Source organism: Pseudomonas sp. P9_35, assembly GCF_034008205.1.
Classification (GTDB): domain Bacteria; phylum Pseudomonadota; class Gammaproteobacteria; order Pseudomonadales; family Pseudomonadaceae; genus Aquipseudomonas; species Aquipseudomonas kilonensis.
Genome location: NZ_CP125373.1, coordinates 6,180,687 through 6,292,198 on the forward strand (window position 1 = coordinate 6,180,687; position 111,512 = coordinate 6,292,198).

The 111,512-nt window shown below is 62.4% G+C and carries 114 protein-coding genes (2 of these 114 cut by a window edge); 57 read left to right on the forward strand and 57 right to left on the reverse strand.

What is annotated here, in order from left to right; translation table 11 throughout:
• The 16 genes from madL to QMK47_RS27605 all read right to left on the reverse strand — a co-directional run.
• A protein-coding gene (madL, locus tag QMK47_RS27530) for a malonate transporter subunit MadL (protein ID WP_072405887.1) crosses the window boundary here: on the reverse strand, positions 1-292 show its 5' portion. It extends 125 nt beyond the left edge of the window; 292 of the gene's 417 nt are visible here — the first part of the coding sequence; it begins with the start codon at positions 290-292; its stop codon lies beyond the left edge, outside the window.
• 67 nt (positions 293-359) lie between these two features.
• Entirely contained in the window at positions 360-1,280 is a 921-nt protein-coding gene (gene mdcH, locus QMK47_RS27535; protein WP_320389574.1) for a malonate decarboxylase subunit epsilon, read from the reverse strand.
• Positions 1,277-1,897 carry a malonate decarboxylase holo-ACP synthase gene (locus tag QMK47_RS27540; RefSeq protein ID WP_320389575.1) on the reverse strand — a complete coding sequence of 207 codons (621 nt, stop codon included), beginning with the start codon at positions 1,895-1,897 and terminating at the stop codon, positions 1,277-1,279. Before QMK47_RS27540 ends, mdcH begins: the two co-directional genes overlap by 4 nt.
• On the reverse strand, positions 1,894-2,697 hold the full coding sequence (mdcE, locus tag QMK47_RS27545; RefSeq protein WP_253470152.1) for a biotin-independent malonate decarboxylase subunit gamma: 804 nt from the start codon (positions 2,695-2,697) through the stop codon (positions 1,894-1,896). Before mdcE ends, QMK47_RS27540 begins: the two co-directional genes overlap by 4 nt.
• A complete protein-coding gene (locus tag QMK47_RS27550; protein ID WP_253470153.1) occupies positions 2,694-3,545 on the reverse strand; it encodes a biotin-independent malonate decarboxylase subunit beta in 852 nt (283 codons plus the stop codon). Before QMK47_RS27550 ends, mdcE begins: the two co-directional genes overlap by 4 nt.
• The gene (locus tag QMK47_RS27555; RefSeq protein ID WP_253470154.1) at positions 3,538-3,837 is read right to left on the reverse strand and encodes a malonate decarboxylase subunit delta; all 300 of its coding nucleotides are present in this window, start codon (positions 3,835-3,837) and stop codon (positions 3,538-3,540) included. Before QMK47_RS27555 ends, QMK47_RS27550 begins: the two co-directional genes overlap by 8 nt.
• Positions 3,837-4,712, reverse strand: a complete 876-nt coding sequence (locus QMK47_RS27560; RefSeq protein ID WP_258689607.1) for a triphosphoribosyl-dephospho-CoA synthase — start codon at positions 4,710-4,712, stop codon at positions 3,837-3,839. The genes QMK47_RS27555 and QMK47_RS27560 overlap by 1 nt, the downstream gene beginning before the upstream one ends.
• The gene (mdcA, locus tag QMK47_RS27565; RefSeq protein WP_258689609.1) at positions 4,713-6,383 is read right to left on the reverse strand and encodes a malonate decarboxylase subunit alpha; all 1,671 of its coding nucleotides are present in this window, start codon (positions 6,381-6,383) and stop codon (positions 4,713-4,715) included.
• Positions 6,384-6,606: 223 nt separating this feature from the next.
• On the reverse strand, positions 6,607-7,032 hold the full coding sequence (locus QMK47_RS27570; RefSeq protein ID WP_253470157.1) for a hypothetical protein: 426 nt from the start codon (positions 7,030-7,032) through the stop codon (positions 6,607-6,609).
• Complete coding sequence (locus QMK47_RS27575; protein ID WP_258689610.1) at positions 6,995-7,624, reverse strand: nucleotidyltransferase domain-containing protein; 630 nt, start codon at positions 7,622-7,624, stop codon at positions 6,995-6,997. Before QMK47_RS27575 ends, QMK47_RS27570 begins: the two co-directional genes overlap by 38 nt.
• Positions 7,625-8,395: 771 nt before the next feature.
• Complete coding sequence (locus QMK47_RS27580) at positions 8,396-8,878, reverse strand: chemotaxis protein CheW (protein ID WP_253470161.1); 483 nt, start codon at positions 8,876-8,878, stop codon at positions 8,396-8,398.
• Complete coding sequence (locus QMK47_RS27585) at positions 8,871-14,798, reverse strand: Hpt domain-containing protein (RefSeq protein WP_320389576.1); 5,928 nt, start codon at positions 14,796-14,798, stop codon at positions 8,871-8,873. Before QMK47_RS27585 ends, QMK47_RS27580 begins: the two co-directional genes overlap by 8 nt.
• Before the next feature lie 190 nt (positions 14,799-14,988).
• Positions 14,989-17,049, reverse strand: coding sequence for a methyl-accepting chemotaxis protein (locus QMK47_RS27590; RefSeq protein WP_258689614.1), 2,061 nt, complete (start codon positions 17,047-17,049; stop codon positions 14,989-14,991).
• Between the two features lie 188 nt (positions 17,050-17,237).
• A complete protein-coding gene (locus tag QMK47_RS27595; protein ID WP_003206464.1) occupies positions 17,238-17,777 on the reverse strand; it encodes a chemotaxis protein CheW in 540 nt (179 codons plus the stop codon).
• A 10-nt stretch (positions 17,778-17,787) separates the two neighbouring features.
• Positions 17,788-18,153 (reverse strand): twitching motility response regulator PilH, encoded by a 366-nt coding sequence (gene pilH, locus QMK47_RS27600; RefSeq protein ID WP_018609535.1) that lies wholly within the window; start codon positions 18,151-18,153, stop codon positions 17,788-17,790.
• 48 nt (positions 18,154-18,201) lie between these two features.
• On the reverse strand, positions 18,202-18,630 hold the full coding sequence (locus QMK47_RS27605) for a response regulator (protein ID WP_003206467.1): 429 nt from the start codon (positions 18,628-18,630) through the stop codon (positions 18,202-18,204).
• Between the two features lie 224 nt (positions 18,631-18,854).
• On the opposite strand from QMK47_RS27605, the gene gshB reads away from it, so the two are divergent.
• The 7 genes from gshB to QMK47_RS27640 all read left to right on the forward strand — a co-directional run bounded on the left by gshB (position 18,855) and on the right by QMK47_RS27640 (position 24,852).
• Positions 18,855-19,808, forward strand: coding sequence for a glutathione synthase (gshB, locus tag QMK47_RS27610; protein ID WP_003206468.1), 954 nt, complete (start codon positions 18,855-18,857; stop codon positions 19,806-19,808).
• 76 nt (positions 19,809-19,884) lie between these two features.
• On the forward strand, positions 19,885-20,781 hold the full coding sequence (locus tag QMK47_RS27615) for an energy transducer TonB (RefSeq protein ID WP_253470167.1): 897 nt from the start codon (positions 19,885-19,887) through the stop codon (positions 20,779-20,781).
• Positions 20,782-20,957: 176 nt separating this feature from the next.
• Entirely contained in the window at positions 20,958-21,527 is a 570-nt protein-coding gene (locus QMK47_RS27620; protein ID WP_003206472.1) for a YqgE/AlgH family protein, read from the forward strand.
• Positions 21,527-21,964: a Holliday junction resolvase RuvX gene (gene ruvX / locus QMK47_RS27625; protein ID WP_003177497.1), complete on the forward strand. Its 438-nt coding sequence runs from the start codon at positions 21,527-21,529 to the stop codon at positions 21,962-21,964. The genes QMK47_RS27620 and ruvX overlap by 1 nt, the downstream gene beginning before the upstream one ends.
• Positions 21,965-22,048: 84 nt before the next feature.
• Positions 22,049-22,555, forward strand: coding sequence for a bifunctional pyr operon transcriptional regulator/uracil phosphoribosyltransferase PyrR (gene pyrR / locus QMK47_RS27630; protein ID WP_014340669.1), 507 nt, complete (start codon positions 22,049-22,051; stop codon positions 22,553-22,555).
• Between the two features lie 24 nt (positions 22,556-22,579).
• Entirely contained in the window at positions 22,580-23,584 is a 1,005-nt protein-coding gene (locus QMK47_RS27635) for an aspartate carbamoyltransferase catalytic subunit (RefSeq protein ID WP_003177495.1), read from the forward strand.
• On the forward strand, positions 23,581-24,852 hold the full coding sequence (locus QMK47_RS27640) for a dihydroorotase (RefSeq protein WP_013694464.1): 1,272 nt from the start codon (positions 23,581-23,583) through the stop codon (positions 24,850-24,852). The genes QMK47_RS27635 and QMK47_RS27640 overlap by 4 nt, the downstream gene beginning before the upstream one ends.
• Before the next feature lie 106 nt (positions 24,853-24,958).
• On the opposite strand, the gene QMK47_RS27645 is transcribed toward QMK47_RS27640, so the two are convergent.
• The gene (locus QMK47_RS27645) at positions 24,959-25,387 is read right to left on the reverse strand and encodes an NINE protein (RefSeq protein ID WP_214509980.1); all 429 of its coding nucleotides are present in this window, start codon (positions 25,385-25,387) and stop codon (positions 24,959-24,961) included.
• Positions 25,388-25,636: 249 nt separating this feature from the next.
• On the opposite strand from QMK47_RS27645, the gene QMK47_RS27650 reads away from it, so the two are divergent.
• Positions 25,637-26,248 (forward strand): C40 family peptidase, encoded by a 612-nt coding sequence (locus QMK47_RS27650; RefSeq protein ID WP_253470169.1) that lies wholly within the window; start codon positions 25,637-25,639, stop codon positions 26,246-26,248.
• A gap of 223 nt (positions 26,249-26,471) precedes the next feature.
• Here the strand turns inward: QMK47_RS27650 and QMK47_RS27655 are convergent, their stop codons facing one another.
• Entirely contained in the window at positions 26,472-27,506 is a 1,035-nt protein-coding gene (locus QMK47_RS27655; protein ID WP_253470176.1) for a type IV pilus twitching motility protein PilT, read from the reverse strand.
• 53 nt (positions 27,507-27,559) lie between these two features.
• Here QMK47_RS27655 and QMK47_RS27660 point away from each other — a divergent pair, with 53 nt between their 5' ends.
• The 10 genes from QMK47_RS27660 (at position 27,560) to QMK47_RS27705 (ending at position 34,683) form a co-directional block, all read left to right on the forward strand.
• The gene (locus tag QMK47_RS27660) at positions 27,560-28,246 is read left to right on the forward strand and encodes a YggS family pyridoxal phosphate-dependent enzyme (RefSeq protein ID WP_258689617.1); all 687 of its coding nucleotides are present in this window, start codon (positions 27,560-27,562) and stop codon (positions 28,244-28,246) included.
• 35 nt (positions 28,247-28,281) lie between these two features.
• Positions 28,282-29,100, forward strand: a complete 819-nt coding sequence (proC, locus tag QMK47_RS27665; protein WP_320389577.1) for a pyrroline-5-carboxylate reductase — start codon at positions 28,282-28,284, stop codon at positions 29,098-29,100.
• 10 nt (positions 29,101-29,110) lie between these two features.
• Entirely contained in the window at positions 29,111-29,701 is a 591-nt protein-coding gene (locus tag QMK47_RS27670; protein WP_210641784.1) for a YggT family protein, read from the forward strand.
• Positions 29,702-29,706: 5 nt separating this feature from the next.
• On the forward strand, positions 29,707-30,000 hold the full coding sequence (locus QMK47_RS27675; protein ID WP_092150072.1) for a DUF167 domain-containing protein: 294 nt from the start codon (positions 29,707-29,709) through the stop codon (positions 29,998-30,000).
• Between the two features lie 324 nt (positions 30,001-30,324).
• Positions 30,325-31,464: a homoserine O-succinyltransferase MetX gene (gene metX / locus QMK47_RS27680; RefSeq protein WP_258689620.1), complete on the forward strand. Its 1,140-nt coding sequence runs from the start codon at positions 30,325-30,327 to the stop codon at positions 31,462-31,464.
• Between the two features lie 7 nt (positions 31,465-31,471).
• Positions 31,472-32,092: a methionine biosynthesis protein MetW gene (metW, locus tag QMK47_RS27685; protein ID WP_003206492.1), complete on the forward strand. Its 621-nt coding sequence runs from the start codon at positions 31,472-31,474 to the stop codon at positions 32,090-32,092.
• A gap of 25 nt (positions 32,093-32,117) precedes the next feature.
• Complete coding sequence (locus QMK47_RS27690; protein ID WP_214509986.1) at positions 32,118-32,552, forward strand: DUF4426 domain-containing protein; 435 nt, start codon at positions 32,118-32,120, stop codon at positions 32,550-32,552.
• Positions 32,549-33,145: an RdgB/HAM1 family non-canonical purine NTP pyrophosphatase gene (gene rdgB, locus QMK47_RS27695; protein ID WP_013694468.1), complete on the forward strand. Its 597-nt coding sequence runs from the start codon at positions 32,549-32,551 to the stop codon at positions 33,143-33,145. The genes QMK47_RS27690 and rdgB overlap by 4 nt, the downstream gene beginning before the upstream one ends.
• Complete coding sequence (hemW, locus tag QMK47_RS27700; protein WP_258689621.1) at positions 33,142-34,341, forward strand: radical SAM family heme chaperone HemW; 1,200 nt, start codon at positions 33,142-33,144, stop codon at positions 34,339-34,341. The genes rdgB and hemW overlap by 4 nt, the downstream gene beginning before the upstream one ends.
• 18 nt (positions 34,342-34,359) lie before the next feature.
• Positions 34,360-34,683, forward strand: coding sequence for a DUF3392 domain-containing protein (locus tag QMK47_RS27705; protein WP_214509987.1), 324 nt, complete (start codon positions 34,360-34,362; stop codon positions 34,681-34,683).
• 171 nt (positions 34,684-34,854) lie between these two features.
• Here the strand turns inward: QMK47_RS27705 and trmB are convergent, their stop codons facing one another.
• The 4 genes from trmB to QMK47_RS27725 all read right to left on the reverse strand — a co-directional run bounded on the left by trmB (position 34,855) and on the right by QMK47_RS27725 (position 37,101).
• Positions 34,855-35,580 (reverse strand): tRNA (guanosine(46)-N7)-methyltransferase TrmB, encoded by a 726-nt coding sequence (gene trmB, locus QMK47_RS27710; RefSeq protein WP_320389578.1) that lies wholly within the window; start codon positions 35,578-35,580, stop codon positions 34,855-34,857.
• Between the two features lie 9 nt (positions 35,581-35,589).
• Complete coding sequence (locus QMK47_RS27715; protein WP_003177480.1) at positions 35,590-36,384, reverse strand: thiazole synthase; 795 nt, start codon at positions 36,382-36,384, stop codon at positions 35,590-35,592.
• A 54-nt stretch (positions 36,385-36,438) separates the two neighbouring features.
• Entirely contained in the window at positions 36,439-36,639 is a 201-nt protein-coding gene (gene thiS / locus QMK47_RS27720) for a sulfur carrier protein ThiS (protein WP_018609493.1), read from the reverse strand.
• A gap of 90 nt (positions 36,640-36,729) precedes the next feature.
• On the reverse strand, positions 36,730-37,101 hold the full coding sequence (locus QMK47_RS27725) for a DUF423 domain-containing protein (RefSeq protein ID WP_320389579.1): 372 nt from the start codon (positions 37,099-37,101) through the stop codon (positions 36,730-36,732).
• Positions 37,102-37,174: 73 nt separating this feature from the next.
• On the opposite strand from QMK47_RS27725, the gene mtgA reads away from it, so the two are divergent.
• Complete coding sequence (mtgA, locus tag QMK47_RS27730) at positions 37,175-37,897, forward strand: monofunctional biosynthetic peptidoglycan transglycosylase (RefSeq protein WP_018609489.1); 723 nt, start codon at positions 37,175-37,177, stop codon at positions 37,895-37,897.
• A 199-nt stretch (positions 37,898-38,096) separates the two neighbouring features.
• Here mtgA and rpoH read toward each other — a convergent pair whose 3' ends face one another.
• From rpoH to ftsY, 4 genes are all read right to left on the reverse strand, one after another.
• Entirely contained in the window at positions 38,097-38,951 is an 855-nt protein-coding gene (rpoH, locus tag QMK47_RS27735) for an RNA polymerase sigma factor RpoH (protein WP_253470185.1), read from the reverse strand.
• 114 nt (positions 38,952-39,065) lie between these two features.
• Positions 39,066-40,088 (reverse strand): permease-like cell division protein FtsX, encoded by a 1,023-nt coding sequence (gene ftsX / locus QMK47_RS27740; protein WP_320389580.1) that lies wholly within the window; start codon positions 40,086-40,088, stop codon positions 39,066-39,068.
• Entirely contained in the window at positions 40,085-40,756 is a 672-nt protein-coding gene (gene ftsE, locus QMK47_RS27745) for a cell division ATP-binding protein FtsE (RefSeq protein WP_003177474.1), read from the reverse strand. The genes ftsX and ftsE overlap by 4 nt, the downstream gene beginning before the upstream one ends.
• Positions 40,753-42,186 carry a signal recognition particle-docking protein FtsY gene (gene ftsY, locus QMK47_RS27750; protein WP_320389581.1) on the reverse strand — a complete coding sequence of 478 codons (1,434 nt, stop codon included), beginning with the start codon at positions 42,184-42,186 and terminating at the stop codon, positions 40,753-40,755. The genes ftsE and ftsY overlap by 4 nt, the downstream gene beginning before the upstream one ends.
• Before the next feature lie 344 nt (positions 42,187-42,530).
• On the opposite strand from ftsY, the gene QMK47_RS27755 reads away from it, so the two are divergent.
• From QMK47_RS27755 to QMK47_RS27770, 4 genes are read left to right on the forward strand one after another with little or no spacing between them, the layout of a single operon-like run.
• Positions 42,531-43,886, forward strand: coding sequence for a pitrilysin family protein (locus tag QMK47_RS27755; RefSeq protein ID WP_320389582.1), 1,356 nt, complete (start codon positions 42,531-42,533; stop codon positions 43,884-43,886).
• Positions 43,879-45,369, forward strand: coding sequence for a pitrilysin family protein (locus tag QMK47_RS27760; RefSeq protein ID WP_320389583.1), 1,491 nt, complete (start codon positions 43,879-43,881; stop codon positions 45,367-45,369). Before QMK47_RS27755 ends, QMK47_RS27760 begins: the two co-directional genes overlap by 8 nt.
• A complete protein-coding gene (gene rsmD, locus QMK47_RS27765) occupies positions 45,369-45,980 on the forward strand; it encodes a 16S rRNA (guanine(966)-N(2))-methyltransferase RsmD (protein ID WP_092150048.1) in 612 nt (203 codons plus the stop codon). Before QMK47_RS27760 ends, rsmD begins: the two co-directional genes overlap by 1 nt.
• A 31-nt stretch (positions 45,981-46,011) precedes the next feature.
• Positions 46,012-47,010, forward strand: coding sequence for a hydrolase (locus QMK47_RS27770; RefSeq protein ID WP_253470192.1), 999 nt, complete (start codon positions 46,012-46,014; stop codon positions 47,008-47,010).
• 132 nt (positions 47,011-47,142) lie between these two features.
• On the opposite strand, the gene QMK47_RS27775 is transcribed toward QMK47_RS27770, so the two are convergent.
• Together QMK47_RS27775 and QMK47_RS27780 are read right to left on the reverse strand one after the other, a co-directional pair.
• Positions 47,143-47,997 (reverse strand): sulfurtransferase, encoded by an 855-nt coding sequence (locus tag QMK47_RS27775; RefSeq protein ID WP_320389584.1) that lies wholly within the window; start codon positions 47,995-47,997, stop codon positions 47,143-47,145.
• Positions 47,998-48,030: 33 nt separating this feature from the next.
• Positions 48,031-48,702, reverse strand: coding sequence for a TetR/AcrR family transcriptional regulator (locus QMK47_RS27780; RefSeq protein ID WP_214509994.1), 672 nt, complete (start codon positions 48,700-48,702; stop codon positions 48,031-48,033).
• 148 nt (positions 48,703-48,850) lie between these two features.
• On the opposite strand from QMK47_RS27780, the gene QMK47_RS27785 reads away from it, so the two are divergent.
• The 5 genes from QMK47_RS27785 (at position 48,851) to QMK47_RS27805 (ending at position 53,787) form a co-directional block, all read left to right on the forward strand.
• Positions 48,851-50,278 carry a coniferyl aldehyde dehydrogenase gene (locus QMK47_RS27785; protein ID WP_258689629.1) on the forward strand — a complete coding sequence of 476 codons (1,428 nt, stop codon included), beginning with the start codon at positions 48,851-48,853 and terminating at the stop codon, positions 50,276-50,278.
• Positions 50,279-50,305: 27 nt separating this feature from the next.
• Positions 50,306-50,851, forward strand: coding sequence for a twin-arginine translocation pathway signal protein (locus tag QMK47_RS27790; protein ID WP_320389585.1), 546 nt, complete (start codon positions 50,306-50,308; stop codon positions 50,849-50,851).
• Between the two features lie 145 nt (positions 50,852-50,996).
• A complete protein-coding gene (locus QMK47_RS27795; protein ID WP_320389586.1) occupies positions 50,997-52,592 on the forward strand; it encodes a GMC family oxidoreductase in 1,596 nt (531 codons plus the stop codon).
• Between the two features lie 330 nt (positions 52,593-52,922).
• On the forward strand, positions 52,923-53,402 hold the full coding sequence (coaD, locus tag QMK47_RS27800) for a pantetheine-phosphate adenylyltransferase (protein WP_003177462.1): 480 nt from the start codon (positions 52,923-52,925) through the stop codon (positions 53,400-53,402).
• Positions 53,403-53,535: 133 nt separating this feature from the next.
• Complete coding sequence (locus QMK47_RS27805; RefSeq protein ID WP_003206534.1) at positions 53,536-53,787, forward strand: YfhL family 4Fe-4S dicluster ferredoxin; 252 nt, start codon at positions 53,536-53,538, stop codon at positions 53,785-53,787.
• A gap of 149 nt (positions 53,788-53,936) precedes the next feature.
• Here the strand turns inward: QMK47_RS27805 and QMK47_RS27810 are convergent, their stop codons facing one another.
• Genes QMK47_RS27810 through QMK47_RS27820 form a run of 3 tightly spaced genes read right to left on the reverse strand, consistent with a single transcriptional unit; the run spans position 53,937 to position 55,960 of the window.
• Positions 53,937-54,257: a hypothetical protein gene (locus tag QMK47_RS27810; protein ID WP_018609455.1), complete on the reverse strand. Its 321-nt coding sequence runs from the start codon at positions 54,255-54,257 to the stop codon at positions 53,937-53,939.
• A 44-nt stretch (positions 54,258-54,301) separates the two neighbouring features.
• Positions 54,302-55,114, reverse strand: a complete 813-nt coding sequence (gene mutM / locus QMK47_RS27815; protein WP_003206537.1) for a bifunctional DNA-formamidopyrimidine glycosylase/DNA-(apurinic or apyrimidinic site) lyase — start codon at positions 55,112-55,114, stop codon at positions 54,302-54,304.
• Positions 55,115-55,144: 30 nt separating this feature from the next.
• Positions 55,145-55,960 (reverse strand): HDOD domain-containing protein, encoded by an 816-nt coding sequence (locus tag QMK47_RS27820; RefSeq protein WP_253478330.1) that lies wholly within the window; start codon positions 55,958-55,960, stop codon positions 55,145-55,147.
• 233 nt (positions 55,961-56,193) lie between these two features.
• On the opposite strand from QMK47_RS27820, the gene QMK47_RS27825 reads away from it, so the two are divergent.
• The 3 genes from QMK47_RS27825 to ilvD all read left to right on the forward strand — a co-directional run bounded on the left by QMK47_RS27825 (position 56,194) and on the right by ilvD (position 60,484).
• Positions 56,194-56,727: a type 1 glutamine amidotransferase domain-containing protein gene (locus QMK47_RS27825; RefSeq protein WP_024619619.1), complete on the forward strand. Its 534-nt coding sequence runs from the start codon at positions 56,194-56,196 to the stop codon at positions 56,725-56,727.
• A 242-nt stretch (positions 56,728-56,969) separates the two neighbouring features.
• A complete protein-coding gene (locus QMK47_RS27830; RefSeq protein ID WP_003206543.1) occupies positions 56,970-58,166 on the forward strand; it encodes a class I SAM-dependent rRNA methyltransferase in 1,197 nt (398 codons plus the stop codon).
• 476 nt (positions 58,167-58,642) lie between these two features.
• Positions 58,643-60,484 carry a dihydroxy-acid dehydratase gene (gene ilvD, locus QMK47_RS27835; RefSeq protein WP_018609449.1) on the forward strand — a complete coding sequence of 614 codons (1,842 nt, stop codon included), beginning with the start codon at positions 58,643-58,645 and terminating at the stop codon, positions 60,482-60,484.
• Between the two features lie 241 nt (positions 60,485-60,725).
• On the opposite strand, the gene QMK47_RS27840 is transcribed toward ilvD, so the two are convergent.
• The gene (locus tag QMK47_RS27840; protein ID WP_320389587.1) at positions 60,726-61,781 is read right to left on the reverse strand and encodes a haloacid dehalogenase-like hydrolase; all 1,056 of its coding nucleotides are present in this window, start codon (positions 61,779-61,781) and stop codon (positions 60,726-60,728) included.
• A gap of 243 nt (positions 61,782-62,024) precedes the next feature.
• Between QMK47_RS27840 and QMK47_RS27845 the strand changes: the two genes are divergently transcribed.
• Positions 62,025-63,467, forward strand: a complete 1,443-nt coding sequence (locus QMK47_RS27845) for an L-cystine transporter (protein WP_320389588.1) — start codon at positions 62,025-62,027, stop codon at positions 63,465-63,467.
• Positions 63,468-63,524: 57 nt separating this feature from the next.
• Here the strand turns inward: QMK47_RS27845 and QMK47_RS27850 are convergent, their stop codons facing one another.
• Positions 63,525-64,037, reverse strand: a complete 513-nt coding sequence (locus tag QMK47_RS27850) for a dihydrofolate reductase (protein WP_320389589.1) — start codon at positions 64,035-64,037, stop codon at positions 63,525-63,527.
• A gap of 86 nt (positions 64,038-64,123) precedes the next feature.
• Here QMK47_RS27850 and QMK47_RS27855 point away from each other — a divergent pair, with 86 nt between their 5' ends.
• Together QMK47_RS27855 and QMK47_RS27860 are read left to right on the forward strand one after the other, a co-directional pair.
• Positions 64,124-65,491: a DUF2868 domain-containing protein gene (locus tag QMK47_RS27855; RefSeq protein ID WP_253470201.1), complete on the forward strand. Its 1,368-nt coding sequence runs from the start codon at positions 64,124-64,126 to the stop codon at positions 65,489-65,491.
• Positions 65,484-66,857 carry a GTPase/DUF3482 domain-containing protein gene (locus QMK47_RS27860; RefSeq protein WP_258689641.1) on the forward strand — a complete coding sequence of 458 codons (1,374 nt, stop codon included), beginning with the start codon at positions 65,484-65,486 and terminating at the stop codon, positions 66,855-66,857. Before QMK47_RS27855 ends, QMK47_RS27860 begins: the two co-directional genes overlap by 8 nt.
• Before the next feature lie 204 nt (positions 66,858-67,061).
• On the opposite strand, the gene QMK47_RS27865 is transcribed toward QMK47_RS27860, so the two are convergent.
• Together QMK47_RS27865 and QMK47_RS27870 are read right to left on the reverse strand one after the other, a co-directional pair.
• Complete coding sequence (locus QMK47_RS27865; RefSeq protein WP_253470205.1) at positions 67,062-67,553, reverse strand: DUF523 domain-containing protein; 492 nt, start codon at positions 67,551-67,553, stop codon at positions 67,062-67,064.
• A 2-nt stretch (positions 67,554-67,555) separates the two neighbouring features.
• Complete coding sequence (locus tag QMK47_RS27870; protein WP_320389590.1) at positions 67,556-68,188, reverse strand: 2OG-Fe(II) oxygenase; 633 nt, start codon at positions 68,186-68,188, stop codon at positions 67,556-67,558.
• 153 nt (positions 68,189-68,341) lie between these two features.
• On the opposite strand from QMK47_RS27870, the gene QMK47_RS27875 reads away from it, so the two are divergent.
• Entirely contained in the window at positions 68,342-69,085 is a 744-nt protein-coding gene (locus QMK47_RS27875; RefSeq protein ID WP_253470209.1) for a hypothetical protein, read from the forward strand.
• A 96-nt stretch (positions 69,086-69,181) separates the two neighbouring features.
• On the opposite strand, the gene QMK47_RS27880 is transcribed toward QMK47_RS27875, so the two are convergent.
• A complete protein-coding gene (locus tag QMK47_RS27880; protein WP_253470211.1) occupies positions 69,182-70,129 on the reverse strand; it encodes an alpha/beta hydrolase in 948 nt (315 codons plus the stop codon).
• Positions 70,130-70,236: 107 nt separating this feature from the next.
• Between QMK47_RS27880 and QMK47_RS27885 the strand changes: the two genes are divergently transcribed.
• From QMK47_RS27885 to sctL, 8 genes are all read left to right on the forward strand, one after another.
• Positions 70,237-70,812, forward strand: coding sequence for a DUF6436 domain-containing protein (locus tag QMK47_RS27885; protein ID WP_214510007.1), 576 nt, complete (start codon positions 70,237-70,239; stop codon positions 70,810-70,812).
• A gap of 405 nt (positions 70,813-71,217) precedes the next feature.
• The gene (locus tag QMK47_RS27890; protein WP_214510008.1) at positions 71,218-72,141 is read left to right on the forward strand and encodes a sigma 54-interacting transcriptional regulator; all 924 of its coding nucleotides are present in this window, start codon (positions 71,218-71,220) and stop codon (positions 72,139-72,141) included.
• Positions 72,142-72,234: 93 nt separating this feature from the next.
• On the forward strand, positions 72,235-72,444 hold the full coding sequence (locus QMK47_RS27895) for a hypothetical protein (protein ID WP_003206573.1): 210 nt from the start codon (positions 72,235-72,237) through the stop codon (positions 72,442-72,444).
• Positions 72,445-72,504: 60 nt separating this feature from the next.
• The gene (locus QMK47_RS27900) at positions 72,505-73,443 is read left to right on the forward strand and encodes a type III secretion protein (RefSeq protein WP_320389591.1); all 939 of its coding nucleotides are present in this window, start codon (positions 72,505-72,507) and stop codon (positions 73,441-73,443) included.
• 52 nt (positions 73,444-73,495) lie between these two features.
• Positions 73,496-73,870, forward strand: a complete 375-nt coding sequence (gene sctI, locus QMK47_RS27905; RefSeq protein ID WP_258689645.1) for a type III secretion system inner rod subunit SctI — start codon at positions 73,496-73,498, stop codon at positions 73,868-73,870.
• Between the two features lie 14 nt (positions 73,871-73,884).
• Complete coding sequence (gene sctJ / locus QMK47_RS27910) at positions 73,885-74,772, forward strand: type III secretion system inner membrane ring lipoprotein SctJ (protein WP_320389592.1); 888 nt, start codon at positions 73,885-73,887, stop codon at positions 74,770-74,772.
• A complete protein-coding gene (locus QMK47_RS27915; protein WP_320389593.1) occupies positions 74,769-75,359 on the forward strand; it encodes a hypothetical protein in 591 nt (196 codons plus the stop codon). Before sctJ ends, QMK47_RS27915 begins: the two co-directional genes overlap by 4 nt.
• The gene (sctL, locus tag QMK47_RS27920; protein WP_258689647.1) at positions 75,337-75,930 is read left to right on the forward strand and encodes a type III secretion system stator protein SctL; all 594 of its coding nucleotides are present in this window, start codon (positions 75,337-75,339) and stop codon (positions 75,928-75,930) included. Before QMK47_RS27915 ends, sctL begins: the two co-directional genes overlap by 23 nt.
• Positions 75,931-76,361: 431 nt before the next feature.
• Here sctL and QMK47_RS27925 read toward each other — a convergent pair whose 3' ends face one another.
• A complete protein-coding gene (locus QMK47_RS27925; protein WP_320390565.1) occupies positions 76,362-76,547 on the reverse strand; it encodes a nucleoid-structuring protein H-NS in 186 nt (61 codons plus the stop codon).
• A gap of 240 nt (positions 76,548-76,787) precedes the next feature.
• Between QMK47_RS27925 and QMK47_RS27930 the strand changes: the two genes are divergently transcribed.
• From QMK47_RS27930 to QMK47_RS27955, 6 genes are all read left to right on the forward strand, one after another.
• The gene (locus QMK47_RS27930) at positions 76,788-77,012 is read left to right on the forward strand and encodes a type III secretion protein (protein ID WP_003206585.1); all 225 of its coding nucleotides are present in this window, start codon (positions 76,788-76,790) and stop codon (positions 77,010-77,012) included.
• Complete coding sequence (locus QMK47_RS27935) at positions 76,999-77,436, forward strand: type III secretion system chaperone (RefSeq protein WP_320389594.1); 438 nt, start codon at positions 76,999-77,001, stop codon at positions 77,434-77,436. Before QMK47_RS27930 ends, QMK47_RS27935 begins: the two co-directional genes overlap by 14 nt.
• Positions 77,429-79,579: a type III secretion system outer membrane ring subunit SctC gene (sctC, locus tag QMK47_RS27940; protein WP_258689649.1), complete on the forward strand. Its 2,151-nt coding sequence runs from the start codon at positions 77,429-77,431 to the stop codon at positions 79,577-79,579. The genes QMK47_RS27935 and sctC overlap by 8 nt, the downstream gene beginning before the upstream one ends.
• Positions 79,576-79,785 (forward strand): HrpT family type III secretion system protein, encoded by a 210-nt coding sequence (gene hrpT, locus QMK47_RS27945; RefSeq protein WP_024619913.1) that lies wholly within the window; start codon positions 79,576-79,578, stop codon positions 79,783-79,785. The genes sctC and hrpT overlap by 4 nt, the downstream gene beginning before the upstream one ends.
• Before the next feature lie 5 nt (positions 79,786-79,790).
• Positions 79,791-80,168 (forward strand): hypothetical protein, encoded by a 378-nt coding sequence (locus tag QMK47_RS27950; RefSeq protein WP_014340718.1) that lies wholly within the window; start codon positions 79,791-79,793, stop codon positions 80,166-80,168.
• 218 nt (positions 80,169-80,386) lie between these two features.
• Complete coding sequence (locus QMK47_RS27955; RefSeq protein WP_258689651.1) at positions 80,387-80,836, forward strand: type III secretion system chaperone; 450 nt, start codon at positions 80,387-80,389, stop codon at positions 80,834-80,836.
• A gap of 177 nt (positions 80,837-81,013) precedes the next feature.
• On the opposite strand, the gene QMK47_RS27960 is transcribed toward QMK47_RS27955, so the two are convergent.
• The 12 genes from QMK47_RS27960 to QMK47_RS28015 all read right to left on the reverse strand — a co-directional run bounded on the left by QMK47_RS27960 (position 81,014) and on the right by QMK47_RS28015 (position 92,170).
• The gene (locus QMK47_RS27960; protein WP_214510016.1) at positions 81,014-81,532 is read right to left on the reverse strand and encodes a type III effector; all 519 of its coding nucleotides are present in this window, start codon (positions 81,530-81,532) and stop codon (positions 81,014-81,016) included.
• Between the two features lie 116 nt (positions 81,533-81,648).
• Positions 81,649-82,749 carry a type III secretion system export apparatus subunit SctU gene (gene sctU / locus QMK47_RS27965; RefSeq protein ID WP_253470232.1) on the reverse strand — a complete coding sequence of 367 codons (1,101 nt, stop codon included), beginning with the start codon at positions 82,747-82,749 and terminating at the stop codon, positions 81,649-81,651.
• A gap of 15 nt (positions 82,750-82,764) precedes the next feature.
• Positions 82,765-83,562 carry a type III secretion system export apparatus subunit SctT gene (gene sctT / locus QMK47_RS27970; protein WP_253470234.1) on the reverse strand — a complete coding sequence of 266 codons (798 nt, stop codon included), beginning with the start codon at positions 83,560-83,562 and terminating at the stop codon, positions 82,765-82,767.
• The gene (sctS, locus tag QMK47_RS27975; protein ID WP_003206603.1) at positions 83,562-83,816 is read right to left on the reverse strand and encodes a type III secretion system export apparatus subunit SctS; all 255 of its coding nucleotides are present in this window, start codon (positions 83,814-83,816) and stop codon (positions 83,562-83,564) included. The genes sctT and sctS overlap by 1 nt, the downstream gene beginning before the upstream one ends.
• Before the next feature lie 9 nt (positions 83,817-83,825).
• The gene (sctR, locus tag QMK47_RS27980) at positions 83,826-84,479 is read right to left on the reverse strand and encodes a type III secretion system export apparatus subunit SctR (RefSeq protein ID WP_214510019.1); all 654 of its coding nucleotides are present in this window, start codon (positions 84,477-84,479) and stop codon (positions 83,826-83,828) included.
• The gene (gene sctQ / locus QMK47_RS27985; RefSeq protein WP_253470236.1) at positions 84,476-85,585 is read right to left on the reverse strand and encodes a type III secretion system cytoplasmic ring protein SctQ; all 1,110 of its coding nucleotides are present in this window, start codon (positions 85,583-85,585) and stop codon (positions 84,476-84,478) included. The genes sctR and sctQ overlap by 4 nt, the downstream gene beginning before the upstream one ends.
• The gene (locus tag QMK47_RS27990; RefSeq protein ID WP_320389595.1) at positions 85,582-86,151 is read right to left on the reverse strand and encodes a type III secretion protein; all 570 of its coding nucleotides are present in this window, start codon (positions 86,149-86,151) and stop codon (positions 85,582-85,584) included. Before QMK47_RS27990 ends, sctQ begins: the two co-directional genes overlap by 4 nt.
• Positions 86,144-86,563, reverse strand: coding sequence for a hypothetical protein (locus QMK47_RS27995; RefSeq protein WP_253470240.1), 420 nt, complete (start codon positions 86,561-86,563; stop codon positions 86,144-86,146). The genes QMK47_RS27990 and QMK47_RS27995 overlap by 8 nt, the downstream gene beginning before the upstream one ends.
• Entirely contained in the window at positions 86,550-87,908 is a 1,359-nt protein-coding gene (locus QMK47_RS28000) for a FliI/YscN family ATPase (RefSeq protein ID WP_253478333.1), read from the reverse strand. The genes QMK47_RS27995 and QMK47_RS28000 overlap by 14 nt, the downstream gene beginning before the upstream one ends.
• A complete protein-coding gene (locus tag QMK47_RS28005; protein ID WP_320389596.1) occupies positions 87,908-88,801 on the reverse strand; it encodes an FHA domain-containing protein in 894 nt (297 codons plus the stop codon). The genes QMK47_RS28000 and QMK47_RS28005 overlap by 1 nt, the downstream gene beginning before the upstream one ends.
• Before the next feature lie 157 nt (positions 88,802-88,958).
• Positions 88,959-91,046: a type III secretion system export apparatus subunit SctV gene (sctV, locus tag QMK47_RS28010; protein WP_320389597.1), complete on the reverse strand. Its 2,088-nt coding sequence runs from the start codon at positions 91,044-91,046 to the stop codon at positions 88,959-88,961.
• Entirely contained in the window at positions 91,043-92,170 is a 1,128-nt protein-coding gene (locus QMK47_RS28015; RefSeq protein WP_024618609.1) for a TyeA family type III secretion system gatekeeper subunit, read from the reverse strand. The genes sctV and QMK47_RS28015 overlap by 4 nt, the downstream gene beginning before the upstream one ends.
• Before the next feature lie 310 nt (positions 92,171-92,480).
• Here QMK47_RS28015 and QMK47_RS28020 point away from each other — a divergent pair, with 310 nt between their 5' ends.
• Positions 92,481-93,032, forward strand: coding sequence for an RNA polymerase sigma factor (locus QMK47_RS28020; RefSeq protein WP_320389598.1), 552 nt, complete (start codon positions 92,481-92,483; stop codon positions 93,030-93,032).
• Positions 93,029-93,625 (forward strand): GNAT family N-acetyltransferase, encoded by a 597-nt coding sequence (locus QMK47_RS28025; protein WP_253470246.1) that lies wholly within the window; start codon positions 93,029-93,031, stop codon positions 93,623-93,625. Before QMK47_RS28020 ends, QMK47_RS28025 begins: the two co-directional genes overlap by 4 nt.
• A 245-nt stretch (positions 93,626-93,870) precedes the next feature.
• Here the strand turns inward: QMK47_RS28025 and QMK47_RS28030 are convergent, their stop codons facing one another.
• Complete coding sequence (locus QMK47_RS28030) at positions 93,871-95,085, reverse strand: cytochrome P450 (protein ID WP_320389599.1); 1,215 nt, start codon at positions 95,083-95,085, stop codon at positions 93,871-93,873.
• Between the two features lie 274 nt (positions 95,086-95,359).
• Here QMK47_RS28030 and QMK47_RS28035 point away from each other — a divergent pair, with 274 nt between their 5' ends.
• Positions 95,360-96,517 carry a serine hydrolase domain-containing protein gene (locus tag QMK47_RS28035; RefSeq protein WP_258689668.1) on the forward strand — a complete coding sequence of 386 codons (1,158 nt, stop codon included), beginning with the start codon at positions 95,360-95,362 and terminating at the stop codon, positions 96,515-96,517.
• A 175-nt stretch (positions 96,518-96,692) separates the two neighbouring features.
• Here QMK47_RS28035 and QMK47_RS28040 read toward each other — a convergent pair whose 3' ends face one another.
• Positions 96,693-97,817, reverse strand: coding sequence for a transglycosylase SLT domain-containing protein (locus tag QMK47_RS28040; protein ID WP_253470252.1), 1,125 nt, complete (start codon positions 97,815-97,817; stop codon positions 96,693-96,695).
• Positions 97,818-98,003: 186 nt separating this feature from the next.
• On the opposite strand from QMK47_RS28040, the gene QMK47_RS28045 reads away from it, so the two are divergent.
• Complete coding sequence (locus QMK47_RS28045) at positions 98,004-98,492, forward strand: CesT family type III secretion system chaperone (protein ID WP_253470254.1); 489 nt, start codon at positions 98,004-98,006, stop codon at positions 98,490-98,492.
• An 11-nt stretch (positions 98,493-98,503) separates the two neighbouring features.
• Positions 98,504-100,627 carry a type III effector gene (locus QMK47_RS28050; protein WP_320389600.1) on the forward strand — a complete coding sequence of 708 codons (2,124 nt, stop codon included), beginning with the start codon at positions 98,504-98,506 and terminating at the stop codon, positions 100,625-100,627.
• Between the two features lie 238 nt (positions 100,628-100,865).
• On the opposite strand, the gene QMK47_RS28055 is transcribed toward QMK47_RS28050, so the two are convergent.
• From QMK47_RS28055 to QMK47_RS28065, 3 genes are all read right to left on the reverse strand, one after another.
• On the reverse strand, positions 100,866-101,837 hold the full coding sequence (locus QMK47_RS28055) for an AEC family transporter (protein WP_258689675.1): 972 nt from the start codon (positions 101,835-101,837) through the stop codon (positions 100,866-100,868).
• 74 nt (positions 101,838-101,911) lie between these two features.
• Positions 101,912-102,901: a KpsF/GutQ family sugar-phosphate isomerase gene (locus QMK47_RS28060; RefSeq protein ID WP_253470260.1), complete on the reverse strand. Its 990-nt coding sequence runs from the start codon at positions 102,899-102,901 to the stop codon at positions 101,912-101,914.
• On the reverse strand, positions 102,894-103,610 hold the full coding sequence (locus QMK47_RS28065; RefSeq protein ID WP_253470262.1) for a hypothetical protein: 717 nt from the start codon (positions 103,608-103,610) through the stop codon (positions 102,894-102,896). Before QMK47_RS28065 ends, QMK47_RS28060 begins: the two co-directional genes overlap by 8 nt.
• A gap of 254 nt (positions 103,611-103,864) precedes the next feature.
• On the opposite strand from QMK47_RS28065, the gene QMK47_RS28070 reads away from it, so the two are divergent.
• From QMK47_RS28070 to QMK47_RS28080, 3 genes are all read left to right on the forward strand, one after another.
• A complete protein-coding gene (locus QMK47_RS28070) occupies positions 103,865-106,270 on the forward strand; it encodes a penicillin acylase family protein (RefSeq protein ID WP_320389601.1) in 2,406 nt (801 codons plus the stop codon).
• Between the two features lie 101 nt (positions 106,271-106,371).
• Entirely contained in the window at positions 106,372-106,713 is a 342-nt protein-coding gene (locus tag QMK47_RS28075; protein ID WP_003206631.1) for a carboxymuconolactone decarboxylase family protein, read from the forward strand.
• Positions 106,714-107,265: 552 nt separating this feature from the next.
• Positions 107,266-108,413 (forward strand): IS3 family transposase gene (locus tag QMK47_RS28080; protein ID WP_258689295.1). Its coding sequence is split into 2 segments (ribosomal slippage): positions 107,266-107,521 and positions 107,521-108,413, totalling 1,149 coding nucleotides; the frame shifts between segments, so codons are not numbered across the junction.
• A gap of 694 nt (positions 108,414-109,107) precedes the next feature.
• Here the strand turns inward: QMK47_RS28080 and QMK47_RS28085 are convergent.
• The 3 genes in view from QMK47_RS28085 to QMK47_RS28095 are tightly spaced (each overlapping or abutting the next) and all read right to left on the reverse strand, a layout consistent with a single transcriptional unit that may run on beyond the window.
• Positions 109,108-109,995 carry an ABC transporter permease subunit gene (locus tag QMK47_RS28085; RefSeq protein WP_214510032.1) on the reverse strand — a complete coding sequence of 296 codons (888 nt, stop codon included), beginning with the start codon at positions 109,993-109,995 and terminating at the stop codon, positions 109,108-109,110.
• Positions 109,992-110,912, reverse strand: a complete 921-nt coding sequence (locus QMK47_RS28090; protein ID WP_057449505.1) for an ABC transporter permease subunit — start codon at positions 110,910-110,912, stop codon at positions 109,992-109,994. Before QMK47_RS28090 ends, QMK47_RS28085 begins: the two co-directional genes overlap by 4 nt.
• Positions 110,909-111,512, reverse strand: the 3' portion of a protein-coding gene (locus QMK47_RS28095; protein ID WP_320389602.1) for an ABC transporter ATP-binding protein. Its footprint extends 539 nt past the window's final position; the window shows 604 of its 1,143 coding nt (coding positions 540-1,143); the start codon falls outside the window, past its right edge — the gene reads right to left on this strand; the stop codon is at positions 110,909-110,911. The genes QMK47_RS28090 and QMK47_RS28095 overlap by 4 nt, the downstream gene beginning before the upstream one ends.

The window sequence follows — 111,512 nt, forward strand, 5'->3', positions numbered from 1 at the left end:
CCGCCAACACCGCCACCGGGCCGCCGTGCAGGGCCGTAACCACATTCTGTTGCGCCGCCATCGCCACCACCACCGGAATGTACATGGCGCCCCAGAAGGCCACGCCCATCTCGCAATCCTTGGTCATGCCGCCGCGTTTCTGCGTCCACAACCGCGCGCAGATCAGCAGGATCATCGCAATGCCGACCCCGCCCACATTGGATTTGACGCCCAGCAACACGCCGAGCATGTCGCCCAGGATCACCCCTGTCAGCGTACAGATCGCCAACAGCGCCACACCATAAATAATCATTGTTGTAGTCCTCAAAGTGCATCGTCGAAGTTGTTGTTTTTGTGCTTCGCCAGCTTGAGTCGGTGGTTTAGGGTTGGCGGTTTCCCTCCTCACGCAACAGCGCCTGCAAGGTGTCGAGCCGGGCGCCGTCGAAAGCCATGACAGTACCCTGCTCGAATACCCGACGCGCCAGGGCGGTCAGCACCGCGCCGGGCGGCAGTTCGATCTGTAGTCGCACGCCGCGCTCGTAGGCGCTTTGCACCGTGCCGCGCCAATCCACCACGCGGCACATGTTGAGCGCCAGGTCGTCGCGCAAGGCCTCGGTGTTGATCAGCGGTCGCGCGCGGCTACCGCTGAGATAACCCAAGGCCGGTGCTTTCAACGACACGTCGGCAAATGCCTGGGCCAATGCCCGGGCCGGTGCTTCCAGCAACGGGCAATGGGACGGCACGCTCACCGCCAGCCGACAGGCCTTTGCGGCGCCCAGGCTTCGCGCCTGCCTGGCAACGTTGCTCATGGCCTCGTCACTGCCGGCGATGACCACCTGGTTATCCACGTTGATGTTGGCCAGGTAGACCGGAGTGCGGTCGCTGTGCACCTGCGCCAGCAATGCCTCCACTGCCGCGAGGTCCAGGCCGATGATCGCGGTCATGCCGTAGCCTTGCGGATACGCCCGCTGCATCAATTCGCCCCGCAGGCTGACCAGCCGCAAAGCATCCTCGAACCCCAGCGCCCCGGCCACCACCGCCGCTGGATAAGCACCGATGGACAGCCCCGCCACGTAGTCCGGGGCAGGTGCCTGCTCCAGCAGTTGACGGGACGCCGCCACGCCGGCGATCAACAAACACAGCTGCACGGCGCGGGTCGATTGCAAGGCCTCGGCGCTGTCCAGTTGCAACACGTCCTCACCGAGCACATCACCCGCCTCGTCGAGTACGTGCGGCGCCAGGCCGTGGAGCATGCCCGCGCGCTGCGCACCCTGGCCGGGAAAGACGAAGAGGCTGCTCACGCGACTTGCTCCAATGAAGGCTGCCAAGGATCGCTCACCAGCCGTGCCTGCACGTCATCCTTGAGCAAGACCCGCCGCGACGAACCCGCCCACTCGCGCAAGGCGACGGCACCGCAGGGCGTTTGCAATTGCATATCCACGGCGCAAACCGAGGCATCCAGTTGCGCCAGCAAATCCCTGGCGTGGAGACGATCGAGAAAATGCGGCAGCCGCAGAATCAAATCCAGGTCGCTGCGTTCATGCAACGCCTCGATACCCGTGGCGAGCTCGAAGCCGGCGCTGCCGCTGACGCCCCAGGCCCAGCCACTGGCATCGAGCAGCGGACGCAGGCGGGACAGCGCTCGCAGGGCTGGCAAGTCGCGAGTCGACGCAACGTGACCAAGGTCTTCCGGCCTCACACGACGGGCAATCGCCGCGACCGCCATCGACGTTGCATAACGCTGCTCGCGCAAGCGCCCGCGCACGCCGACCGCGATTTGGCCCGGCACTGTCAGCGAGCGCCGAACCACCACCGGTTGACCGGCGGCAATCGATTCGACCACCCATGCCGGCGCTCCCGCAGGCACCTGCTCCGGGGTCATCCCCCAGAGCAGGTCATGGGCCAGATACGTATTCACCACTGCGCTCTCAGCAGCTGGCGCACGGTGCTGGAAGCCGCGCGATGGGTCGCACCGAGGCGACTGCTCAAGTCGCGAGGCGCAGCGGCTACATCGTTGATCGCCTGCTGCACGCAATCCGTCACCCGGGCAAGATCTGCCGCCGTCGGTTGCTCGATCTGCTCCACCGACAAGGTTTCCCACAGCAGACCCAGGCTGGCAAAGCTGTCGATGTCATAGGCCATCGGCGGCACGCTGGCAGCCAACGCCTCAAGCTCCTCGACGCTGCGCAGGGTGACCCGCGCCGCCGAGGCCTTGCCCATGGCGTGGACCATCACGCCCGGGTCGCGCAGGGCGATCAGGCGGTTGGCCTGATAACCGTGGGCCAGGAACGCCCCGGACATGGCCTTGCCCACCAGCAAGCCGATCACCGGATGCCCGGCCAGTCGCGCACGGGCATAGCTGTCCGCCGCACCGGCCAAGGCCTGATGAATGCCCAGGGCTTCTTCGCGCCGGCCGTAGGCCTGGCTCGGTACATCGACAATGGCGATCAGCGGACGCTTGTTGACTGCATCGCGGTCGGCGTCGATGGCGTCATCCACCGCCTTGGCCAAACCCCAGCCCTCCAGCAAACCGACTTCGCCCTGGCGAGCACGGGGAAAGCGACTGTCGGGATCCGCCACCACCGCCAGCAGGCGCACGGTTTGCTCGCCCAGCCGGACGTCAGCGGCTTTCAACGAAGCCGGCAGGCCTTCCAGCGGTCTGGCGTCGCCACCCAAGGCTTCGAACCAGCGCAAACCTCTCAATGAATACGAACTCATGGGCGTTCTCCCTGATACAGCTGACGAACCGTGGCCGGCTCGATTTGCACTTCAGTGTCCAAACGGGCCAGGCGTTGCAGGAACAGCTCGGCCTGGCCGCTGCGGTGTTGCGCGGGAACGCCCAGGTGCAACAACTGGCCAACCTGTTGGCGGATCTGCGCCACATCATCGGCGACGTAACGGTCCACCAGCCCACTGGCGAAACGTTGTTCGCCGCCGGTCAGGCTCCAAATGAACGGCCGGTCGCGGGAGTCGTATTCGTCGATCCCGGCCTCCTGTTCGATCACTTGTGGGCCGTTCAGGCCCAGACGCGCTTCCTGGGTCACCAGCAGATAACTGCACAGCCCGGCGGCGATGGACATGCCACCAAAACAGCCGACGCTGCCGGCCACCACGCCGACCACCGGTTGGTATTGGCGCAGGTCGACAATCGCCGAATGAATCTCGGCGATCGCCGCGAGCCCGAGGTTGGCCTCCTGCAAACGCACGCCGCCGGTTTCCAGCAGCAGCACGGCGCGGGTCGGAATGCCCTTGCGGTTGTCCTCGGCGGCCAGTTCCAGCGCACCGGCAATCTTCGCCCCGCCGACTTCGCCGAGGCTGCCGCCCTGGAACGCGCCTTCGATGGCGGCGATCACCACGGGCAGGCCATCGAGCGTACCCTTGGCGATCACCACGCCGTCATCGCTTTGCGGCACCACGCCCTGGCGCAACAGCCACGGCGACATGATCCGCTGGAACGGGTCGAGCAGTTCGCGGAAAGTGCCGTCATCGAGCAAGGCCCTGGCCCGCTGCCGGGCGCCGAGTTCGACGAAGCTGTGCTTGTTGAGCAACGCTGCACTGTCAGTCATGCCTGATCTCCTCGAAGCCTTGCTCCAGGCGCAAACGCACCACGCCGGGGGTGGCGCCGAAATCGTGGATGTCGATAGACAAGGCCGGCGGTGTCTGGCCGTCGAACATGCGGGCGAACAGGTGCTGCCAGCGTTGTTCACTGCCGTTGACCGAGGTCTGCACCTGAATGGTCAACTTGCCCGCCAGGCCGGGTTCGATCAGCACTTCAAGGTCGCCCGAGCCGACACAGCCCACCAGCGCCCGGCCGCGTGGCGGCTGCCCGGCGGGGAATTCAAAGGATAAGGTTTCCATCAGCACACTCCAGGGAAGAGGCCATCGCCGCGTTCGATACGATCGAGGAACAGGCAGGCGGCGAGCAGGTCGGCAGCGCCGCCGGGCGAGGCGTTCAAGGCAATCAGTTGTTGGTCCAGCGCGTGCAAGTGGCGACGACCACCCAGGCTCGCACTGCCACCGGCATCGAGCACCGCCTTGGCGCCCTGTTGCATGGCCTGCAAACCCGGCTCGCCGGCGCGGTAGAGCACGCAGGTGTCGGCCAGGGTGGTCATGATCGCCAGCAAGGCATCAAGCCGGGCGTTCTGCTCCCCCGCGCCCGCCGCGCGACTGCGCTTGAGCTGCGGCAGACCCAGGCCAGTCACCGCTGGGAACGCCAGTTGCGCTTCTTCCCGGGCGCCGCGCACGCCGTAGCGTTCGGCTACCTGGGCGCCGTGGCTCAAAGGTTGGGGCGCATAGCGGTCGTTGAGCAAGGCCAGGCGGGCAGCACGTAAAGTCACGGCACCAGCGACGCTGGATTCAGGTTCCAGCGCTGCCGCAGCGACCAACAGGCCCAAGGCCCAGATCGCCCCGCGATGGGTATTCACCCCACCAGTGGTGGCGAGCATCGAGGCTTCCCCCTCACGGCCGATGCGCCCGAGGGCTTCGCGTAGCGGCAAGCCGATCTCGCCACAGTCGAGGGCGGCTTCGGCCATTTCCTTGAACGCCGGCCACAGCGACAGTGCCGAAGCATGCATCAGGCCCAGGTGCAGATCGGTGTGGGCGCCATTGCCACGACGGTCCACCAAGGCCGGTTTAGGCGACAGGTCGGCTTCGTCGATCAGCGCGTCCACCGCCATATCCGCCAGGCGCTCGGCCAAGGACAGTTTTTTCGGTTGCAGGTTAAAGGCGTGCATTTACCAGCTCCTGAACTTGGCGGGCGGGTTGTAGAGGCCACCGGACCACTCCACCAGATCGGCCACGCTCTTGGCCGCGAGCAACTCGCGGGTGGCGTCGGTGCGACGGATGCCGAGGTCTTCGGGCAAGGCGATCAGCCCTTCGCGGCGCATGCGCGCGGTGTCTTTCGGGTCATGGCGCAGGCCAATGGCAGTGACGCCGGCCACGGCCGCGATCATCGCCTGACGCTCTTCCAAGGTGCGGGCCTTGTACAGGTAGGCGATGCCCTCTTCGGTCAGCAGGTGGGTGACGTCGTCGCCGTAGATCATGATCGGCGCCAGGGGCATGCCGGCTTTCTTCGCCACGTCCACCGCGTCGAGGGTGTCGACGAAGGTCGGTTTACCGCCCTCCTGGAACGTCTCGACCATCTGCACCACCAGCTTCTTGCCGCGTTCGAGCAACGGCGCCTCGCCATCGCCATGGCGCATGTCGAGCCAGGCTGGCGTGCCGTGACGGCGACCGCGCGGGTCGTGACCCATGTTCGGCGCCCCACCGAAGCCGGCCAAGCGGCCACGGGTCACGGTGGAGGAATGGCCATCGCCGTCCACTTGCAGGGTGGCGCCAATGAACAGGTCCACTGCGTACTGCCCGGCCAGCTGGCAGACCATGCGGTTGGAGCGCAGCGAGCCGTCGTGGCCGGTGAAGAACACGTCCGGCCGGGCGGCGATGTAGTTTTCCATGCCCAGCTCGGTGCCAAAGCAATGCACGCTCTCGACCCAGCCGCTTTCGATGGCCGGGATCAAGGTGGGGTGCGGATTGAGCGTCCAGTTGCGGCAGATCTTGCCCTTCAGGCCGAGGGATTCGCCGTAGGTCGGCAGGATCAATTCAATCGCAGCGGTGTTGAAGCCGATGCCGTGATTGAGGGATTGGACGTTGTGTTTTTCGTAGATCCCGCGGATCGCCATCATCGCCATCAGCACATGCACAGGCTTGATGTGGCGCGGGTCGCGAGTGAACAGCGGCTCGATGTAGAACGGCTTGTCGGCCACCACCACGAAATCGACCCAGGACGCCGGGATGTCGACGCGCGGCAGGTCGCTGACGTCGTCTACCAGCTGATTGACCTGGACGATAACGATGCCATCACTGAAGGCCGCCGGCTCGATCAGCGCCGGTGTATCTTCGGTGCTGGGGCCGGTGTAGATATTGCCGGCGCGGTCGGCCATGAAACCGGCCGAGAGCACCACATTGGGGATCAGGTCCACCACCAGCCGGGCATAGAGTTCGATGTAGGTGTGGATCGCGCCGATTTCCAGCAGGCCGTCTTCGAGCAACTGACTGATGCGCAGGCTCTGGGTACCGGCGAAGGAGAAATCGAGCTTGCGGGCGATGCCGCGTTCAAACAGGTCCAGGTGCTCGGACCGCCCGACGCTGGGCATGATCATGTGCAAATCGTGCAACTTCGAAGGGTCGACTTTCGCCAGGGAGCGGGAAAGGAAGTCCGCCTGCTTCTGGTTATTGCCCTCTAGCACCACACGGTCACCGGGCAGGATCAACGCCTCCAGCGCAGCAACGATCTTGTCGGTGGGCAGCACCACACCGTCGGCAAGCCCCTTCACCAGCCCGAGACGCCGCTGCTTTTCGCTGCGCCGCCGCGTCCAGCGCGAGTCGGGGGATATTGTTGTTGTCATGACCACTCCACGGGTTCGCTGTCGTGGGGGTCACATTAGGAGTGTTATGGCGGGGGCATCAATCAAGCTCGACGGCGGATCGTTACGGTTGGAGTAATGGTTGAACGCCGCAGCGGACAATGCTTTTGTGGCGAGGGAGCTTGCTCCCGCTCGGCTGCGCAGCAGTCGTCGCTTTTGGGGCCGCTTCGCGGCCCAGCGGGAGCAAGCTCCCTCGCCACGGATATCAAGTCTTGGCCATCAATTGCCGGACCCGTTCGAGCAGTTGCGCAGCGCTCTCAATCAGTTGGGTAAGAAGTGCATCATCTTCATCCATGTACCCCTCGTACTCGGCAAGGTTGCGCCGCTCATGACACAACGCGAATAACCGGACCTGCACATTGCTGATTTCCGTCGTGTGAATCAGGCACTGGAAGACCAGATAGCGCTTGTCCGACCGATAACCACTCAAGCGTAGCGCCGTGAGCGCCAAGGCATGGGCAGCGTTGTATGCCAGGTCGAACCGGCTGGCGAAAGAAAGGGAAGTTGTTTGTGCATCCTTTAAGCGATCCGTTGCCGAACGCATCAGGCCCTCGCATTCCTGACGATCCGATGGTTCAGCTTTCAGGCCGCCGCTACGTAACAGATTCTCCAGGTTTTCTTGCTTGCCCATCCTTGGTTTCCAAAGGGTCTGCACCCAGCAAATTGATCTTGTCCTGTTGCGCTACACGCACCACGAAACTGTTGCCAGCGGCAAGTTTCGTGGCCCAGTCCTGGGGGGTGTAGAGCGTTGGGTTTAGCGGGCGGCCCAGTTGCTCTTCCAGAGGTAGAAGCCGCTCCATCACTTCACTGTAGTGCAGGCCTTCGCCGATCAGCATGAGATCTATGTCACTGGATGCGTTTGCCTGGCCCTTGGCGATAGAGCCATAGACGAACGCCCAGCGCAGTTGTTCTGAAAAAGGCTCCAATGCCTGGCGCAACGGTTCGGCGATGCCGATGGTTTTGCGCACGATGCCTAGCAGCTCAGCGTAAATCGGGCAGTGTGGGTTGGCTTGATAATGGGTCTGATTGCCCAGACGAGTCATGGTGAGCACGCCTGAGCGTTGCAGGCGTTCCAACTCTCGCATGAGGCTGCCTTTACCTATTTGGGCCCAGCGGGCAATTTCATTGGCATAGAAGCTTTGGTCCGGCTTACCAAACAACAAGCCCAAGACCCGTTGCTGAGTGGCCGTGAACAGCGCGTCGCTGAGAGAAAGGTGGTTCATATAAGCAACACAAAGTCCCAAAAAGGGAACGATAGGTCCCTTATTGGGACTTAGCAAGTCTTGTCGCTTAATCCGGTCCCATAAAGGGACTTAACAGACCCTTTATGGGACCTATCTATCGAGCGCGACAGAGAAGGTATTACTTGTGATAGCAGCGGCATACTCAATATTGATGTCGCCTGACCAACCGCTATCGCGAACAGGCTCGCTCCCACAGGTCCTGCGCATACAAGTCTGGTTGGGGTACAGCCGCAAGAGCCAGGTCGACTGTCAGGCCGCCTCGCGAGCAAGCTTTGCTCCCACAGGTCCTGCTCAAACAGACCTGATGGATGTACGACCGGGAGAACCAGGTCGGCTACTAGGCCGCCTCGCGGTGGACGTTGATCTCGGCGCCCCGTTAACCACGATGGCCGAACGCAGGCATTGCGCAGTGGGCACCTCGGCATGGATGCCGAGGTAGCCGCGCTGGGCCATGGATGGCCCTTCGCGGCGGGCCCACGGAGCAATGCCGGAGTGAGGGCATGCCGAGCCTAAGCGAGGCACCGAGTGGTGGGGCAAGAGCGTTTTGCTTACTTTTGCGCTCTTCAAAAGTGAGCCGCTGTAAGAGCGGAACCCTAAGCAGCCGTTACCGCAGCAATGGATATGTACCCGATCAACAAAATCCTGGCCAGCTGTCAGGCAGCCATCGCGAGCAAGCTCGCTCCCACAGTTTGATCAAGTACAACCGGGAGAAACAGGTCGGCTCGCTCCCACATCGGAATTTCGTATATCTCAGGTGTTGTAGGGTTGAATCAGGCCCGCAGCCATCACCAACTCCTCCAGCGCCAACAGGTCCGGCACTTTCGCCACGTGGTCCCCGACCTGCACTGCAGCCTGTTCCAACCCGCACAGCGGCACGTCGACGTAGCTCAATTGGCTGTCGAGCTTGTAGGAGCGCGGGATGCCTTGCACCAGCAGGGCAATGAAACGCAGCTCCGACCGTCCGCCCAGGGCGTTGAGCACGACGATGCGCGCTCGCTCGCCAATCACGGTCTTCTGGCCGCAGGCCGACTCGAAGCTCAACAACGGGATTTGCCGTTCGCGCCAGCTCACCCAGCCCAGGAACCACGGCGGGGTGTCCATATCGAATACGCTGCTCTGGTAGTCGATCAGTTCGGCCACGGCCACGTTGGGCAACACCAGGTGCCGGTCAGCCAATGGCAACAACAGGCCGGTGAGCGGGCTGGTGCGCGAGTGAAGATGCAGGTCATGCATGGGTTTTGCTCCAGTACGCGATGCTATCGAGCAGCACCGATTCCTGGTACGGCTTGCCCAGGTAGTCGTTGACGCCGATGGCCATGGCGCGGTCGCGGTGTTTCTGGCCGGTGCGGGAGGTGATCATGATGATTGGCAAGTGCGCCAGGCGCGGGTCGTTGCGCACTTGGCTGGCCACTTCGAAGCCGTCCATGCGCGGCATCTCGATGTCCAGCAGCATCAGGTCCGGGGCGTGCTCGGCCAGCAGCGCCATGGCATCCACGCCATCCTTGGCAGTCAGGACGTGCATGCCGTGGCGCTCCAGCAGGCGACTGGTGACCTTGCGCACGGTCACCGAGTCGTCCACCACCAGCACCAGCAACGGCCGTTGCGGTTCGCCCTCGCCTTCTACCGGCACCTGGCGACGCGGGACCTGGTGGGGCAAGGCGCGGATCGGCGCGAGCAGGTCGAGAATCAACACCACCCGGCCGTCCCCCAGGATCGTCGCCCCGGACAGGCCCTGTACCGCCGAGAACTGCGGACCGAGGCTCTTGACCACGATCTCCCGGGTCCCGACGGTAGCGTCCACCTGCACCGCGACATGCCGCTCGTTGCACTGCACCAGCAGCACCGGCAAGGGTTGGCTCTGGCCCAGCAGTTTCGGCCGGGCGCCGGTTTTCAATAGCTCACCGAGGTAGCACAACTCGTAACGCTGCCCGGCGTAGGTATAGGTTGGCGGATCGAGCTGGTAATGGCCGTCCAGTTCGGCGGGCAACACCCGGACAATGCTCTCGATAGTGTTCAGCGGGATCGCATACTGGTCTTCGTGACAGTGCACCATCAACGCCCGGTTCACCGCCACGGTAAACGGCAGGCGAATGCGGAAATGCACGCCCTGCCCCGGCGTGGAATCGATGACCATGCTGCCGCCCAATTGCCGCACCTCTTCGTGGACCACGTCCATGCCGACGCCGCGCCCGGAGATCTGGGTGATTTTCTCGGCCGTGGAAAAGCCTGGTTGCAAGATGAACTGCAGCACGTCGCGGTCGCTGATGTCGCTGTCCGGTGCCAGCAAGCCACGCTTGATCGCCTTGTTCCGCACCGCCTCCAGCGGCACGCCGGCGCCGTCGTCGCGGATGTCGAAAATGATGTCGCCGCCTTCCCGGGACAGGTCGAGGCTGATACGTCCTCGTGCCGGCTTGCCGGCGGCAATGCGCACGTCGGCCGGCTCCAGGCCGTGGTCGACGGCGTTGCGCAGCATATGTTCAAGCGGTGCAGCCATGCGCTCCAGCACGTTACGGTCCATCTCGCCGTCGGCATTGCCGACCAGGAATTCCACGTCCTTGCCCAGCTCCTGCGCCACTTGCCGGACGATGCGCTTGAGCCGGGGCAGCATGCGCTCGAACGGCACCATGCGCGTACGCATCAGGCCTTCCTGGAGCTCGGTGTTGATACGCCCCTGCTGCTGCAGCAGGACCTCGGCATCGTGATTGCTGCGATCAAGGGTTTCCTTGAGCTCGAGCAAGTCCGAGGCGGACTCGAACAGTGCCCGGGACAGCTGCTGCAACTGGGAATGGCGGTCCATCTCCAGCGGGTCGAACTCTTCATAGCCCAGGCGCTCGGCCTCGACCTGTTGCCGGCTGAGAATCCGCCCCTGGGTTTCGGTATCCAGGCGCCGCAACTGATCGCGCATGCGCTCGATGGTGGTTTCCATTTCGCCCAGGGCCACACGTGCGTCGTTGACCTGCTGTTCGATACGCCCACGGAAGATCGACGTTTCGCCCGCCAGGTTCACCAGGTCGTCGAGCAGTTCGGCGGAGACCTTGACCATGTCCGCACCGTCGCCCGGTGCACTGGGATCGAGTCTTGCGGGCGCCGTTGGCGGTGCCACGACGGGCACCGGTTCCGGCGCCGATTCAGCCTGCGGCGCAGCGTTCTCCTGGGGATGATTCACCGCCTGGATCTGTGCGATCAGTCGGTCGGCCAGCGGGCACGGGTGACCGGCGCGCACGGCGTCGAGCATCTGCGCCAGTCGGTCATGGCTGCTTTGCAACAAGGCGAACAGCGCCGGGGTCGGCTGAAGCAGACCGGCCGACAGGCCTTCATAGAGGTTTTCCAACTCGTGGGCCAGGTCGCCGATGGGCACGATTTCCACCATGCGCGCACCGCCCTTGAGGGTGTGCAAATCCCGTAGCAAGGTTTCCACGGCCTGGCGATTCGACGGTTCTTCCTGCCAGCGCAGCAGCGCCGCGCCCGAGCTGTCGAGGATGTCGAAGCCTTCCTCAAGGAAGATTTCCAGCAACTCGGGATCATGGCCGGCGCCGTCGGCCTGGGCCGCTGCGCTCGTCTCGATGGCGTTCGGCTTGTCCTGGCGGAACCGTCGAATGGCGTCGATCAGCGCAACGGGATCGCCCAACGGCTGGCCCTGCTGCAACTGCCCGAGCAACAGGTCGAGGCGTTCATGGCTGCTGGCGAGCAGTTGCGCCAGTTCCTCGCTGTAGCTGTAGCGCCGGTCCACCAGTCCTTCGTAAAGGTTTTCCAACTCCTGGGCCAGATCGCTCACCGGCCGGATGTCGGCCATTCGCGCACCGCCCTTGAGGGTGTGCAAGTCACGTTGCAGCGAAGACAGCGGTGCGCCGTTATCCGGATCGGCCAACCAGCGTTGCAAGGCCTGGGCGGCGCTTTCGAGGATGTCTTGGGCTTCTTCGAGGAAAATCGCCGCGAGGTCATCATCCATCGAGGTATCGACGGGCGCGTCACGCTCCATTTGCGCCGTCGCGTGGCCCAGTTCGCGGATGCTCAGGGTGCGGCTGCCGTCGCTGCGGATCAGACCGGTGGCCGACGGATCGAGGCTCTCCTGGAGCAGGCGGCGCAAGGCTTGTACCCGCTCGGGCTGCGGATGCACATGCTGCCCGGCCGCCAGCTCATCGAGCATGTCGATCAGCGCTTCATGGGCGCGCTGGGCCTCCTGGAAAAATTCATCGCTGACCGCCAGGCTGCTTTCTTCTACCGCACCGTAGAGGTCGAGCAAGGCTTCGCAGAGTTCATCCACCGGGTGCAAGTCGGCCAGGTGCGCGCCTTCGCCGAGGGTGGTCAGCTCATCGAGCAGCGCACTCAGTTCCTGGCCTTCGCCGGGGTGCTGCTGCCAGCGCTGCAAGAGGCTTTCGGCGTCCAGCAGGATGTCCATGCCCTGGGCGAGGAAGTTATTGATCAGTTGTGGGTCGCGCTTGGTCCGCAGCGCTTTGTCCGGCGCACTGTTGGCGGCATGCAGGCGCTCGGCCAGCAGGGCCTGGGCGCGCAGGATCAGATCCTCGGCCCCGGGGATCGCCGCCAGCGGCTCGCTGTGCAACTGGCGCAAGCCTCGGCGCAGCAGCCCTTCGGCTTCCAGCAGCAATTCGACCTCATCCAGGTCGAGGGCAATCAGGTGTGCCCGGTATTCCCGGGCCAGCTCATCCATCGCCCCGGCCAGCTCGGCGATCGGCAGCACGCCGGCCATCGAAGCGCTGCCCTTGAGCGTATGCAAGGCCCGCTGCAATTCATCACTGGCCTGCAAGGGCAGGTGGTCGGCCGACTGATCGAGAAAGCGATTGAGGCTGGCGAGGTGGCCCTGGGCTTCGTTATCGAAGATCTTCAACAGCAGCGGATCGAGAGCGGCCACGTCCTGCTCGTCTTCATCCTCCTCATCGCCGCCCTTGGCCAGGACATGGGCACGGGCGGCCAAGCGGTCGACGTCGTCGCGCTGGCGCTGGTGATTGGCCGCGAATTCGGCCACCAGGGCCGGCAACAACTGCACCGTGTCTTCGATCAACTGGCGGACCGAGGCCTGCGGCTCGACACTGCGCTCCAGGACCCGGTTGAGCAGGTTTTCCACGGCCCAGGCCAGTTCACCCAGCACCAGCGCCCGGACCATCCGGCCACTGCCCTTGAGGGTGTGGAAGGCCCGGCGCAGTTCGCTCAGGGCGCCGTGGTCGGCGGGATGAGCACTCCAGCGCGGCAGGTATTCACGCAGGACGTCCAGCACCTCGCCGGTTTCCTCGAGGAAGACTTCGCGCAACTCGTCGTCCACCGGACTTTCATCCAACGGTGGCGGCAACAGGCTGCCCGGGGTGCTCCTGGCCGGCGGATTGACCGCCGAGATCGGGCTGGCCAGCACCTCGGCCAAGGATTGCACCGTCTGCGGGTCGTCCAGTTCCTGCAAGTCCTGCATGACCTGGGCTTCGTTGGGGCTCAAGACATCGTCGAGCACCGGCACCCGTGCTTCGTCAGGGAAATAACCGAGCGCAGCCAGGCTCCGCTCGACCACATCGAGCAAGGGCTCGCCAGGGGTTTGCGGGTCCTCGCTCAAGCGCTCCAGGTAATATTCGAGGCCGGTGATCACGTCGGCCAGGTGGTCGAGTTCTTCCCAACCCGGCTGGGCCTGGTCCAGCAACAGGTGGTCGCGGATGAAACCGTTGCAGGCCTCCACCAGGCTGGCGGCACGGCTCAGGGGAATCATCGCCAGCGCGCCGCGCACCTGGGTCAGCAGCGCCGGCAAGGGCTGCAGTTGCTCGCTGTTCCAGTCCGCGTCGATGTAGTCGACGATCATGTCCTTGGCCTGTTGCAGGCAGGTGTGGGCTTCCTTGATGACGATCTGGTGGATCTGGGTCAGGTCGGTGGTGGGCAGGTGGGTGTCTTCGCGGCTCTCGGGCTCGACGGTGCCGACCATGCCGGCCAGGGTCGCCTCGACGTAGAGCAAGGCCCCGGCGACGTCCATGAGGGTCGCGTCATCCGGCTCGCGCTGGCCCTGGGCGAGGCTCAGGACCACCGCCAGTTGATCGATGATGACCTTGCGCGGCTGGCCGAAACCGAGCACCGCCAGGGTGTCGGCGATCTGCCGCAGCGGCGCCAACAGGCTGTCCAGTTCCGAGGCGTGCTGGCGATCGCTGCGCACGAACAGGTCCAGGCGCTCCTTGACCCGTACCAACTCCTCGCACAGCGCGGCAAGCACTGAGCGCATGGCATCGCGGTCGGGCCCGGCCAGGCGCGCGCGTTCTTCGTCGACCATGGCGCTGTCGGGCAGCGCGTCGTCCAGTGAGTAGCGTTCTTTCATGATCTGCATCTGCCCGCTGGGATGTTCGGCCTTGGCAATATAGAACAACAAACTCTTGAGCAGGTGGGGCGGTGCCGGCTGATTGATGCCTGGCATGCCTTGGTCCAGCAGGCGCTTGAGTTCCTTGTCGGCTTCCTTGAACAGGCTGCGCAGCGCCGGGCTGTTGGTAATGCGCCCGTCACGCATGCCTTCGACCAGCGCCGAGGCCACCTGCCATAACGCATTGAGCGGCGCCCCAGTACACAAGGTTTCCAGGCGATGGAAGACCTTGGCCAGGTAACCGAGGTGGGTCGCGTCATCCTGTTCGCGCAGCAGGCCCACCAGGGCCATTTGCAGGGTCTGGCGCAATTTGCGCAAGGTGTTTGGCAGGTCAGCGGGCTCGAGGCGCTGCAAGGCCTCGTCGCTGAGCGGCGCAATATCGGGCAACTCGGGGCTGAACAGGCTGGTTTCCGACAACAGGCTCTCGCCCCGGGCACTGCGCAGGTCATTGATCAACGGCAGCACCACCAGCGGCAGGTCGCGACGGGCACCTTGTACGCGGTCCAGGTAGATCGGCAACTGCCCCAGGGCCTGGCTCAACAGGCTGATGGCTTCGTCGCGATGAGTGACGCGGTTGTCCTGCAGGGCGGCGCACAGCTGCTCCATCTCCTCGGCCAGCAGCGCCGCACCGTAGAACTCGACCATCTGCAGGCCGCCGTGGACCTGGTGGATGCAGGCCAGGCATTGCCCGAGGGCGTCCGACGCCTGCGGATCGTCTACCAGGCGGTTGAGGGCCAGATGAGCCTGCTTCAGCGTTTCGGCAATCTCGCCCTTGACCCATTCCAGGGCCACATAGTCGTGCCGATCACCCATAACCACTCCAAATCAACAGTCGTATGCCGAGGGCAAAAATAAAACCCTGTGGCGAGGGAGCTTGCTCCCGCTTGAGCGCGCAGCGCTCACAAAGTCTGTGGGGGCCGCTGCGCAGCCCAGCGGGAGCAAGCTCCCTCGCCACAAAAGCTTCCTCGCCACATGACCCTTCTCAATATGCAGATCCGGCCAGTCACGACTTGTCCTCATCCACCACAGGTGCCGCCGGCAACGTGAACCCCGACACCGAACGACGCAGCTGGCTGGCCATTTTCGCCAGGTTGCCGATGCTCTCGGCAGTGGCGGTGGAACCGGACGAGGTCTGCGAAGTGATCTGCTGGATCACGTTCATGGTCAAGGAAATCTGCCCCGCCGAGGTGGTCTGTTGCTGCGCCGCGTTGGAAATGCTCTGGATCAGCGCCGCCAGGGTCTTGGACACGCCTTCGATTTCTTCCAGGGCGACACCGGCGTCCTGGGCCAGTCGCGCACCGCGCACCACTTCGGTAGTGGTCTGCTCCATGGAAATCACCGCCTCGTTGGTGTCGGCCTGGATCGCCCGCACCAGGGTCTCGATTTGCCGGGTCGCCGCCGAAGAGCGCTCGGCCAGGCGCTGCACTTCATCGGCCACCACCGCGAACCCGCGCCCGGCATCACCGGCCATGGACGCCTGGATGGCGGCGTTGAGGGCCAGGATGTTGGTCTGGTCGGCGATATCGTCGATCAGGCTGACAATGTCGCCGATTTCCTGGGATGACTCACCCAGGCGCTTGATGCGCTTGGCGGTGTCCTGGATCTGCTCGCGAATGTTGTCCATGCCATGAATGGTGTTGTGCACCACCTCGTTGCCCTTGTTGGCAATCTCCACCGACCGCTCGGCCACCGCCGACGACTCCGCGGCATTGGCCGACACCTGGTCGATGGACTGGGCCATTTCATTAATTGAAGTCGAAGCTTCGGAAATTTGCTGGGCCTGGTGTTCGGAGGCCTGGGCCAGGTGCATCGCCGTGGCCTGGGTTTCCTGCACCGCAGCGGCGACCTGGCCGGCGGTGAGGTTGATGGTCGCCACCAGATCGCGCAGCTGGTCCACCGAGTAGTTGATGGAGTCGGCGATGGTGCCGGTGAAGTCCTCGGTGACCGAGGCCGTGACGGTCAGGTCGCCATCGGCCAGGTCTTCGATCTCATCCAGCAACCGCATGATCGCGTTCTGGTTGCGCTCGTTCTTTTGTGCGGTTTCGTGCAACTGGCGGTTGGTTTCGCGGACCATCACCAGGCCAATCAGGATGATCGACATCAGCGCCAGCAAACCCAGCACATAGCCGCCGATGGTATTGATGGAACGCCCGCCGGCGAGGTTTTCGAAGGCCGTGGCCAGGTGCGAAGCCTCGTCGAGCAGGGTCTGCGACAGGTTGAAGATGTTGCCGGCCGATTCGCGGACCTTGAACAGCTCCGGGGAGGTCTCGAGGATTTCGTCCACCGAGCCGGAGACGAACTCGAAGAGCTCGCTGATTTCGCTCAGGCGTGCCCGGGCATCGCGGTCCTGGACCTGGGATATCTTCAGGGCCGGGTCACCTTGCAACATGCCATTGAGCACCTGGCCAAAACGCGCGGCGTCGCGACCGAAGGTGTCGGCGGCCTGGCTGGCGTTTTCGTCCCCCGCCAGCACGGTATTCACCGCGCCGAGGATTCGTTCGGCCAGCAGCGACTGACGCTGGGCCATGGCCACCTGGGCGGCCGGCGCACCGCGTTGCAGCAGGATCTCGACGACTTTTTCGTACTCGACCTGCAACTGCGGCACGGTTTCGGCCAGGGTCGCCGCCACCTGGTGCAACGACAGCACGGTCTGTTCGCTGGAGAGGATGGCATCGGTGTTCTTGAGCAGGCGCTCCCAATCCAGCTGCACCGCGCGCATCTGCGGACGCAGGGTGGCCGGCGCAGGGGGCAGGCCGGTCACCGGGTCGCCCTGTTTCAGGGAGCCCCAGCGCTGGGCGAAGTCATTGCGCGCATCGCTCAGCAGCTTGAACGCCGCGGGCTTGCCGGCGGCGGCCTCGGTGGCGTTCTTGGCGATGCGCTGGGACAGCACCCGCAGCTCACCGGCATGGCCGATGTACTGTTTGTCATAGGTGGATTGGGTGTTGAGGTAAGCGAAGTTGGCGAACAGCAGCATGATGAAGACGATCAGCGCGACGAACAGCACGATGATCTGCGAACGACTGCGCGATGCTTCCAGTGGCTTGCCTGTTTTTGCTTTGATCATCGGTTCTCGCCTGTACTGCCCAATCCAACTTACTGCTATTAACTGTAGTGTTGTGCAGTCTGCTCAATCAGTGTGGCTCTGTGGGAGCAAGGCTTGCCCGCGATGAGAACGACACAGTTTTTTCGTCAACCGAGGCGCAGCCATCGCGAGCAAGGTTTGCTCCCACAAGGGGCCTGCGCTGCATCTCGTTAAATCGCCACATCCATGAACCCCGGCGACCGCGCCAGGGCAAACGGGCTGAACACTTGCCACTCGCGCTCGCCGCCAAACCGGCCCTTGACGAAGGCCGCTTCCGGGCCGTCGAGGTCGTCCACCAGAGTCGGTTCCAGGCTGTCCTGGGCAAAATGCTGCAGCCCAAGGACCTCGTCCACCAGCAACCCGGCGAACACCTCGTCGTGATCCACCACCAACACGCGCCGCTGCTTGCGCACGGTCGACAGCTCGTGACCAAAGAACCCGCACAAGTCCATCAACGGCAACAAGCGCCCGCGCAGGTTAGCCACTCCACGCACCCACGGCTTGACCCCGGGCAAATGCGTGTGACGTGGTTCGTGCAGCACTTCGCTGACTTCGCCCATCGGCGCCACGTACCAGTGCTCGCCCAAGCGAAAGCCGATGCCGCTCCAACCGGCGCGATGGGTCGGCTGGGAGGGCAGGTCCGCCCCCAGCAACCGGCAGCGCCGGTCGATCTGCAGCAGCAGTTCGAATGCGGTCAGGGATTGGCTCATGGCCGTGCCGTCAACCCGCCAGCACTTTGTTCAGGGTCGCGATCAGGGTTTCTTCGTCCACCGGTTTGGTCAGGTAGTCCTTCGCCCCTTGGCGCGTGCCCCAGACCTTGTCGGTGTCCTGGTCCTTGGTGGTGATGATGATCACGGGGATGTGGCCGGTGTCCGGGTCCTTGGTCAGCTGGCGCGTGGCCTGGAAACCGTTGAGGCCGGGCATGACGATGTCCATCAGCACCGCATCGGGTTTTTCCTGGCGGGCCAGGGCCACGCCATCGGCGCCATTCTCGGCCTTAAGGACCTCGTGGCCGTGCTTTTCCAGCATGCCGGTCAGTTTGTACATTTCAGTCGGCGAATCATCGACGATCAGAACTCGTGCCATGGTGTTCCCCATTTTCTTGTTGACCCCAGGCCCGTTGGCCAAGTGTCATTAATGTGCCTGGTGCGGCTGGACAGCGGCAAAGCCCGGAACATGGGCCTGTATCGCGCCCAGCAGTTCTTCCTTGCTGAACGGCTTGGTCAAAAACTGATCGGAACCGACGATGCGTCCCTTGGCCTTGTCGAACAACCCGTCGCGGGACGACAGCATGATCACCGGCGTGGCCTTGAACGCGCTGTTGTTCTTGATCAGGGCACAGGTCTGGTAGCCATCCAGGCGCGGCATCATGATGTCGACAAAAATGATGCCCGGATGATGGTCGGCGATCTTGGCCAGGGCATCGAAGCCATCGACGGCCGTGATCACCTCGCAGCCCACGTTGCGCAGCAAGGTTTCGGCGGTGCGGCGGATGGTCTTCGAGTCGTCGATGACCATGACCTTCAAGGCGCTGGGTTGCTGCTGCGTGAGATGCTCTGCCATTGCCACTGCGAACCGGTTTTTAACGCGTAAGTGTGATCGACAGCGCAAACCCTTGATGTTCAAGGCCCGCACGTCACATGGCAGCCTTTTTAGCACAGTCTCCATCGCCGATCTATCGGCCGCTCGGCGCGGTGGTTTTTCCTTGACCGCCAATCTTCCGGGCGCCACTCTGACGCCACTTTTTCGCACCAATATGTGCCCATCACATTTCGAGGAACCAAGCCATGAGCGTACGCGTCGGCATTGTCATGGACCCTATCGCCAGCATTTCCTATAAAAAGGATAGCTCGCTGGCCATGCTGCTGGCCGCTCAGAAGCGCGGCTGGGAGCTGTTCTACATGGAACAGCGCGACCTCTACCAGGCCGAAGGCCAGGCTCGGGCGCGGATGAAACCGCTGAAAGTCTTCGCCAACCCCGAGAAGTGGTTTGAGCTGGGCACCGAGAGCGACGCGCTGCTGAGCGACCTGGACGTGATCCTGATGCGCAAGGATCCGCCGTTCGACATGGAGTTCGTGTATTCCACCTACCTGTTGGAACAGGCTGAAAACGCCGGTGTGCTGGTGGTCAACAAGCCCCAGAGCCTGCGCGACTGCAACGAAAAGCTGTTCGCCACGCTGTTCCCGCAGTGCACGCCACCGACCATCGTCAGCCGTCGTCCGGACGTGTTGCGCGAATTTGCCGACCATCACGGCGACGTGATCCTCAAGCCCCTGGACGGCATGGGCGGCTCCTCGATCTTCCGGCACACCGCCGGCCACCCGAACCTCTCGGTGATCCTGGAAACCCTGACCTTGCACGGCAAGCAGCAGATCATGATCCAGGGTTACCTGCCGGCCATCGTCGATGGCGACAAACGCATCCTGATGATCGACGGCGAACCGGTGGACTATTGCCTGGCGCGCATCCCGGCAGCCGGCGAAACCCGTGGCAACCTGGCGGCTGGCGGGCGTGGCGAGGCGCGTCCGTTGACTGACAAGGATCGCTGGATCGCCGCCCAGGTCGGCCCGACCCTGCGCGAAAAAGGCCTGTTGTTCGTGGGCCTGGACGTGATCGGCGAGCACCTGACGGAAATCAACGTCACCAGCCCGACCTGCATCCGCGAGATCGACAATGCCTTTGGCACCGACATCGGTGGCATGCTGATGGATGCCATCGATCAGAAGCTCAAGGCTCGTTGATCCAGATCTGCTGAAGGAAACCCACATTGCGTTATCATGCCCGGCCTGAAAAAAACGCGATGTTGGTTTCCTTGTCATGACGCTCCCGTCCGATCTGCCCCAAGAGCTCGCCCATCGTGGCGTGCGCCCGGCTGATCGCCTCGGTTTTACCCTGTTCCTGGCGGCGCTGATCCACCTGGCCCTGCTGCTGGGCGTCGGTTTTGCCACGGTCGAGCCCAAGCAGATCAGCCAGACCCTGGAAATCACCCTGGCCACCTTCAAGAGCGAGACCAAGCCCAAGAAGGCCGACTTCCTCGCCCAGGACAACCAGCAAGGCAGCGGCACCCTGGAAAAAAAGGCGATCCCCAAGACCACCGAGATCGCGCCGTTCCAGGACACCAAGGTACAAAAAGTCACCCCGCCGCCGGCCGCCAAGCCCGAGGTGCAGGAGACGGCGCCCAAGGCCGCCGTGACCACCGTGGCGCCGAAGCCGAAAAAGGCCCCGGCCAAGGAAGAGGTCAAGCCTGATCCCAAGCCCAGGGCCCCCGAGCCCACCTTCGACAGCTCACAGTTGTCCAGCGACATCGCCAGCCTGGAAGCCGAACTGGCCCAGGAGCAACAGCTCTACGCCAAGCGCCCGCGCATCCACCGCCTGAGCGCCGCCTCGACCATGCGCGACAAGGGCGCCTGGTACAAGGACGAATGGCGCAAGAAGGTCGAGCGCATCGGCAACCTCAACTACCCCGACGAAGCGCGGCGCAAACAGATCTACGGCAACCTGCGGCTAATGGTCTCGATCAACCGCGACGGCTCGCTGTATGAAGTGCTGGTGCTCGAATCTTCCGGCCAGCCGCTTTTGGACCAGGCCGCCCAACGGATCGTGCGCCTGGCCGCACCGTTCGCGCCGTTTACCGGGGACCTGTCGGACATCGACCGGCTGGAAATCATCCGCACCTGGAAGTTCGCCCGTGGCGACAAGCTTTCCAGTAACTGATTGACCGCCCAATCCCTTGTGGGAGCGAGCTTGCTCGCGATAGCGGACGGTCAGTCGACCTCTGTGTTGAATGATCAATTGCTATCGCGAGCAAGCTCGCTCCCACAGGGGATTGGTGACAGTCTCAGGTATTTCCTGGCTTGTCAGTTCGCCCCCGCCCCGCCACACTAGCGCCTATGAAAAACGTCAGCCCCACCTACCTCAAGCATCACTTCCTGATTGCCATGCCGCACATGGCCGATCCGAATTTTGCCCACACCTTGACCTACATCGTCGAGCACACGGCCAATGGGGCCATGGGGCTGGTAATCAATCGCCCACAGGAATTGAACCTGGCGGACATCCTGGAGCAGTTGCGCCCCGAAGTGGAACCGCCTCTCTTGTGCCAGCACGTGCCGATTTTCATCGGCGGCCCGGTGCAGACCGACCGCGGTTTCGTGCTCCATCCGTCGGGCCCCAAATACCAGGCCACTGTGGATCTGGACGGGGTATCACTGTCCACCTCCCAGGACGTGCTGTTCGCCATCGCCGACGGCGTCGGCCCGGAGAAAAGCCTGATCGCCCTCGGCTATGCCGGTTGGGAACCCGGGCAACTGGAAGCCGAACTGGCCGACAACGCCTGGCTGACCTGCCCGTTCGACGCCGACATCCTGTTCAACACCAGCAGCGAACTGCGCCTGGAAGCGGCGGCCAGCCGGTTGGGGGTCAACCTCAGCCTGCTCACCAGCCAGGCAGGACACGCCTGATGGCCCTGCGCTTGCTGCTGGGCTTCGATTACGGCACCAAACAGATCGGCGTAGCGGTCGGCCAGGTCATTACCGGCCAGGCCCGCGAGTTGTGCACCTTGAAGGCGCAGAATGGCGTTCCGGACTGGAACCAGGTCGAAGCGCTGATCAAGGAGTGGAAACCCGATGCCGTGGTGGTCGGCCTGCCGCTGAACATGGACGGCACGCCCAGCGACATGTGCCTGCGCGCCGAAAAGTTCGCCCGCCGGCTCAACGGCCGCTACAACCTGCCCTTCTATACCCATGACGAGCGCCTGACCACCTTCGAGGCCAAAGGCGAGCGCCTGGTGCGTGGCGGGCAGAAAGGCAGTTACCGCGACAACCCGGTGGACGCCATCGCCGCCGCCCTGCTGCTGCAAGGTTGGCTCGACGCCAACGCCGCCCTGTTCGAAACCTGATTTTTTGAAAGCGCCGCCAAGGCGCTTTCTCTTAGCGATAGACCGCGCCACTCACCACCGGCCCGGGAACCTGAAGGAGCCAGCATGAGCCTGCCCAATCCTGCCGAACTGATCAGCCAGATGGCGATTCGTCTCAAGGCACACCTGGAACACCGCGGCATCAGCGAGCCGCGCTACATCGGTATTCGCACCGGTGGCGTCTGGGTCGCCCAGGCCTTGCTCGAAGCACTGGGCAGCCAATCGCCACTGGGCACCCTGGACGTGTCCTTCTACCGCGACGACTTCAGCCAGAACGGCCTGCACCCGCAAGTGCGCCCCTCGGCCCTGCCGTTCGAGATCGAAGGCCAGCACCTGGTGCTGATCGACGACGTGCTGATGAGTGGCCGGACCATCCGCGCCGCCATGAACGAACTGTTCGACTACGGCCGCCCGGCCAGCGTGACGCTGGTGTGCCTGTTGGACCTGGACGCCGCCGAGCTGCCGATCCGGCCGAACGTGGTCGGCGCGACGCTGACGCTGGCCGCTCATGAGCGAGTCAAGCTCTCCGGCCCGTCGCCGCTGCAACTCGAACTGCAAGACCTTGCCCTTTAACTGCCCTTGTAAGAGTCCATCGCGATGACGCCTCTCGAAACCAAGCGCCCGCTGCAGCTCAACGATCAGGGCCAGCTGCGGCACTTCCTGTCCCTCGACGGCCTGCGCCGCGAGCTGCTGACGGAAATCCTCGACACTGCCGACTCGTTCCTCGAAGTCGGTGCCCGGGCGGTGAAAAAAGTCCCGTTGCTGCGCGGCAAGACCGTGTGCAACGTGTTCTTCGAAAACTCCACCCGCACCCGCACCACCTTCGAACTGGCGGCCCAGCGGCTGTCGGCGGACGTGATCACCCTCAACGTGTCCACATCCTCGGCGAGCAAGGGTGAAACCCTGCTCGACACCCTGCGCAACCTCGAAGCCATGGCCGCCGACATGTTCGTCGTGCGCCACGGCGACTCCGGCGCAGCGCATTTCATTGCCGAACACGTCTGCCCGCAAGTGGCGATCATCAACGGCGGCGACGGCCGTCACGCCCACCCGACCCAGGGCATGCTGGACATGCTGACCATCCGTCGGCACAAGGGCAGCTTCGAAAACCTGTCGGTGGCCATCGTCGGCGACATCCTGCACTCGCGGGTGGCCCGTTCGAACATGCTGGCCCTCAAGACCCTCGGCTGCCCGGACATCCGCGTAATCGCGCCGAAGACCCTGCTGCCCATCGGCGTCGAGCAATACGGCGTGAAGGTCTACACCGACATGACCGAAGGCCTCAAGGATGTGGACGTGGTGATCATGCTGCGCCTGCAACGCGAGCGCATGACCGGCGGCCTGCTGCCCAGCGAAGGCGAGTTCTACCGCCTGTTCGGCCTGACCACCGCACGCCTGGCCGGGGCCAAGCCGGACGCTATCGTCATGCACCCGGGGCCGATCAACCGCGGCGTGGAGATCGAGTCGGCGGTGGCCGACGGGCCGCACTCGGTGATTCTCAACCAGGTGACCTACGGCATCGCCATCCGCATGGCCGTGCTGTCCATGGCCATGAGCGGGCAAACGGCCCAGCGCCAATTCGACCAGGAGAACGCCCAGTGAAGCTCAGCATTCTCGGCGCACGCGTGATCGATCCAGCCAGTGGCCTGGATCAAGTGACTGATATCCATATCGATGCCTGCAAGATCGTCGCCCTTGGCGCGGCGCCGGCCGGTTTCGTCGCGGTCGAGACCCTCGACGCCCAAGGCCTGGTGGCCGCTCCGGGCCTGGTGGACCTGAACGTCGCCCTGCGCGAACCGGGCTACAGTCGCAAAGGCAGTATCGTCAGCGAAACCCGGGCCGCCGCTGCCGGTGGCGTGACCAGCCTGTGCTGCCCGCCGCAGACCAAACCGGTACTGGACACTTCGGCCGTGGCCGAACTGATCCTCGACCGTGCCCGCGAGGCCGGCAACACCAAGGTCTTCCCGATTGGCGCACTGAGCAAGGGCCTGGACGGCGAGCAACTGGCCGAACTCATCGCCCTGCGGGATGCCGGTTGCGTGGCATTCGGCAACGGCCTGAACAGTTTCCGCAACACCCGCACCCTGTGCCGCGCCCTGGAATACGCGGCGACCTTTGGCCTGACGGTGATCTTCAACTCCCAGGACCACGACCTGGCCGAAGGTGGCCTGGCCCACGAAGGCCCGACCGCCAGTTTCCTCGGCCTGCCAGGCATCCCGGAAACCGCCGAGACCGTGGCCCTGGCCCGAGACCTGCTGTTGGTCGAGCAAAGCGGCGTGCGCGCCCACTTCAGCCAGTTGACCAGTGCTCGCGGTGCGGCACTGATCGCCCAGGCCCAGGCCCGCGGCTTGCCAGTAACCGCCGATGTGGCGCTGTACCAGTTGATCCTGACCGACGAAGCGCTGATCGATTTCAACAGCGTCTACCACGTCCAGCCGCCACTGCGCACCCGCGCCGACCGCGATGGCCTGCGTGAGGCGGTGAAGTCCGGGGTGATCTCGGCCATCTCCAGCCATCACCAACCCCATGAGCGCGATGCCAAGCTGGCGCCGTTCGGCGCCACCGAGCCGGGCATCAGCAGCGTCGAACTGCTGCTGCCGCTGGCCCTGACGCTGGTGGAAGATGGTTTGCTGGACCTGCCGACCCTGCTGGCACGCCTGAGCGCCGGCCCGGCCCAGGCGCTGCAGCTGCCGGCGGGGAAACTCGCGGTTGGCGCCGCGGCGGACCTCGTGCTGTTCGACCCTGCCGCCTCCACCGTGGCCGGTGAAGCCTGGCGCTCCAAGGGTGACAACTGCCCGTTCCTCGGCCATAGCCTGCCGGGTGTGGTGCGTTACACCCTGATGGATGGGAGGATTACCCACCAGGCCTGATACCGCGCCGCGCCTATCGCGAGCAAGCTCGCTCCCACAGGTGGATCTTTGGTGAACCTCGATCCAGTGTGGGAGCGAGCTTGCTCGCGATGCAGGCGACCCGGTCTTACTGAAAAGCCCCACGCTTCTGCGCATTACGGATCGACACCTGATCATTCAGCGTCCAGAAGTCATACAGCACCCCCAGGAAAAACACCCCGCCAGTCAGCAGGTAAAGGATCCCGCTGAGCCATTTGCCCTGGTACATGCGGTGTACGCCCAGCACCCCGAGAAACGTCAGCAGAATCCACGCCACGCTGTATTCGATAGGTCCCGGGGTGAAACGCAGGCCCGCTTCGCGATCCATTGCCGGGATCAGGAACAGGTCGATCAACCAGCCAATGCCCAGCAGGCCGAAGGTGAAGAACCAGATCGTGCCCGTGACCGGCTTGCCGTAATAGAAACGATGGGCACCGGTGAACCCGAAAATCCACAGCAGATACCCAATGACCTTGCTGTGAGTATCGCGGATTGCATCCTGCTGATAGCTGTTCATGAATGGCCTCTTTTGCCTCGATAGATAAATTTTTTCGGAGTTTTTGTGACTTTTTCGTGTCTGGCCGACAAGCGGTCCTGGGCGACTCGGACCGGCGAAAGCCCCGTGGCATAGGGGTTCTGTCGGACAATCAAGTCAATTTGTCGCATTTCGCTGGGTTTTGCGCTGCGTTTCGAATCGACAAACGGCCTCGGAAACGCAAAAAAAGCTGTTATAAAGTTGCGCGCTAACCTTTAAGAGCCTTGCCTAATGCGTCCATTTTTCAAGACATGGCTAACCATTTGCCTATTATTGCCACTGGCCGCCCACGCCACCAATCGTGAGCAACGTCTTCCCAACGTCAACGGCTATACCCCGAAATCCCATGTCTCTGCTTCCTTGAGCAAGGACAAGCCCGGCGCCCAGCGCTTGAGCACGACCAACAGCAAGCTGGTCCCGCCGATGGCGACCAAAACGAGCAGCAATGTGTTGAGTCGCGCCGTGAATGTACTTGGCACACCTTATCGTTGGGGCGGCAGTAGCCCAAGTAAAGGTTTCGATTGCAGCGGACTGGTGAAATACGCCTTCAACGACGCCACCTTCGACCTGCCGCGCACCTCCAACGCCATGGCCGCCGGTCATGGCGAGAAAGTCGAGCGCAAGGACCTCAAGCCCGGTGACCTGATCTTCTTCAAGCTCAAGAGCCGCCGGGTCAACCACGTGGCCATCTACCTGGGCAACGACCGCTTCATCCACGCCCCGCGCCGTGGCAAGTCGGTGAGCATCGACACCCTGAACAAGCCGTACTGGGACACCCACTACGTGGTGGCCAAGCGCGTGCTGCCGAAAGAGCCGGGGGCGATGCGCGTGGTTCAGCGCTGACTCAAGGTGTACATGGCCCCTGTGGCGAGGGAGCTTGCTCCCGCTGGGCTCTGTAGGAGCTGGCGAAGCCTGCGATCTTTTGATCTTGATCTTTCGCTCTCGACTCAATTATCTGGGACAAGATCACAGCCTCGTTGCACTCGACAGCTCCTACAGGGCCGCTCCGCGCCCCAGCGGGAGCAAGCTCCCTCGCCACAAAAGCGGTGCTGCCTTCCTGCCGCCTCTAGAAGTTATCCGGCGTACGCGCCCGCTCCCGCGCATGTTCGCGGCTGATCAGCCCCTTGTTCACCAAGTCCTTCAGGCACATGTCCAGCGTCTGCATCCCCAGCGAACCGCCGGTCTGGATCGCCGAGTACATCTGCGCCACCTTGTCTTCACGGATCAGGTTCCGAATGGCCGAGGTGCCCAGCATGATTTCATGCGCCGCGATCCGGCCGCCGCCGATTTTCTTGACCAGCGTCTGGGAAATCACCGCCTGCAACGATTCCGACAACATCGAGCGAACCATGGACTTCTCGTCACCGGGGAAGACGTCCACCACCCGATCAATGGTCTTGGCCGCCGACGTGGTGTGCAGGGTGCCGAACACCAGGTGCCCGGTTTCCGCGGCGGTCAGCGCCAGGCGAATGGTTTCCAGGTCGCGCATCTCTCCCACCAGGATCACGTCCGGGTCCTCCCGCAGGGCCGAACGCAGGGCCGTGGAAAAACCCTGGGTGTCGCGGTGCACCTCACGCTGGTTGATCAGGCATTTGCGCGGTTCGTGAACGAATTCGATGGGGTCTTCGATGGTGAGAATGTGATGGTGCTTGTGGCTGTTCAAGTAATCGATCATGGCCGCCAGGGTGGTGGACTTGCCTGAACCGGTCGGCCCGGTCACCAACACCAGCCCGCGCGGCGATTCGGTCACCTTGCGAAACACCTCGCCCATCCCCAGGTCTTCCATGGTCAGGACTTTCGACGGAATGGTGCGAAACACCGCCCCCGCACCGCGATTCTGGTTGAAGGCGTTGACCCGGAACCGCGCGACGCCCGGCACGTCGAAGGAAAAATCGGTCTCCAGAAACTTTTCGTAATCTACTCGTTGCCGGTCGTTCATGATGTCGTAGATCAGTTCATGAACCTGCTTGTGGTCCAATGCCGGCAGGTTGATGCGCCTGACATCGCCATCGACGCGGATCATCGGTGGCAGCCCGGCGGACAGGTGCAGGTCCGACGCGCCCTGCTTGGCGCTGAACGCCAGTAACTCAGTGATATCCATAGCGCTCCTCAATTCCAGTAGAATGCCGCGAACCTCACCGCTGGCGCTTCTTTATGTCCACGATAGCAGACAACATCGCTCAGGTTAGTTCGCGCATCCGCGCTGCGGAGCAGGCCGCCCAGCGCGCCGAACACAGTGTCAAACTGCTGGCCGTGAGCAAGACCAAACCCGTCCAGGCCTTGCGCGAAGCCTATGCCGCCGGCCTGCGGGACTTCGGCGAGAACTACCTGCAAGAAGCCTTGGGCAAACAGCTCGAACTGACCGACCTGCCCTTGATCTGGCACTTCATCGGTCCCATTCAATCGAACAAGACGCGCGCTATCGCCGAACATTTCGACTGGGTGCATTCCGTGGATCGCTTGAAAATTGCACAGCGTCTGTCCGAGCAGCGTCCGGCCGACTTGCCACCGCTGAACATCTGCATCCAGGTCAACGTCAGCGGTGAAGCCAGCAAATCCGGTTGCACCCCAGCGGACCTGCCCGCCCTGACCAGCGCCATCAGCGCCCTGCCCCGCCTGAAACTGCGCGGGTTGATGGCGATTCCCGAACCCACCGAAGACCGCGCCGCCCAGGATGCTGCCTTCGCCGCGGTCCAACGCTTGCAAGCCAGCCTGGCGCTACCGCTGGACACCCTTTCCATGGGCATGAGCCACGACCTTGAGTCAGCCATCGCCCAAGGCGCCACTTGGGTACGCATCGGTACGGCCCTGTTTGGCGCCCGCGACTACGGTCAATCCTGAAACATGGCCGACTCATCTCTTTATAAGGACCTGTCATGAGCAACACGCGTATTGCCTTCATCGGCGCCGGCAACATGGCCGCCAGCCTGATCGGCGGCCTGCGGGCCAAGGGCCTGGACGCTTCTTTGATTCGCGCCAGCGATCCGGGTGAAGAGACCCGCACCCGGGTGAGCAGCGAGCACGGCGTCGAAACCTTCGCCGACAACGCCCAGGCCATCGACGGCGCGGACGTCATCGTGCTGGCGGTCAAGCCGCAGGCGATGAAAACCGTCTGCGCGGCCCTGCGCCCAAGCCTCAAGCCTCATCAACTGGTGGTGTCGATTGCCGCCGGCATCACGTGCGCCAGCATGAACAACTGGCTCGGCGAGCAGCCGATCGTACGCTGCATGCCCAACACCCCAGCACTGCTGCGCCAGGGCGTCAGCGGCCTGTTCGCCACTTCCCAAGTGTCCGCCGCACAACGCCAGCAGGCCGAGGAGCTGCTGTCGGCTGTCGGCCTGGCACTGTGGCTGGACACCGAACAGCAACTGGACGCCGTTACCGCCGTCTCCGGCTCGGGCCCGGCGTACTTCTTCCTGCTGATCGAAGCCATGACTGCCGCCGGCGAGAAACTCGGCCTGCCCCGGGAAACCGCCGCCAGGCTGACCTTGCAGACCGCCCTCGGTGCCGCGCACATGGCGGTGTCCAGCGACGTCGATGCGGCCGAGCTGCGTCGCCGCGTGACCTCGCCGGCCGGCACCACCGAAGCGGCCATCAAATCGTTCCAGGCCGGGGGCTTCGAAGCCCTGGTGGAAAAAGCACTCGGCGCCGCCGCGCACCGCTCGGCCGAAATGGCCGAACAACTGGGCCAATAAGGAGTTATTCATGATTGGATTGAACACTGCAGCGGTCTACGTGCTGCAAACCCTCGGCAGCCTGTACCTGCTGATCGTGCTGCTGCGCTTCGTGCTGCAACTGGTGCGCGCCAACTTCTACAACCCGCTGTGCCAGTTCATAGTCAAGGCCACCCAGCCACTGCTCAAGCCCCTGCGCCGGATCATCCCGAGCCTGTTCGGCCTGGACATGTCGTCGCTGGTCCTGGCGATCCTCGTGCAACTGGCGCTGATGGCCCTGACCCTGCTGCTGACCTATGGCACCACCGGCAACCCGCTGCAACTGCTGATCTGGTCGATCATTGGCGTGACCGCGCTGTTCCTGAAGATTTTCTTCTTCGCCCTGATCATCAGCGTGATCCTGTCGTGGGTCGCGCCGGGCAGCCATAACCCGGGCGCCGAGCTGGTGAACCAGATCTGCGAGCCGGCCCTGGCGCCGTTCCGCCGCATCGTGCCGAACCTCGGCGGCCTGGATATCTCGCCGATCCTGGCGTTCATGGTGCTCAAGCTGATCGACATGCTGGTGATCAACAACCTGGCGGCGATGACCATGATGCCGGAAATCCTGCGCCTGCTGATCTGACCCAGGTGAGCTACTTTCGCTGGGACGGCGACGACCTGATCCTGGAGTGCCACCTGCAACCGGCAGCCCGCAGCGATGATTTCGCCGGGCTGCACGGTGACCGCCTGAAGATCCGCCTCACCGCCCCGCCGGTCGAGGGCAAGGCCAACGCTTACCTGATGGCGTTCCTGGCCAAGGCGTTTGGCGTGTCCAAGAGCCAGGTCAGCCTGATCAGCGGCGAATTGAACCGGCAGAAACGGGTGCGCATTCATTCGCCGAAGAAACTGCCGGAGTTGCCGGGCCTCGTCCGGCCGACCTGATCCGGCTTGGATCGGGGGCATGGTTAACCCTGTGGCGAGGAAGCTTGCTCCCGCTGGGCCGCACCTGTAGGAGCTGCCGGAGGCTCGGGCCGCGTTCGGACGATCTTTTGATCTTGATCTGTTGTGCGTTCGCTCACGACTCAATTGTCTGGGGAAAGATCGCAGCCTCGTTGCACTCGACAGCTCCTACAGGGCCGCTTCGCGCCCCAGCGGGAGCAAGCTCCCTCGCCACAAAAACAACGGCGGACAATCAGCGGCGCCTTTGCTTGCCGCCTGCCACAGCGGTCTTTAGACTTACGCCTCATTTCAACGCGAGCAGGGTCGATGCCAGCTGCCTTTCCCCCCGATTCCGTTGGTCTGGTGACGCCGCAAATGGCGCATTTCAGCGAGCCCCTGGCCCTGGCCTGCGGCCGTTCGTTGCCAGCCTATGACCTGATCTACGAAACCTACGGCACCCTCAATGCCACGGCGAGCAATGCCGTGCTGATTTGCCACGCCTTGTCGGGGCATCACCACGCCGCCGGCTACCACAGCGTCGACGACCGCAAGCCCGGCTGGTGGGATAGCTGCATCGGCCCGGGCAAGCCCATCGACACCAGCAAGTTCTTCGTGATCAGCCTGAACAACCTGGGCGGCTGCAACGGTTCCACTGGCCCCAGCAGCCTCAACCCGGACACCGGCAAACCTTTCGGCGCCGATTTCCCGGTGCTGACCGTGGAAGACTGGGTTCACAGCCAGGCACGCCTGGCCGATCGCCTCGGGGTCGGCCAGTGGGCCGCCGTGATCGGTGGCAGCCTGGGGGGCATGCAGGCCCTGCAATGGACCATCACCTACCCGGACCGCGTGCGCCACTGCCTGGCAATCGCCTCGGCGCCCAAGCTGTCGGCGCAGAACATCGCCTTCAACGAAGTGGCGCGCCAGGCGATCCTCACCGACCCGGAGTTCCATGGCGGCTCGTTCCAGGAACACGGCGTGATCCCCAAGCGCGGGCTGATGCTGGCGCGGATGGTCGGGCACATCACCTACCTGTCCGACGACTCCATGGGCGAGAAATTCGGCCGTGGCCTCAAGAGCGAAAAGCTCAACTACGACTTCCACAGCGTCGAGTTCCAGGTCGAGAGCTACCTGCGTTATCAGGGTGAAGAGTTCTCCGGGCGTTTCGACGCCAACACGTACCTGTTGATGACCAAGGCACTGGACTACTTCGATCCGGCGGCGAACTTCGACGATAACCTGGCGAAAACCTTCGCCAACGCCACCGCCAAGTTCTGCGTGATGTCGTTCACCACCGACTGGCGCTTCTCCCCGGCGCGCTCGCGGGAGCTGGTGGACGCGCTGATGGCTGCGCGCAAGGACGTCTGCTACCTGGAAATCGACGCGCCCCAGGGTCACGACGCCTTTTTGATCCCGATCCCGCGCTACCTGCAGGCGTTCGGCAACTACATGAACCGTATAACGCTGTGAGGACGCCATGAGAGCCGATCTGGAAATCATCCAGGAATGGATCCCCGCCGGCAGCCGCGTGCTCGACCTGGGCTGCGGCAACGGCGAACTGCTGACCTGGCTGCGGGACAACAAGCAAGTCAGCGGCTACGGCCTGGAAAACGACCCGGACAACATTGCCGAATGCGTCGCCAAGGGCATAAACGTCATCGAGCAGGACCTGGACAAGGGCCTGGGCAACTTTGCCAGCAACAGCTTCGACATCGTGGTCATGACCCAGGCGCTGCAAGCAGTGCACTACCCGGACAAGATCCTCGACGAAATGCTGCGGGTTGGACGCCAGTGCATCATCACCTTCCCCAACTTCGGCCACTGGCGTTGCCGCTGGTACCTGGCGAGCAAGGGCCGCATGCCAGTCTCGGAGTTCCTGCCCTACACCTGGTACAACACGCCAAACATCCACTTCTGCACCTTCGAGGATTTCGAAGCGCTGTGCCGCGAGCGTGAAGCCAAGGTCATCGATCGCCTGGCCGTGGACCAGCAGCACCGCCACGGGTGGGCCAGCAAGCTATGGCCTAATCTGTTAGGTGAGATAGGCATCTATCGGGTCAGCAGCCCAGGCCTTACCGATTATCAGGTCGCGGTGTGAGCCCCGGCCTCACCAGGAGCACGACATGAACCGTCTAGCGCTGTTTCTCATCACCGCTTGCCTGAGCGTTGGCGCCATGGCCGCCGACGCTATCAAGGGCGAGCGCAAGGAAGTGTTCGGTGATATCACCGTGCACTACAACACCTTCAACTCCACCTTCCTGACACCGGACATCGCCAAGGCCGCCGAGCTGATTCGCAGCAAGCAACAAGGCGTGATCAACATCTCGGTGCTCAAGGATGGCAAGCCCTTGATGGCCCAGGTCAGCGGCACGGTGAAAGACCTCACCAGCCAGAGCGTCCCACTGCAATTCAAGCAGGTGACCGAGCCAGGCGCGATCTACTACATCGCCCAGTACCCGGTGCCCCAGCAGGAAACCCGCACCTTCGAGATCAAGGTGCAAACCGGCGACAAGATCAACACCATCAACTTCAACCAGGAACTGTTCCCGGGCCAATGATCAATTTCACCCAACTCGTACTGGCCAGCCACAACGCCGGCAAACTCAAGGAACTGCAGGCCATGCTCGGCGGCTCGGTGCAGTTGCGCTCGATTGGCGAGTTCAGCCAGGTGGAACCGGAAGAGACCGGCCTGTCGTTTGTCGAGAACGCCATCCTCAAGGCCCGCAATGCCGCACGCATCTCGGGCCTGCCAGCGCTGGCCGACGATTCCGGGCTGGCCGTGGACTTCCTGGGCGGTGCGCCAGGCATTTACTCGGCCCGTTACGCTGACGGTAAAGGTGACGCGGCGAACAACGCCAAGCTGCTCGACGCCCTCAAGGACGTGCCCGAAGCCGAGCGCGGCGCGCAGTTCGTGTGTGTGCTGGCCCTGGTACGCCATGCCGATGATCCACTGCCGATCCTCTGCGAAGGCCTGTGGCACGGGCGCATTCTCACCGAAGCCAGCGGCGAGCACGGTTTTGGCTATGACCCGTTGTTCTGGGTGCCGGAGCGCAATTGCTCCAGCGCCGAGCTGGGGCCGGTGGAAAAGAACCAACTGAGCCACCGCGCCCGAGCCATGGCCCTGCTGCGTCAACGCCTGGGCCTGCAATGATCGATGACGCTCCCACACCGCTGATTCATGGCGGTGTACAAACGCCTCGGGCGCCGCTGCCAGTGCTGCCGCCCCTGGCGTTGTACATCCACATACCGTGGTGCGTGCGCAAATGCCCGTATTGCGACTTCAACTCCCACACCGCCAGCCCGCAGTTGCCGGAAGAGGAATATGTCGACGCCTTGCTGGCCGACCTCGACCAGGACTTGCACGCGGTTTATGGTCGCCCGTTGAGCTCGATCTTTTTTGGTGGCGGCACCCCGAGCCTGTTCAGCGCCCAAGCCCTGGGGCGTTTGCTCAAGGGAGTGGAAGCGCGGATACCGTTCGCCCAGGACATTGAAATCACCCTGGAAGCCAACCCCGGCACCTTCGAGCAAGAAAAATTCGTCGCTTACCGGGCCTTGGGCATCAATCGCCTGTCCATCGGTATCCAGAGTTTCCAGCAAGCCAAGCTCGAGGCCCTGGGGCGGATACACAACGGCGACGAAGCGGTGCGCGCCGCCGGCATGGCTCGCCAGGCCGGCTTCGACAATTTCAACCTGGACCTGATGCATGGGCTGCCCGACCAGTCCCTGGAAGACGCCTTGAGCGACCTGCGCCAGGCCATCGCCTTGAAGCCGACGCATTTGTCCTGGTACCAGCTGACGCTGGAGCCGAACACGGTGTTCTGGAACCAGCCGCCGACATTGCCCGAAGACGACACGCTGTGGGACATCCAGGAAGCCGGGCAAGCCTTGCTGGCCGAACACGGCTACGCCCAATACGAGGTTTCGGCCTACGCCCAACCCGGCCGGGCGGCGCGGCATAACCTCAATTACTGGAGCTTCGGCGACTTCATCGGCATCGGCGCCGGCGCCCACGGCAAGCTCAGCCATCCGGACGGGCGCATCGTGCGCACCTGGAAGACCCGCCTACCCAAGGACTACCTCAACCCGGCCAAGAGCTTCCAGGCCGGCGAGAAAACCCTGGCCAACGAAGAGCTGCCGTTCGAGTTCCTGATGAATGCCCTGCGCCTGACCGAGGGCGTGGAAGCGCGGCTGTACCCGGAGCGCACCGGGTTGCCCCTGCAAAGCCTGGCCGAAGGCCGACGCGAGGCCGAACAAAGCGGGTTGTTGCAGGTCGAACCGACACGTCTGGCGGCCACCGAGCGCGGACAGCTGTTTCTCAACGACTTGCTGCAGACATTTCTGAGCTGATCAACACAAGGAAATCGAATGGATCTGGTACTCGACCTGCTGGCCACCGTGTCCCGCTGGAGCCGCAGCAACTTGTCGGAAATCTCCCTGGCATTGATAGGCTGCCTGCTGGTGCTGTTTGGCGCCGACATCAAGGGCTGGGTCGAACAACGCCTGGGCAGCATCGCCAGCGCCTTGCGCGTCCCGCTGATCGCCCTGTTGTGCATGATCGGCAGCGGCGCAGCACTGATCTACGCCACGCCGTGGGTCGTTCGGGGTTTGAGCCAGTTCAACAACTACAGCCTGGCGCCGGTGTTGTTGGTGGTGCTGGTGTTGATAGGCGTAGTCGCGGATCGGCGCTGACCCGGTCACCTAAAACAACTGTGGGAGCGAGCTTTGTGGGAGTAAAGCTTGCTCGCGATGCAGGCAACTCAGGTTCAAGTGGACACCGAGGCGCGGCTATCGCGGGCAAGCCTTGCTCCCACAGAAGCTCGTTCCCACAGGGGATCCCCTTTCAGCAGGGGTTTCTGGTGTTTAAGCCAGCTTCGCGAACTTCAAATCCCAAACCCCATGCCCAAGGCGTTCGCCACGGCGCTCGAACTTGGTGATCGGCCGTTCGGCCGGGCGCGGTACGCACTTGCCGTCTTCAGCCAGGTTGCGATAGCCCGGGGCGACGTTCATCACTTCCAGCATGTATTCGGCGTAGGGTTCCCAGTCGGTGGCCATGTGCAGCACACCGCCGACCTTCAACTTGCTGCGCACCAGTTCAGCGAACGACGCCTGGACGATACGGCGCTTGTGGTGGCGGCTTTTGTGCCAAGGGTCCGGGAAGAACAACATCAGGCGGTCGAGGCTGTTGTCGGCCACGCAGCGGTTGAGCACTTCGATGGCGTCGCAATCGTAGACCCGCAGGTTGGTCAGCCCTTGGGTCAGCACGCCGTTGAGCAGCGCACCGACACCGGGACGGTGGACTTCCACACCGATGAAATCCTGCTCCGGCGAAGCGGCGGCCATTTCCAGCAACGAATGGCCCATGCCGAAGCCGATTTCCAGCGAGCGCGGGGCCGAGCGGCCGAAGACCTGGTCAAAATCCACCGGGGCATCGGCAAGTGGCAGGACAAACAGCGGCGCGCCCTGCTCCAGGCCGCGCTGCTGGCCTTCAGTCATGCGCCCGGCGCGCATCACGAAACTCTTGATGCGGCGGTGCTGGCGTTCTTCGCCTTCTTCCGGCAGGACCGGCGTGTCGTTCGATTCAGTCATCAATGGCTCTTACTTGATCAGACCATCCAGCGGCGAGGAGGCGCTGGCGTAAAGTTTTTTCGGCATGCGGCCAGCCAGGTACGCCAGGCGACCGGCGACGATGGCGTGCTTCATGGCTTCGGCCATGAGGATCGGCTGCTGGGCGTGGGCGATGGCCGAGTTCATCAGCACCGCTTCGCAACCCAGTTCCATGGCGATGGTGGCGTCGGAAGCGGTACCGACACCGGCATCCACCAACACCGGGATCTTGGCTTCTTCCAGGATGATCTGCAGGTTGTACGGGTTGCAGATCCCCAGGCCTGTACCGATCAGGCCGGCCAGCGGCATGACCGCGATGCAGCCGATTTCCGCCAATTGACGGGCGATGATCGGATCATCGCTGGTGTAGACCATCACGTCGAAGCCTTCCTTGACCAGGGTTTCAGCGGCCTTGAGGGTTTCGATCACGTTGGGAAACAGGGTTTTCTGGTCCGCCAGCACTTCCAGCTTCACCAGGTTGTGGCCGTCGAGCAGCTCACGGGCCAGGCGGCAGGTGCGCACGGCCTCGATAGCGTCGAAGCAACCGGCGGTGTTCGGCAGGATGGTGTAGCGGTCCGGCGGCAGGATATCCAGCAGGTTCGGTTCGCCCGGATTCTGGCCGATGTTGGTCCGGCGCACGGCGACGGTCACGATTTCGGCGCCCGAGGCCTCGATGGCCAGGCGGGTTTCTTCCATGTCGCGATATTTGCCGGTGCCTACCAGCAAGCGCGACTGGTAGGTACGACCGGCCAGGACGAAGGGCTTGTCGCTACGAACGATGCTCATGGGAAATCCTCTGTTGGGGTGAGGTTCTTGCGAAATGCTGCGAAACCGAGGCGACTAGCCGCCACCGATGGCGTGGACCACTTCAACGCTGTCGCCATCGTTCAACGTGGTTTCAGCGTGCTGGCTGCGCGGGACGATATCCAGATTGAGTTCCACCGCGACGCGGCGTCCGGTGAGTTCCAGACGGGTCAGCAGGGCCGCAACGGTTTCACCGTCGGGCAGATCAAGGGGTTCGCCGTTCAACTGAATGCGCATGCCGGATGCCGCCATCATTTTTAGGGGCTGGCATTCTAGCCCGATCAGTCTGGGTGACCCAAGCCATTCGTCATGAAATGGACCGCCCGGTCAGCCCAGCCGCCAGGCGGCAAGCCCCAGGCATACCCAGCCGATCAGGAACGCCACGCCGCCCAACGGCGTGATGATGCCCAGCTTGCTGATGCCCGTGAGGGTCAGCAGGTACAGGCTGCCGGAGAACAACAGGATGCCGACCACAAATGAAACTCCGGCCCAGGTGACGATGCGGCCGGGAATGTGCGTGGCCAGCAGCGCAACGCCCAGCAACGCCAGGGTGTGCACCAGTTGATAGGTGACGCCGGTGTGGAAAATCGCCAGGTATTCGGCGCTCAGGCGATCTTTCAGGCCATGGGCGGCGAACGCCCCCAGTGCCACGCCCGTGAAGCCGAAAAAAGCAGCCAGCATCAGAAAGCTACGCAGCATGAGAACTCCAGTCAGACTCGGTGGACAGGGTCTGTATAATGGCCCGCTCGACGGGTTCGGCCAAGCCATCTCTATGCTGCGTTTATTATTTCGACGGTTCCTTAAAGCCCTGCTCTGGTTCGCCGTTGGCAGCGTTGTGCTCGTGCTGTTGTTTCGGGTGGTGCCGCCGCCGTTCACGGCGCTGATGATCGAGCGCAAGGTTGAATCCTGGTTCGGCGGCGAACCCATCGACCTGCAACGCACCTGGCAGCCTTGGGACCAGATCTCCGATAGCCTGAAAGTGGCGGTGATTGCTGGCGAAGACCAGAAATTCCCCGAGCACTGGGGCTTCGACATCGGCGCGATCCAGGCCGCGTTCGCCCACAATGGGCGTGGCGGTTCGATTCGCGGCGCCAGCACCCTCAGCCAGCAAGTGTCCAAGAACCTGTTCCTGTGGTCGGGCCGCAGCTGGCTGCGCAAGGGACTGGAGGCCTGGTTCACCGCGCTGATCGAAGTGCTCTGGCCCAAGCAGCGGATCCTCGAGGTGTACCTCAACAGCGTCGAGTGGGATGACGGTGTATTCGGCGCAGAAGCGGCGGCACGCCATCACTTCCGCATCAGCGCCGACGCCTTGTCCCGGCAACAGGCCAGCCTGCTGGCGGCGGTATTGCCCAACCCGCGAAAATGGAGCGCCAGCCGGCCGAGCCCCTATGTGCTGCGGCGGGCGGGCTGGATTCGCCAGCAGATGAGCCAGTTGGGGGGCGACAGTTATCTGCTGGAACTCAATAATTCGCGGCGAGCGCCTTGGGCCCAGTAAACCAAGACACTGGAGACCCCTTGTGGGAGCGAGCCTGCTCGCGATGACAATAGCTCATTCGACATCTTCATCGACTGAGCCAACGCAATCGCGAGCAGGCTCGCTCCCACAAGGGGACCTGCGTCGGGTCCGAGAGTGAGCACAAACAAGAACGCCCCGATCATCACTGATCGGGGCGTTTTTATGGCCGCTATCGCAGTCAGGCGGCGATCGACACCTTGAGCTTGTTCATCGCGCTCTTCTCAAGCTGACGAATCCGCTCGGCCGACACGTTGTACTTCTGCGCCAGGTCGTGCAGCGTGGCTTTTTCCTCGGCCAGCCAGCGCTGGTAGAGGATGTCGCGGCTGCGCTCGTCCAGCACTTCCAGGGCTTCGTGCAGGTTGGTGTTGGAGTTGTCGCTCCAGTCGGCGTCTTCCAGTTGACGCGCCGGGTCGTACCGGTGGTCTTCCAGGTAGTTGGCCGGCGATTGGAAAGCGCTGTCGTCGTCCGCTTCGGCGGCCGGGTCGAAGGCCATGTCATGGCCGGTCAGGCGGCTTTCCATCTCGCGCACTTCCCGAGGCTCTACGCCCAGGCTCTCGGCGACACGATGGACTTCTTCGTTATTCAGCCAGGCCAGGCGCTTCTTCTGGCCGCGCAGGTTGAAGAACAGCTTGCGCTGGGCCTTGGTGGTCGCGACTTTCACGATGCGCCAGTTGCGCAGGATGAACTCGTGGATTTCCGCCTTGATCCAGTGCACCGCAAACGACACCAGGCGCACGCCCATTTCCGGGTTGAAACGCTTGACCGCCTTCATCAGGCCAACGTTGCCTTCCTGGATCAGGTCGGCCTGGGCCAGCCCGTAGCCGGAATAGCTGCGGGCGATATGTACGACAAAACGCAGGTGGGCGAGCACCATCTGCCGAGCCGCCTCAAGATCCTGCTCATAATAGAGACTCTCGGCCAGTTCACGCTCCTGCTCGGGGGTCAGCAAGGGAATGCTGTTCACCGTGTGCACATAGGCCTCCAGGTTCGCACCCGGGACCAGAGCATAAGCAGGTTGCAAAGAAGTGGTCATACGAAAAAACCTCCGACTCACATAACTCGTGCAGTTCAGCACTGCGAAAATTGACCGGGAACCCTAGGACAAGTTCCCACAAAAACTGAAAGGTCAATACACGCAAAAAAACACTTATTTTGGCGCAAGCTCACGCAAGTGGCGTGCGACCGCAATCCATGCACCGATATAACCCAACAGCACCGCGCCAAGCAAGAGCGACAGACCGTCGGCGACTGGCACGCCGGCCAGCGAGAAATCACTGCCGTACAAACCGGCCAACCCTGTTACCGCATCGTTCAGCCAGTCCAGGCCGAACGCCAATACACCCCAGGACAGAATCCCGGCACCGAAGCCATACAGCGCGCCCATATAAAGGAAGGGCCTGCGTACATAACTGTCCGTACCGCCGACGAGTTTAATCACTTCTATCTCGGTGCGGCGGTTTTCAATATGAAGACGAATGGTATTGCCTATCACCAAAAGTAATGCAGAAACCAGCAGCACCGTCAGACCGAAGACAAACCGGCCGCCGAGCTTGAGGATCGCCGCAAGACGCTCGACCCAGACTAGATCAAGTTGCGCCTGTTGTACCTTCGGCAACTCGGAAAGTCTTTGTCTTAATGCTTCAAGGGTCGGCTTGTCGACTTCATTTGGCGTCACCAGCACCACGCCCGGCAGCGGGTTCTCCGGCAGTTCCTTGAGGGCTTCGCCCAGGCCGGACTGCTGCTGGAATTCCTCAAGCGCCTGTTCGCGCCCGATGTATTCGGCATCGGCCACGCCCGGCATGGCCTTGATCTGCTCGCGCAACGCCTGGCCTTCGCCGGGGCTCGCGTCCATCTGCAGGTACAGGGAAATCTGCGCCGCGCGCTGCCAGGAACCGCCCAGGCGCTCCACATTATTCAGCAATAATGACAGCCCCATGGGCAGGCTCAAGGCAACCGCCATCACCATGCAGGTAAAGAAGCTGCCGATGGGCTGCTTGCCCAGGCGCCGCAGGCTGTCCAGCAGGCTGGCGCGATGGCTTTCGACCCAGGCGCGCAGCAGCGTGGCGAAGTCCGGGCCGTCATCATCGTCGCGCTTTTTCTTTTTCGGCTGCGGATCGGAGGCCTTCGGGGCCACGCGTTCGGCCACTTTCGGGCTGCGAGTAGCACTCATACACCAGCCTCCCCGTCACCAATCAGGCGTCCGCGCTGTAACGTGAGCATGCGGTGACGCATGCGTGCGATCAACGCCAGGTCGTGACTGGCAATCAGCACACTGGTGCCCAGGCGGTTGATGTCTTCGAATACGCCCATGATCTCCGCCGCCAGGCGCGGGTCGAGGTTACCGGTGGGTTCGTCCGCCAGCAGCAAGGCTGGGCGATGGACGATGGCACGGGCGATGCCGACGCGCTGTTGCTGACCGGTGGACAGGTCGCCCGGGTACAGGTCGGTTTTGTCCGACAGGGCCACACGCTCCAGGGCCGAGTCCACGCGCTTGATGATCTCGGCCTTGGACAACCCGAGGATCTGCAACGGCAACGCCACGTTGTTGAACACCGTGCGATCGAACAGCAACTGGTGATTCTGGAACACCACGCCGATCTGCCGCCGCAGGTAGGGGATCTGGGCATTGCTGATGGTGCTCAGGTCCTGGCCGGCCAGCAGCAGTTTGCCGGTGGAGGGCCGCTCCATCGCCAGCAGCAGGCGCAGCAAGGTACTTTTACCGGCGCCGGAATGGCCGGTGACAAACAGAAACTCGCCCCGACGGACCCGAAAGCTCAGCTCATGCAAGCCGACGTGACCGTTCGGATAGCGTTTACCGACCTGCTCGAAACGAATCATGAATGCTCCCGTTCGGCAAACAGTGCCTGGACAAAGGGCTCGGCTTCAAAGGTGCGCAAGTCGTCGATGCCTTCACCCACGCCGATATAGCGGATGGGCAGGCCGAACTGCTTGGCCAGGGCGAAAATCACCCCACCCTTGGCGGTGCCGTCGAGCTTGGTCAGGGCCAGCCCGGTCAGTTCGACGGTCTGGTTGAATTGCCTGGCCTGGTTGATGGCGTTCTGGCCGGTACCGGCGTCCAGCACCAGCAGCACTTCGTGAGGTGCGTCGGCGTCGAGCTTGCCGATCACCCGGCGCACCTTCTTCAATTCTTCCATCAGGTTGTCTTTGGTGTGCAGGCGACCGGCCGTGTCGGCGATCAACACATCGATGCCACGAGCCTTGGCGGCCTGCACGGCGTCGAAGATCACCGAAGCGGAATCGGCGCCGGTGTGCTGGGCAATCACTGGGATCTTGTTGCGCTCGCCCCACACTTGCAGTTGTTCGACCGCGGCGGCGCGGAAGGTGTCGCCGGCGGCCAGCATGACTTTCTTGCCTTCGAGCTGCAGCTTCTTGGCCAGCTTGCCGATGGTGGTGGTCTTGCCTGCACCGTTGACGCCGACGACCAGGATCACGAACGGCTTGTTCTGCGACGCGATCACCAGCGGTTTTTCCACCGGCTTGAGCAGACTGGTCAGCTCGCCTTGCAGGGATTTGTACAGTGCATCGGCGTCGGTCAGCTGCTTGCGCGCGACCTTCTGGGTCAGGCTCTGGATAATCACCGAGGTCGCCTCTACACCGACGTCGGCGGTCAGCAGGCGGGTCTCGATGTCTTCCAGCAATTCGTCGTCGATGACTTTCTTGCCCAGGAACAGGCTGGCCATGCCTTCGCCGATGCTGGCGCTGGTCTTGGACAGGCCTTGCTTGAGGCGAGCGAAGAAACCGACCTTGTTTTCCTCGGCGCTACGGACGGGCTCGACGGGGGCAATGCTTTCCAACAGCGCAGGTGCCGGTTCGGGCGCGGCTTGCGCAACCACGGGCGCAACGACGGCGACAGGCGGCTCAATGACAGGGTCGACGACTGGCGCCTCGACAACCTGCGTCGGCGCTGGAATCGGCGGGGTGATATGGGGCACCGTTTCCTCGACCAGCGCAACCGGCTCTTCCGCCACCGGCAAGGTCAACCAGGGGGCTTGCTCGACGGGCGGGGCCAGCGGCTGCTCGGCCACCGGTTCAGCAACGGTCTCAGCCTCGACCGGTTGCAGCACCGGCTCGGCAATCGGCAGGACGATGGGCGCGGTTTCTTCGGCCACGGCCTCGGCGGCGGGTTCAGGCAGCGGTTGTGGCGGTTCGACGACGGTTTCCTGCGGCTTCTTGCGCAGCCATCCGAACAGGCCTTTTTTCTCACCAGCCGCAGCTGGGGTCTTCTTGTCGTCGTTGGAACCAAACATGGAGGACGGCTATCTCACGGTAGCGACGCGCCACAAGGGCGCCTCGGTGATAAATATTCAATGCTGAACAGACTGCGTTTCATCCAGCTTGTTCACGCGCAACATTTTGTCGAGGCGTCCCAAGGACACCCCAAAGTCGATTTTTTCGAAGGACTGGTACGGCATCATCGGCGAAAACGCCGGGATCAACGAGAAAACCCGATGTTTCTCCGGGGAACCCAGACAACCCCGGGCCGATAAAAGGCCCGATAGGCGTGGCCGCCAGTAAAACGGATCAGTATCCTAGCACCTCCTCGCCTGCTGAGGCTAAGGCCAAGCAGGCAACCCAACAGGTTTAAACACGAATGAATGCTCTTGCCCGCCGCGCCGCAGGCCTGCTGCTCAGCACAGTTTGTCTGCCCTTTTCAGCCTTGGCTGCCGACCCACAACCCACCCACGAATTTACCCTCGACAACGGCCTGAAGGTCGTCGTGCGCGAAGACCATCGTGCGCCGGTGGTGGTCTCCCAGGTCTGGTACAAGGTTGGCTCCAGCTACGAAACGCCAGGCCAGACCGGTTTGTCCCACGCCCTTGAGCACATGATGTTCAAGGGCAGTGAAAAAGTCGGTCCCGGCGAAGCGTCGCTGATCCTGCGCGACCTCGGTGCCGAAGAGAACGCCTTCACCAGCGATGACTTCACCGCCTATTACCAGGTATTGGCCCGTGACCGCCTGGGCGTGGCCTTCGAACTGGAAGCCGACCGCATGGCCAGCCTGCGCCTGCCGCCGGAGGAGTTCAGCCGCGAGATCGAGGTGATCAAGGAAGAGCGCCGCATGCGCACCGACGACAAGCCCATGTCCAAGGCCTACGAGCGCTTCAAGGCCATGGCCTACCCGGCCAGCGGCTACCACACGCCGACCATCGGCTGGATGGCCGACCTGGACCGGATGACCGTCGAGGAACTGCGTCACTGGTACGAATCCTGGTACACCCCGAACAATGCGACCCTGGTGGTGGTCGGCGACGTGACGCCGGACGAGGTCAAGTCCCTGGCCCAGCGTTATTTCGGCCCGATTGCACGGCGCGCGGTGCCGGTCGCGAAAATCCCCCTGGAGCTGGCCGAACCCGGTGAGCGCCAGATCACCCTGCATGTGCAGACCCAACTGCCCAGCGTGATGCTGGCCTTCAATGTGCCGAGCATCGCCACCGCAACGGACAAGGGTGCGGTCAACGCGCTGCGGCTGATATCGGCCCTGTTGGACGGCGGCTACAGCGGGCGGATCCCGACCCAGCTGGAGCGCGGCGAAGAGCTGGTGTCCGGCGGCTCGTCGAGCTACGACGCCTACACCCGTGGCGACAGTTTGTTCACGTTGTCGGCGACGCCCAACACGCAGAAAAACAAAACCATCGCCCAAGCCGAAGCCGGTCTGTGGCGCTTGCTTGAACAGTTGAAAACCACCGTGCCGACGACCGAAGAGCTGGAGCGTGTGCGCGCCCAGGTCATCGCCGGCCTGGTGTATGAGCGCGACTCGATCACCAGCCAGGCCACCGCCATCGGCCAGTTGGAGACCGTCGGTTTGTCCTGGAAGCTGATGGACACCGAACTCGCTGAACTGCAAAGCGTGACCCCGCAAGATATCCAGAAGGCAGCCCAGCTGTATTTCACCCGCTCGCGCCTGAGCGTCGCGCATGTCCTGCCCGAGGAGAAAGCTCATGAGTGAGCGCAAATCACGGCGCCCGGTGCTGATCGGCCTGGCGCTCATCGCCCTGGCCGGCTCCCTGGCGTTCTATCTGTCGCCGACCACCGACGTCACCGCCAGCCAGGCATTGGATAACGCCAAGTCCGGCAAAAAGTTGCAATCGTTGGCGGAACTGGACGGTAAGGCCCCCAGCCACCGCCAGCTCGACGTGCAGACCTGGAAAACCGCCGACGGTGCCAAGGTGCTGTTCGTCGAAGCCCGCGAATTGCCGATGTTCGACCTGCGCCTGACCTTCGCCGCCGGCAGCAGCCAGGACGGCGACGCTCCCGGCCTCGCACTGCTGACCAACGCCATGCTCAACGAGGGCGTGGCCGGCAAGGACGTCAGCGCCATTGCCCAAGGCTTCGAAAGCCTCGGTGCAGACTTCGGCAACGGCGCCTACCGGGACATGGCCGTGGCGTCCCTGCGCAGCCTCAGCGCAGCCGACAAGCGTGAGCCGGCATTGAAGCTGTTCGCCGAGGTCGTCGGCAAACCGACCTTCCCTGCCGACTCCTTCGCCCGCATCAAGAACCAGATGCTCGCCGGTTTCGAATACCAGAAACAGAACCCAGGCAAACTGGCCGGCCTGGAACTGATGAAGCGCCTGTACGGCGATCATCCTTATGCCCACTCCAGCGACGGCACCGCCGACAGCATTCCACCGATCACCCTGGCCCAGGCCCGGGCTTTCCACGCCAAGGCCTACGCCGCCGGCAACGCCGTGATCGCGCTGGTGGGGGATTTGTCCCGCGCCGAAGCCGAAGCGGTTGCCAACCAGGTATCCGCCGCGCTGCCCAAAGGCCCGGCCCTGGCGAAAACTCCGCCACCGGTGGAGCCCAAGGCAAGTATCGGCCACATCGAATTCCCGTCCAAACAGACCAACCTGATGCTCGCGCAACTGGGCATCGACCGCGACGATCCGGACTATGCCGCCGTGTCCCTGGGCAACCAGATCCTCGGCGGTGGCGGCTTCGGCACACGGCTGATGACCGAGGTGCGGGAAAAGCGCGGCCTGACCTACGGCGTGTATTCCGGCTTCACGGCGATGCAAGCCCGCGGCCCGTTCATGATCAACCTGCAGACCCGCGCGGAGATGAGCGAAGGCACCTTGAAACTGGTGCAGGACGTGTTCGCCGACTACCTCATGAACGGTCCCACCCAGAAAGAACTCGACGACGCCAAGCGTGAGTTGGCCGGCAGTTTCCCGCTGTCCGCCGCCAGCAATGCCGACATCGTCGGCCAGCTCGGCGCCATGGGTTTCTATGACTTGCCGCTGAGCTACCTGGAGGACTTCATGCGTCAGTCCCAGGAACTGACGGTCGAGCAGGTCAAGGCCGCGCTGAACAAGCACCTGAGCACCGACAAAATGGTCATCGTCACCGCCGGCCCGAGCGTGCCGCAAAAGCCGCTGCCGCCCCCCACTGACAAACCTGCCGAGCAGCCGCTCGGGGTTCCGGAGCACTAATGGCCCGCCCATCGAATTCCAGCAAGAAACCCGTGCACAACGGTGTGAACCAGTTGCGCATCATCGGCGGCGAATGGCGCAGCCGGCGCCTGAGCTTCCCGGATGCCCCGGGCCTGCGCCCGACCCCGGACCGCGTGCGCGAAACCCTGTTCAACTGGCTCGCCCCCTACGTGGCGGGTGCCCGGGTGCTCGACCCGTTCGCCGGCAGCGGCGCGCTGTTTCTCGAGGCCCTGTCCCGTGGCGCCGCCATGGGCCAGGCGCTGGACGCCAGCAACCTGGCGGTCTCCAGCCTGAAAGAACACTTGGGCACGCTGCGCTGCACCGTCGGCCAGGTGCAGACCGCCGACGCCCTGCGCTACCTGGACAGCCAGCCGGCGACGCCTTTCGACCTGGTATTCCTCGACCCGCCTTTCAACCAGAACCTGTTGCCGACGGTCTGCACCTTGCTCGAGGAACGTCAGTGGTTGGCCGAGGATGCCTGGGTCTACACTGAAAGCGAGACCGCCCCGTCCACCCTGGGCTTGCCGGGCAATTGGCGCTTGCATCGCGAGCAGAAATCCGGACGGGTGTATTACGCGTTGTGGCAGCGTTTGGCAAAGGACATTGACTGAACGGCTGACCAGTGCATCGAGAATAATAATGATGTCCGCCGCATCCGAACGTTTCGTCCCTGCTCCGGGCCTTGGCAACCCGCACTTGCAAACCCTGTGGGGCCCATTGTGGCGCCAGACCACCCACATCGAGCGCCATCGCGAGCGCTTGTGGCTGGAGGACGGTGATTTCCTCGACCTTGACTGGCACGGCCCCCACAGCGCAGAGGCACCACTGGTGCTGGTGCTTCACGGGCTGACCGGCTCTTCCAACTCGCCTTACGTGGCCGGGCTGCAACAGGCTCTCGGTCGCCAGGGCTGGGCCAGTGCGGCCTTGAACTGGCGTGGCTGCTCGGGTGAGCCGAACCTGTTGCCCCGCAGCTACCACTCGGGCGTCAGCGAAGACCTCGCCGCCGCCATCACCCACTTGCGCGCCCGTCGGCCCTTGGCGCCGCTGTTTGCGGTGGGTTATTCACTGGGCGGCAATGTACTGCTCAAGCACCTGGGGGAAACCGGCCGCGACAGCCAGTTGCAAGGGGCGGTGGCGGTCTCGGTGCCGTTTCGCCTCGACCAGTGTGCCGATCGCATCGGCCAGGGATTCTCCAGGTTCTACCAGGCGCATTTCATGCGCCAGCTCGTGGCCTATGTGCGCAACAAGCAACGCCAGTTCCAGCACGACGGACGCCACGAAGGCCTGGCGACCCTGGCGGCGCTTGGCCCGTTGGAAAACATGCGGACCTTCTGGGACTTTGACGGCCGGGTGACGGCGCCGCTGCACGGGTTCTCCGATGCCGCGGATTACTACCGCCGTGCCTCCAGCCGTTATTTCATGGCGGGCATCAGCACGCCGACCCTGGTCATCCAGGCCGCCGACGATCCCTTTGTGTTTCCTCACAGCCTGCCCGAACCGCGCGAATTGTCCGCTTCGACCCGGATTGAACTGCACGCCCGGGGCGGGCATGTGGGCTTTGTCGACGGAACCCTGCGGCGCCCAGGGTATTACCTGGAGCGGCGGATTCCCGATTGGTTGGCCAGCCTGGGCCAGGGCTGAAGATTCGCAGACAACAAAAAATCCCCTGTGGGAGCGAGCTTGCTCGCGATAGCGGCGGGTCAGCAGCATTGATGTTGACTGACACACCGTCATCGCGAGCAAGCTCGCTCCCACATTGTTTCGGGGTGTTTGTTATTCGCCCTTCGCCACGCCCCGCTGCGGATCATTGATCCACTCACTCCACGAGCCGGCGTACAGCCGCCCCAACGGGTAGCCTGCCAGGCACAAGGCAAACAGGTTATGACACGCCGTCACGCCGGAGCCGCAATAGGCCACCAGGTCGGTGGGCGAGCGCTCGCCCAGTTTTTCGGCGAAGCGCTGCTTGAGCTGGTCGGCCGGCAGGAAGCGGCCATCGGCGCCCAGGTTGTCGGTGAACGCCGCGCACTGTGCGCCCGGAATATGCCCGGCTATCGGGTCGATGGGCTCGACTTCCCCTTTGAAGCGCGGCAACGCCCGGGCATCCAGCAGGGTCATGTCCGGTTGACCGAGGCGCTGTTGCAGCGCTTGGGCGCTGAGCACCAAGCTCGCATCCGGCGCCCCGCTGAAGGTCCCGCGACTGCTCTGCGGTGGATCCAGGCTCAAAGGCAAGCCAGCGGCATGCCAGGCCTTGAGCCCGCCGTCGAGGATGTACACGCCCTCGCGCTTGCCCAGCCAGGCCAGCAACCACCAGGCCCGCGCGGCATAGGCGCCGGGACCGTCGTCGTACAGCACGACATCGCTGTCGTTATCGATTCCCCAAGCCTTGAGGCGCTCGATCAAGGCCCCCGGCTCCGGCAGCGGATGACGTCCTGTCACACCTTTGGTCACCGACCCGCTCAGGTCGCGCTCAAGGTCTGCGAACGCTGCTCCGGCGATGTGGCCCTCGGCATAACTGCGCTGACCGTAATCGGGGTCTTCCAGGGCAAAACGGCAATCGAGAATGACCAGCCCGGGTTGTGATCGCCGCTCTTCGAGGGCTTGAGGGCTGATGAGTTGCGCAATCGGCATGGTGAGCTCCTGTGGCTAAGTCGCGGATCGGTCCTACTGCCCTTCCTCCAGGGTCTGGGCCAGGGGGACGTAATACTCTTTGAACAGTGCATCCACCTCTTCGCGGGCCTGATCGGTCACGAAACCGGCCTCCAACACCAGGACCTGATAAACGCCACGCTTGATGGCCTGCTCGCTCAGGTGGCTGAAGTTTTCCCGCGTGGTGCACAGGAATCGCACCCAGGACGTGAGGATGATCCAGGCATTGAGGGTCAGGGACTCGATCTGCACCCGGTCCATCTTCAGGATGCCGGCGGCAACGAAACCTTCGTAGATCGCGGTGCCGTGGATCAGGCAGCGCTGGGAAAACCGACGATAGCGCGCCGCAAGCTCCGGATCGCTGTCGAGCAGATGCTCCAAGTCCCGGTGCAGGAAGCGGTAACGCCACATGGCCGCCAACAGCTCCTGCAGGTAGAAGCGCTTGTCATCCACCGTGGCCGCCCGGCCCTGGGGCGGACGCAGGAAGCTGTCCACCAGGTTCTCGTATTCACTGAACAGCACGGCGATGATCGCCTGCTTGTTGGGGAAGTGGTAATAGAGGTTGCCTGGGGACATGTCCATGTGGGCGGCAATGTGGTTGGTGCTGACGCTGCGCTCGCCTTGCTGGTTGAACAGCTCGAGGCTGTTTTGCACGATGCGCTCGCTGGTTTTCATTCGTGGGGCCATGGTTTGGGCTTTAATTCGACGAAGGCATTGATCGGCATCTTACGACCTATCGGTCACAGGAAAAACCCATCGCCGTTACGGATGCCATTGACTTTCTAGAGTATAAGCTCTAGAAAACACCCACTCTAATAATATCCGGTGCCCGACGATGCCTGCCGACGTTGCCTACCTGCACGAGTCTCAACAACTGGACGAGCTGCGGTCGCTCTTCGATGCCCAGCGCCAGGCCTACGCCGCCCATCCGATGCCACCGGCCGAACAGCGCCGACAATGGCTCAAGGCACTGCGCGAGGTATTGAGCAACGAACGACAAGCCTTGATCGACGCCATCAGCCAGGACTTCAGCCACCGCAGCGCCGACGAAACACTGCTGGCCGAGCTGATGCCGAGCCTGCACGGTATCCATTACGCCAGCCGGCATCTCCAGGGTTGGATGAAACCCTCCCGGCGCAAGGTGGGCATGGCCTTCCAGCCGGCATCAGCCAAAGTCGTATACCAGCCGCTGGGCGTGATCGGCGTCATCGTGCCCTGGAACTACCCGCTGTTCCTGGCCATCGGGCCGCTGGTAGGGGCATTGGCCGCAGGCAACCGGGTGATGCTCAAGCTCAGCGAGTCGACACCGGCGACCGGCTTGCTGCTCAAGCAATTGCTGGCCCGGGTCTTCCCCCAGGACCTGGTCTGCGTGGTGCTTGGCGAGGCGGAAATCGGCATGGCGTTTTCCAAGCTGCCCTTCGATCACCTGTTGTTCACCGGCGCCACCAGCATCGGCAAGCATGTCATGCGCGCAGCTGCCGAAAACCTGACCCCGGTCACCTTGGAGCTGGGTGGAAAGTCGCCGGCCATCGTGTCGGTCGATGTCCCCATCAAGGATGCCGCCGAACGCATTGCCTTCGGAAAAACCCTGAATGCCGGGCAAACCTGTGTCGCCCCGGACTACGTGCTGGTACCGCAGAATCGCGTCGGCGAGTTCGTTGAGGCGTATCGCGAGGCGGTACGCGGTTTTTATCCGACCCTGGCGAACAACCCGGACTACACCGCAATCATCAACGAACGACAGCTGGCGCGACTCACCGGCTACATCAGCGACGCCACCAGCAAGGGCGCGCTGCTGATCGAACTGTTCGACCAGGGCCAGGACCGCCGCATGGCCCACAGCCTGCTGCTCAACGTCAGCGACGAGATGACCGTCATGCAGGACGAGATCTTCGGCCCGCTGCTGCCCATCGTGCCCTATGACAATCTGGACCAGGCGTTTGCCTACATCAATCAGCGCCCCCGCCCGCTGGCGCTCTACTACTTTGGCTACAACAAGGCCGAACAGAATCGCGTGCTCCACGAAACCCACTCAGGTGGCGTCTGCTTGAACGACACGCTGCTGCACGTCGCCCAGGACGACTTGCCGTTCGGCGGCATCGGTCCCTCGGGAATGGGGCATTACCACGGGCATGAGGGTTTCCTGACCTTCAGCAAGGCCAAGGGCGTGCTGACCAAACAGCGATTCAACGCCGCGAAGCTGATTTATCCCCCTTACGGCAAGCCTTTGCAGAAACTGATCCAGAAGCTGTTTGTCCGCTGACGCGTCTCTTCCCGGGTAATAACAATAATGAACCCAAGCCTCACCGATACACCCGCGTTGTCACGGCGCGGCCTGCTGAAGTTCAGCCTCGGCGCCAGCGCCTTCCTGGCCACCGTCGGCCTGGGCGCCAGCCTGAGCGGTTGCTCGCCAAGCCAACCGGCCAACGGCCTGGCGGCCCTGCGCGACAGCGACCTGCCATTTTTACGCAGCGTCATCCCCGTGATGCTGGACGGCGCAGTGGCCGTCGGACAGATCCCCGCCGCCACTGAAGCGACCCTGCGAAGCCTGGACAGCAGCCTGGCCCACCTGTCCCCCGCCATGCTCAAACTCACGCGCCAGCTGTTCGACGTGCTCACGCTGGGCATTACCCGCGGGCCGCTGACCGGGGTCTGGGGCCCGTGGGAAAACGCCAGCGCCGATGACATCCGCCTGTTCCTCGGACGGTGGGAAAACAGTTCGTTGGACCTGCTGCGACAAGGCCATTGCTCATTGCTGCAATTGGTGATGATGGCCTGGTACAGCCGACCCGAGGCCTGGGCGCATTGCGGGTATCCAGGGCCGCCAACGGTCTGAAAACCAAGTTAAACCCTGTGGGAGCGAGCTTGCTCGCGATGGCGGTGTGTCAGTCAATTACATTTGCTGCTGATCCGGCGCCATCGCGAGCAAGCTCGCTCCCACAGGGGGCATCGCAAACTCAAAACAATAAGAGACTCTCAACATGCCCGTACCCGATCCCTTCCGCGAAGGCCTGGCCCGTGGCTGGACCACCTACAACGGCGCGCAGCTGACCCAGGACCTGACCCTGGAAGCGGACGTGGCCATCGTCGGCAGCGGTGCTGGCGGCGGCACCACGGCAGAAATTCTCAGCGCCGCCGGCTACCGCGTGTTGCTGATCGAGGAAGGTCCGCTCAAGACCAGTCATGACTTCACGCTGCTCGAAGACCAGGCCTACAGCAGCCTGTATCAGGAAGGCCTCGGGCGCATGAGCAAGGACGGCGCCATCACCATTCTCCAGGGCCGGGCCGTCGGTGGCACGACGCTGATCAATTGGACCTCCAGCTTCCGCACGCCCGACCAGACCCTCGACCACTGGGCCGCCGAGCACAACGTAAAAGGCCACGGCCGCGCTGAAATGGCGCCCTGGTTTACGCAGATGGAACAACGCCTGGACGTGGCGCCGTGGCTGATTCCGCCCAATGCCAACAACGACGTGATCCGCAAAGGTTGTGAACAATTGGGCTACGCCTGGCACGTCATCCCGCGCAACGTACGCGGCTGCTGGAACCTGGGCTATTGCGGCATGGGCTGCCCGACCAACGCCAAGCAATCGATGCTGGTCACCACCATCCCGGCCACGCTGGACAAGGGCGGCGCGCTGCTTTACCTGGCGCGGGCCGAGCGTCTGACGATCAAAAAGGATGCCGTCATCGGCCTCGAGTGCCAAGCCATGGACGAACGTTGCGTGGCGCCGACCGGGCGGCGCATCACCGTCAAGGCGCGGCATTACGTGCTGGCGGGTGGCGGCATCAATAGCCCGGGGTTGCTGCTGCGCTCCGATGCGCCGGACCCGCATGAACGCGTGGGCAAGCGCACCTTCTTGCACTTGGTGAACATGTCCGCCGGGCAATTCGACGAGGTCATCAACCCGTTCTACGGCGCGCCGCAATCGATTTATTCGGATCATTTCCAATGGCAGGACGGCACCACCGGCAAAATGTCCTACAAGCTTGAAGTCCCGCCCTTGCACCCGGCCCTGGCCGCCACGCTATTGGGCGGGTTCGGCCCCGAGAACGCCTTGCACATGTCCCGACTGCCCCATACCCACGCCATGTTGGCGCTGTTGCGCGACGGTTTTCATCCGGACAGCCCCGGCGGCAGCGTCGAGTTGCGCAGCGACGGCACGCCCGTGCTCGATTATCCCGTTACGCCATATGCCTGGGATGGCTTGCGCCGGGCCTTCCACAGCATGGCCGAGATCCAGTTTGCCGGCGGCGCCAAGGCGGTCATGCCCTTGCACAGCGATGCCCGCTACGTAAAGACCCTGGCCGAAGCCCGCACACTGATCGACGGGCTCGACCTGGCGTTGTACCGCACACGCCTGGGCAGCGCCCACGTGATGGGCGGTTGCGCCATGGGGGAGGACCCGAAAACCGCTGTCACCGACAGCCTTGGCCGCCATCACCAACTGGGCAACCTGTCGATCCATGACGGCTCGCTGTTCCCCACCAGCATCGGCGCCAACCCGCAATTATCGGTGTACGGGCTGACCGCGCAATTGGCGACGGCCCTGGCCGAGCGCCTGAAAAACCCATGAACAATTTATTGAGAAAAACAACGAACCCGTGGCGAGGGAGCTTGCTCCCGCTGGGCTGCGCTGTAGGAGCTGCCGAGCGGAGCGAGGCTGCGATCTTTTGATCTTTCGCTTGAGATTCAAGCGTCAGGGGAAAGATCGCAGCCTCGCTCCGCTCGACAGCTCCTACAGGCCCAGCGGGAGCAAGCTCCCTCGCCACAGGCTTACCGAACGTCTGAATATCCGGATTACTCGCACCGTCTATAGTGCTTTCTTACGCAACAGCCGACTTGGCCGACCGAGAAGGCTGCGATACCATCCGACTCCCCAACGGACTCCCGCCAGGACGACGCGATGAACCGAGTGTTGTACCCAGGTACCTTCGACCCTATTACCAAGGGCCATGGCGATCTGGTCGAACGCGCCGCGCGCCTGTTCGACCATGTGATCATTGCCGTCGCCGCCAGCCCGAAGAAAAACCCGCTGTTCCCGCTGGAGCAACGTGTGGAACTGGCCCGCGAGGTCACCAAGCACCTGCCCAACGTGGAAGTGGTCGGTTTCTCGACGCTTTTGGCGCACTTTGCCAAGGAAAAGAACGCTAATGTGTTCCTGCGCGGCCTGCGTGCGGTCTCGGACTTCGAGTACGAGTTCCAACTGGCCAACATGAACCGCCAACTGGCACCGGACGTCGAGAGCCTGTTCCTGACGCCGTCAGAGCGCTATTCCTTCATTTCCTCGACCCTGGTCCGGGAAATCGCGGCGTTGGGCGGAGATATCACCAAGTTCGTCCACCCGGCCGTGGCCGATGCGCTGACCCTGCGCTTCAAGAAATAACCGGCTGGCGCTGCGAGCCACCTCGCAGCACAGCGCAGTCCATCGCGCCCGCGTGCACTGCGCTCGCCAATGCGGCACAATTGCGCCCATACGTTTTCATATGCCCGGGCCCAACGCCCCGGCAGGAGCCTGCATGTCCCTGATCATCACCGACGACTGCATCAATTGCGACGTCTGCGAACCTGAATGCCCGAACGAGGCCATTTCCCAAGGCGAAGAGATCTACGTCATCGACCCGAACTTGTGCACCCAGTGCGTCGGCCATTACGACGAACCCCAGTGCCAGCAGGTCTGCCCGGTGGATTGCATCCCCCTGGACGAGGCTCATCCGGAAACTGAAGAACAGTTGATGGCCAAATATCGCAAGATTACTGGCAAGGCTTGAGCCAGGTGGTTTTGTAGCGTCTGTACCGGCCTATCGCGAGCAAGCTCGCTCCCACAAGGGATTTGCTTCAGGCGCAGATTATGTGGACTCAATAGATCCCTGTGGGAGCGAGCTTGCTCGCGATGAGGCCATCAGCCGCACCGAACGCTTCACTCCTGCCGCTCAAACCCCTCCCCAATACACCCCAGGCACCGCACAAACGTGGCCTTCGCCGGGTCCACCACCAGCGCCTTCCCCGCATCACCGACCCCGCCGCCCAGCGCGGTAAAGGGCAACGACACCACGAATGCCCCGGCGCCAATCACTGTGGCGGCGAGCAGCAGCGGACGGGCAATCAGCAGGTCGCCGATCATGGCGAAGGCCGGCGGGTTCTGGATGGTGTAGCGCGGGTCGCCGCTGCCGTCGCTTGCCAGGGCAGGCAAACCGACACTCAGCAGCAGCGCTAGAACGACAGGTCGAAGCAGTTTCATGGGCGATCCTTCGGCTAAATACTGACTATAGACCGTAGGACAAATCAGCTCTGACAGCGTGGACACCAGACGCTGGCGCGCTGGCCGAGGCGGATTTCCCGCAGTCCCGTACCACACACCTTGCACAACTCCCCGCCCCGGCCGTAGACGAACAGCTCCTGCTGGAAATAGCCGGGCTGGCCATCCCCACCGATAAAGTCCCGCAACGTGGTGCCGCCGCGCTCGATGGCATGGGCGAGGATGCGCTTGATCTCGATCGCCAGCTTCAGGTAACGCGCCCGGGAAATGCCTCCGGCGGCCCGACGTGGGTCGATCCCGGCGGCGAACAGGGCCTCGGTCGCGTAGATATTGCCCACCCCCACCACCACCGCGTTGTCCATGATGAACGGCTTGACCGCCATGGACCGCCCCCGCGAGAGCTGGAACAACCGTTCGCCATCGAACAGGTCGGTCAACGGCTCGGGACCCAGGCGAATCAACAACTCGTGATTGAACGGGTCGAGGCTCCAGAGCATCGCGCCAAAGCGGCGCGGGTCGGTGTAGCGCAAGGCCAGGCCGGATTCCAGCTCGATGTCCACGTGCTCGTGCTTGGCGGCCGGCATGCCGACTTCCACCAAGCGCAGGTTGCCGGACATGCCCAGGTGGCTGATCAACGTGCCGACCTCGGCATTGATCAACAGGTACTTGGCCCGCCGCTCCACCTGCACGATGCGCTGGCCCGAAAGCCGCACGTCGAGATCTTCCGGGATCGGCCAGCGCAGGCGGCGGTCGCGGACCACCACGCGGCTGACCCGCTGGCCTTCAAGATGGGGCGCGATTCCGCGACGGGTGGTTTCGACTTCCGGCAGTTCTGGCATGAGGCTCTCGAATCAGGCGAAGCCCCGCACTCAACGAGTGGCGAGGTCGCGAATTTCCTGTTTCTGGGTCTGGAAGTCGTATTCCGACAACCCGATGTAATCGAGCACAAGGCTCCCGACGCAATCCCACTCGTGGTCTTCGGCCTGATTGCCGAGCACCCGGTGGGACGCACAGATGTTCTCGGACATCTTCAGGATCGCCAGCAGGTTCTTCAACGGGCTGTTGTTGCGTGAAGACTCGTCGCTGAAGATCGCCAGGGCATTGTGGTGGTTGGCGATGGCCTGGCTGACGTGATCCGGCAGGCGCCAGGATTTGGAAGTGTAGTAACCGACCACCGCATGGTTGGTGTTGAACTCACGGTTCTCGGTGTCCACTACCCGGCACTCGGCGCTGGCATTGGCGTAGGCCTCTTCCAGCACGCCCATGTAGCTGGGGAACTGCTTGAGCATCAACGGCACGCCGCAATCGTGGAACAACCCCAGCGCATAGGCTTCGTCACCATTCTCCAGGCCGACGCGCTTGGCCAGGGTCAGGCAGGTCATCGCCACGTCCTGGGCGGTATCCCAGAAACGGTTCAAGGTGACGATGGCGTCGTCGTGCAACTCGCCCTTGATCGACAGCGCATTGATCAGGTTGATGATCGAACGGCTGCCCAGCAGGTTCACCGCGCGCTGGATCGAGGTGATCTTGTTGCGCAGGCCGTAGTACGGCGAATTGACGATCTTGAGCAAAGCCCCGGAAAGGCCCGGGTCGTGGGAGATCAGCTTGGCGATGGTCTCCAGGTCCGGGTCGGGCATGTACTGCTCCATCTGCAGATCCACCATGATCTGCGGCTGGGGCGGCACGCTGATGCCTTGCAAGGACTGTTGGATCTGTTCGGCGGAAAGTTCTTTGGACATGAGTACACACTCCGGTGTCAGGCGGGGATTCTAACCCTTAAAGATGGATCCGATACACCGCCGGGTAGATCGGCGGAACTTTCCTTCAGGCATCGGCTTCGGACTTTACAGGGCCGACAGCCACGCCTGCATAAGGCTTGAGTCGGCAATCCAGCCACTCAGCTTGAGGAGATTTTTCCATGCCTCTTAACAACAAACGTGTCGCCATCCTCGTGACCGATGGTTTTGAACAGGCCGAACTGACCGGCCCCCAGCAGGCGCTGGAACAGGCCGGCGTCAAGGTAGACATCGTTTCGGCCCGCGAAGGCCAGGTCAAAGGCTGGAACCATGACCAGCCGGCCGACGACTTCCGGATCGACCTGACCTTCAAGGCCGCCAATGTCGAACAGTACGACGCCGTGGTGCTGCCCGGTGGCGTGCAGAACTCCGACACCATCCGCATCGACGCCGATGCCCAGAAACTGGTCAAGGGCTTCGAGGCGGCGGGCAAGCCCATCGCGGTGATTTGCCATGGCGGCTGGCTGCTGGTGTCGAGCGGATTGGTCAAGGGCAAGACCATGACCAGCTACAAGACCCTCAAGGATGACCTAGTCAACGCCGGCGCGAACTGGGTCGATAAGGAAGTGGTCAAGGACGGCACGTTGATCAGCAGCCGTCAGCCCGATGACATTCCGGCGTTCAACCGCGAGTTGATCAGCGCGTTGTCCGCCTGAAACCTGGGGCCCTCTGTAGGAGCTGGCGAAGCCTGCGATCTTTTGATCTTGATCTTGATCTTTCGCTTACGATTCAAGTGTCTGGGGAAAGATCGCAGCCTCGTTTCACTCGACAGCTCCTACATAGCTTCTACATAGCTTCTATGGTCAAGCGAGAGTGTGCTCCCCCACCACATGTCCACCGCAAGCCCCGCCAAGGTTGCAACACGGTATACTCCCGCTCTTTTTTCCGGAGCGACGTCATGTCCCTGCCTAGCCTGCGCCTCAAAGCCAACGCCGACCGTCGCCTGCGCGCCGGCCACCTGTGGGTCTACAGTAACGAAATCGATGTAGCCGCCACCCCGCTGCACGGCTTCAAGGCCGGCGACCAGGCCATCCTCGAAGCCGCCGGCGGCAAGCCGCTGGGTATCGTTGCGATGAGCCCCAACAACCTGATCTGCGCCCGGCTGCTGTCCCGCGACGTGAAGCTGCCGCTGGACAAGTCCCTGCTGGTGCATCGCCTCAACGTGGCGTTGTCCCTGCGCGAGCGGCTGTTCGACAAACCGTTCTATCGCCTGGTCTACGGTGATTCCGACCTGTTGCCAGGCCTGGTGGTCGACCGTTTCGGCGACATCCTGGTGGTGCAGATCGCCTCCGCCACCATGGAAGCCCACAAGGACGACGTGATCGCCGCCCTGACCCAGGTGCTCAAGCCCAGCGGCATCCTGTTCAAGAACGACTCCGCGGCCCGTGACGCCGAAGGCCTGAACCGCTACGTCGAGACCGTGTTCGGCCTGGTGCCGGAGTGGGTCGCCCTGGAAGAGAACGGCGTTAAGTTCGAAGCGCCGGTCATGGAAGGCCAGAAAACCGGCTGGTTCTACGACCACCGCATGAACCGCGCACGCCTGGCCCCGTACGCCAAGGGCAAGCGTGTACTGGACCTGTTCAGCTACATCGGCGGCTGGGGCGTGCAAGCCGCAGCGTTCGGCGCCAGTGAAGTGTTCTGCGTCGATGCCTCGGCCTTCGCCCTCGACGGTGTCGAGCGCAACGCCGCGTTGAACGGCTTCGCCGAGAAGCTGACCTGCATCGAAGGCGACGTGTTCGAAGCCCTGAAGGAACTCAAGGCCAGCGAAGAACGTTTCGACGTGATCGTGGCCGACCCACCCGCTTTCATCAAGCGCAAGAAAGACCTGAAAAACGGTGAAGGCGCCTATCGCCGCCTCAACGAACAAGCCATGCGCCTGCTCAGCAAGGACGGCATCCTGGTCAGCGCGTCGTGCTCGATGCACCTGCCCGAAGACGACCTGCAAAACATCCTGCTGACCAGCGCTCGCCACCTGGACCGCAACATTCAACTGCTCGAACGCGGCGGCCAGGGGCCGGACCATCCGGTACACCCGGCCATCGCCGAAACCCGCTACATCAAGAGCATCACCTGCCGGTTGTTGCCCAACAGCTGAGGCCGGGCGGGGCCAGGGCCGTAGCGCTGTGCCCCGCAGACTCCCATTGCATCCTGTGCATCCTGATCGCAGCCTGGCTGCGATTTTTTTTGCGCGGTTGATTGATCCTCGCCTGGCAGGTCACCCTCTGCCTGTTACTGCCCAGCCTGCTGGGCTGGCACTCAATGCCCTGGTCCGGCATCGCTACCGAGGGTTGCTGGCCGATTGAATCCTGCCAGTCGTCATCCCGCGCACGACATTGGCGCCCGATCGGCGCTTTGCGTCATTTCATCCTGGCGCCAGCGGTGTAGAATCGCGTCATTCATCGCCATTCATCCCCGGCGGGTTTATGAGCTCATGCTGAGGCGCGCAGTGATCCTGCAAAGTCATCAGCCACTTGCGGACACACGGCCAAACCCGGGTGCTCCAGACGTCGACAGAAGCTCACTTCCCCATTGATACCTGATAAGTACCTGATTAGCCGCCCGGAGTGCTCCATGCCTGATTACCGCTCGAAAACATCCACCCATGGCCGCAACATGGCCGGCGCCCGTGCCTTGTGGCGCGCCACGGGGATGAAGGATGACGACTTCAAGAAGCCGATCATCGCCATTGCCAACTCCTTCACCCAGTTCGTACCGGGCCACGTCCACCTCAAGGACCTCGGCCAGCTGGTTGCCCGGGAAATCGAGCGCGCCGGCGGCGTTGCCAAGGAATTCAACACCATCGCCGTGGACGACGGCATCGCCATGGGCCACGACGGCATGCTCTATTCGCTGCCGAGCCGCGAGATCATCGCCGACTCCGTCGAATACATGGTCAACGCCCACTGCGCCGACGCCATCGTGTGCATTTCCAACTGCGACAAGATCACCCCGGGCATGCTCATGGCCGCCCTGCGCCTGAACATCCCGGTGATCTTCGTCTCCGGCGGCCCGATGGAAGCCGGCAAGACCAAGCTCGCCAGCCACGGCCTCGACCTGGTCGACGCCATGGTCATCGCCGCCGACTCCAGCGCCTCTGACGAGAAGGTTGCCGAGTACGAGCGCAGCGCCTGCCCGACCTGCGGTTCGTGCTCCGGCATGTTCACCGCCAACTCGATGAACTGCCTGACCGAAGCCCTGGGCCTGGCCCTGCCGGGCAACGGTTCGACCCTCGCCACCCACAGCGACCGCGAACAGCTGTTCCTGCAGGCCGGCCGGACCATCGTCGAGCTGTGCAAGCGCTACTACGGCGAAAACGACGAGTCGGTGTTGCCACGCAACATCGCCAACTTCAAGGCGTTCGAAAACGCCATGACCCTGGACATCGCCATGGGCGGTTCCACCAACACCATCCTGCACTTGCTGGCCGCTGCCCAGGAAGCCGAGATCGATTTCGACCTGCGCGACATCGACCGCCTGTCCCGTCACGTGCCGCAACTGTGCAAGGTCGCGCCGAACATCCAGAAGTACCACATGGAAGACGTGCACCGTGCCGGCGGGATCTTCAGCATTCTCGGCTCCCTGGCCCGTGGCGGCCTGTTGCACACCGACCTGCCGACCGTGCACAGCAAGACCATGGCCGAAGGCATCGCCAAGTGGGACATCACCCAGACCACCGACGAGGCCGTTCACCACTTCTTCAAGGCTGGCCCGGCGGGCATCCCGACGCAAACCGCGTTCAGCCAGTCGACCCGTTGGGAAACCCTGGACGACGACCGTGAGAACGGCTGCATCCGCAGCGTCGAGCACGCCTACTCCCAGGAAGGCGGCCTGGCCGTGCTGTACGGCAACATCGCCCTGGATGGCTGCGTGGTGAAAACCGCCGGTGTCGACGAGTCGATCCATGTGTTCGAAGGCAACGCGAAGATTTTTGAAAGCCAGGACAGCGCCGTGCGCGGCATCCTCGCTGACGAAGTGAAGGCCGGCGACATCGTGATCATTCGCTACGAAGGTCCGAAAGGCGGCCCGGGCATGCAGGAAATGCTCTACCCAACCTCCTACCTGAAGTCCAAGGGCCTGGGCAAAGCCTGCGCCTTGCTGACCGATGGCCGGTTCTCCGGCGGCACCTCGGGCCTGTCCATCGGCCACGCTTCGCCGGAGGCTGCGGCGGGCGGCGCCATCGGCCTGGTGCGCGATGGCGACAAGGTCCTGATCGACATTCCGAACCGCTCGATCAACCTGTTGGTCAGCGACGAAGAACTGGCCGGGCGCCGCGTCGAACAGGACAACAAGGGCTGGAAACCGGTGGAAGTACGTCCACGCAAAGTCACCACGGCCCTCAAGGCCTACGCCCTGCTCGCCACCAGCGCCGACAAGGGCGCGGTGCGGAACAAGGCGATGCTCGACGGCTTGTAAGCGCTGCAACCGCCCATAAAAATGCCCCGCCAAGTGCGGGGCTTTTTTTTGGCTCCTGTTCGGTCCCTTGGAGCCAAGTGATCTTTTGTGGCGAGGGAGCTTGCTCCCGCTGGGTCGCGAAGCGGCCCCAAAATTCGCCCTCACCTCAATGTGTGAGCTGACGACCTTGGGGCTGCTGCGCAGCCCAGCGGGAGCAAGCTCCCTCGCCACAGGGTTCCTTGGTATCAATGTGGGACAGGACTTACTGAATGTCTTCAGGTTTGACGATCACCCAGTTCTTGTCCGCTGTCACCGGCAGTCCTTCCTTGGCCTGGGCGGCAGCGTGCTTGGCCATCATGTTGTTAATCTGAGTCATGTATTTGTCCTTGCGGTTGACCCACAGGTGGATGCCGCCCTTGGCTACGTCCACATCGTGGAACAGCATGTAGCCATCGCTGCTGGGTGTGTCGCCGCCCACCAGTACCGGTTTTTTCCATTCGTCGATGTACGTCAGGATCGCCGCGTGCTTGCCGGCCATCCAGGTCGCCGGGGTCCACAGGTAAGGCGTGTACTCCAGGTCGAGGTTGGCCTTCTCGTCATATTTGCCTGCGGTGATCTGCTTGCGCGCGGTGGTCAGCTCGCCGGTCTTGCGGTCCTTGAGCAGCGTGGTCACGCCGATCACGTTCTGCGGCTTGAGGTTGTAGCCGTACTTCGGATCGGAGGCGACCATGCGCACCAGTTCTTCGGAAGCGGCGGTCATGACATAGACCTCGATGCCGTTTTCCATCAGCTTGTTGTACAGCTCAGCCTGGCCGGTGAAGACTTTCGGCGGGTTGACGTTGTACTGGACCACCTTGTCGCCGTCGTAATAGGTGGTCGGCACTGGCTTGCCGGACGCCATCAGCTCGTCGACATAGCCCTTGAGCTCCTTGAGGGTAAAGCCGGAGAACACCTGGGCCACCCACGGATAGCAGACCATGTCATCCACTTCGCACAGGCGGTAGTAGTAGCTGAACAGGCTTTCCTTGTGGTCGGCGGTGTCCTTGAACGGCATCAGCTTCAAGGATGGGTCCAGGGTTTCCCGGGTGATGAGGCCCTTGTTCTCCATGAACGGCAGCAACGACTCTTCCAGATCGTAGCGGTAACTGGTGTTGTCCATGTCGAACACCGCGTAGTTACCCTTGTTGGCGTTGGCCGCGATCATCGTCTCCAGGGCCTTGGCTTGTTCCGCCGGCCAGTGTTTGAGATCGGTGGCGAGTGCCTGGCCGGCGAGACCAAGGCTCAAGGCGACAGCGAGAAAACGAGGTGCGAGTTTCATCGGCATTTCTCCCGGGTTCAAAAGAACTCGACGCTAACAAATGCTTGTGACAGTCCTCGCCTACCCGCGACCGCTTGCGTCTTGATTGCGCCAGCGACATATCCGTAAACGTCGTTGCCTTATTCCATAAACGACAATCTACATGCGTTTTTAGTATTAATTCATTATTTATCAGGCTGTTAGGCTTCCCGGCTTACAGTCGCGGCTTCGGGCGACTGGCACGTCTTATCGGAGACTCTTTTGATGAATCTGCCGCTGATCCTCAATCTTCTGGTGTTCCTCGCCTTGCTGTTCGGCCTGGCACAAACCCGTCACCGCACCTGGAGCCTGGCCAAGAAAGTGCTGTTGGCACTGCTGCTGGGCGTGGTGTTCGGTCTCGCCCTGCACACGATTTATGGCGCCGGCAACCCGGTGCTCAAGGCCTCGATCGGCTGGTTCGACCTGGTGGGCAACGGCTACGTGCAGTTACTGCAAATGATCGTGATCCCGCTGGTCTTCGCCTCGATCCTCAGCGCCGTGGCCCGCCTGCATAACGCCTCGTCCCTGGGCAAGATCAGCTTCCTGACCATCGGCACGCTACTGTTCACCACCGCCATCGCCGCACTGATCGGCATTGGCCTGACCAACCTGTTCGGCCTCACCGCCGAAGGCCTGGTGGCCGGCACCCAGGAACTGGCGCGCCTGCAAGTGATCCAGAGCGACTACGCCGGCAAGGTCGCCGACCTGAACATCCCGCAATTACTGCTTTCGTTCATCCCACAGAACCCCTTTGCCGACCTGGCCCGGGCCAAGCCGACCTCGATCATCAGCGTGGTGATTTTCGCCGCGTTCCTCGGAGTCGCGGCGTTGCAATTGCTCAAGGACGACGTGGAGAAAGGCCAGAAAGTGATCAACGCCATCGACACCCTGCAAAGCTGGGTGACGCGCCTGGTGCGCCTGGTGATGAAGCTGACGCCGTACGGTGTACTGGCGCTGATGACCAAGGTGGTGGCCGGTTCCAACCTGCAGGACATCATCAAGCTCGGCAGTTTTGTCGTGGTGTCGTACCTGGGGCTGGGCCTGATGTTCGTGGTCCATGGCCTGCTGGTGTCCGCTGCCGGGATCAACCCGTTGCGCTTTTTCCGCAAGATCTGGCCGGTGCTGACCTTCGCCTTTACCAGCCGCTCCAGCGCGGCCACCATCCCGTTGAGCATTGAAGCCCAGACCAGCCGCCTCGGCATCCCGCGGGCGATTGCCAGCTTCAGCGCCTCGTTCGGCGCCACCATCGGCCAGAACGGTTGTGCCGGCCTTTATCCGGCCATGCTGGCGGTGATGGTCGCGCCGACTGTGGGCATCAACCCGCTGGATCCGGTGTGGATCGCGACGCTGGTGGCGATCGTCACGTTGAGTTCGGCCGGGGTGGCCGGGGTTGGTGGCGGCGCGACGTTCGCCGCGCTGATCGTACTGCCGGCCATGGGCTTGCCGGTCTCGCTGGTCGCCTTGCTGATTTCCGTCGAACCGCTGATCGACATGGGCCGTACGGCGTTGAACGTCAGCGGCTCGATCACCGCCGGGGCGATTACCAGCCAGGTGATGCAGCAGACTGACAAGGCGTTGCTCGATGCGCAGGAGCATGGGAGCTGGTGCACGCTTGATGGGGAGTGCCTGCTGAATCGCTATCGCGAGCAAGCTCGCTCCCACAGTTAACCGAGTTCTATCAGGAAAAATCGGTCGACTGTGGGAGCGAGCTTGCTCGCGATGCTTTTAGCGCTTCTCCCACACCTCAAAACTGTAGGCCGGCTTGTCCCCTTCAGCCGGGTTCGGCTGGTTCGAAACCAGCGTCCACTGGCTCGAATCGAACTCAGGAAACCACGCGTCACCCTCAGGGCTCAGCGCCACGCGGGTCAGGTACAGCCGATCCGCCTGCCCCAGGGCCTGGGCGTACAGTTGGGCGCCGCCGATCAACATCAACTCGTCGACGCCCTGCTCCAGTGCCCACGCCTCGGCCCGCGCCACCGCAGCCTCCAGGGTGGAGAACACTTGCGCGCCCTCCAGCACCAGGCCCGGCTGGCGGCTGACCACAATGTTCAGGCGTCCCGGCAACGGTCGACCGAGGGAATCCCAGGTCTTGCGCCCCATGATGATCGGCTTGCCTAGGGTGGTGGCCTTGAAGTATTTGAAATCCCCCGGCAGGTGCCAGGGCATGCTGTTGTCGACGCCGATCACACGGTTTTCACCGAGGGCTGCGATCAGGCTTAAAGGGAGAGTTTTGTTCATGGCCGCGAGGATACCAGAGGCTCGGCGTACCCCGACAGGCATCACAGCGGTTATGCTCAACCCTCATTCGAGCAACGGAAGCACCCGTGACAGCACTGCAGAACCTCTGGTTGACCGAGACGATACGCCTGCGTGAAGAACACGCTGGCCCGCTCGAGGACCAGGAAGCCAATCGCCTGGCCCGTGCGGCCGGCGGCGACTTAGCCACGCGCATCCACCACCGTGCCCGCTGGCTGGCTGAGCGCGATGGCCTCACCGAGGCCCTGCGCCATTGGCTGCAAGGGGCGCGCCTGGCGCTGATCGCATTGGCGCTGCTCGCCGTCATCAGCGGCGCCGGCCTGGGCTTTGCCGCACTCGGCGACGGGCAGGCAGCGGTCAATGTGTTCTGGGCCTTGGGCAGTCTGTTGGGACTGAACCTGATCCTGCTCAGCGGCTGGGCCCTGGGCCTGATATTCGCAGGCGAGCAAGGTGCCACGCTGGGACGCCTGTGGCTGTGGCTCAGCGAAAAACTCGCCCGCGACGCCAAGGCCGCCCAACTGGCACCGGCCCTGCTGCTGTTGCTGCAACGGCACAAACTCAATCGCTGGGCCCTCGGCGTGCTGGTCAATGGCCTGTGGCTGCTGGCGATGCTCAGCGCGCTGGTCATCGTCCTGCTGCTGATGGCGACCCGGCGCTATGGCTTCATCTGGGAAACCACCATCCTCGGCGGCGAGACCTTCGTCGCCATGACCCAGGCCCTGGGCGCACTGCCCGCCCTGCTGGGTTTCCGCGTGCCGACGGTGGAAATGATCCGCGCCAGTGGCGATGCCGCCCTGAACATCGAAAGTGCCCGCCAGGCCTGGGCTGCCTGGCTGGTCGGTGTGCTGCTGGTCTATGGCCTGTTGCCGCGCTTGTGCCTGGCACTGTTGTGCCTGTGGCGCTGGCGGCGCGGCCGCACCACGCTGCGCCTGGACTTGAACCTGCCGGGCTACGCCCAATTGCGCGAACGGCTGATGCCCAGCAGCGAGCGACTGGGCGTTAACGACGCCGCCCCCGCGCAACTGCATCCCATCGAAAGTACTGTCAGTGCCATGGACAGCGACGGCGCGTTGCTGGTGGCAATCGAGTTGGACGATCGACCCTGGCCGCCCAAGCTGCCCGAAACCGTGAAAAGCGCCGGCATTCTCGACAGCCGCGAGTCGCGCCACAAACTCCTCGAACAGCTGTCGCGCTTTCCGCCGGCACGCCTGGCCATTGCGTGCGACCCACGCCGTTCACCGGACCGCGGCAGCCTGGCGCTGATCGCCGAGCTGGCCCGCAGCGCCAGCGCCACCCGCGTCTGGCTGTTGCAGGCGCCGCCCGGCGAAGCGCTGGACGCCGAGCGCCTGGGCGACTGGCACACCGCACTGCAACAGTTGCAGTTGCCCTTCGCCGACTGCATGCCCTTGAACTGGCTGGAGACCGGCCATGACTGAACCCATGAAGCCGCTGAAGCTGGCGGTCGTCGGCCACACCAATGTGGGCAAGACCTCGCTGCTGCGTACCTTGACCCGCGATGTCGGCTTCGGCGAAGTGTCCCATCGCCCGAGCACCACCCGGCATGTCGAGGGCGCGCGCCTGTCGGTGGACGGCGAAGCGCTGCTGGAACTGTACGACACGCCGGGCCTGGAAGACGCCATCGCCTTGCTCGATTACCTCGAGCGCCTGGAGCGTCCTGGCGAACGCCTGGACGGCCCGGCGCGCCTGGCCCGTTTCCTTGAGGGCAGCGAGGCGCGGCAACGCTTCGAACAAGAAGCCAAAGTGCTGCGGCAACTACTCGCCAGCGACGCCGGGCTTTATGTGATCGACGCCCGGGAGCCGGTGCTGGCCAAGTACCGCGATGAATTGGAAGTCCTCGCCAGTTGTGGCAAGCCGCTGCTGCCGGTGTTGAATTTCGTCAGCAGCGCCCACCATCGCGAGCCCGACTGGCGCGAAGCCCTGGCACGATTGGGGCTGCACGCCCTGGTACGTTTTGACAGCGTCGCCCCGCCCGAGGACGGCGAGCGACGCCTGTATGAGAGCCTCGCGCTGTTGCTGGAAAGCGCCCGTGGGCAACTGGAACGCCTGGTCGCCGATCAACAGGTCCAACGCCTGGCCCGCCAGCAGAGCGCGGCGCGCTTGATCGCCGAACTGCTGATCGACTGCGCCGCCTGCCGACGCAGCGTCGCCAGCGACGCCGAGCTGGAACGCGAAGCCATCAGCGAACTGCGCAGCGCAGTGCGTCAGCGTGAGCAGCGCTGCGTCGAGGCCCTGCTCAAGCTTTACGCTTTTCGTCCCCAGGACGCCGCCGCCAGCGATCTGCCGCTGCTCGACGGGCGCTGGGGCGATGACCTGTTCAACCCCGAGACCCTCAAGCAACTGGGCGTACGCGTCGGTGGCGGAATCGCGGCGGGCGCAGCGGCCGGGGCCGGCGTCGATTTGCTAGTGGGCGGCCTGACCCTTGGCGCCGCCGCCCTGGCCGGGGCCATTGTCGGCGGCACCCTGCAAACCGCCCGCAGCTATGGCAACCGGCTGATGGGCAAGCTCAAGGGGCAACGGGAATTGACGGTGGACGACAGCGTGCTGCGCCTGTTGGCCCTGCGCCAACGCCAACTGCTGCAAGCCCTCAACCAGCGCGGCCATGCGGCAATGGACAGCATCCGCATCGCCACGCCCCAGGACAAGACCTGGCGCGAGGGCAAGCTGCCCGAAGCCTTGAACAAGGCGCGGGCGCATCCACAATGGTCATCCCTGAATACTCAACCGCGACTGAGCCAGGCAGAACGCCAGGAGCTGATTGAGCAGTTGGCTGAGCAGCTCTGAACGACACAAAACCCTGCGCCCACGTACACAAAACCCCTGTGGCGAGGGAGCTTGCTCCCGCTGGGTTGTAGGAGCTGGCGAAGCCTGCGATCTTTTGATCTTTCGCTTGAGACTCAAGTGGCTGGGGAAAGATCGCAGCCTCGTTGCACTCGACAGCTCCTACGGCCCAGCGGGAGCAAGCTCCCTCGCCACAAAAGCAATCCATCAATCGCTGTTCAAGGCCTTGAGGGCCGTCGCCGCTTCAGCCAACTCCAACTCACTGAACACCTTCACGCCATGCCGCTTGAGCAACGCCGCCGTCACGCCTTCGCCGCTGACCTTCACACCGCTGAACGTTCCGTCATAGGTCAACAGGTTGCCGCACGACGGGCTATTGGCCTTGAGCACGGCGATGCGGATGTCGTGTTCACGTACCCGCTCCAGCGCTTGATACGCGCCTGACAGGAACTGCGCACTCACATTTTCGCCGTCGGTGGTGATGACCCGTGCCTGGCCGTCGAGCACTTGCCCGCCCTGTCCGCCAGGAATCTCCGCCGCCGCCCGAGGCGTAGGCAAGCCGCCGGCGACTTCCGGGCACAGCGGCACGATCCGGCCTTCGTCGTGCCACTGCTGAAGTTGATCAAACGGCCCGCTGGCACCGCCGTCGTAACGCACGCGATGCCCGAGCAGGCAGCGACTGACCAGGATCTTTTCCATCGTCAGAACAACTCGTTGCCGCGACGGCGGAACCAACCGGTCAAGGACAGGCGATCGCGCGTGGCCGGCAGTACTTCATGGGGAATGTCCCCCGACAGGAACACCACCAGGCAACCGCCGATGGGCACCACGTCCTGCTCCAGGCTTTCGTCCAGGTACATGCGCAACTGGCCGCCGTGTTCCGGCAACCAGTCGTCATTGAGGTAGAGCACCGCCGACACCATGCGGCGGTCGTCATCGCGAAAGCGGTCGACGTGCTTGAGGTAGAACGCGCCGGGTGGATAGAGGGCAAAGTGGCTTTCGAAGTCTTCCAGGCCCAGGAACAACCCGCGATTCATCGCCTCGCGCAGGCTGTCCATCAGCGCCAGGTAATGGTCGCAGGCTTGCGCCTGGCCGGGTTCGATCCACTGGATGTGATCACCCCGGATCCCTTCGCGGATCTCCGAGAACGGCCCGCGCCCGACCGCTGCCGGGGCCAGTTCGCCCTCGGCGGCCCGCTGGCGGCATTCGGCCGCCAGGGCGCGGGTCAGCGCATCTGGCAGGAAGAGGTTCTGCTGCGACCAGCCGCGCTCGGCCAGATCGTCGACGATACGTAACAGCAGCGGGTGATCAGAAGGTATTTGCATGGCGCGCATAGTATGCCTGTGCCTGCAAAACCGACAGCGCCACGCAGCGGGTTCGCAGTGTCAGTTCGCTGCGTCAAATTGCACCGCCGTACGAACTTGATACGAATTCTCGACAAGACCCCACACCCCACGGAGAATAGTCGGCTGCTGACAGGAGTCCCTATGCGCCGTTTGCTTTTCTCACTGTTGATGTTCTGCGTTTTGCCCGCCTGGGCAGACAGCTACGACCAGTTGTACAAGGTCGCCGGCTGGCCGGAACAGCGGGCGCATTTCAATGACGCCTTGAGCGCCGCCCAGCAGCGCTATCAGAGCAGCCTGCCGCCGGCGGTGTTCCAGGCCCTGGTGAACAACAGCAATCAACGTTTCGCCCCCCAGGCCATGGACCAGCGGGCCGAGGCGCAAATGCGCAGGAATTTGCGTGACCCCAGCCCGGCCCTGAGCTTTTTCCAGTCGCCCCTGGGCCGCAAGGTCGTCGCGGCCGAATTACTCGCGACCCGGCGTGATCAATTGGCGAAAAACGCCAAGGGCCTGCCGAAGATGCCTGCCAGCGACAACCGCCTGTTGATCATCGGCCACCTGGCCCAGGCCCTGCCCGCCCGCGAGGCCGGCGCCGAAGTCAGCCTGGCGATCGCCGGCGTGGCGGCCGACAGCCTGAGTTCGATGATCCCGGGGCTGCTGGGCGGCGGCCAGGCCCAGGGCATGCTCAACGGCCAGCGCCAGCGGTTAATGGAGCAGATCGGCACGGACCTGAACAACACGCTGCTGTACGTCTACCGTGACCTGACGGATACCGAGCTGGAAGAGTTCGCCACCTTCGCCGAATCGACCGAGGGCCAGGCTTATTATCAAGCGGCCCTGGCGGCGATTCGGGCGGGGTTGGCGGTGGGGCAGAATCTCGGGCAGTAGTTCAGCGCCGCTATCGCGAGCAAGCTCGCTCCCACATTGGATCTCGCTGCTCAATACCCTGTGGGAGCGAGCTTGCTCGCGATAGCAATAGCCCGGTCACCGCCGGACCCGGCTCATCCGCTTGGTCAAGAACCCAAACATCTCCTGCCGCAACGCCAGCGCCTCATTCGCCAAATGATGGCGTCCCTCGGGCAACATCAACACCTGCGGCCGATCGAACTTGCTGCGCAGCACTTGCAGGTTGTGCGCCCAATCCACCGTCATGTCCGCCTGCCCCTGCACGATCAATGGCTGGCGCGGGCTGCTCGGGGCGGCTTCGATACGCTTGATCCATTGCCCCAATGCGCCCACCCAGGCGGTGGGCAGGCGCAGTGGTTGCAGCGGGTCGGCTTGCAGGAACGGCAGGAAGTCCGGGTCGGTAGAGTTCTCGCTGAAACGCCGGGCAATCCCCCTCACGAAGGGCTTGAGCAGGTAATAGCTCAGGCGCGACCAGCCCCAGGCCCGTGGCCGCACCAAGGGCGACAGCAGGATGACCTGGCCCTGGGCCGGGCTCTGCGCGCCCTGGTTGAGCACGTGATCGACGACGATTGCCCCGCCGGTGCTTTGCCCGCACAGATGCCAGGGTTGCGGCAGGTCCAGCGTCCCGGCCTCGGCCAACAGGCCCTGCAAGGTGGCCTGGTACTCGGCAAAATCCTCGATGCTGGCGCGCTCGCCACTGGACAGGCCGTGGCCCGGCAGGTCACAGGCGATCACCACGAACTTCTGCTCCAGAGCCCACTCGATCAAGTGGCGATACAGCCCCATGTGATCGTAGTAACCGTGGAACACAAACAAGGTCGCCACGGCTTTTTCCGGCCACCAGACCTGGCTGACCAGCTCATACCCACCCACCTCGAAACGCCCCAATCCCTTGCGCACGCTGCGCTGGGGAAAGTCCAGGCCATAGAACCGCTGGTAGGCCTGGGCTTGCTCGGACAGGGCTTGCCACTGGGCCAGCGGTTGCAGGCTGGCACGCAGGAGATCGGGGTCGAAAGTGGCAGGCATCAAGATTTCCAGGCATAGGCGCATCGCGCGAAACAGACTTTATAGGCTGCGATATTCATCTGTCGCGGCAGGCATGGCAAGCTACGCGGCTTCAGAGGATCGACTCCATGCGCCCGTCCCACCGCACGACCCTGCTCGCCAGCCTGCTCGCCCTCGGATGCGCCGTCGTTTTGTGGATGGCCTACGACTGGTTCCAGGGCCGTTTCCTGCGGGCTTTCAGCCAACACACCGCGGTGTTTTCCGGCGACCCGCTGCGCCTGCCTGCCGAGCTGGCCGGCCCCGGCGCCATTCGCCTGGTGCATTTCTGGGATCCGGCGTGCCCGTGCAACGTCGGCAACCAGCAACACCTTGCCGAGCTGGTCGATAAATATGTACCGCAAGGCGTCGAGTTTTATGCGGTACAAAAAGCCGGCAGCCAAGGTCAGCTGCCGGCCACGTTGAGCCACTTGAAAAGCCTCCCGGCGCTCCCCGGTTCAAGCCAAATTCCTGCAAGCCCGGCCGTAGCGATCTGGGATCGCAGCGGCAAACTCGCGTACTTCGGCCCCTACAGCGAAGGCCTGACCTGCAACTCGAGCAACAGCTTCATCGAGCCGATTCTCGAGGCGTTGAGTGTCGGCCGGGAAGTTACTGCGACTCACACGTTGGCTGTCGGCTGTTATTGCCCATGGTCGGTTTCAAACTGACGAATTAACTACAACGCGTATTGCCCACCGCCTCTAGGCTGATGCCACTAAGTTATGCCTGGTGTTTGTTTTTTAGAGCTCTTGCTCAAAGTAAGGGCCTGGGCTGAACCGTTTGTCGGATCCAATTTTTGCAAACGGCGCCATTACCGATCCTTTTCGGCCTGTGCCCCATGCCAGACGGCTTGTGCAGGGCATTTGAGCCCGGCTGACCGTTTAGCTGAATCGATTAACAGCGACCGTGCCAGCATGAACTTTTTTTTAATCTCTTCTCTAAACCTCGTGACCAGCAAAATGTTCATTACCCATGCAGTCGCACGGCGGCGCTAACTCGAGGAAGTTTCACACGCCTTTTCATCGTTCAACTTGTCGACCCTTCTAACCAAACAAGAAATGGAATCGTCAGTGATGCAAAAGCTGCTATGCGCTGCACTTTCCAATCCCTATAAAGAAGATGCCCTCAACCTTGAGGCGTTCGTCCAAAGCGTCGCTCCGCTCATGATCGACGTGTTGCTGCGCGGCGAGACGGGTACCGGTAAAGACACGCTGGCAGAAAAGATCCATCGCATGTCCGGCTGCTCCGGCAAGTTCGTTGCCATCAACTGCGCCGCCATTCCCGAAACCCTCGCCGAGAGCCAGCTTTTCGGGGCCAACACCGGCGCGTTTACCGGGGCCAGCCAAAATCGCGCGGGGTTCGTCGAAGCTGCACATAACGGCACGCTGTACCTGGACGAAATCGACAGCATGCCGTTGGGCCTGCAAGCCAAGCTGCTGCGAGTCCTGGAATCCAGGACGGTCCAGCGTCTGGGCTCGACCCAGAGCATCCCGGTGAACATGCGAGTGATCGCCTCCGCCCAGTGCCCGCTGGGAGAAATGGTCGAACGTGGCGAGTTTCGCAGGGATCTTTATTTTCGCCTGAACATCATCAGCCTCAAGCTGCCTCCACTGCGCAGCCGCAAGGAGCGCATCGTGCCGCTGTTCCAGTCGCTGGTGCGCCGGGAGGCCCAGGCACTCGACCGGCCCTACGTCGCGCCGTCGCCAGCGCTGTTGCGCCAACTGCTCGGCTACGCCTGGCCTGGCAACATCCGCGAGCTGCAGTCCGCCGCCAAGCGATACGTACTCGGCTTGCCGGCACTGCCCCGCGCCGAGCAACTGGAACACAACAGCTCGACGCTCAAGTTGAAAGAGCACCTGCAGCAGTTCGAAAAAATCCTCATCGAGGACTGCATGCGCCGCCACCATCACTGCATCGACAAGGTCATCGCCGAACTGGGTATCGCCCGACGCACGCTGTATTACCGGATGAAGTGCCTGCAAATATCGACGAGTTGAGTGGGATCGGTGGAACCGTTTACACAACGGTCGCCACTTAACCATCGAGACGTTCACGTTCGTCTCGCCATTCCACAACCCGGAGATACGACTATGAGTTTTGGTGGAGCTTCTCTCGCCGCTTCCACGGCTGCCATGCAGCAGATGGACGCGACCTCGGCTGCGATGACAACCATGAAATCCCAATTCGACCAGAAAAAACTGGTCGCCGACACCATGAACGCAATCGCGGCAGGGTCGATGGACACGGCAACCAAAGCCATCACCGCCATGGGGGAGGCCTCGAAAAATATACGATTCTGACCCTCTCGCTTCAGCCCCGCTCCGGCGGGGTAACTTCAAGCGCGATGCGAGGAGGCCCCTATGCACATCGACTTGCCAGACAGCCTTCGTGCCCAGAGAGACCTGCCCCATGACGAGCCAACGCGGCGCCCCGCCCCGACCCCGCCGACCCCGCCGGGCCTGGCAAACGTGGTCGCCGAGCATCTGGCACTGCACGGGGCCGGCGACCGGTTAAGGGAATCGCTCATCCAGTGGGGCAACGAAAAGGGTTCGGCGGGCGGACAGTCTCGGTCTGGCTGGCCCAGCCCCCAGGACAGATTGGCCGCAGAGACCGAAGACCCTTTGCGCCTGGTACTGGAAGACATCCTGGAGGAGATCAACGGTGGTACCGGCTCCAATCTCGAGGTCGACATCGATGACGCCTATTCCAATGAAGACCTGTTCAGCGATCTGGCACAGATGTTCGCCCATCGCCGGCAGCCCATCGGTGACAACGATGTCGACAGCCAAAGTGATTTCGGCAATGCCAACAACCCCTTCTGTGGCGCGCTGTTCGGCGCCTGGGAGATGGAGGGCGACCACGCCACGCGGCGCAGTCGTCATGACGCGAGCCTGTCGCTGCTGCTCAAGATCATCGCGGTCCTGGGCCGCAGGAAACTGCTGACGCTGCTGGACATCGACGAAGGTGACGGCCAGGCGCGGTATGAACCAGACGACCAGGACCTGTTGTTCGAGATCGCCGCCTTCATGGACCAGCACCCGGCGCGCTATCCCCCACCGGCGACCCCCGACGCAGAACGCTGGACATGGACCGAACGCATTGCCCGCGGCACAGCGCTGGATGCTCGCGAAACCCGATTGTTCCAGCTTGCCCTGGAAGAGCTGGACTTCGCCCTCGCCCGCCTGGCCGGCCAGCAGCCCCCGCTGCGCCAGCGTGCCCGGCGCAACCGGGAGGAAATCGAGTTTCACCTGAGCGTTACCGGTAGCGCTCGCAACGTCTTGAGGCTGATGTACGCCTGAAGGCACCCGACCTTTGAGTTTTCAAACCGACCTTTGAAACAGGAGACATTCCGTGGACATACAAGCCATCGATCCCAGCAACCTCGCCTCCACTTCCGCCAAAACGAGCGCCAAGCCACAAGCGAGCGCCGAGACCAGCGATGTCAGTTGGTTCAACGCACAAATGCGCGAAAAAGCCCCCGCCCCGGACAGTGAAAACAATGTCGCGGCAAGGATCATCGATTCGTTGTCGAGCCGCTCCGGCGAATTGCAGCGGCTGGACGATCGCGCCAACCGGGACATGCTCAAGGCCATCCGCACCGCCGACCCGAAAGACATGCTGCAGTCGAACCGGTCGTTGTCATCCTTCCATCTGGAAAGCCTGATGACCGCGAAAATCGTCAGTAAGGGCTCCCAGGCCATCGAGAAGCTCACCAATCTTCAGTAAAGGGAAGGCCGGTCATGTCTATGCGCGCATTCTCAACACTGTTGCTGTGTCTGCTGCTCTCCGGTTGCGATGAACGGACGGCGTTGCACAGCCATCTTTCCGAGCAGGATGCCAACGAAGTGATCGCCGAGCTGGCGAACAAGAACGTGGAAGCGAGCAAGCAGGTCGATAAAGACGGGCTGACCGTGCTGGTCGAGCCTGCCGACATGAACAGCGCCGTCCAGGTACTCGAAGCCGCCGGCCTGCCGCGTCGCTCACGTTCCAGCCTGGGGGAGATCTTCCGCAAGGAAGGGGTCATTTCCACGCCGATGGAAGAGCGTGCCCGCTACATCTACGCGCTGTCCCAGGAACTCGAATCGACGCTTTCGCAAATAGATGGCGTGGTGCTCGCCCGGGTCCATGTGGTCCTGCCGGAGCGGGTGGCCCCGGGAGAGCCGGTCCAGCCTGCATCGGCCTCGGTGTTTATCAAGCACACCAGTGCCCTGGACCCCGACAGCATTACCCCGCGCGTGCGCAACCTGGTCGCCAGCGGGATCCCCGGCATGGCCGATGCCACCCAGAACCCGACCAAGTTATCGGTGGTCTTCGTTCCCGCCGTGCCGTATCAGGAACGGCGCAAGATGGCGTACTTCGGACCGTTCCTCATGCAGGCCGACGACATCGGTTATTGGCGGGCGGTGACCGTGACGACAAGCATCACCTTGCTCGCCATCCTGATGGGCGTCTTGTATGGCCTCTACCGACTATGGCGCCAGGGCGTGTTGGTGCTACCACGATTTCTCGATCGCAAGCTCACCAAACCAGCCGGGACGCCCGCCGCCCCCCAAAGCAGCGCGACACCTGGACTGTTCGCCGTGAAAAACCCGGGGACCAAACCCGACAGTAACGGGACCGCCGCATGACGACGGAGATTGCATGGGTTCGCTGGTGGAACCTCGCGTGGCGCGAAGCAGACCGGGGCTGGTATTCGTCGGCGCTTTGCCTGCTGACCGCGCCACAGATCGACACCCTAGCCCGGGGGCAGCATGCCGCGCTTGCCCGCAACTTCGGTATGACGCCGTGCACGCCCCCCCAACCCAGCCCGGCGTTGCAATCGCTGTTCTGCGGCACGCCCCGGACCTTGGCCCTTGCCTGCGAATTGGTGGCGAGCACTTGCGCACCGTTAACGGCAACACAGGCACTTTCGGCGCAGGACCGGGCCTGGTGCGAGCGCACCGCCAAAGCCCTGCGCCCGGGACACTGGCTCGAACAAGACCAGGATCCGCTCGCCCTGCTGCGCGCCTGGCTGGGCGAACGGGCCTGGGAACGGGCGCGCCTGGCGTTCCCACGCGACAGAATCATCGCCATCGAGTCGGCACCCGCCCCTCAACCACCAGCCGCCAAGCTGAACACGCTTTGGCAGTCCGCCTGCTGGAAGGCTGAGCAAAGCCTGGCACCCTCGGCCCCTATCCAAACGGAGAGACACGATGCTCGCTCGGCGTTCGCTTGAACTGCGCCCCGATGGACAAGGCCTGTCGCAGCCCTACATCGCGCGCGAAACCCTGGTTGATTGTGCCCGCGCACAGGTCATCCTCGAACAGGCCCAGGTGCACGCCGCGCAATTGCTTGAACGCGCCAGCGCAGAGGCGGACGCAACCGTGCTCAAGGCCCAAGCGCAATTCTGGGAAAAGGCCGAAACCTTGCTCGCCGCGTGGGAAACCCAGCGCCAAGCCATGTGGGAGCGGATCGAGACGAGTGCTGCACACGTGGTCAACGAGGCCCTGGGGATGCTCTTGAACGAGGTCCCGGAGCAGGCACGCATCGATGCACTCGTCCGCCAACTGGCGTCGCGCCAGGACGACCCGGTCAGCGCCACCCTTCGCTGTCATCCTGAAGACCTGGCAAACCTGACCCAGAGCCTGGGCACCGACAGCCGACGCCCCTGGACGCCGGTGGCCGATGCCGACATGGCACGACATCAACTGAAGCTGGAAACGCCGGGCGGTACATACCTGCTCGACTGGCCCACCGCCGTCGAGGCGCTTCGCCTACCCGAACCACAACCCATCACCGCAAGCTGACCCACCGCTATCGCGAGCAGGCTCGCTCCCACAAGGGATTTGGGGTGACTGTAATGCCTATGAACACCCCGGTAAAAACTGTGGGAGCGAGCTTGCTCGCGATGACGACAGCACAGCCAACATCTCTACCAACTGACCCACCGCTATCGCGAGCAAGCTCGCTCCCACAAGGGGTTTTGGGTGACAGCGATGCCTGTGAACACCCCGGTAAAAACTGTGGGAGCGAGCTTGCTCGCGATGACGCCGGTACATCCAACATCACCGCAAACTGACCCACCGCTATCGCGAGCAGGCTCGCTCCCACAAATGGATCGAAGTACGACCGGGAGAACCAGGTCGGCTGTCAGGCCGCCTCGCGAGCAAGCTTTGCTCCCACAGGTCCTGCTCAAACAGATCTGATGGGTGTAGGACCGGGAGAGCCAGGTCGGCTACTAGGCCGCCTCGCGGTGGACGTTGATCTCGGGCGCCCCGTTAACCACGCTGGCCGAACGCAGGCATTGCGTAGTGGGCACCTCGGCATGGATGCCGAGGTAGCCGCGCTGGGCCATGGATGGCCCTTCGCGGCGGGCCCACGGAGCAATGCCTTCGTTCGGGCATGCCGAGCCTAGGCGAGGCACCGAGTGGTGGGGCAAAGCCTTTTTGGTTACTTTTTTGGCGTCTGAAAAAAGTGACCCGCCGTAAGGGCGGAACCCTAAGCAGCCGTTACCGCAGCAACGGATATGTACCCGCTCAAAGAAATCCTGTCCGGCTACTAAGGCCACCATCACCCCACCAGCTTTTTTCCTCATTTACGCGGAACCGCCAACGGCATACCCACCACTCACATCGTGAATATGCCCAGCCCAGAGGAACCGCCCATGTCTTCCGCCGATGCCGTCCAGCGCCGCCTCGACACCTACTTCCAACGCGCAACCGACAACGTCAACAACGCTGCGATGAACGCAGCAGAAAGTCAGTCACTCGACGACATGCACTCATTCGTGACCAGCATGAACGGCATGTCCGTCGCGGTGAACGCAGCCACTCAACAGACCACAGCCCATCACAACCTCGCCAAGGCGATCATCGATGCAATGCCATGAGCTGCGCGCACAGCTCACCCGCTGGAACGCCGACGTCGATGGCCCGGAGCACTTCACCGTTGTCATCGACGATGGCGAAGCAACGTTCAGCAAGCTCGACGAAGGCCTGCTGGCATCGGTCGAGCTGAGCGTCCCGGTGACCCACGAGGTGGCACTGGAAGACCTGCTTCGGCTGGCGCACCCAAGCCTCTCGCGATTTCCCGGCGCGCTGGCCCGTTCGCCACAAGACGGCCGGTTGTGGCTACTGGCGCAACTGCCGCCGGACAGGCACATCGACGACTTGATCGAGGTGCTCGAAGCACTGCTCAACCAGCGTGACACCTGGCAATCGATTATCAATAAAGACCAACGTGCCGTTGCCGCGCCCATGGCGCGACGCCTCTCGCACTCTCACTTGCTCGGAACAGGAATCCGCCATGCCTAACAGGTGGCTTGCACCATACTGCTTGATGACCGCAGGCAAGGTACACCTTCGCCAGTTGATCGCACGCCGCTGGACGAAACCTTCGCTGATCGCACTGGCATTGGCCGGCGCGCTTGGCGCTGGCATGCCGGCAGAGGCGGCCATACCGACCGACTGGAAGAACACGCCTTACGCCTACGACGCCCAGAGCACACCGCTGGCCAAGGTACTCGGCGACTTTGCCAATACCTTCGCAGTGCAACTGGTCATCGACGGCACGGTGAAAGGCACCGTCGAGGGGCGGATGCGCGCCGAAAGTCCCCAGGCGTTCCTCGACAGGCTCGGCCTGGAAAATCGCTTCCAGTGGTTCATGTACGGCAACACCTTGTACGTCAGCCCCTTGCAGAACCAGGACTCCACGCGCCTGGAAGTGTCCGCCGACGCAGTGCCGGACATGAAGCAGGCCTTGACCGACATCGGCTTGCTGGATCCGCGTTTCGGCTGGGGTGAATTGCCCGACGAAGGCGTGGTCCTGGTCTCCGGCCCGGAACGCTATGTGCGCCTGGTGGCGCAGTTTGCCGAAGTGCGCAAGACACCCGAAGAGAAGCAGGAAGTGATCAGCTTCCCGCTGCGCTATGCCACCGCCGCCGACCGCAACGTCAAGTACCGCGGCGAAACGCTGGTCATTCCCGGGGTCGCCAGCATCCTGAAAGGTTTGCTGGAAAGTCGCAGCGCCGTGTCGGGGGGCATGCAGACGGCCTCGCCCCAGGCATCGTTCCAGAACATGCAGAGCCAGCAGTCCATGACCATGGGCAATATCGAACAGTTGGCAATGAACGGCATGGGTCGGCCGAACACCAGCCGGGTGCCGTCCGGCGCGAACAGCAGTGCAGGCGCTCGGGGCAAGATCCGCGTCGAAGCCGACGTGCGCAACAATGCGGTGCTCATCTACGACGCACCCAAGCGACGGGAAATCTACACGCCGCTGATTCGCGATGTGGACGTGCCGCGCAAGCTGGTGGAAATCGATGCGATCATCCTCGACATCGACCGCACACAACTGGCTGAGCTGGCCTCGAACTGGAACGTCGAGAGCGGCGATCTGATCGGCGGCGCCTCGATGATTCGCCCTGGTGCCAGCTCGACGGTGTTCATTCAGGACTACGGCGACTTTTCCGCGCAACTGCGGGCCCTGGAGGGCCGTGGCCTGGCCTCGGTGGTGGCGAACCCGTCGGTACTGACCCTGGAGAACCAGCCGGCGGTCATCGACTTCAGCCGGACCGAGTACATCTCGGCCATCGGCGAGCGGGTAGCCACCATCGAGCCCATCACGGCAGGCACCAGCTTGCAGGTCGTACCCCATGCCATCGAGACCGGGGGCCGCAACCAGATCCAGATGTCCCTGGACATCGAGGACGGCCGCATCGAACCCTCGGAGGTCGGCCAGCAGACGCCCAGCGTGCGCCGGGGCGTGGTCAGCACCCAGGCTGTCATGGGGGAAAGCCGGTCATTGGTGGTAGGCGGTTTTCATACCGAAGAGACCGGCGACAACCTCGAGCGGGTGCCATGGCTGGGTCGCATCCCGCTGATCGGGCCGCTGCTGTTTTCCTCGACCACGCGCGAAACCAGTCGCCGCGAACGGGTCTTCATCCTGACGCCTCGCCTGATCGGCGACCAGGTCGACCCGGCCCGCTACATCTCCGCCCTTGACCGCGAACAGGTCGACAGCGCCATGGCCCGCCTGGAAGAGCGTCGCAACGGCACCCGCCCCGTCGGTCGTGTCGAGGTCAGCGACGTGCTCGCCCAACTCGCCGACGGCAACATTCCGGCCACGTTCAAGCAAGCGGCGTCGATTCCTTATTCACCCGACACATTGTGCGCGTTGCAACCCGGGTTATCCCTGGACGCTGCCCGGGCCCAATGGTTCGCCGGTCCCGATTACGGCATCGCCGTGGGTGTGGTACGCAACGATGGCCAGCGGAGGTTGCGCTTCGACGAGGCGAGCTGCGGCAGCCGCTGGGCCCTGGCCACCTCCGCCTGGCCGAAGGTCTGGCTTGAGCCCGGCGAGGAAACGGAAGTGTTCGTGGTCATGAAGCAACCCACGCGCACGCCAGGCGGCGAGCGCCCTTCTCTTCTGCAAACCAGCGCGAGGACCCTGCCATGAGTCGCACGCCACTGCTGCTCGTTTTATTGCTGAGCCTGCCGGTGTTCGCCGGCTGCGCGAACCGCTCGGGCTGCCAGGGCGATGCCTGCAGCCGCGCCGAACCGGACAACGGTCGGCTGGTGATCTGGTGGTCACCCGGCATGCGCGGCGGCCTTGGCTCCCCCGAACACCCACTGGACCATACGGTCGTCCCATTGGAGAACTGAACGCTATGTCTTTTTCAGTACACAGCGTAAGCACTCGCCAAGCCTTCCAGAAGAACATCATCGCCGGCATCGCGACGTATTGGGAAATAGCCCCAGGCATTGAGTTCTGTCTGCGACGCGAGCCTCACAGCGTGGGGCTCGCCTTACAAATACAAAGCCAGGCGCTGCGCGCAAACCAGATCCAGCATGCCCTCGAACGGCGTTTCGCCCAGCCGACCGACTACGCACAGCTGTTCGTATTTCTCGATCCGCAGCGAGCGCTCGTGGTCTGGCAGGCGCTGCCCGACGCGCCGCTATCCACTGAACTGCTCGATGAAATCCAGTCCCGTCAGCTGTCGCTGCTGGGCCTGGAAGACCTCGACGATTACTCGGCCACGTATTGAATCTGTGACCGGAGATTGCTCCCGCTCGGCTCTGTAGGAGCTGGCGAAGGCTCGGGCCGCGTTCGGACGATCTTTTGATCTTTCGCTTGGGATTCAAGTGCCTGGGGAAAGATCGCAGCCTCGTTGCACTCGACAGCTCCTACACAGCTCGTACGGCCCAGCGGGAGCAATCTCTGGCCACAGTGATTCATACAGAGACTTTATGAGGGAGGTTTTCCATGACCGTCGCACCGCTTGCCCAGCGCTTGATCTCGGCCCTCGCGGAACATTTGCATGCGCACTTGCAGTTGGAAGGTGGCGTGTGCGCGCTGTATGACGCGAGCAACCGCGAAGCCGTGATCATCGAGTTGCCCGATCACGGCGATGTCGCCATCCTCCATAGCTCGATCGATGTACCTGCCCACGCGCCCGGCTTGCACAAGCGCTTGCTGGAACTCAACTTTCGATTGGACCTGCTCGGCGGCAGCTGGCTGGCCCTGGACGATAAGGGCAGCGTTCGCTTGTGTGCCCATTGTCCGCTGGCGATGCTCGACGAGGCGCGGTTCTGCCATTGGATCGTCGGTTTCATCGCCCAGGTCGGCGACATTCGGGCACGCTTGGCGGTGCCTGCAACGCCGGGCAACCCTCGTCCGGCCTCGCTCAACACAAGCCGCACCCGACTGGGCTAGGCACCCGTGGCCTGGAATTACTACTGCGGGACTCTGTAGGAGCTGGCGAAGCCTGCGATCTTTTGATCTTTCGCTTGAGATCCAGGTGGCTGGGGAAAGATCGCAGCCTCGTTGCACTCGACAGCTCCTACACAGCTCCTACACGACACCTACACAGGTTGATGCAGGCTCATCGCTTTATCGAAGCTTCATCGCCTCGCCACCCTCCTGCATGACTTTCCTCGCGCTGTCCATGAAGCCCTTGGTGACCTCCGTCACCGTATCGCTCATCAACTTGGCCATGTCGGCGGAGCTTTTGATCAGCATCATGGTGCTCTGGCGCTCTTCCATGCCCATTTGTATGTTGAACTGCTTTTCCATCAACTGCTTTTGACGGGTTTCCATCTCACTCATGAAAGAGTCCGGAGTGCGAGACTCCGAAGTGGGGCTGGACGTTTGCGCGTCATCCAGCGGTTGCGTGTCATTCGACGTCGCCGCGTGGTTGGCGTCCCGCGTTCGGGCGCGGCCACGCTGATGCAGCGTCGGTGGTGTCGAGGAGGAACGTCCCCGGCCATGCAGGCTTTGAGTGCCTTCGCGCTGCTGCGCCTCGCGGGGTCGTTGGCTCAGCGAGGGTGAGCGCGAGGGCGATAAGCTGTCGGTGCCGTGCAGGGCACCTGTGCCCCTTAAGGGGCTCGTCAGGGAACTGGGTTCGGGCATGGGATCCTCCACGAGGCGATGTCTGTGTGGTGGGCACTGTCGGCAGGCGGGAATCCTGCGGACGAGCCTGGCTCACTCCCTGAGTGGCAACCGCGTATGCATCGGTTCCATCGACTTCAACGCTGGTTCAATTCCGGAATCTCGATGACCTCGCCCTTGGCCTCGTCATCCAGTTCGCGCAACACCCGATAAATATGGGCAACCGCCTGGAGCGTTTCCCGGGGGATATAAGCGCCGACGTCTTCACGGTAGATCGTGCGCGCCAGCCAGATGCACTGGATGACCGGAACTCGCGCCGCCTTGGCCCGCTCGATCAGCGCCCGGGCCTCGGCATCGACGCCTTTGACGATCAACTGCGGCAGCGGCGTTTCCTCGGGGCGATACGACAGGGCGACGGCAAAGTGGGTAGGGTTGACCACCAGCATGTCGGCGTCTTCCACCGGTTTGGTCTCTTTGCTGACAGGCTGGTCGACCAATTGCCGGGCCAGGCTACGGCGATGCATTTTTACATGGGGGTCGCCTTCCATTTCCTTGAACTCCTTGCGCACCTCCTCCTCGCTCATGCGCAGGCGCTTGGCGAAGAAATATTTCTGCAGGCCGAAGTCGAGAATCGCCAGCACCAGCAGTACACCCAGGCAAATGTGCATGATGTGCCGGAACAGGCTGGCCAGCCCGCGCCAATAGCTGTGCAGGTCGCCGTTGACCAGGCTGATCAACGAGCCGAGTGCCGGCAGGGTCACCAGATAAATCACGGTGCCGATAAACACGGCCTTGACCAGCCCCATGAACAGGCTGATCAGCGCCTGGCCGGAGAACATCTGCTTGGCCTGGTTCATCGGGTTCAAGCGGTTCGGGTCTGGCTGAAGGGCCTCGGGGGCGAACAGGAAACCGAACTGTATCCAACCGGCCACTAGGCGCGTGACGATCGCCAACCCCACGGTCATCAGGGTGAAGTTGAGCAGCACGCCACCGGCATGGGCCAAGGTTTCCTCAAAGGCACGCACGAAGTCGACATCCAGCCGATGCAGCGGGAATGCCACCATATCTCCCAAAGCCTGCATGCTGTCGTCGGCCTGGGTCAATGCCACTTCGGTGATCGACGCAAGCACCAGCAGGCTGCTCAAGTCCTGGCTTTGGCCGACCTGGCCTTTGTTGCGCGCGTCGCGAATCTTCTTCGGCGTCGCCCGCTTGGTCTTTTCGCCACTGTCTTCGCTCATGGGCGAAGCCCTCCTTCAGGGCGCCTGCAACAACAGGTGAAGCAGATGCCGGATTTCGCCATAGCGGCCGAGACGGCCAGTCATCGCGTCCCACAGCGTGGGCAGGTAGAACAGCAGGAAGCCCAGGCCGATCAGGCTCTTGGCCGGCATGGCGAGGACGAACACCTGCAATTGCGGGCTATACAGGCTGAGCAGCGCCAGGCTGAACTCCACCAGCAACAGCAAGCCGATAAAGGGGGCTGCGTAGAGCATCATGTGCATGAACATTTCGCCGAGCAGCCCGAGAAACACGCCGAAGCCATCCGCGCCAGGCAATGGAAACCAAACGGTGGGCGACCACACCAGGTAGCTGTCCCAGATCACCTGGGTCAACGTGCCAATGCCCAGGGTGGTGACCAGCAGCAAGATCGTCATCTCCTTGAATAGCAGGCCCAGGGGCGTGGTGTCGCTGCCGAGGGCCGGATTCAACTGGCCACCGATGAGCGCACCGCGCTGGTTGTCCAGCAGGGCGCCCACCGATTCGTACAACCAGAACGGCATCGCCAGCAGCACCCCGAGCAAGAAGCCCAGCACCAGTTCCTTGAACATCAACCCGGCCAGCGACAGCCAATTGACCTGGGCGTCGATCAGCGCCTGGCGAATACCGGGCGCCGGCAACATGCCCAGGGCAAACACCACGGCATGGCGCGGCAAGCCTCGCAGGTGCTGGAAGCAAAACACCGGGACGAGGTAGGCGACCGGGTAAATTCGCGCCATGCCCAGCGCGATCGACAGCAGCAAGTCGAAATACGGGACAAAAGCCTGGGCCGTCATCAGGTGTTGGCCATCATTTCGAATGCCCGACGCAGCAGCCCCAGTAATTCCACGCCGATCCAGCGGCCCGTGACCAGCAAGGTCAGCCCGACCGCCACCAGCTTGATGCCGAAGGGCAAGGTCTGGTCCTGGATCTGCATCAAGGCCTGCACCAGGGAGGTCAGCACACCGACGATCACCGCCACGATCAAGGGCGGTGCGGAGAGCAGGACCACCAGCAGCATGCCTTCCTTAAACAACGTCAGCGCGTCCATCGCATGTCCTCAAAGATAGGAATAGAAGAGGCTGTCGAGCAATTGCGTCCAGCCCTGCACGAGGACAAAAATCAGCAGCTTGAGCGGCAACGAAATGGTCATGGGCGCGACCATCTGCATGCCGAGCGCCAGCAGCAGGTTGGACACGATCAGGTCGATGACAATGAACGGGATATAAATCAAAAATCCCATCTGGAAACCGGCCTCGAGCTCCGACAGCATGAAGGCCGGGATGAGCAGCATCAGGTCATCGCGGCTGGCCTGCTCGGCACGCTCCTTGGGCCACATCCGCTGGGTGTTCTCCAGTAGGTGGGCGAGGATGTCCGGGTTGGTATTGCGCGACATGAAGGCCTGCAGCGGCTTTATCGCGTTCAAGGCAGAACCTTGCAACGCCTCGGTATTGCTGAAATCCAACGGCTGTTCTTTCAACTGTTCGGCGATGTTGTGGCCGACCGGCGCCATGATGAACAGCGTCGCGGCCAGGGCAATGGCATACAGGGCCATATTGGGTGGCACCTGCTGCACACCGATGGCGTTGCGGGTGATGGTCAACACGATGGTTATCTTGAGAAAGGCGCTGCAGATGATCAGCAGCAAGGGGACCAACGAAATCCCACCAATGAACAGCGCCAGCAGAAAGGGGTCGACCCCCTGGAAGCTCATCCAGCCACATCCACGCGGGCGATTTGCAGGCCCAGCCGACCATCGACCTCGACCAGCTCGCCATGGGCCAGGGCACGTTCGCCATAGAACAGCGCCGCCGTCCCCGGTGTCGCACCTTGCACTTGCAGCACTGCGCCGGGCGCCAGATTGCGCAGCTCGCCCAAGGTCAGGCTCAAGTGGCCGCAGCGTATCGTCAGCGCCAGCGGCAGGTCGTCGAAGCGCTCGGGGATTTCGGCCGCGACCGGCTCCGTCATCGGCACCTCCTCGGTTTCAGCGGCATAGGCCGACAGCGGGTGCTCGGTCGCCTCGCACGTTTGGTCGTCAGGTTCGTAGCCGGTGCTATCGTCCCAGTCCGGCGTCAGGATATCGGTGTCGGTGTCAGCGGTGGTGCTCATAACGGTCTCCTCCAGAGCGAGCAAGGTCAGGCGCAACGGTGCGGCACGACTGTGTACCCGCACCTGCAAACAATGCCGGCCCAGGCGAATCAGCCCGTGGCCGGATGAATCGAACAGAGCGGTTTGCGGCACCAACACATCACCGGGGCGCAACATCGCCAACTGCCCGGCGGCCAGCGCCAGGTGTCCCAGTTCCAACGGAACATGCAGCGCAAAGCCCTCGATCCCTGGCGCGGCTCGCCGTTGCCAGGGCACGGCGCGAAGCAGCCCCAGCAAGGTCGCACCGCTCATTTCCAGATGGCTCGTGACGCGGGCCGCGCCCACCCTCACGTCGAGCCGGCAGGCAATGCCCTGCACCGCGGGCACGGCCGCTGGCTTGATAAAACCGAATGCCTGGCGCAGGGGCTCGCTCAGGGTTTGCTGGAACAGCGACCAGAACCACGTGTCATCCGGTCCGGGCTCGGCAGGCAGGACCACCGGGCATTCACCAAACAGGCTGAGCACCGCGCCGGGCTCGTCCAAGGTAAAGGCACCATGGGCACACGCCAGCACACACGGCGAGTTCCCCGCCGCAGTGCCGCCCGGGGTCAGTTCCAGCAGCCCCGCCTCACCCGCCACCTCGAAGGGCAACCGGACGCCAACTCCCAATAGTCGCCGGGCGGTGGCGTCCTCGCTGCCCACAGTCGGCAGCACCAATGCATGGACGGTCATGTCGCGCTAACCTCTTCTTCCCGCGCTACGTGCACGCTCACCGGCTGGCCCAGGCTTTGGGTCAGCGCCTCTTCGAGACGGCCGGATCGACTCGACAGCCGCGTCTGTACGTCTGCACTTTCGCAGCTCAAGCCGATGCCCCACCCGCACGCCCCGCCCAGCCGCCGGGCGGATACCTTGATGCGGCCCAGGTTGGGAAGATGCAGCAGCAGGTCCAATTGCTGGTCGAGCGTGGCACGCAAGCGTGGCGTGAGCTGGTCGACAAACGCCTCCTCTTCGCCGCTCGAAAGATTCACCAGGCCCGACAGCGAACCGGTGCCGGCGCTGTCATCCTGCGCGCCACCCCGTGGCGCATCGACCCACTGGCGGAACCAGTAACCGTCACTGCTTCCTGCTGTCATGTCGGGGTCGCGCCCGGCAGCAGGGGCGGACTCACGTGCCGCCGGACGACTTGCCCGGCTCACCTGGGCAGGCGGTTGCTCATACGCTCGAGGCGGTTGCCGAACGGGGGCCGCCGAGGGATTGCTGTGCGGTGTCGGCCCACCGCGCACGCTGCGTTCATTCATCGCTGGGGGGCTCCACCAGGTACTCCATCATTGCGCTGAGTTTTTCCAGATCTCGCCGGCGCCCTTGTAGCCGCTGCTGGGCAGCAGCCGTGTGCTGTGCCTGCTGCGCCTGTTCATCGTCCAGTGCCTGCACTGCCCGCGCTTGCTCGGCCAGCTCGCCGATCAAACGACGTTCCTGGGTACCCCAGGCATTCAGTTCGCACACGCTCAAGGCCCGGCCACGGTGCTCGCCGTACAACGCCTCGCGCTGCACCGCCTGTTGCTCACGGGTCGCCTGCATCTGCGCGCGCGCGGCGGCAACCGCGGCTTCGCGCTCGCGCAAAAGCTCGCGCTGCTGGCGCCACGCCCGCTCGGCTTGCGCTTCGCGGTGGCGGCGTATCGGCGCCAGGGCGTCCAGATCAACCCGGGACATAGGCGGTCAACTGCTGCAGGTGGGCGAGCGTGGGCGCAAACAGCTCCGGCTCGCGCAGGTCCTGGCGCAGGAAGGCGTCCAGGGCGCCACGCGACTCCACCGCCAGGTCGGTCAAGGGGTCGGCGCCGGCCTGGTATTCGCCCAGGCGCAACATCAGTTCGATTTGCTCATAGGCCGACAACAACCGACGCAGATTGATGCCCGCCCGCAGGTGTTCCGCCTCGGCCACGTTGGCCAAGGTTCGCGACAGGCTGGCCAGCACATCGATTGCCGGGTAGTGGCCGCGCTCCGCGAGCTTGCGTGACAGCACGATGTGACCGTCGAGCAGCGAACGCACTTCATCCGCCACGGGATCGTTCATGGAATCCTGCTCGATGAGCACCGTATAAAACGCGGTGATAGCGCCCTCGTTGGTCAGGCCGGCCCGCTCGACCAGACGCGGCAGCAAGCCGTAGACCGACGGCGGCAGGCCACCGCGCCCCAACGGCTCGCCGGCGGCCAGGCCGATCTCACGCTGGGCCCGGGCGAAGCGGGTCAGCGAATCGATGAGCAGCAGCACGCGTTGGCCCCGGGCACGAAACCCCTCGGCCAACGCCGTCGCGGTGAACGCCGCACGGGCGCGTTCCATGCTGGAGCGATCAGAGGTGGCGCACACCAGCACCGCACGGGCACGCAGTTCATCATCCAGCTCATGGTCGAGAAATTCGCGCAGTTCGCGCCCACGCTCGCCAATCAGGCCGAACACGATGACATCGCAGTCAACGTTCCGGGCAATCTCCGCCAGCAACGTGGTCTTGCCGCAACCGGCGCCGGCGAACAGCCCCACACGCTGGCCTTCGCCGAGTGTCAGCGGGCCGTCGATGGCCCGTACGCCAGTCATCAAGGGCCGTTGGATACGCGGTCGTGCGGTGGGTGCAGGCGCCTCGCCAATCACCTCCGAGGCGTGCAGCACATGCGGGCCGGCGAACGCCCCCGTCCCGCCGTCCAACAGGGGCCGGCCGAAGCCATCCAGCACTTGACCCAGCAGCTCCGGTCCCACGCACACCCGATGCGGCATGCCCAGCGGCTCCACCGCCGCACCGACCCGGATCCCCTCCAGGCCGCCCAGGGCGCTGAGCAAGGCATCGTGCTGGTCGAAGCCGACAATTTCGGCCAGCAGCGGCTCGCGGGCGTCGCGCTCGACCCGGCAGAGGTCACCAATCTGCGCCCCCGGCAGTCGGCACTGCAGCAAGATGCCGCTGACCCGCTGCACCCGTCCGCGCACCATGACCGGCGCGAAGCGACGCAAGTGCGCCAATTGCCCGGCCTCCCAGGCCTCCAGTCGCGCGATGGCCGCCTGCGTCATCACCAGGTGACCTCGTAGCGTTGGTCGCCCTCGAAGGTGACTTTGCCGCTGTCGATGGCAGTCAAGCGCAGGCCGTCGATCTGGTCGCCCAGGAACAACCGACGTCCATCGGCGGTGACTACGTGACCATGCTTGCCGCCCACGATCTGGGCGATCTGAAACGGCAGCTTCGTCAGCCGTTCCTTGACGTTGGCCGTGATCCCGATCGGCGTTTCGTAGCGGTCGTGGAAGCGCTCGATCAACCGTTCGACCATCGCCAGGCGCTGGCGCGGCAGCTCACCCATCAGGACCAGCCGGTCGTCCTGGCTCTCGACCCGCACACCGGCGCCCAGATCACGTTCCTGCAACATGCGATCAAGCTCCAGGCGGACCGCCTCGACATTATCCAAGGCCACCTTGGTCTGCTTGAGCTGCTGGGCCGGGCTGCGCGCCACGGGCTGCGCCGGTTGGCTGGTAAAGGCCCAGGCGCTGGAGGCGACGGTGATCACCGCCGCGGCGATGGCCAGGCGCTTGGGCCACGACGGCCGCACGGCGGGCTTCGGGGTTTCCCGGTCCACCGACAGATGCGCAGCGTCATCCAGCGCCGCCTCTTCGGGCCAGGGCTGATCGGCCGGGGCCAGGCACAGCCAGACGCCTGCCACGGCAAACGGAGCATTGCTCTGCAAGGGCTCGGTCGCTGCCCAGGGCTGGCCTTGTCCATCGCAAACCGTGCCCTCCAGCTGTTCCAGCAGCCATTGGCCCTGCACCTGCCGCAGGCCCACGTGACGCCCACAGATGCCCGGATCGTAAAGCGCCAGGTCGGCCTCCTCCGCCGCCCCGACCACCCATTGCTCGCCAACCAGCGGCAATGCCGCACCTCGGTGCAGACCACTCAAGACTCGCAGTTCGAACATGGTCAATTCCTCAAGGGGCGACAGATGCTCGCCCACGATCCGGTTGTACGACGGGGCACCGGCGGCCCCCGTCCTCTGTCACAGCCAGGCCATCGAACACACCTGGATTTGCATCGTTACGTGGAGACACCGCTGCAGGCATGCCAAGACAAGCCCGTCACGCGGCATCCTCCATCCGTAGTTTTTCCTGCTCGAGATCAAAGCGTCCCAGCACGGTGACCTGGGCGTTGCTGTGCAGCTCGCTGAAGGCGAGTACAGGCACGTGATTGAATTCGTCGCGCAACAGATCGCGCAGCGGCGCCCGCAGGTCTTGCGCCACCAACAGCACGGCCACGCGCTTGGCGCGCAACGGGAAGCCTTCGCGCAACTGCATCACCAAGGCGCGGGTATGCAGGCTTTCCAGGGCAAAAAAGGTTTCCGTCTGGGTCTGGCGCAGCGCATCGCGCAACAGGCCTTCGGTTTCCGGCGTCAACAGCCACACGTGCAGGCCGTCTTCGTCACGGTACTGGTGATAGATCTGCGACTTCAGGGCGATGCGCGCGTAGTCGGTCAGCGCACCGACGTCACGCTCATGCTGCCCATGCTCGATCAAGGACTCGGCGATCAGCCGCACCGCGCGCAGCGGGACACCTTCGCCGGCCAGGCGCTGGAGCACGGCGGCGAAACGGGCCAATGGCATGGTCCGCTGCAGCTCCTGCACCAGCTCTGGCTGGCCCGCTTCGAGCCAACTGAGAATCGACTTGCTCTCCTGAAGCCCCAAGAATTGCGGGCCCGTGGCAAACATCGCGCGGCTCATCCGCTCCACCAGCAACTCGGCGGCCGACACCGCCTCCACGCGTTCGTCCACCAGCAGCGGATCGTCAGGCGTCAGCCATAGCCACTGTTGCTCGTCACGCACCTCGCTGCCAACCTGCCCGTCGCGCGGCTCCAACGGCAGCGGCCCGCGCGCCACGGCCACACGTTCGCCGAAAGTGGCCCGCAACATCGGCACCTCGTGCACGCAGAAGCGGAACTCGTCGTCTTCCAGCAGTGCGCTGTATTCGATCTCGAAGGGCGGCAGGGTCAGGCCAAAGCCGGCCACCAGGGCATTGCGCTTCTTGCGGATCGCCTGGACGACTTCCTCGGCGGCCGCGTTGCCTTCCATGGCTTTGGAAAACTGCAATAGATAGGCACGGGTCGGGTCGAAGCTGCGCAGGTCCTCAGCGCCGTTCTGTGCCGGGACCACGACCTCCGCTGGCTGGTCGCCCTGGCGTGCCAGCCGGGCGCGCGAGTAGAGCTGAACGATGCCGGCGGTGCCGGTGATCAAGGCGATGACGACGAACACCAGCGTGGGCATGCCGGGCAAGGCCGCGAAGCCGAGCATGCCCACCGAAGCGATCACCCAGGCCTTGGGTTCGGCGGTCAACTGCTGGGTGATTTCCTTGCCGACGCTACTGCCCGCCGGCTGCCCTTCTGGCGACACCCGGGTGATGATCATGCCCGCAGTGAGGGAAATCAGCAGGGCCGGAATCTGCGCGATCAGACCGTCACCGATCGTCAACACGGCATACAAGTGCATCGATTCGGACGCGCCCATGTCGTGTTGCATCATGCCGACCGTAAAGCCGCCGATAAGGTTGATCACCACGATCACCAAGCCCGCGATGGCATCGCCCTTGACGAATTTCATCGCCCCGTCCATCGCACCGAACAGCTGGCTTTCCTTGTTCAGTTCCTCGCGACGCCGCCGGGCTTCGCTGACATCGATCAGGTTGGCGCGCAGGTCGCTGTCGATGGACATCTGCTTGCCCGGCAGCGCATCCAGGGTGAACCGCGCCGCTACTTCGGCGACCCGCTCCGAGCCTTTGGTGATCACCAGGAAGTTGACCACCGTCAGAATGAGGAAGATGACCAACCCGACTGCAAGGTTGCCCCCCACCACGAAATTACCGAACGCCTGGACGATATGACCGGCGTCGCCCTGGAGCAGGATCAATCGGGTGGTCGCCACCGACAATGCCAACCGGAACAGCGTGGTCAGCAGCAACACCGCCGGAAACGAGGAAAACGCCAGCGGTCGTGGCAGGTACAGCGAGAGCACAATCAGCAGGCAGGAGATGCAGATGTTGATCGCGATCAGCGCATCGACCACCGGGGTCGGCAAGGGCAGGATCAGCATGAACACGATGCCGAGCACCACGAACGCCGCAACCACCTCGATGCGCCGCACCGCTTCGTTGGCGACTTTGTTCAACAGGGCGATCATGAGCGCGCTCCAATCACCGGGGCAGCGGTCTGGCTTCGGGGCTCGCCACGGGAACGTTCATCGAGCAGCACCAACAGGTTCTTCAGCGCGGTCTGTCGGCTTTTGCTATCGCGCCAGAGGGGCAGCGGCAAACGCTTGAGCAAGGGGTACAGGCCGTTCAGGGAGACCAGTTGGTCCCGCTCCTCTTCTCCACCCAATTCACGCCCGATGCGCCGTACTTCCGCCGCCGACAGGCCACTGCTGACAAACCCCAGCATGCGTTGGAGCAACAGCACGGCCGTGAGCTGGCTGGCCGGGCAACTGTAGGCCAGTTGCTCGAGCAAACGGCGGCAGCTGTGCAGGACACTGCCCAGTTGAGTCGAGGCGGCCAGGCCGATCAACAACGTGCGCAACAGCGCGGTAGGACGTGACGGTGTGTGCGCAGCGATGTCGTCAGCCAGTGCCCGGCGCATCATGTCCAGCCCCGGCACGAATGCCGCCTCGCCGAACAGGCCAAGCAACGCCTGCATCATGGTGGGCAACGATTGCTTGAGCACCACGGTGTCGTAATAGAGCCGTCGTACCGCCTGGCGCAGTTCGGGATCGCCGCCCGCAGCGCGCAAGGCCTCGGCGATGTTCATGCCCGCCTGGATCTGCGCGCCATAACGCTCGCGCAATAGCTGCAGGTAGTCGCGAGCGCGCTGGGCTTCAACGAGACGACCTTGCACTTCGGCCTCGCGCAACGCTTGCTGCAGGATCAGGTCGGTACGGGCCGGGTCACCGCCCGTGGACTGCACCACCTCTTCAAGCACCGGCTCGCCACACAACAACAGACCCGCCTGGGCGGCCATTGCCCCCAGGCTCTGCTTGCCTGGGTGGCCGAGTTGGTCGTACCACTCCTCCAATTGCTCGCGCGTCTCGACGCGCACCTGGCCCACCTCGCTGCGGGCATTGCGTATGCGCCGCTGGCTCAGCGCCTTGGTATTGCGCTCCACATGATGGCTGAAGGTCATGCCGACCTCCTCCATCGAATTGGACTGCACGGCCTGGAACGATTCGACAGGCTTACCTATGCCCACGACGGCCGAAACGGCCTGGGCAAGGTTGGCGGCAATATGCGCATTTGTCGGGGCTTCTACTTTCATGATGGCCGTGAACGTGGTTTTGGACGCTCAGTGGGTGGCGGCGATCCAGCATTCAGTTCCATCAGTGGTCGTGGCCTTTCTGACCGGTTCGCAAGGGTTCCTGCCCGAGCGTTTGCTCGGTGCAATTTCATGCAGTAGAACTTGGGACGGCTGTGCATGCTCTTGCACAAATAGAGCAAATACACTAGATAAAAATACTTATTTATCAATTAGATAAGACATAGATACGGCTTGGCACAGGTCCTGCTGACAGGGGAACCGTCGACATTTTTTGATCGACGCTATGGAACCTACTCAGAGGGATTTATTGATGAACAGCCTGAATCTCATGCCCCCCCCGCAAACCTCCCCGGCACCCACAGGTGCGCCAGACATCTGCTTCGGCGAGCAACGCAAGCTGCGTCTGTTTGTGCAAAAACGTGTACTCAATCAAGACGACGCCGACGACATCATCCAGCTCACGTACCTGGAAGCCTGGCGCAACCAGCAGAAGTTCAAAGGGCTGGCGAAGCAGGACACTTGGTTGTGTGGCATCGCCCTCAACCTGATCCGCAACCACTTCCGCCGCTTCTATGCGCAGCCGCCGCTGAGCACTTTCGATGAAAGCGAGTTCAGCGAGTCCAGTGACGACATTGACCTGAGTGAACTGTGCGACAACCGTCGGCTGTTGGACCGAACGCTGTTAGCCATGGACGCGCTGCCCAAGGACATGCGCGATACCCTGTGGACCGCCGTGGACACCGAAAGCAGCTACCGCGATGCCGCCGAACGTCTGGGCGTCCCTATCGGCACCGTGCGTTCAAGGTTGTTTCGCGCGCGTGAACAACTCAAACGAAGCGTCTACGGAGAAGCCCGGCCATGACCCACAATCGCTTGAACAGCCGACCCGACCTGCCACGCGGCGTGCGCCGCTACACCCCCGACGACTTGCCGGTGATGACAGATATCTTCAACGAAAGCGCTCTGGGAGGTACCAGCTCCCCCGTGCTCAGAGCGTTTTCCCTGAAGGAAATGACGTTTTTCGTCGACTGTTTCGTCAACGAGGGTGATCCGATCTACGTACTCGAACGCGCAGGTGAAGTCATCGCCTGGTTGATCGTCAACCGCTTCTGTTGGGGCGCCCAGGCCTGCCGATTGACCGGCGAAGTGTCGATCTACGTGCGCGGCGACCACATCGGCAGCGGTGTCGGCATCCGCCTTGGCCAAGCCGCGGTGGTGTTGGCCAGGCAGTATGGTTTCGAGACGCTGGTGGCCTGGATCATCGAGCACAACGAGGCCAGTAAACGCGGCGTACAAGGGCTTGGTGCGACCCAATGGGGACGCTTTCCAGGGATCGCCCGGTTCGCTGATAACCGTGCGGACGTCGTGCTCTATGGACTGCACCTGACGCCAGGCGACACGGCATCCACCAGCCTTTCAGCGCCAGCGCAAAACGAAGAGGCCAGCCTGGTGTAAATTCACGGCTCGTCCGGCTGGACAGTCGGGCGAGCCGCCTCTTTCTCAGGCATGGGCCTGCGCTCATTCGAGCCGATGCCATTTTTTGCACAACCCAGTGACTCCCACTGGAGGAGCTGTGTAGGAGCTGTCGAGTGCAACGAGGCTGCGATCTTTCCCCAGCCACCTGAATCTCAAGCGAAAGATCAAAAGATCGCAGGCTTCGCCAGCTCCTACAGAACCCAGCGCGAGCTTGCTCGTTCTCATCAATCCACCGACCAACGCACCGGCAGCGCCTCCGGCCCCCTGAAGTTGGGCACATAACGCCAGCGTACGGCGCCGGGGTCGACCGCCAATTGCAGCCCAGGGCAGCACCGAAGAAGTGTATTCAATGCAATTTCCAACTCCTGCCGGGCCAACGAGGCGCCCAGGCAATAGTGCGTGCCTTTGCCGAACGACATGTGCGGGCAGGCCGGGCGGGTGATGTCGAGCGTGTCAGGATTTGCACACAGCGCTTCGTCACGATTGGCCGAACCCACCACCGCGATCAGCAGTTGCCCGCGCAGCAAGCGTTGCCCGGCCAGTTCGGTGTCTCGGGTAACGAAGCGGACCATGGCTCGCTCCACCGAGGAGTCATAGCGCAGAAACTCCTCGACCGCGCCAGGCATCAATGCCGGCTCGTCACGCAATCGCGCAAGCGCCTTCGGGTGCTGCACGAGCATGTGCACCGCATTGCCGATCATCGATGCCGAGGTTTCGTGCCCGGCGATGATCAGCAGCGCGATCATGCTGCACAGCTCACTTTGGCTGAGCATGCTGCCCTCTTCCTCGACCTGCGCCAGCGCCGACACCAGGTCATCGCCCGGCTGCGCTCGACGCTGGTCGATCAACGCGAGCATGTAGCCCGCGAATTCGTTGTAGCAATGCCGCAACTCACTCAGGTCGTGCCCCACCTGCTGGACGATCATGTGGGACCAACGGCGGAAATCGTCGCGGTCCCGTGCGGGAACGCCAAGCAGCTCGGCGATGACGGTGATCGATAAAGGGAACGCATATTGGCTCACCACGTCCATTTGCCCGCTCGACCGCACGGGCTCCAGCAACGTCTCGGCGATCTGTTCGATACGCGGCCGCAGGGCGTTCACCGCCTTCAACGTGAAGGCCTTGTTGACCAGGCGACGCAAGCGGCGATGACTGTCGCCATCGCGGTTGAGCATGTGGTCGTTAAGAAACGCGATGGATTGTTCGCCACCGAGCATCGCGGCGAATTGCGCATCGATCCGCGACGGGTCACGGGCGAAGCGCTCGTTGTCCAGCAGCACCTCCTCGACTTCCCGCGCACCAGTGACGTACCACATCGGCAACTGCCCTTCGGCCTGGCTGAAGAACACCGGGGACGCCTGGCGCAGCGCCGCATAATGCCGATAAGCCTCGCCGCGAAACGCGTCGCTATTCAAATCAAGGGTACGCTCGTAAGCCATGAACACTCTCCAGGGGCATCAATCATTGCTCCTGAGTGGCAGGGCTCGCCAAAAAAGATCCCTGTGGTCCGGCGTCGGACACAAATGTTATGCACGCCTCAGTGCCAATGTGGGAGCGAGCTTGCTCGCGATAGCGGTGTATCAGTCACTTCAACGTTGGCTGACGCACCGCTATCGCGAGCAAGCTCGCTCCCACATGGGGTCTACCTGTCGGTGAACCGTTTGCACGGCCACGGTCACTCAAAGGGAAACACCAACCCTGTGTGGAGCTGACATGACGCGTGCACCTGCTATCCATGGCCAATGCGACACTCGTTTCGAACCGGTCAAAGAGGCGTTTATCCGGCTGATGCAAAGCCCCTTCGAACGCGGCGCCGCCCTTTGCATCCAGATTGACGGCGAAACCGTCATCGACCTGTGGGCCGGCACTGCCGGGCCGGAGCCGGACAGCCATTGGCAGCGCGACACGCTGCTCAATCTGTTTTCCTGCACCAAGCCCTTCACGGCGGTGGCGATCATGCAGTTGGTCGGCGAAGGACGCCTGGAGCTGGACAAACCGGTCTGCCACTACTGGCCGGCCTTCGCCAACGCCGGCAAAGCGTCGGTCACCCTGCGCCAGGTGCTTTGCCACCGTGCCGGGCTGCCAGCGCTGCGCACGCCCCTGGCACCGGAAACCCTCTACGACTGGCACACCATGACCGACCTGATTGCCGAGGAAACTCCCTGGGCCGCAGCCGGGGAACAGCAGACCTATTCGCCCTTGCTGTTCGGCTGGATCCTCGGCGAACTGCTACGCCGGGTGGATGGCCTGACGCCGGCGCAAAGCATTCACCAACGCGTGGCGGTGCCGCTCGGGCTGGACTTTCACCTCGGCCTGGACGACGCGACCATCGCCCGCTGCGCCTACATGGCGCGCACCAAAGACGAGATCGACGATGAGGCCTTTGGGCGAGTACTGACGGACGTGCTCAACGAGCCGACCGCCATGAGCACACTGGCCTTCGCCAACCCACCCATGGTGCTGGGACGCAGTAACGAGGCGGGCTGGAAACGCATGACCCAACCGGCGGCCAACGGACATGGCAATGCCCGCAGCCTGGCGGCGTTCTACGCAGGCCTGCTCGACGGGCAACTGCTGGAGTCACCGCTGCTCAACGAAATGTTGCGCGAGCACAGCGCCGAATACGACCCGACCATCCAGACCCCAACGCGTTTCGGCCTGGGCATCATGCTCAACCAGCCGGACGTGGCGAACGGCAGTTATGGCATGGGCAACGAGGCATTCGGCCACATGGGCGCCGGTGGCACCATCGGGTTTGCCGACCCTGAACGCGGTGTGGCGTTCGGATTCGCCTGCAACACCATTGGCTCCTACGTCTTGATGGACCCACGCGCACGCGGCCTGGCCAATGTCGCGATGGGCTGCCTGTAGGCTCTGGAGATCCGAAAGATCAGGTGGTGAGGGGCTGTGGAAGAACGTTCCTCACGCTCCGCGTGGGAATGCCGCCAGGGACGCTCCGCGTTCCGCTTCTGGAAGGTGACGCAGAGCGTCACGGGATGTATTCCCACGCAGAGCGTGGGAACGATCAACATGGCGGATAATCGGCTCACACCCCTGGCGGTACTACCACCTCCGCCACCTGCGGCTCGGCCGCGCCGGTATCGGGTGAGGCAACCACTTGTTCTTCGCTACCGGCCACGCGGGGCAGCGCGGCCTTGGCGATCATGTCCGGTTGGGCCAGCAACCTGCGTGATGCGTCCAGGGGCATCAGCAGGCGCCCCCTGGCCCGGCCGCGCGCGGCAGGGTTGAGCATGCGCAACTCTCGCTCATGCACACCGGACAACTGCGCCAGGTGCGCCAGGTCCACCGGCTGCGCCAAGGCGACCATCTGGAAATACGGCTGGTCGGCGATGGGCGCCAGGCTCACGCCATAGTCGGCGGGCGCATTCACCAGTTGCGACAGCGCCAGCAACCGCGGCACATAGTTCTGGGTCTCGCCGGGCAACGACAGGTTCCAATAGTTGGTCGCCAGGCCGCGGGCGCGATTGCGCGTGATGGCGTCGCGTACGCGTCCTTCCCCGGCGTTGTAGGCGGCCAGCGCCAGCAGCCAGTCGCCGTCGAAGTAATCGTGCAGGTAGGACAAATAATCCAGGGCGGCCCGCGTCGATGACGGAATGTCCCGGCGCTCGTCATAGTCGCCCCGCTGCTGCAATTGGTAACGGCGCCCCGTGGCGGGAATGAATTGCCAGAGGCCCAGGGCCTGGGCCGGCGATTGGGCGTTCGGATTGAACCCGCTCTCGATGGCCGGCAACAGCGCCAGTTCCAGCGGCATGTTGCGCTTGTTCAGTTCCCCTACGATGAAGTGCAGGTAACGGCTGCCGGCACGCCCGGTCTGGGTGAGAAAAGCCGGGCGATCCACCAGCCAGCGGCGCTGCTCATCGATGCGCGCCACACCCTGGGTCTTGGCCTGCAAGGAAAACCCCTGGCGCATGCGCGTCCACAGGCTGCCGCCGCTTTGCGGAGATGACTCGCCGATCTGGATGATCGTGTCCGTAGGCGCCGGCTCAAGCCAGCGCAGTTGCGAGCGGTAAGGCTCGTTGGCGGAAGGATCGCCAATGGTCAGCTGCGGTTCGAGGTGCTGGCAACCATACAGCAAGGTCGCCACGGCCAGCATGGACAACCCTTTGGGGACGAATCGAAGGGCCGACAAAGGTGCAAGTGATCGGGACATGGGCGGTCAACCTTGAGTGAGGTGGCGCCATTGGGTGGCAGATCGCAAGGCAGCGGTTCCACCCGACTCGTCCGGGACGCCGTCATCGGGCGGCAGGGGGCTCGGTTGGAACCGAAATGCCGCAGGTGTCACTCACCATGGGCAGCAGGCGCTCGTCGGCGCCTGGATGACAATGCGAGGTCACTCATGGCGTCACCCATCTATTGCAAGCTGATCGATCAGCTCTGCGAACTCACAATGATTCCTACCCCGGCAGCGTTCTACGAGCAGGCGAACCTGTCGGTCAAGGATGTCGACTTTTCCCTCAAGCACACCCCTGGCGTGGGTGAGGGAGACATCTTTATCTATTGCAGCTTCGGGCCATTGCCGGTGGCGAATCGGGAAGCGGTCCTGCAACGGCTGCTGGAAACCAACCTGTACCTGCTGAGCGGCGCGTTCTGCCCTTCCCTGTCTTACAACCGCGACAGCGAACAGGTAATCCTGATCGGCCACGTCCCCCTGGAAACCCTCACGGCCGAGCGCCTGCTCGGGCTGATGGGCGGTGCCGCCGACATGGCGTTGATTTGGCGCGATGGCTACTTCTTCGACGGCGCCAGCCCAAACGACACCGCCAAGACCACCCAGCACAAACCCACCCCCCGTAGCACCGGGCTCAACAGTGCCCTGTCAATCTAGGAGAGCACGACATGCCAGATTTATCAGTAGGACGAAGCACCAGCTCGGCGGCGTTACCCCAGCAGGATGATCGGATCACGCCGGTGGGAACCAGCCTGTCCGGGCAGGTTCGGCCCTCCACCAATCCCCTGGTGCCTTATCACTTCGAAGGACAGGCGTCCGACAAGACCCAGCAAACACTCAGGACCCGGCAGCAGCGCCTGACAGGACTGGTCAACAGCCTCGGCAAGAAAAACCCCGAGAGCGACCCCATCGGCTATGCACGTGAGCATATGAGCCTGGAAGGCAAAGTATTGGGCTACGCGCCAGGCACAAGTTATCAAGATGTACAGAAGCATCTTGTCGAACTCGGCGGCACGCCGCACCCGATGCTGTCGGGCCACGAAGAAACCGAGGCATTCGTCAAGGACTTCAACGAATACCTGGGCAAGAACGAGGACGACAGGAAGGAGGACGGCGGTTTCAAAGCGGTCTGGGACAAACACTGCGAGCGCATGGGTAATACCCTTGGCGCCTATCATTCGTTGTGCCAGGAAGTCATCGATAAAACCCCGGAAGGGAACGATCGCCAGCTGCTGCAAAATAGCCATGAAGCCTTCCGCGGTTATGCAAAAGGTGTCATGCAAGCCATGACGCAAGACATGCCCACGCGCTTGAATACCTTCATGGAAAGCCGAATCGAGCACGCGCAACAAGCGGCGAGCAACGAGAGCCTTCCCCCGGCCGCACGCGACCAGGCGAAGGATCAACTGGGCCAGTTACGCGAGGTCCAGGGGGAGCTTGGCGAGTTGCTCAAGACCGATGACGACAAGCCGAACACGCCAAGCGAACTGGCAACGGCGACGAAGAAAAACGAGGTGCTGGACACCGCACTGAAGAACGTCGCACGCCAGGACTATGTCGCCGACCTCAAGACCAAGAGCGGCTTTGTAACGGGCCTGGCGGTGTTCGCCGGGGCGGGGATCCCGCAGGGCGTTGCGTCTGCGGGCCACTTTGGCGCAATCACTGCCTCGATAGATGAAAAAATGGCGGACGCCTCCTACGGCAAGCATGTCGCGGCGACCTCGACGGTCCTTGGCGCCGCTCACAAGGTGATCAGCGACGGCATCCGCCCATTCGTCCAGGTCGTCGTCGACAAGACCATCGGCGCCGGCCTGGAAAAAGTCGATCCGATGTCGGTCTATCCCAAGGCCTTGCAAGTCGTCACGCAGGACGGACGTCGGGTCGAGAACGCTGGACGCGATACCCTCAACCTCACACAGGAACAAAAGCGCAACGACTTCAAGCTCAAACAGAACGCGAACAACTTTGGCACCATGAGTGGTGACTTCACCGGCTACCTCGCCTTCGGTGCCGCCCATGCTGTGCGCGATACCATTGATCAATTCACCTCGGTAAACGCCGGCGGCATCGTCGCCCGTACGACGGCCTCCGCAGTGGGCGGCACCTTCATGGCGGGTGGCCAGGCAGTGGCGAAATATGCGCAAACCCACGGTGACGAGGAGATCCCCACCTACCGGGTGACAAAGGAAAACCGCAACTGGGGCGAGCTGCTACCCAAGGCATTTTCAGAAGCGACAGGAAAGCTCAACCCGATCAGCATGACCAACATCAGCGACTACGCCAACCGGATCGTAGGCGTAGGCGAAGGGGTCGCCATGCGTACAGCCGTGGGTGACGCAGCCGCGGTGGGTGAAAATCCGGAAGTGCGGGAAAAAATGGAGCAGATTGTCACCACCTTTTTCTCCTCCGGCCTGACGCTGCTTCCGTTCTTTGCCAACAGCGTGGCGGCACCACTCGAAAACAAGGCGCTGAGCGGCAAAGACGACCTGACCAAGCGAGCAAACGTACCGCTGCAGAACGTGACAAGTCCAAACCGAGACGGCCTGCCCCACACCCAGCCGGAAGGCTGGCGGCGCGACCTTGAAAATACCTACCACGTGACCCGCGGCCTTACCCAGGTCGTTCCGCAAACCGCTATCGCGGGGCTTAACCTGGGTACCGAATGGGCCCAGAGCCTGGCAACGAGGCCCAAAAAAGCCTCTGGCGATGACATTCAACTGGCAGAGCGAGGCGAAGCGCGGACCCAGGGCGGACCGTCCAACGAACCAGCACCCACTACCCGGCCAAGCTGATGAATTCGCCGGGCCATCGTTCGATGGTCCGGCGATCACCGGTTGCAAAATTCCCTTCACCCCGCTCGCATGGCTGCTGATCTACGACCAAACTCATCTTTCAGCCAAGAGCGAACTGAACGCACGTCCGCTAAGAGATGGGTTTGTCTTCGCTTAGACTGATGCTGTCCGCGTGCTGGAAGTTGAGGAAATTTCGTCAAAATCGAGGTAACGCTTCAGCGCTTCAGGCATTTTCACCTCAGACCACATCAGGAAGAAAAAAATAGCCAGCCACATTGACCACAAAAAAAGAAACCCCCGTGGTAGCCAAAAGTATTAAATTAAACTTCTGCACCGACACACCATAGGCTTGCGCAAAGATAAACGTATTTTTTGGAGAAGGCATTGCCGATATCAGTATCAGTGCAAACAACAGCAAGCCAGACAGTCCAAAAAAATACTGTCCCACCACGAAAGAAATCGCGGGATGCAAAAAATTCTTTATAAACACACCCAGCACTATTTCATTACAGTCGTTTCTCATGGTGGACGCTACACGACCAGCATAGAACGAAGCACCTAATGCTATTAGAGCAATAGGCGCCGCAGTATCAGCAATCATCTCCATACTCTCGATGATAAAAAAATCTGTATCGATCATGTGCGAGAGCTTAATTTGCGAAATGAGAGACCCCATCAGCGCGGAAACTATCAATGGATTTTTGAAAACTACCAACAGGGCTTTCTTTAAGAAAACACCCGCAGATCCAGTTTTCGAAAAGGAAGAAGTTTCCATGACAAATATCGCAACGCTCGTAAGGACAACAGACTGAAAAATAATTATTGGCACAACCAAAGCCGAATCACCCAACAGCAATATGAAGACAGGCACCGCCAAAAAAGCGGTATTTGTTTGCCCTATTGCAATAAAATTTAAACCAACCTCCACCAGACTCTTCTTCAGACAAACCCTGTACATGATAAAAATCAGGACCCACAATATAAAAACCCCCAAAGCATACGCCTGAATATAAGCATTTATATTGACGTCCGGCGTGTAATCGGATTTCAGCGTCGTTAAAAAAATCTCTACCGGGAGCGCAATATAAAAAACATAGTCGCTCAATATTTCATCAGCACCGCGACGCATAAGACCAGCAAACGAAAGCAAACAACCCAACAGTATCAAAACAAATATAGACAACGTGGAATTCAAAGACAATATCAACATAACCAGTCCACCTGCCGATCAGCAGCAACCAAACGAACACATACTTTCAATAAAAAACTCACTCTTCCTGCAAATCACACAGCAACAGAAGCTAGAAGATCATGCTTGTGCGAAACACCTAGAAGTTTTCCCTTGTGGTCAACAACCAAGATTGCAGACACACCAACACCTATACAGTCTGCAATCAGCTCGCTTTCATATACGCATCTTAAATTGACTTCCATAACATCCGAAATCTTAAGACAAGCAATATCGTCATTTCCCCTGAGCACTCGAGCCATATCGCCATCCGTAAACACCCCCAAAGGCCTGGAGAATGTATCTACCACAACGACAAACCCAAGACGCTTATTCGCCATATAACTAACCGCATCCAGGAACAATGTACCAGGCGGTAGTGCAGGGACTTTATCCCCTCTCACCATTACGTCACGAATTTTCACCGTCAACACCTTGCCTAGATTTCCGGCGGGATGATTTTTTGAGAACGCTTCCTTCGTGAAGCGCTTAATTCTCATCAGAGCCATAGCAATCGCATCTCCAACGCCTAATGTGGCACTAGAGCTTACGGTTGGCGCCAGATTATATGGACAGGCTTCCCTATCCACTTTCAACGCCACATGCGCATTTGTTTTACATGCCAATTCCGAGTCTGAAAAATTTGTCAACGCTACGGTGTTTACACCTAGATCATGAAGATAGGGAAGCAGAGATAAAATCTCTTCACTTCTACCGCTATAGGATATTAGTACTGCGAGGTCATGCGCCGTAATCATGCCCAAGTCCCCATGCTTAGCCTCGGACGGGTGTATAAAAAAGCTGGGCGTCCCCGTAGAGGCTAGACTTGCGGCAATTTTCTTACCGACATGGCCACTTTTTCCAACCCCTAGAATCACCACGTGCCCCTTGCAGGCCAATATAAGTCGAACGACATCGACAAACCCATTACCCTCCAACTCATTGGAAAGTTTTATCAATGCCCGCCCCTCACTGATCAACACCTCTCTTCCCAAAGTGAGTAGATGCCTGTCAGACCCCATTTCCGACAATAATTTATCATTCACGAATTCTTATCTCCTTACGGTCGACATTTGGATCATTTACGAACAGAGCTCCATCCCTGTAATGATTTTTTAGATAAAACGTCACAAACAAGCTATTTCTCTCATAGGAAACACTGGGATGATGTTTAGCTCCATGCCAGCTATCGTTCGATCTCAAAAAAGCAAACGCCACATTTGGCTCATAAGGAATCCTCCTAAACTCGTCAAAACCACCGTTACTTCTCACAAACAACCCGAGCCCTGAATTTTTATGTTCTGTACTTTCTGGCAGATACCATCCAAATGTCATTGCTTTTTCAACAATATCCGTGTGCGGAGGCAAATCAAATCCGGCAAAATCTTTATACAAATGCGGATAAGGAGTCACCTCAAAATCAGAACCAAACTTGTCTAGCAAAAGACGCTTGAATTGTTCACCACAAAGAAGCTCAACAATATCAATAGCAACTTTAGACCCCGAAAAAACGTTACCAAGATCAACCGAAACTCCTTCAAGAGACAAAGGCAACTCAAATCGCGTCGAACTCCCATTTCTCAAGGTGCTTTTATGCATCAATGGCTTGTATAAATCCAACACTGGCAAGCTGGAAATAAACTCCTTGTAAAATCCTGCCGGAACAAAGTCCTTTACTTCAAAAAACTTGAACGGTTCACCCACCAGCTCAGCGTCTGTTACTTTTTGAAAAACATACTCCATGAGTTCGGACATGCCCACCTCCTTACGGCTTTCTCAAGATCCACCTCACACAAATGAAACACATGTAACCACTCGTATCTTTTATAGGCCTTGCCCACGCCCCCAGCAATGAGATTCTTGTAGTTCAATTCCCAAAAAAACGAAGGAAACCTCTTACACCCAACTTCTTTTAGTAGGAATCAAGCTCTTGACCGGGTTATTATTTTTTCAAGATCAATGCCCTACGCTGTTTATCGATAGCCATCGGTATTAGGAAAAGGACTTTTATGAAACGCACCCTCATCGCCTTCCTGTCATTGATCGTCACCGCGATCATCGTCGCGGGCGGCTACCTCTACAGCAAGCAGCCCACCCGCCAGGGCACGGTGCAGTTGCAAGGGCTGCATGGCTCGGTGACGGTGCGCTACGACGAGCGCGGTGTGCCGCATATCCGCGCCGAGAACGAAACCGACCTGTACCGCGCCCTCGGTTATGTCCATGCCCAGGATCGGCTGTTCCAGATGGAGATCATGCGCCGCCTCGCCCGTGGCGAGCTGGCCGAGGTGCTGGGGCCGAAACTGCTCGACACCGACAAGCTGATGCGCAGCCTGCGCATCCGCGAGCGCGCTGCGGCCTACGTGACCGAGCAGGACCCACAATCCCCGGCCTGGCTCGCCATGCAAGCCTACCTGGACGGCATCAACGCCTATCAGGACAGCCACACCCGGCCCGTGGAATTCGATGTGCTGGGCATTCCCAAGCGCCCGTTCACCGCCGAAGACACCGTGAGCGTTACCGGCTACATGGCCTACAGCTTCGCCGCGGCCTTTCGCACCGAACCGCTGCTGACCTATGTGCGCGATGTGCTGGGTGCCAACTACCTGAACATTTTCGACCTCGACTGGCAGCCTCAAGGTGTGCTGGCCGAAGGTCGCAAGGGCGGCCTGCCGCTGGCTGCCGCCGACTGGAAAGACCTCAACGCCCTCGCCCGCCTGAGCGAGCAGGCCCTGGCTGATAACGGCCTGCCGCAGTTCGAGGGCAGCAATGCCTGGGCGGTCTCCGGCAGCCGCACCCACAGCGGCAAACCGTTGCTGGCGGGTGACCCGCACATCCGTTTTTCCACGCCTTCGGTGTGGTACGAGGCGCACTTGTCGGCTCCGGGGTTCGAACTCTACGGGCAATACCAGGCGCTGCTGCCCTTCGCGACGCTGGGTATGAACCGGGATTTTGGCTGGAGCATCACCATGTTCCAGAACGACGACCTGGACCTGATCGCCGAGAAGGTCAACCCGGACAATCCCGAACAGGTCTGGTATCGCGACAAATGGGTGGACATGACCCGCAGCGAGCAGCAGATCGCGGTCAAGGGCCAGGCGCCGGTGACGCTGGTGCTGCGCCAGTCGCCCCATGGTCCGATCGTCAACGATGCCCTCGGTGCGAACGCCGGCAAGACCCCGGTCGCCATGTGGTGGGGATTCCTGGAAAGCCGCAACCCGATCCTCGAGGCCTTTTACCAGCTCAACCGCGCCGACACCCTCACCAAGGCTCGCGGCGCTTCGGCCAAGATCCACGCGCCGGGGCTGAACGTGGTGTGGGCCAACGCCAAGGGGGACATCGGCTGGTGGGCGGCCGCGCAACTGCCCAAGCGGCCAGTCGGCGTGAAGCCTGGCTTCATTCTCGATGGCAGCAGCCCGGAGGCGGAAAAGGAAGGCTTCTATCCGTTCAGCAGCAACCCGCAGGAAGAGAACCCGACACGGGGCTACATCGTCTCGGCCAATTTCCAGCCGGTGCCGACCAGCGGCATCGAGATCCCCGGTTACTACAACCTCGCCGACCGCGGCCAGCAACTCAACCGTCAGCTCAGCGACAAGCAGGCGAAGTGGGACATCGAAACCACCCAGAAACTGCAACTGGGTACCACCACCGCCTACGGCCCTCGCCTGCTCGCGCCTTTGCTGCCGGTGCTGCGTGAGGTGATCAGCGACCCACAGGAACGCAAATGGGTGGAACAACTGGAGCAATGGCCGGGCGATTACCCCCTGGACTCCACCAGCGCCACGCTGTTCAACCAGTTCCTGTTCAACCTGGCCGACGCCGCCCTGCACGATGAACTGGGTGACGGCTTCTTCGAAACCGCGCTGTCGACGCGGGTGATCGACGCCGCCCTTCCACGCCTGGCGGCTTCAAAGGATTCACCGTGGTGGGATGACCGCACGACTCTCGGCACGGAGACCCGTGCCGACACCGTGAAAAAGGCCTGGGACAAGAGCCTGACACACCTGAAGGCCACCCTCGGCGATGACGCCACGCAATGGCAATGGGGCAAGGCCCATACCCTGACCCACGGCCACCCGCTGGGCCAGCAAAAGCCGCTGGACCGGATCTTCAACGTCGGCCCCTTCGCCGCACCGGGCACCCACGAGGTGCCCAACAACCTCTCCGCCAAAATCGGTCCGGCGCCGTGGCCGGTGACCTACGGGCCTTCGACGCGGCGCATCATCGACTTCGCCGACCCGACCCACAGCGTCACCATCAACCCCGTCGGCCAGAGCGGCGTGCCGTTCGACAAGCATTACGAGGACCAGGCCGAGGCGTACATAGAGGGGTTGTATCACCAGGCGCACCTGGCCGAGGAGGAAGTGACGGCCAATACCCGTGGCACCTTGAAACTGTTGCCGGCCCGGGCGCCCTGAAGCGGGCGCAAGTCTTTTTCATCGCCACACGGGCTTGATCGTCATTGATGGTCAAGACTACAAGGGCGCAATCCCGCCTTTCCCACTAGGAGTCAAACGCTATGTTCAATAACTGGTCCGAGCTGCTGCCTACCATCAAGAGCGCCTTTGGCGCCCTGGGCAAAAGCAATCCGAAGATGGTCAAGGCCTACATGGCCCTGGACGAAGCCGCGGCTGAAAACGACGTGCTCGATGCCAAGACCCGTGAGCTGATCTCCATCGCCGTCGCCATCACCACGCGCTGTGACGGTTGCATCGGCGTACACACCGACGCCGCCATCAAGGCCGGCGCCACCCGCGAAGAAATCGCCGCCACCCTCGCCACCGCGGTGTCCCTGAACGCGGGCGCGGCGTACATCTACTCCCTGCGCGCGCTGGAGGCCCATGACGCGTTGAAGAAGTGAGAGGCCAATAACCTGCCGGCCGCTATCGCGAGCAAGCTCGCTCCCACAATGGGATCTGCGGTTGGCCGCGGATTTATAGGCAACCAAAAAAAACTGTGGGAGCCGAGCTTGCTCGCGATGGCGGCCTGGCATTCAACCTCTTCATTGACTGCCACACCGCTATCGCGAGCAAGCTCGCTCCCACAATGGGATCTGCGTTTGGCCGCGGATTTATAGGCAACCCAAAAAACTGTGGGAGCCGAGCTTGCTCGCGATGACGGCCTGACATTCAACCTCTTCGTCGGCTGCCACACCGCTTTCGCGAGCAGGCTCGCTCCCACAATGGGATCTGCGTTTGGCCGCAGATTTATAGGCGCCCCAAAAAAACTGTGGGAGCCGAGCTTGCTCGCGATGACGGCCTGACATTCAACCTCTTCGTCGACTGCCACACCGCTTTCGCGAGCAGGCTCGCTCCCACAATGGGATCTGCGTTTGGCCGCGGATTTATAGTGAGCTGGTCTAATAGTCCCGGACACCTCAATAGGTGAAACTACACCTATTGAGGAGTATTCCATGACCAAGAAGTACAGAAAATTCGACGCCGCTTTCAAGCTAAGAGTCTGCAAGATGATTGTTGACCAGGGCCTGAGCGTGAACTCCGTTTGTACCGATTTAGACTTGAGTGACACGGCCGTGCGCCGCTGGGTCCAGCAGTACCAAGCCGAGCAGTTAGGTGGTACAGGGATTGGCAAACCGTTAACCAGCGAGCAACAGCGTATTCGTCAGCTTGAGCAGCAGATCCGCGAGCTGAAGACGGACAACGACATATTAAAAAAAGCTACGGCCTTCTTTGCCCGCGAATTGAAGTGATCCACCAATTGGTTCACCAAATGCAATGCAAGGCCTACTCGCTAATACGTATCTGCCGGGTTTTGCGGATCAGCCGTTCGGGGTTCTATGAAGCTCGTCAGCGGTCTTTTAAGCCAAAAGCTGTCTGTCCGATTGCAGCTCGGGTCAAAGCTACGTTCATGACCAATGAGCACTGTTATGGCAGTCGTCGGGTGATGAAAGCGCTGCGTAGCGATGGCGTATCCATTGGGCGGCACAAGGTCCGTCGGCTGATGAAACAACAGGATTTACGCCCGATCTGGAAGCGCAAGTTCGTTCATACCACCGACAGTAATCATAATTTCCCGGTAGCTGAGAACCTGCTCAACCGCCAGTTCAACCCCGAGCAGATCAACCAATCATGGGTTGCTGACATCACTTATATTCGCACCCGAAGCGGCTGGCTGTACTTGGCGGCTGTCATGGATTTGTATTCACGCAAGATCGTGGGCTGGGCCATGGCACCGCATATGCGCGCAGAGTTGGTGTGCGGCGCTATGCAACTGGCCATCACACAGAGACAGCCTGAACCGGGTCTGATCGCGCACTCAGATCGGGGCAGCCAGTATGCAGGCGTTACTTACCAAACCTTGCTGACACGACATGGCTTGCGCTGCAGCATGAGCCGCAAGGGCAACTGCTGGGACAACGCAGTCATGGAGCGTTTCTTCTTGAACCTGAAGATGGAGCGCGTTTGGAGGAAAGACTATGCCAACCATGATGAAGCAATCAAGGACGTCACGGATTACATTGTGCGGTTCTACAATGAACGACGAATGCATTCATCGTTAGACTATTTGCCGCCCAATCAGTACGAGCGGCAAACAGCCTGAAAACACCGATTGAGGTGTCCGGAAAAAGTTGACCACCTCAATAGGCGCCCCAAAAAACTGTGGGAGCCGAGCTTGCTCGCGATGGCGGCCTGGCATTCAACCTCTTCGTCGACTGCCACACCGCTATCGCGAGCAGGCTCGCTCCCACAATGGGATCTGCGTTTGGCCGCGGATTTATAGGCGCCCCAAAAACTGTGGGAGCCGAGCTTGCTCGCGATGGCGCACGGGCATTCAACCTCTTCATTGACTGCCACACCGCTTTCGCGAGCAAGCTTGCTCCCACAATGGGATCTGCGTTTGGCCGCGGATTTATAGGCAACCCAAAAAACTGTGGGAGCTGAGCTTGCTCGCGATGGCGGCCTGGCATTCAACCTCTTCGTCGACTGCAACACCGCTATCGCGAGCAAGCTCGCTCCCACAATGGGATCTGCATTCGGCCGCAGATTTATAGGCGCCCCAAAAACTGTGGGAGCTGAGCTTGCTCGCGATGGCGGCCTGGCATTCAACCTCTTCGTCGACTGCCACACCGCTATCGCGAGCAGGCTCGCTCCCACAATGGGATCTGCATTCGGCCGCAGATTTATAGGCGCCCCAAAAAACTGTGGGAGCTGAGCCTGCTCGCGATGGCGGCCTGGCATTCAACCTCTTCGTCGATTGCCACACCGCTTTCGCGAGCAAGCTCGCTCCCACAGATTTAGACCGGCGCGGTCTCTGCCCGGCGTACTTCCGGTTGTTTCCAGGAGTCGGCGGCGCTTTCTTCGATGGCTTGCTGGATCGCCCGCTTACGGCTTTCTTCGGCGCGGCGGCTGAAGAACCAGACCAGGAAAGTCACCAGCGACACCGCCAGCAGAATCAGGCTCGCCACGGCGTTGATTTCCGGTTTTACCCCCAGGCGCACCGCCGAGAACACTTCCATCGGCAAGGTCGTCGAGCCGGGGCCGGAGACAAAGCTCGCCAGTACCAGGTCATCCAGGGACAGCGCGAACGACATCATGCCACCCGCTGCCAGTGACGGCGCGATCATCGGGATGGTGATCAAAAAGAACACCTTCCACGGCCGCGCACCGAGGTCCATGGCTGCTTCTTCGATGGACAGGTCCAGCTCACGCAAGCGCGCCGAGACCACCACCGCCACATAGGCCGCGCAGAACGTGGTGTGGGCGATCCAGATCGTGACGATGCCACGCTCCTGGGGCCAGCCGATCATCTGGGCCATGGCCACGAACAGCAACAACAGCGACAGACCGGTAATCACTTCCGGCATCACCAACGGCGCGGTGACCAGGCCGCCGAACAGCGTGCGCCCCTTGAAGTGGGTGATGCGGGTCAGCACGAAAGCCGCCAGCGTACCCAGGGCCACCGCGGCAATCGCCGTGTAGCAGGCGATTTCCAGCGAGCGCATCACCGAACCCATCAACTGGCTGTTGTCCAGCAGGCCGACGTACCACTTGATCGACCAACCGCCCCACACCGTCACCAGTTTCGAGGCGTTGAACGAGTAGATCACCAGGATCAGCATCGGCGCGTAGATGAACAGCAAACCCAGCACCAGCATCAGGCTTGAAAAACTGAAGCGCTTCATTCCTTGCCCTCCATTTCTTTGGCCTGACTGCGGTTGAACAGGATGATGGGCACGATCAGGATCGCCAGCATCACCACCGCCAGGGCGGATGCCACCGGCCAGTCACGGTTGTTGAAGAATTCCTGCCACAGCACTTTACCGATCATCAGGGTTTCCGGACCACCCAGCAGTTCCGGGATCACGAACTCGCCCACCACGGGGATGAACACCAGCATGCAACCGGCGACGATGCCGTTCTTGGACAGCGGCACGGTGATTTTCCAGAAACTGTTGAAGGTGCTCGAACCCAGGTCCGACGCAGCCTCCAACAGGCTGGCGTCGTGCTTCACCAGGTTGGCGTACAACGGCAGGATCATGAACGGCAGATAGGAGTAGACGACTCCGATATACACCGCCAGGTTGGTGTTGAGGATCTGCAGCGGTTCGCTGATCCAACCCATGCTCAGCAAAAAGCCGTTGAGCAAGCCGTTGTTGCTGAGGATACCCATCCACGCATAGACGCGGATCAGGATCGCGGTCCAGGTCGGCATCATGATCAGCAGCACCAGCACCGTTTGCATCTCTTTGCGGGCATTGGCGATGCCGTAGGCCATCGGATAACCGATCAGCAGGCACAAGACCGTGCTGATCAGGGCCATCTTCAGCGAGCCAAGGTAGGCGGCAATGTACAGCTCGTCCTCGCTCAGCATCGCGTAGTTGGCGAGGTTGAGCAGCACCTGCAGCTTCTGGTCGACGTAGCTGTAGATCTCAGTGTACGGCGGGATGGCGACGTCGGCTTCAGCGAAGCTGATCTTCAGGACAATGAAGAACGGCAGCATGAAGAACAGGAACAGCCAGATGAAGGGCACCCCGATGACCAGTTGGCGGCCACCGGGCGTTATTCGATCGAGTCGGCGTTTGAGTTTGCGCATGTTCATGAGCGAAGTACCACGCCGCTGTCGTCTTCCCACCAGACGAATACCTGGTCGCCCCAGGTCGGACGCTGGCCGCGGCGTTCGGCGTTGGCGACGAAGGACTGCACCAGCTTGCCGCTCGGCAACTCGACGTAGAACACCGAGTGGCCGCCCAGGTAGGCGATGTCATGGACCTTGCCGCTGGACCAGTTGTGCTCACAGGTCGGCTGCTCGGATGTGACCAGCAGTTTTTCCGGGCGGATGGCGTAGGTCACGGACTTGTCCTGCACCGAGGTGCTGATGCCGTGGCCGACGTAGATGTTGCGGTCCAGGTCCTTGCAGGTCAGCACCGCGTGGCCTTCGGCATCGTCCACCACTTCGGTCTCGAAGATGTTGACGTTGCCGATGAACTCGCAGACCAGCCGGCTGGTCGGGGTTTCGTAGATGTCGATCGGGCTGCCGATCTGGGCGATCCAGCCCAGGTGCATGATCGCGATGCGCTCGGCCATGGTCATGGCCTCTTCCTGGTCGTGGGTCACCATGACGCAGGTCACGCCGACCCGCTCGATGATCTCCACCAGCTCAAGCTGCATTTGCGAGCGCAGCTTCTTGTCCAGGGCGCCC

Excerpts from the sequence above, each read along its gene's own strand:
- QMK47_RS27635 (WP_003177495.1), top strand. The coding sequence starts at position 22,580 with ATGACGCCTCTCGAAACCAAGCGCCCGCTGCAGCTCAACGATCAGGGC.
- QMK47_RS27890 (WP_214510008.1), top strand. The coding sequence starts at position 71,218 with ATGCAAAAGCTGCTATGCGCTGCACTTTCCAATCCCTATAAAGAAGAT.
- QMK47_RS27645 (WP_214509980.1), bottom strand. The coding sequence starts at position 25,387 with ATGAACAGCTATCAGCAGGATGCAATCCGCGATACTCACAGCAAGGTC.
- QMK47_RS28055 (WP_258689675.1), bottom strand. The coding sequence starts at position 101,837 with ATGTTGATATTGTCTTTGAATTCCACGTTGTCTATATTTGTTTTGATA.
- QMK47_RS28000 (WP_253478333.1), bottom strand. The coding sequence starts at position 87,908 with ATGACGCAGGCGGCCATCGCGCGACTGGAGGCCTGGGAGGCCGGGCAA.
- QMK47_RS28025 (WP_253470246.1), top strand. The coding sequence starts at position 93,029 with ATGACCCACAATCGCTTGAACAGCCGACCCGACCTGCCACGCGGCGTG.
- QMK47_RS27960 (WP_214510016.1), bottom strand. The coding sequence starts at position 81,532 with ATGCCCGAACCCAGTTCCCTGACGAGCCCCTTAAGGGGCACAGGTGCC.
- metX (WP_258689620.1), top strand. The coding sequence starts at position 30,325 with ATGCCAGCTGCCTTTCCCCCCGATTCCGTTGGTCTGGTGACGCCGCAA.
- QMK47_RS27955 (WP_258689651.1), top strand. The coding sequence starts at position 80,387 with ATGACCGTCGCACCGCTTGCCCAGCGCTTGATCTCGGCCCTCGCGGAA.
- rdgB (WP_013694468.1), top strand. The coding sequence starts at position 32,549 with ATGATCAATTTCACCCAACTCGTACTGGCCAGCCACAACGCCGGCAAA.
- QMK47_RS27930 (WP_003206585.1), top strand. The coding sequence starts at position 76,788 with ATGTCTTCCGCCGATGCCGTCCAGCGCCGCCTCGACACCTACTTCCAA.
- QMK47_RS27995 (WP_253470240.1), bottom strand. The coding sequence starts at position 86,563 with ATGTCCCGGGTTGATCTGGACGCCCTGGCGCCGATACGCCGCCACCGC.
- ftsX (WP_320389580.1), bottom strand. The coding sequence starts at position 40,088 with ATGAGTGCTACTCGCAGCCCGAAAGTGGCCGAACGCGTGGCCCCGAAG.
- QMK47_RS27895 (WP_003206573.1), top strand. The coding sequence starts at position 72,235 with ATGAGTTTTGGTGGAGCTTCTCTCGCCGCTTCCACGGCTGCCATGCAG.
- sctU (WP_253470232.1), bottom strand. The coding sequence starts at position 82,749 with ATGAGCGAAGACAGTGGCGAAAAGACCAAGCGGGCGACGCCGAAGAAG.
- QMK47_RS27580 (WP_253470161.1), bottom strand. The coding sequence starts at position 8,878 with ATGCATGACCTGCATCTTCACTCGCGCACCAGCCCGCTCACCGGCCTG.
- QMK47_RS27585 (WP_320389576.1), bottom strand. The coding sequence starts at position 14,798 with ATGGGTGATCGGCACGACTATGTGGCCCTGGAATGGGTCAAGGGCGAG.
- coaD (WP_003177462.1), top strand. The coding sequence starts at position 52,923 with ATGAACCGAGTGTTGTACCCAGGTACCTTCGACCCTATTACCAAGGGC.
- QMK47_RS27875 (WP_253470209.1), top strand. The coding sequence starts at position 68,342 with ATGCGCCGTTTGCTTTTCTCACTGTTGATGTTCTGCGTTTTGCCCGCC.
- thiS (WP_018609493.1), bottom strand. The coding sequence starts at position 36,639 with ATGCGCATTCAGTTGAACGGCGAACCCCTTGATCTGCCCGACGGTGAA.
- QMK47_RS27620 (WP_003206472.1), top strand. The coding sequence starts at position 20,958 with ATGAAAAACGTCAGCCCCACCTACCTCAAGCATCACTTCCTGATTGCC.
- rpoH (WP_253470185.1), bottom strand. The coding sequence starts at position 38,951 with ATGACCACTTCTTTGCAACCTGCTTATGCTCTGGTCCCGGGTGCGAAC.
- QMK47_RS28085 (WP_214510032.1), bottom strand. The coding sequence starts at position 109,995 with ATGAAGCGCTTCAGTTTTTCAAGCCTGATGCTGGTGCTGGGTTTGCTG.
- QMK47_RS27775 (WP_320389584.1), bottom strand. The coding sequence starts at position 47,997 with ATGCCGATTGCGCAACTCATCAGCCCTCAAGCCCTCGAAGAGCGGCGA.
- QMK47_RS27690 (WP_214509986.1), top strand. The coding sequence starts at position 32,118 with ATGAACCGTCTAGCGCTGTTTCTCATCACCGCTTGCCTGAGCGTTGGC.
- QMK47_RS27805 (WP_003206534.1), top strand. The coding sequence starts at position 53,536 with ATGTCCCTGATCATCACCGACGACTGCATCAATTGCGACGTCTGCGAA.
- QMK47_RS27950 (WP_014340718.1), top strand. The coding sequence starts at position 79,791 with ATGTCTTTTTCAGTACACAGCGTAAGCACTCGCCAAGCCTTCCAGAAG.
- QMK47_RS27865 (WP_253470205.1), bottom strand. The coding sequence starts at position 67,553 with ATGGAAAAGATCCTGGTCAGTCGCTGCCTGCTCGGGCATCGCGTGCGT.
- QMK47_RS28035 (WP_258689668.1), top strand. The coding sequence starts at position 95,360 with ATGACGCGTGCACCTGCTATCCATGGCCAATGCGACACTCGTTTCGAA.
- QMK47_RS27885 (WP_214510007.1), top strand. The coding sequence starts at position 70,237 with ATGCGCCCGTCCCACCGCACGACCCTGCTCGCCAGCCTGCTCGCCCTC.
- QMK47_RS27870 (WP_320389590.1), bottom strand. The coding sequence starts at position 68,188 with ATGCGCGCCATGCAAATACCTTCTGATCACCCGCTGCTGTTACGTATC.
- hrpT (WP_024619913.1), top strand. The coding sequence starts at position 79,576 with ATGAGTCGCACGCCACTGCTGCTCGTTTTATTGCTGAGCCTGCCGGTG.
- QMK47_RS27880 (WP_253470211.1), bottom strand. The coding sequence starts at position 70,129 with ATGCCTGCCACTTTCGACCCCGATCTCCTGCGTGCCAGCCTGCAACCG.
- sctJ (WP_320389592.1), top strand. The coding sequence starts at position 73,885 with ATGTCTATGCGCGCATTCTCAACACTGTTGCTGTGTCTGCTGCTCTCC.
- QMK47_RS27915 (WP_320389593.1), top strand. The coding sequence starts at position 74,769 with ATGACGACGGAGATTGCATGGGTTCGCTGGTGGAACCTCGCGTGGCGC.
- QMK47_RS27575 (WP_258689610.1), bottom strand. The coding sequence starts at position 7,624 with ATGAACCACCTTTCTCTCAGCGACGCGCTGTTCACGGCCACTCAGCAA.
- QMK47_RS28020 (WP_320389598.1), top strand. The coding sequence starts at position 92,481 with ATGAACAGCCTGAATCTCATGCCCCCCCCGCAAACCTCCCCGGCACCC.
- sctR (WP_214510019.1), bottom strand. The coding sequence starts at position 84,479 with ATGAGCTTCCAGGGGGTCGACCCCTTTCTGCTGGCGCTGTTCATTGGT.
- QMK47_RS27595 (WP_003206464.1), bottom strand. The coding sequence starts at position 17,777 with ATGAGCCAATCCCTGACCGCATTCGAACTGCTGCTGCAGATCGACCGG.
- ilvD (WP_018609449.1), top strand. The coding sequence starts at position 58,643 with ATGCCTGATTACCGCTCGAAAACATCCACCCATGGCCGCAACATGGCC.
- QMK47_RS28050 (WP_320389600.1), top strand. The coding sequence starts at position 98,504 with ATGCCAGATTTATCAGTAGGACGAAGCACCAGCTCGGCGGCGTTACCC.
- gshB (WP_003206468.1), top strand. The coding sequence starts at position 18,855 with ATGAGCGTACGCGTCGGCATTGTCATGGACCCTATCGCCAGCATTTCC.
- pilH (WP_018609535.1), bottom strand. The coding sequence starts at position 18,153 with ATGGCACGAGTTCTGATCGTCGATGATTCGCCGACTGAAATGTACAAA.
- QMK47_RS28090 (WP_057449505.1), bottom strand. The coding sequence starts at position 110,912 with ATGAACATGCGCAAACTCAAACGCCGACTCGATCGAATAACGCCCGGT.
- QMK47_RS27660 (WP_258689617.1), top strand. The coding sequence starts at position 27,560 with ATGTCCACGATAGCAGACAACATCGCTCAGGTTAGTTCGCGCATCCGC.
- QMK47_RS27670 (WP_210641784.1), top strand. The coding sequence starts at position 29,111 with ATGATTGGATTGAACACTGCAGCGGTCTACGTGCTGCAAACCCTCGGC.
- hemW (WP_258689621.1), top strand. The coding sequence starts at position 33,142 with ATGATCGATGACGCTCCCACACCGCTGATTCATGGCGGTGTACAAACG.
- mdcA (WP_258689609.1), bottom strand. The coding sequence starts at position 6,383 with ATGACAACAACAATATCCCCCGACTCGCGCTGGACGCGGCGGCGCAGC.
- sctV (WP_320389597.1), bottom strand. The coding sequence starts at position 91,046 with ATGATCGCCCTGTTGAACAAAGTCGCCAACGAAGCGGTGCGGCGCATC.
- ftsE (WP_003177474.1), bottom strand. The coding sequence starts at position 40,756 with ATGATTCGTTTCGAGCAGGTCGGTAAACGCTATCCGAACGGTCACGTC.
- QMK47_RS27705 (WP_214509987.1), top strand. The coding sequence starts at position 34,360 with ATGGATCTGGTACTCGACCTGCTGGCCACCGTGTCCCGCTGGAGCCGC.
- mdcE (WP_253470152.1), bottom strand. The coding sequence starts at position 2,697 with ATGAGTTCGTATTCATTGAGAGGTTTGCGCTGGTTCGAAGCCTTGGGT.
- mutM (WP_003206537.1), bottom strand. The coding sequence starts at position 55,114 with ATGCCAGAACTGCCGGAAGTCGAAACCACCCGTCGCGGAATCGCGCCC.
- QMK47_RS27655 (WP_253470176.1), bottom strand. The coding sequence starts at position 27,506 with ATGGATATCACTGAGTTACTGGCGTTCAGCGCCAAGCAGGGCGCGTCG.
- QMK47_RS28065 (WP_253470262.1), bottom strand. The coding sequence starts at position 103,610 with ATGTCCGAACTCATGGAGTATGTTTTTCAAAAAGTAACAGACGCTGAG.
- QMK47_RS27770 (WP_253470192.1), top strand. The coding sequence starts at position 46,012 with ATGTCCGCCGCATCCGAACGTTTCGTCCCTGCTCCGGGCCTTGGCAAC.
- QMK47_RS27845 (WP_320389588.1), top strand. The coding sequence starts at position 62,025 with ATGAATCTGCCGCTGATCCTCAATCTTCTGGTGTTCCTCGCCTTGCTG.
- QMK47_RS27790 (WP_320389585.1), top strand. The coding sequence starts at position 50,306 with ATGAACCCAAGCCTCACCGATACACCCGCGTTGTCACGGCGCGGCCTG.
- sctC (WP_258689649.1), top strand. The coding sequence starts at position 77,429 with ATGCCTAACAGGTGGCTTGCACCATACTGCTTGATGACCGCAGGCAAG.
- QMK47_RS27615 (WP_253470167.1), top strand. The coding sequence starts at position 19,885 with ATGACGCTCCCGTCCGATCTGCCCCAAGAGCTCGCCCATCGTGGCGTG.
- mtgA (WP_018609489.1), top strand. The coding sequence starts at position 37,175 with ATGCTGCGTTTATTATTTCGACGGTTCCTTAAAGCCCTGCTCTGGTTC.
- QMK47_RS27715 (WP_003177480.1), bottom strand. The coding sequence starts at position 36,384 with ATGAGCATCGTTCGTAGCGACAAGCCCTTCGTCCTGGCCGGTCGTACC.
- QMK47_RS28075 (WP_003206631.1), top strand. The coding sequence starts at position 106,372 with ATGTTCAATAACTGGTCCGAGCTGCTGCCTACCATCAAGAGCGCCTTT.
- QMK47_RS28070 (WP_320389601.1), top strand. The coding sequence starts at position 103,865 with ATGAAACGCACCCTCATCGCCTTCCTGTCATTGATCGTCACCGCGATC.
- sctQ (WP_253470236.1), bottom strand. The coding sequence starts at position 85,585 with ATGACCGTCCATGCATTGGTGCTGCCGACTGTGGGCAGCGAGGACGCC.
- QMK47_RS27560 (WP_258689607.1), bottom strand. The coding sequence starts at position 4,712 with ATGCACGCCTTTAACCTGCAACCGAAAAAACTGTCCTTGGCCGAGCGC.
- pyrR (WP_014340669.1), top strand. The coding sequence starts at position 22,049 with ATGAGCCTGCCCAATCCTGCCGAACTGATCAGCCAGATGGCGATTCGT.
- QMK47_RS27900 (WP_320389591.1), top strand. The coding sequence starts at position 72,505 with ATGCACATCGACTTGCCAGACAGCCTTCGTGCCCAGAGAGACCTGCCC.
- proC (WP_320389577.1), top strand. The coding sequence starts at position 28,282 with ATGAGCAACACGCGTATTGCCTTCATCGGCGCCGGCAACATGGCCGCC.
- ftsY (WP_320389581.1), bottom strand. The coding sequence starts at position 42,186 with ATGTTTGGTTCCAACGACGACAAGAAGACCCCAGCTGCGGCTGGTGAG.
- QMK47_RS28005 (WP_320389596.1), bottom strand. The coding sequence starts at position 88,801 with ATGTTCGAACTGCGAGTCTTGAGTGGTCTGCACCGAGGTGCGGCATTG.
- sctT (WP_253470234.1), bottom strand. The coding sequence starts at position 83,562 with ATGACGGCCCAGGCTTTTGTCCCGTATTTCGACTTGCTGCTGTCGATC.
- QMK47_RS27990 (WP_320389595.1), bottom strand. The coding sequence starts at position 86,151 with ATGAATGAACGCAGCGTGCGCGGTGGGCCGACACCGCACAGCAATCCC.
- QMK47_RS28030 (WP_320389599.1), bottom strand. The coding sequence starts at position 95,085 with ATGGCTTACGAGCGTACCCTTGATTTGAATAGCGACGCGTTTCGCGGC.
- QMK47_RS27650 (WP_253470169.1), top strand. The coding sequence starts at position 25,637 with ATGCGTCCATTTTTCAAGACATGGCTAACCATTTGCCTATTATTGCCA.
- QMK47_RS27760 (WP_320389583.1), top strand. The coding sequence starts at position 43,879 with ATGAGTGAGCGCAAATCACGGCGCCCGGTGCTGATCGGCCTGGCGCTC.
- QMK47_RS27830 (WP_003206543.1), top strand. The coding sequence starts at position 56,970 with ATGTCCCTGCCTAGCCTGCGCCTCAAAGCCAACGCCGACCGTCGCCTG.
- QMK47_RS27755 (WP_320389582.1), top strand. The coding sequence starts at position 42,531 with ATGAATGCTCTTGCCCGCCGCGCCGCAGGCCTGCTGCTCAGCACAGTT.
- QMK47_RS27590 (WP_258689614.1), bottom strand. The coding sequence starts at position 17,049 with ATGATCAAAGCAAAAACAGGCAAGCCACTGGAAGCATCGCGCAGTCGT.
- QMK47_RS28045 (WP_253470254.1), top strand. The coding sequence starts at position 98,004 with ATGGCGTCACCCATCTATTGCAAGCTGATCGATCAGCTCTGCGAACTC.
- QMK47_RS27555 (WP_253470154.1), bottom strand. The coding sequence starts at position 3,837 with ATGGAAACCTTATCCTTTGAATTCCCCGCCGGGCAGCCGCCACGCGGC.
- QMK47_RS27605 (WP_003206467.1), bottom strand. The coding sequence starts at position 18,630 with ATGGCAGAGCATCTCACGCAGCAGCAACCCAGCGCCTTGAAGGTCATG.
- trmB (WP_320389578.1), bottom strand. The coding sequence starts at position 35,580 with ATGACTGAATCGAACGACACGCCGGTCCTGCCGGAAGAAGGCGAAGAA.
- QMK47_RS27780 (WP_214509994.1), bottom strand. The coding sequence starts at position 48,702 with ATGGCCCCACGAATGAAAACCAGCGAGCGCATCGTGCAAAACAGCCTC.
- sctS (WP_003206603.1), bottom strand. The coding sequence starts at position 83,816 with ATGGACGCGCTGACGTTGTTTAAGGAAGGCATGCTGCTGGTGGTCCTG.
- QMK47_RS27850 (WP_320389589.1), bottom strand. The coding sequence starts at position 64,037 with ATGAACAAAACTCTCCCTTTAAGCCTGATCGCAGCCCTCGGTGAAAAC.
- QMK47_RS27795 (WP_320389586.1), top strand. The coding sequence starts at position 50,997 with ATGCCCGTACCCGATCCCTTCCGCGAAGGCCTGGCCCGTGGCTGGACC.
- QMK47_RS27570 (WP_253470157.1), bottom strand. The coding sequence starts at position 7,032 with ATGGGCAAGCAAGAAAACCTGGAGAATCTGTTACGTAGCGGCGGCCTG.
- QMK47_RS27810 (WP_018609455.1), bottom strand. The coding sequence starts at position 54,257 with ATGAAACTGCTTCGACCTGTCGTTCTAGCGCTGCTGCTGAGTGTCGGT.
- QMK47_RS28040 (WP_253470252.1), bottom strand. The coding sequence starts at position 97,817 with ATGTCCCGATCACTTGCACCTTTGTCGGCCCTTCGATTCGTCCCCAAA.
- QMK47_RS27785 (WP_258689629.1), top strand. The coding sequence starts at position 48,851 with ATGCCTGCCGACGTTGCCTACCTGCACGAGTCTCAACAACTGGACGAG.
- sctL (WP_258689647.1), top strand. The coding sequence starts at position 75,337 with ATGCTCGCTCGGCGTTCGCTTGAACTGCGCCCCGATGGACAAGGCCTG.
- QMK47_RS27825 (WP_024619619.1), top strand. The coding sequence starts at position 56,194 with ATGCCTCTTAACAACAAACGTGTCGCCATCCTCGTGACCGATGGTTTT.
- QMK47_RS27860 (WP_258689641.1), top strand. The coding sequence starts at position 65,484 with ATGACTGAACCCATGAAGCCGCTGAAGCTGGCGGTCGTCGGCCACACC.
- rsmD (WP_092150048.1), top strand. The coding sequence starts at position 45,369 with ATGGCCCGCCCATCGAATTCCAGCAAGAAACCCGTGCACAACGGTGTG.
- QMK47_RS28015 (WP_024618609.1), bottom strand. The coding sequence starts at position 92,170 with ATGAAAGTAGAAGCCCCGACAAATGCGCATATTGCCGCCAACCTTGCC.
- QMK47_RS27725 (WP_320389579.1), bottom strand. The coding sequence starts at position 37,101 with ATGCTGCGTAGCTTTCTGATGCTGGCTGCTTTTTTCGGCTTCACGGGC.
- QMK47_RS27935 (WP_320389594.1), top strand. The coding sequence starts at position 76,999 with ATGCAATGCCATGAGCTGCGCGCACAGCTCACCCGCTGGAACGCCGAC.
- QMK47_RS27550 (WP_253470153.1), bottom strand. The coding sequence starts at position 3,545 with ATGACTGACAGTGCAGCGTTGCTCAACAAGCACAGCTTCGTCGAACTC.
- ruvX (WP_003177497.1), top strand. The coding sequence starts at position 21,527 with ATGGCCCTGCGCTTGCTGCTGGGCTTCGATTACGGCACCAAACAGATC.
- metW (WP_003206492.1), top strand. The coding sequence starts at position 31,472 with ATGAGAGCCGATCTGGAAATCATCCAGGAATGGATCCCCGCCGGCAGC.
- QMK47_RS27840 (WP_320389587.1), bottom strand. The coding sequence starts at position 61,781 with ATGAAACTCGCACCTCGTTTTCTCGCTGTCGCCTTGAGCCTTGGTCTC.